The sequence below is a fragment of the Robinsoniella sp. KNHs210 genome (assembly GCF_000686105.1).
GTDB lineage: Bacteria > Bacillota > Clostridia > Lachnospirales > Lachnospiraceae > Robinsoniella > Robinsoniella peoriensis.
The window spans coordinates 519044-634386 of the sequence record NZ_JMLZ01000001.1; the positions used below are offsets into that span (position 1 = coordinate 519044).

Here is a 115343-nt window from a genome sequence, read left to right on the forward strand (position 1 = left end):
TAGTATGCTGCTTCTACTCCCTGGAAAGAAATATAAACCCTTCCATTGTCTGCAAGCATTGTATCATTCAGATCAAACGTTTTTCTGTACAAACCTACCGGATTGTAATTTGTCGGCGCTAATGGAACTTTGACATTTTTGTCATAATCCGTCTGAAAGGGCATGTCTGTATTTGTGTAAATAGAGAAGTCAAATCCATAATAGGTCCAGCTGTAGGGGAGGATCAGATTTTTTTTCCAGTCCTTTTCAGTATTTACCGTGTAATCCTCCTTATAAAAGTTCTCGTAATCGTTTCCCTGTGCCTGATCCTGGTTCTGCAGAACCACAAGATCCCAGTCATTTTCCTCTGTACCAGTCAAAAACTGTACATAGTCTGAAGCATCTCTATCATAGTCTCTGGCTCCTGCTATCGCAGCCTCAACAGAATGATATGGTACTGATGTCGTAGAACCTGCTGTTGCAGACTGCACATTTATGCCATAAACATCAGCTCCTTTTACCTGCTTACCAAACTTATCCGTATACTCTGTTCCCATCCACTCCTGATGAGTAAACTTTTCTTTTTTGTTTACACTTGCATCTTTTACCGGAGTGAGCGGTGGTAACGTGTCTATAGTCCACGGATCATTATCTCTTGTTACATTTCCCGCCGCTTTTACTATCATTGGCGAAAAGTCCCACTGGGCACCCGGAAGTCCGGTAATGATTACTCCAACCGCCAACACAAATGCCAGTGTTCTGGATATAATCTTTTTTAACTGCATATTTCTTCCCCCTAATATAGCTTAATTTACGGTTACTTTTTAATAACCACTGTTTCCTTCTGGCCTTTCTTCGCAAATCTGCTCTGGTATGATTTCAGTTTGGATTTCGGAACCTTGATGACTGCTTTTCCATTGATACCTTTCAATGCATTTTTACCGACACTCTTGATCACCTTGGAGTTTACCGTTATTTTTTTCAGCAGCTTAGCGTTATAGAATGCCGATGAACCAATCTTCTTTACATTCTTGCCAATGGTTACTGTTTTAAGCTTCTTATTACCCTTAAATGCATTCTTGCCAATTTCAGTTATTTTATATTTGTAGTTACCGATCTTAACCGTATCCGAAACCTTGACTGTCTTGAGTATATTTTTCACCGGTTTTGTAAGGCTCACCGTTCCGCTCCTGGTGGATGCACTCAATACTTTGTATTTATAATTTCCGACTGTATACGTTTTTCCTTTTTTCGCCGTAATCACAAAAGTCTTTGTTACGCTTCCCTTATAGCTGCCCCGACCAGTGATGATGATCTGGGCCGTCCCTGGATTTTTGTTATTCTTATAATAAACGGTGTAATCCACATCCTGCTTCAGTACTTTACTGCCATCTTTTATCGCCACTAACGGTTTTAATACAGATCCTGTATGGGTTTGTGCCTTCATATTGTCAATTGATAGTTTTGATATATCTTTCTGTACAACAGACGGCGATACCGGCTTTTTAACGAGACCTTTGATTGCTGCCTGCAATGCTGCTGCTGCCGCATCTGCTTCTTTCTGTCCGGCTTTTTCCGATAGGCTAACTGCAGCTGCCAGTACACGCTTAAAGGCTCTTACACTTTCGTCCGTATACTGCTTTAGTTCTTCCTCAGAGATAGTATTAGAACGCGCAATTGCATCTTTCAGCGCCTTCCTGTCAACAACAACTTCCGGCTCTGCTGCCACAAGTGCTTCTACCGCAGCTTTAATCGCTGCTATTGCATCATTCACTTCCTGTTGTGTTGCATCCTTATTTTCTGCCACAGCCTTTCCTTCATTGACGGCTGCTTCTAAAGCTGCCCAACTGTCTGGTGTGTAGTCCTCATCTGTATACCCTCCATCTTTGATTGCTTTGATCACTGCATTAAGAGCTTCTTTTGCCGACTCAACATCAGGATTTGTTGGCAAGATATTTCCTGTCTCTTCTGCTTCTGACTGCGTCAGTTCGACATTAAAGAAGTCAACATACGGTGCATACTCACTTCCTTCTACTCCGGCGAAAACAATTTCATTTATGCCGGCCTGCAATGGAATATCCAGTCTTATAGGATCCTCACCGATATCAAAATATGCTCCGGTAAGCGGTACATCCAGCACCTGTACAACTACACCATTCACACTAACTTTTAACTTGCTGCCAAACTGTGAACAATAATATATTCTCAGTTTACGTTTTCCTGCATTTTTACAGATCACCTCATAGGTCGCTGTCCCGTCAACTTTATCCCCATCATTCTTAATAATTGCATAAATAAATGTTTGCCCTTGCTGCTCTACTTTATATTCTTTTGCACCTCCTGCAAATGTTCCGGACTCTCCCTCAATCTTGTGCATGATCATGCCTTCACCCGGATTATCATCTGGTTCATCTTTATTATTCGGCGGCTTTATGTCCATATTATAGCTACCCACTATAATACGATCCAGATTCGGTGCGTAAGCAGATGTATTTCCAACAACGATGGTGTTGTCTCCCGCCTTCAAATCCACGGACAGAGATACTTTTTTAATAGTTGTTGTCCAGTCTGTATTATTGCCCGGGCAGGAAACCTGCTGTATGGGACCATCATTGACAGTAACTTCAAAATTACGATCGCTCTGGGTAATGTAGTAAATCTCCATCGTGGTGCTTCCTGCTAATGCTGCATTAACATTAAATGTAAGCTTATTGCCGCTTCCATTGCCGATATTTCCTACGTACTGGCCACCAGAACAGGACGAACCAGTGCTTATACTGCAGGATCCGCCAAGCGCTGCTTTCTCTGCTTCAAAACTCTTACTGGAGATCTGGTTGAGATCTGGATAGTCAGATCCAAATATATCAATCTCATGTATAGAAGCATTTCCGCCATTGTTTGATCCGGTCACTTCAATCTTTACATAGCGGCCAGAAACATTTACACTGTCCGGGACATAGCCTGTAACACTGTTATTACTGCGGTCAATAATCTCTGTATAGCCTGAATCTTTATTATCGCTGACATAAATTTTATACTTATATTGTCTGCTTCCACTGTTTGTAAACCAGGAAATACCAATCATACGCATATCTGTCTTAGCACCAAGGTCAATCGTATATGTCTGTGGATAGTTAGAAGAATTTGCCGCCCATCGGGTATCGTCTTTTCCATCCACTGCATGATTCATAAGATTGACTGCACCTGGCTTATTCTCTTCTGAACTTGCCGTCACCGTTTTATGAAGTGCCAGACTCTGGGGAATGAAAGTATAAAAGTCCGTGTTTGACTCATCTTCAGACATAGCAGCCAGTATCATACCCGCTTCTACATCACCTGATTCCTGATAAATAAGCATTCCATCCATATATTTATAAACGCCTATCGCTGCATTTACATCTGATGAAATCACTTCCCTGATCGTACTTGCATCCAATGTCTGCGGTAGCTGGATCGTCTTATTATTGGCATTGATACGCAGTACATCTGACTGTATATCTGTCGCATCACTCTTGGCACGTAACCACGTCACGGTATCTGTATAGATCTCATCGCCCTTATTCGCTACAAGGTAAGCAACATTTTCGCTCTTGTTCAGGATAACATTCTCCCAGACGAATACATTTGTCTGAGTCAGCTGCTCCTGTGTCAGCGTTCCAATTTCTTCACCATTCATATACAAGGTTGCGCTGTCACAGTTGGAGTATACTTTCACCTGAATAGATGCCTTTTCTCTCTTAGTAAATCTTCGGCTGGTAATATAAGCAACGGGGTCATTACTCCAATCAGCCTTGTACAGATAAAAAACGTCCTTCTTTGTCTCACGGTCAAAGGTTACCATACCCTTAGTATTAATACCCTGCAGACCACCCTCGTTACGGCCGTCTGACCCAAAGTCAAACATATTCCAATAGTAGGTTCCCCATAGATATTCACGTGCATTGATATCCCTAAGGAATTTCTCATTAGATTCCATCTGGTATTCCTCAGACTGGAAACTCCCGGCATTCTTGGTAGGATTTTCCGTGTGATGATTAATGTTGGAACCAATACCATATTCAGAAACACCCATCGGACGTGTTGGTTCAGATTTGTGCAGATCGTCATAGGTGCTGCCCAACTGTTCATTTGTCCCAAAATACCAGCCGGGATAACGGTTCCATGCCTGAAGATCACTCGGCCATTTTTCCGCCTGATTTTTATCTGTTGCCTGTACCGTGAGACGCCCTGATGTATCTTCCTTCTTGGCAAGTTCATTCAGTTCATTCATGAAGGATTGCATAACCTTATCTTCCTCCGAGTCTTTAGATCCTACTCTTACTTCATTTTGCAGACCCCAAAAGCAGATAGATGGACGGTTGATGTTCTGACGAATCATTTCCACCATCTGCTGCTTTGTCACATCAAAGAAACTTTCTCTATCACTATCAGGATTACTGTAACTACCACTTCCCCCAATTTCATTAACGAAAGGAATTTCCGCCCAGACTACAATGCCATACTTGTCACATAATTCATAAAAATATGGATCATGCGGATAGTGAGCGAGACGGATAGTGTTAGCGCCTATCTCATAAATCATAGCGAAGTCCGTATCATGATCTTCTTTTAAAAGTGCATTGCCCTTACCATCTTTATCCTGATGGCGGCAAACACCACGCAGAGGATAGGATTCACCATTCAGGAAGAACCCTTTATCATAATCCACTTTAAAGAAGCGGAATCCTACATAGTCTGTAAGGCTGTCTACCTCTTTTCCATCTACTATAACGGTCAGATCTACCTGATAGCGGTATGGGTCCTCTTTACCATTCCACAGCCTCGGATCTTTAACTATAATGTCTTTGGAAAACTCCTGTTCCTTTCCAGCATCAATACGAAACTCCTGTTCTACAGTCGCAATAGTCTCCGTACCTGTCATAGACGCTACATCAAACAGGGGTTCAATCCCATCGACTTCCTCAAACATCTCCGGCTCTCTCAAAACAGCTTTTACCTTAACTGTTTTTATCTGACTGGAATTGTTGACAATCGTGGATTTTACACTTAGATTTGCGCTGGATTTCGAGACATTGCCAGTTGTCAGTTTTAATCCCGAAGAAGCATAGTCCATCGTGTTTACATGAACATCTTCTGTTAATACCAGAGATACATCTCTGTAAATTCCGCCATAAAATGTAAAGTCAGCCGAAAGCGGTGCAATATCTTTCACTTTTTCATTATTTACTTTTACCGCAAGGACATTGTCCTTATCCGGTTTCATATGCTCAGTAATATCATATCGGAATGCAGTATAACCGCCCTTATGTGTGCCTACTTTATCACCATTTACATACACATCTGACTGCATGTTAACGCCAAGGAACTCTATGTAGATCCTTTTGTTGTTGTATGCAGAATCCCAGCCAAGTTTCTTGCGATACCATCCATCACCTCTGTAATAGCTGCCGCCATCCGCTCCATCCTCTGCATTCCATGTATGCGGAATGTTCACGTCCTCCCAGCGGGAATCATCGAAATTTGTGTTCTGTGCATTACTAACGCTGGATTTTTGGAACTTCCAGCCACTTCCAATGTCAATTTTCTGACGACCTGTCTCTGCCGCATTTGCAACAGTTGTGTATGACAACAAAGACAACACTATACCTAACAGCATGGCAAGAACAATTGCAATCACTTTTTGAGAAAATCTTTTTCTAACTGTCATTTTCAACCCTCCTATAAAATATGCTACCCACTGATTCATTTTAGCCTTTCAACTAATCTACAACTGAAGTTAAACTGACGGATAGGAAAAAACGGGAGAAAGCTTATCGTTCTCTCCCGCCTCAGATTTATCGCATCAACAACTAATCTCTCTATTTTTTAATAACTACCGTATTCTTCTGGCCTTTTTTCGCAAATCTGCTCTGGTATGATTTCAGTTTGGATTTCGGAACCTTGATGGCTGCTCTGGCGTGGATACCTTTCAATGCATTTTTACCGACACTCTTAATCACCTTGGAGTATATGGTTATTTTTTTCAGTGCCTTATCGTTATAAAATGCCGCTGTTCCAATTTTTTTCACATTCTTACCGATGGTCACTGTTTTAAGCTTATTATTTCGCTTAAATGCACTCTTGCCAATTTCGGTCACTTTATATCTGTAGTTACCGATCTTTACCGTATCCGGAACCTTGACCGTTTTTAATGTATTCTTCACCGGTTTAGTCAGACTCACCGTTCCGCTCTTGGTGGATGCGCTTAATACTTTGTATTTGTAATTTCCTACTGTATAAGTTCTTCCTTTTTTCGCCAGTATCACAAATGTCTTCGTCAAGCTTCCCTTATAAGTACCCTTTCCTGTGATAATGATCTGAGCAGTTCCTGGATTTTTGTTATTCTTATAATAAACCGTGTAATCTACATCCTGTTTCAGTACTTTACTGCCATCTTTTATGGATATTATCGGTTTTAAAGAAGATCCGGTATGGGTTTGTGCCTTAATGCTGCCAATTGACAGTTTTGATATTTCTTTCTGTACAACCGGCGGTGTTACTGGTTTCTTAACAAGACCTTTCATTGCTGCCTGCAATGCCGCTGCTGCTGCATCTACTTCTTTCTGGCTGGCTTTTTCCGACAGGCCAGCTGCCGCTGCCAGTGCATTTTTAAAGGTTCTTACACTTTCGTCTGTATACTGCTTCAGTGCCTCAGCAGAGATAGCATTGGCTTGTGCTATTGCATCTTTCAGTGCCTTCCTGTCAACAACAACTTCCGGCTTCACTGCCACAAGTGCTTCTGCCGCTGCCTCGATTGCTGCGATTGCATCATTCAATTCCTGCTTAGTAGCATTCACATCTGCTGCTACAGCTCTTCCTGCATTCACGGCTGCTTTTAATACTGCCCAGCTTTCTGTTGTGTAGTCAGCTTCTTCTAATAATTCTGTGGATGTAATTACTGCTGCAAGTGCTTCTTTTGCTGCTGTAATTTCAGGATCTACTCCACCTGCTTTTCTGACCTCAATGTAGTCCACGTTCGGTCCATATTCAATGCCAACTCCAGTAAGAACAATCGTATTTATTCCCTTATCCAGGTTAACTTTGACTTCTATCGGTTTTGCAGCTGGTACATCCCAACCACCTGTTACCGGGCAATTTACTGAATTTTCAGTTCCATTCACCTGTACAGCCAACAGACGTGATGCTGACGTACAATGGACAATTGCTACTATGTATTCACCAGCTTCATCAGCTGCTACTTTGAATGCTGCGGCTCCCTTGCTCGTTCCACCAATATTTCCCACACGTTGTCCGCCTGAGCAAGCCGCTGCCGATGATATAGAAGCACCACCGGAAAGTTCTCCTGTCTCTACTTCAATCTTGACTCCTGTCGGTCTCGCAAGCCCTTCCATTGCGCTTTTTAGTTTTGCCACAGCGTCTTTCTTTTCTTCTAAACTTGCGTTTGCTGCATTTTTCGCTGCCGCATAAGCATCAGAAAATGATTTCCAGCTATTTGCTGTATAATAGTCTTCCTTGTCTTCGTATGTTTTTGCTTTCTTCAATACTGATTCAAGATCTTTCTGAATTACTGCAGCCTCGTCTATTTCACCTGCAATATGGAATACTAAACGCTCCCCATCTTCGTTGGCGAATTTCTCTGCAACCGGTATTGCCAGTTCCTGGGTTCCTGTAGCATCATACAGCTTCAGATTGCCGCTTGCATCACACTTAACTATCGCACCTTCATAAATGTCTTTGTCAATTGAGAGACTATTCTCACTCTTTAAAGACTGTATAAGGCTGTAATTCAGCGCTGTTGCACTCTCACCGTAACCAATCACACCTGAAAGCACCGGATTCTCCAGTACATTTTCGCCGTTCTCAAATACAATTCCGTAAAGAATTTTATTTGCATTGCCATCTTCCATCTTTGCACCTGAGTAATCAGAATATGAATATTCTTTACGAACATCCTTGGTCATCAGCACGTTCTGACAATTCTCTAAGGTTACATTGTCTGCCCAACGCATCGTATATGCCCACCCTACTGGGTCTCCCATTCCATCATGTTCCGGATATCCGCTTCCGATACCTCCCGGTAATCCCGGAACTGAAGTGTATCCACCAGGCATTTCCATGTACACATTCTTGAAAAGTACATTGGTAATACGATGTTTGTTAACATCCGTATTTCCTCTTGACGGGTTAAGTCCTACCAGCATGGAAGCATGCTCTATCTCATTCTTGTGGCTAAATGGTGGTTCCATGGCATTACTAAAATTCATATCCTCTACAACCACGTTATTAATAAAGCCCAGATGCTTTTCCAGTCCGCTGTTTGCCCTTTGACGATCACCTACCATGAAAGCAATCGAGTTATCCACATCAATCATGTCGATACGTTTGAACGTAATATTCTCTATTTCAGAACCGTCTACTGCCTGCAGGGTGATACCGGACATTCCTACGTTCTTAATTACTATATCCTCACAAGTATAATTCTTAAAATCATCATAAGAGTCTGTACCAAATTTGATACCGTTACAATAAGACTGTAAAGACGTATTTCTCATATCGCAATTGATACTTGGAAACGCATTTCCACTCTTTGGACAGAACGCATCATCACCTGCTATGATATGGCAGTTCTCAATTGTAATGTTACTGCAGTTAACCGGGTCAATACCATCGCGGTTGGGTGCAATATGGTTTGTGATTGCAATGTTGCGAAATGTCATATTGGTACTCTCATATGGCACCAGGGTCCAGTGCGGACTGTTTATAATGTTGATATTCTCAACATGAAAATCATTTGAAGATGTCAGATATAATGCACACGGACGCTGATTCCCCGGATCATTTTCATTGAAACCATAAAATCCATTGCCGTCAAGAGTTCCACCACCGTTAATACGGAAGTTTTCCGTCCCCTCAATAGAACGGATAATACCACAGCCGAGCTGATGGTTTCCGTTATATCCAACTATTCCATTATATTTCGGCTGGAAATGGATATATTCGTTACGGTCCATCTTTGCAAAGATTTTTGCGGATGCATCAATAAACAAAGTCATGTCGCTTTGCATGGTAATCTGTCCGCAGTAGAAAGTGCCATTCTCAAGCAGCACGGTCCCTCCGGTGTAGGCGGCTGCCCTGATTGCTTCATCAATCGCTTCTGTATCATCAGTGATTCCGTCGCCTACTGCACCATAATCCTTTACGTCAAATATTTCTCCCGCTTTAAGCCCTCTTGCCAGAGAAGCACTATCATATACCCTTACGTTATCAACGTAAAGTACATTCTGCTCTTCTACAACATAAGATACGGAAGCAACATCATCTGCATCGCTTACAAATGCTGCCCGGCTGCATCTCTTTGCACCGTCAATATAAAAATCATAACGGTTGGTATATGTATTCAGCACCAGCTTTATCTGATACCAGTTTCCTGCAGGATAATAGTTGTTAGCAATTTCCTGGCTGCAGATGTATTCCCAGTTTTCTCCGTTACTGATAAAGAAGCTGTTGCGGTATGCAGCAACCTTAATCACATCATTCCCCTTACTGTCACGGACTACCGGAACAGTTACCCAGGTATTTTCCATTGGTTTTACCTTTGCTTCGATAGTTACGTCACCGGTAAGTGCTCCAAAACTACGGGTTGCCTCTACCTTGGAATCTCTGTTTTCAATCTGCAGGCTCTTATCGGAGGCAAAGGGAACTTCTGAAACCGCAGCATAGGTTACGTTAGAAACTGTCCAGTTTTCAGGATTTGCAGTACCGGTTGCTTCACTGTTAAAGTTGTCTTCTACAGCAAAGATTTCTGTATCATCATGCATAAGCAGGTTATCAACTTGCAATATACCTGAGCCTGAGGACCATGTGATGGTTTTAATGTTTTTCGCATCGCTGTCACTAAATGGGGCATTCTGCACCTTGCGCATATGATCAACCCAGACCTCGTAGGTTCCCTTATCAATATCCACGAGCATTTTGATAATATACCAGGTGTCCCTGGTATAAGCCATAACTTCCTCATCACCTGCCCTGATGTAACCGTCGGTGCCGAAGGTCAGCTCCACAGCCGTCTTGCCGTCTGCCGATTTCATAACAGGGATAGACATCGCCGTATCATCTGTGGAAGATCTTACCTTTCCTTCGTATACGACTTTTCCGGTAATCGCTTCGTCAAAGGTCTTGACCAGTTCGCCATCTGCCTCGATGATCGGGTAACGGTTCAGATTCTCGGCATCATCAATGATGGTAACCGTCTGTTCCGGACCGTAAATCTCCATCTCGCTAAGCTGTATCGCATTCTTTTCCAGGGTGTTGGAATATCCAACCAATCGGACATAACGCGCTTTAGTCTCATCAAAAGTAATGGTATTGGTACTTTCATTCCCAGTTGGGGCATCCGCCGGGTCAAACAGATATTCTGTTTTCTCTTTTACGGTAGTAAAATTCTTACCGTCAGTGCTGACCTGCACTTCGAACTCCTGCGTTCTCGGAGCCCAAGTAGAAATTCCTTTCTTCCTAAGTTTTAACGTTACTTTATTTACTTTACAAAGTGCCTGCAAGTCAATCGTCAGTTCCGCTGCCGGAAACTCGTCCCCAATTGGCTGACTCTGCCAATAGGTATCGATATTTCCATCCACAACACTGGCGTTGGTATTGCCGGCGTGGTTTACTTTATAGGAAGCTCCAAATGCCATATTGTCACTTTCAGAATAAAATTTCGTCTCACCGCCGCTTCCCAGCTGGCTTAACAAGACATTACTTCCGGTGTAACCGGCAGGGACATCCTCGGATTCATCAAAATTGAATACATCATTTAGATAGTAACGGTAGTTTTGATCCGCTAAATTCTGAGCAGGCTTTTCGCCTTCCTCTACAACAGCATTATGTGTCAGAGCATTAGACACCGCTTCCCCATTTTGCGGCAATACCATATAAAATACATTGTTGCCTGAACCATTATACTTATTCATTGTAACCAGACCTGCGGGGTAGGACCTCTTTGCCAGCCAGAATTCATTACCATTATTAAGCTTCAGAGTTCCGTCTGTCTTTGTAAAACCAGCCAGAGAACTTGGTACGCTGCTTTGTGCGGTATCAATTGCCGCATAAATCTCAATATCCTGTTCCGCATAAAAATGATGATCCCTACTCGGCTGGTTTTTGATACGGTTTAAAATGTAATCACAGCCGATAAACTTATCAGGCATGTCCTGGATCTCATAATCGGACTCTGCATAGTTCGTCACATCACTCTTTGTCGGGTCCGGATCAATCGTATAAATGCAAGTTCCTTTCTGCAGATTAGTTTCCGTACGGAACCAGCTGGCATCCCAACTACTTGTGGAATACCGGGTAATACTTGGTACCGGAGGTGCCTCGTCAATTACACTTGTCGCAGCGCGGGCGGCGGTTAAATCCCCCAATTCAGTAGTGGAATCAGTTGCTGCCACCGTAATCCCCGGTGTCGAAGATACGATTACGGCTAAGGACAACACGGTTGCACAGACTCTTCTTTTGAACATTTTTCTTATTCCTCCTCTTCCCAAAGTTTCTAATTTATTAATAAAAAAACAATTGACATACGACCCAAAATGTGCGGCCGCTCTCGCAATATATTAGATGCTGTGAATCTCATTTATTGTGATTCCGAGAGATGATCTTAATTTAATTATAGTTGTTGATTTACATAAGTAAAAGCGGATTATTTGGGGATTCTTAGCATATTTTTAACATCTTCTATGAATCCAATCCCAGGTAGTATTTCAGAAAGTAATAAACTCCAGTAGGTGTCAAGTCCGTTATAAAACCGACTTATGATGAGAGCGTGCTGTAAAATACAACACGCTCCATTTTTCTTTACTTTTTAATAACTACTGTACTCTTCTGGCCTTTTTTGGCAAATCTGCTCTGATATGATTTCAGTTTGGATTTCGGTACCTTGATGACTGCTCTGGCATGGATACCTTTCAATGCATTTTTACCGACACTCTTAATCACTTTGGAGTATACGGTTATTGTTTTCAGTGCCTTATCGTTATAAAATGCTGCTGTTCCAATCTTTTTCACATTCTTTCCGATCTTCACTGTTTTAAGCTTATTATTTCGCTTAAATGCACTCTTGCCAATTTCGGTTACTTTATATCTGTAGTTACCGATCTTTACCGTATCCGGAACCTTAACCGTTTTTAATGTATTCTTCACTGGTTTGGTCAGACACACCGTTCCGCTCTTGGTGGATGCGCTTAATACTTTGTATTTGTAATTTCCTACTGTATAAGTTCTTCCTTTTTTCGCCAGTATCACAAATGTTTTCGTCAAGCTTCCCTTATAACTACCCTTTCCGGTGATAATGATCTGAGCAGTTCCTGGATTTTTGTTATTCTTATAATAAACCGTGTAATCCACATCCTGTTTCAGTACTTTACTGCCATCTTTTATCGATATTATCGGTTTTAAAGAAGATCCGGTATGGGTTTGTGCCTTAATGCTGCCAATTGTCAGTTTTGATATTTCTTTCTGTACAACCGGCAGTGTTACTGGTTTCTTAACAAGACCTTTCATTGCTGCCTGCAATGCCGCTGCTGCTGCATCTACTTCTTTCTGGCTGGCTTTTTCCGACAGGCCAGCTGCCGCTGCCAGAGCATTTTTAAAAGTCCTTACACTTTCGTCTGTATACTGCTTCAGTGCCTCAGCAGAGATAGCATTGGCTTGTGCTATTGCATCTTTCAGTGCCTTCCTGTCAACTACAACTTCCGGCTCCGCTGCCACAAGCGTATCTAATGCTTCTGCTATTGCTGCTGCTGCATCCTCTACTTCCTGCAGTGTAACTTTCTTATCTCCTGCTACCTCTTTTGCATCTTTCAGTGCCGCTGCTAATGCTGACCAGCTTTCTACCGTGTAATCTGCTTCTTCTAATGCTTCTGCAGTTGCGATTGTTTCATTCAGCGACGCCTTTTCAATTTTCAGATCTTCAAGTCTTACTTCTGCATCAGTAAGCTTCTTCAGGATTTCTGGCTTAACAAGCTGCTTCTGCGCATCGGTCAGTTGCTGATATGAATCACGTGCCGCAGTTATCTCCGCCTCTTTCTCCTCTGTAATCTCTTCATCAATTGCTTCTATTGCTTTCATTACTGCATCTGCGGCTTCCTCATCCACCGACCCTTTAAACCTTTCGTCATACAGGCTTTTTACCTGCTCCGCTGTAAATGCTTTGTCATAAACTGTAATGTTGTCCATGGCACCTACAAAATGTGTATCTCCATCTATCTCATAAGGCAAGAATCCGAAATAATACTGATCAGGTGTATTTCCATCTTTGGCAAACCCTAGCAAAGTCTTATCACTGGATCCACAAGTTCCGCGTTCCACTCCATCTATATAAAGTGTTCCGGTACCATTTTCATTCTCAACAAACGTAACCAACTGCCAGGTATCCTTTTCATATGGACTACCAACACCTGCTACCTTGTGTCCACCGGTGCTTCCGGCTGCATTTCGGTAGAATACAGTATCTCCACTCTTATTATTTCTTCCAATAATCTGAAGACTTGCACCAAGATCACCTGCACCTGCGTTCTGACGTGAACCATAAGCGAACAAAGTGCTGTTGAAGGTATCCTGACTGGTTTTTATCCACATGGAAATCGTAGCTCCGTTTCCTGCTTTAAGACTCTTCATCGGATCATTATCACCAGGAGTATAATTAATTCCTGTCAGAGTATCGTCTCCCTCTACTGGGAAAACAGCAATATGGTTCGAATCTTCATCTGTTTCAAAAGTTAGATTTTCTGCTATGGCAGTAACCTCCTCACCATTAGCAATCCCAACCACACTTGTAACATCGTCAACTGTTGACGTATTGGAAAAATCAAATTCAAGAATAGCTCTTGTACCCGAAGTTTCCACAAGCGCTTCTACTGCTGCTTCGATTGCTGCAGCTGCATCATTCACTTCTTGCTGTGTGGCATTCTCATCCGATGCTACTGCTTTTCCTTCTGTCAGAGCTTCTGCTAATGCTGCCCAGCTATCTGCTGTGTAATCAGCCTCTTCTAATGCTTCTGCGGATGCGATTGCATCATTCAGCACAGACTTATTAACAACTGACGAATCATTGATAAAACGTGCAATTCCCCATTCAGAATGCATACCAGAGTTGCTATGCAGGGAAGAGTTACCCTGTTTTGCAACAAGCTGCAATTCTTTGGCACCTTCCGGTAACGCAATATCAAATACATAAAATCTCCCGGATGTCATTCTTACGGTGCGATCCATCTGTTCTCCATCTACGTAGATGCTGTAGAGAATCGTAAAAGCATTTGTCTTATCACCTACTTCATCGTCGCATCCGGCTGCTGCTACAAAACGGTTCATTCCTGTCGGTATGGAATAAGTTACTGTGGATGGAGCGTGTGCAGAGATTCCTTTGTTAAAAGTACGTCCGCCAATCTTCATAGTCTTATTATCCGCAGACTTATCGTTATGTACATTACTCCATGCAACATCATAAGACTTCGGTGTCAAATCAGAGCAATATTTACCATCCATACTCTCTACATCCGGAATCTCATTGACATATACCAGATAATCATTGTATGTCTGATATACTTCTTTACCTTCAAATTCCACATAAGCTTTCACTCTTTCACTCCTGCTTAGTGTAAACGGTCCGTCATAAATCTTCGCATCTGTGATTGTACTATCCTCGCCAATGGAATATTTCATTTCTACATTATCAAGTTCTGCACCACTCATGGTGATGTACTGTTTTGTGGTATTCAAAATCACTTCCTGATAGTTTGTAAAAGTAATAATCGGATCTGTGGTCCAGGTCTCGTATCCACCCATGTCGAATACATTTGCATATCCCATGTACTGTAATAATTCACGTGCCTGTGAACTTCTCTTACCGGTTCTGCAGTATACGATGATATTAGTACTCTTTGTCGCATCTGCAGCTGTCAGAATACTTTCTGCCTGCTCCAGGATCTTTGACAGCGGAATATTTAAGGAGCCTTCAATTCTTGTCTCCGGATCTTCATCTGCCGGACGTACATCAACCAGGATTGCGCCTTCACTTACCAGCTTCTCTGCTGTATAACGTCCGATAAATCCACTATCTGCACGACCAGCAAGCGGAAGGTAATACTGAAAGGTATCGCTCAGCGTATTGTTGGATGCATCCAATATACGTATCTCTGCTCTACCTATGAATCCTGTTGTTAATTCTACATCTGTGTTCGCAGTAGTATCTGCTGTATCTGACACATCTACATTCTTTGTATCTTTCAATATGTTCTTGTCATCATATATCTTTACTTCCATCGTCTTTGCCGCTGCACTGTTGCCCTGACGAATGATACGCGTACTAATGCTCACTGTATTATCGCGTTGTGTTACTGTGGGGGTTAATACAATTGTATTTGCACATTTCGCTAATGTCACGGCATCCAGGCGCATCTGAGGATTTGAACCCAGGGTAGCTGCCAATTTCACATTCACGTTAATCGGTACAGCACTCTTATAATAAACTGAGTAAACTTTATTATTCCTACCACTCATTCCCATTGCCTTATCAGAATGACCAAGAGCGCTAAAAGCCACTTCCGCATCCATGACTCCAACATAAATCTTTGCCTGTGTCATCTCACTGACTGCCGGCAGCGCCACTGTAAATCTGCTGTTCAACGCTGTCTGTACAGCGCCCCTGTTCGATGTAGCACCACCCGCCTTATATGTTATGTCGGAATCCGCCGTATTCACAACTGCGTCGTTTCCTGTTGTATACATTGGCAGCTGATTTACACCTTCTTTTTCCATGAGGATTGCACCATCAGTTCCACCAAACTGAACGTAGTCCATGACTCCCTCTGCTGCAAGATCAACTTCATCCGCTAATACATCATTGACTGCAGTATACACTTTTGTCGATACTTCCTGATCCGGATTGATATACAGTGCAGCGCCTTCTACTGCTGTGTTACCATTGCTCTGACTCTGTCCCACAATGGTCCATCTGACAGAGACAGTTGCCGGAATATCTGTGGAATAGTTTACTTTTACCAGTTTATTCACACGTGGCTGATTACCTGCGCCCGGTGATTCATTCACTGTCTGGGTATAGCTATCTTGTACCTCGCCATTAACCAGCACCTCAATCTTGATGTTGGAGCGCCAACCGGTAACAGGTACGTACAATACATGATCCCGGGAATCTGACGGTGCATCAAACTGTCCAAATGCACCTATTGCCTTTCCGATAGTAAGACCGCCTTTTACACCAGAACCACTTATCTGAGGAGCACCGTCACTCCAGGAATATGCCGTATATGCATCATTATAATAATCCGTACTGTTTACAGTGGATGGCATGTCACCACTGTACTTCAGCTCTTCTTTTGCATCTGCTTTGCTACGGAATGTCACATCATTCGATTTCCCATAATAAATCCAGTCTGCGTTGCCCAGATTTGACAAATCCATGCTTGTTTCTTTATTGTTAACCTCTACCTCAAAGGATGTAACGTTTGGCTTCTGTTCTAAATCATCATTATCTCCGATTGCAGGTTCCTCACCCTGTACTTTCCATACAACTGTTCCATGTGCAGGAACTGTGATGGTATATGTATCATCTACATTCAGATATTTGTGCTGCCACAAGTCACGGACTACTACATCACCGAAGAATCCCAGTTCTTTCCAGGATACAGTAACTTCTCTCGCCACATTAGCACGGTTAAATACAGCAATCGCTTTAGTCGCAGAGTCAACCTCTCCCAGATCTTTTTTCCAGATCTCAATTGTATTGCTGTCGCCATCGTTAAAATTGTTAAGTGTTTTCACTACCGTTCCACCAACACAAGCGGGATCCTGGTCAACAGCGATCATTTCTTCATTTTTCAGAATCGACAGTGTCTCTTCTGTTACCATTCTGAGATCCGCACCAATCATCAGCGGTGCTCCGGCCATACACCACATACTGAAGTGTGATTTATCTTCTTCATAGGTAAGACCTCGACCAACCTGCATCATATCAAGGTCATTGGATTTGCCCGGTTTGCTGTATTGTGCTTTACTTTTAACGTTGTCAATTGCTTTTAGGACAGAGTTCCAGTTTGCCCACAGGTCACCGCCGGTTCGCCAGGAATCCGCCTGACTGTTTGCCACAGGTTCCCCAGGAAATTCCCAACAACAAACATTATATATGATATCCTTCTTTTTTTCTTGCCGAAGTTCTTCTATGAGATCACCAACCATGATGTAGTGGTCTGAGCCCGTTGTGAATTTGTTCCAGCCAAGATTACGACCGCCGCACCAGTCTACTTTAATAAAATCATAGTCCCAGTCAATAAAGTACTGCCTTAAATCTTCTTCTTCATGATCCAGCAGACCAACACCCAGACCGAATCCGGTACCTGGTTTATTGTGGTGATCCTTGTCTCCTTCGCCATTAGCTCCAGAAGCACAGGTATCCCCACCAATATCTGTGTAGATACCTGCCTTCATTCCAAGCTTATGGGCATAATCTGCGATAACCTTCATTCCATTTGGAAACTTTTCTTTGTTGTGCGTGACAAGTCCTGTCTCCTTGTCACGACCTCCCTGATAGCCATCATCGATGTTAAAGTACTCGTATCCAGCATCAATCAGCCCATACTCTTCCATCAAATCCATCTGACTGATGAAAAGATCTTCACTGATATTGTTTGCAAACTCGTTCCATGATGACCAACCCATTAAGGGAGTCAAACGTTCCTCGTAACCCCCTTCTGCCTGCACTTCCACTGACGGAGGCGCAGCAAGCGAGACCTGAGGAGCTACCGCACTGACCGCCATTGTCACTGCAAGTGCCATTGTCGAAATTCTTTTAAATCGCTTCATTCTCATAATCCTTCCTCTCTGGTATAATGTAGTCATAGACAAATACCATTCTACAACACATCATTAATCTATATCAAAATTGGCAGGAATGGATCACATCCAGTTCTAAACCAATCGTGATACGTGTATAAATTACTGTATATTTTGTATAATTAATCTTTCCATTTTATTTTGAATCGTAGGCAAATTGACAAAATGACGTTTTTCTTACGTGATAATATATAATTATATCAGCGTTTTTACTTATTCAACATGCATTTTTCTCCTGTCTACCATCAATTTTTTTGGATATTGTCGTTCTTTAATATGTACTACATGATTTTTGTTGTAACATTGCATATTTCATCGATTTCACCAATGGGCAATTCTGATATAAGGGCACTCCATGGGACGGAAAAGATCTTTTTTCTATTCCTTTCCTTCTTCAATAATCGCTTCTATTACATCCATATAATCTGCGCAGTATTTCTTATATACACTTTTTACTGCCTCCTGAAATCTTTCTTTTTCTGAAGCTGAAAGCTCGCTAACCTCCACATTATTATCTATGGCTGTATGTTTGGATTTTATTTCCTGCGCCCGCCACAACTCCCGTTCATATAAAGCCGACTCTTCTGCGCAGGAACGGATGATTACCTGATCCTCCGGCGTAAGTTTATTCCAAGTCACTTCAGAACACAGTTGAACTTCCGGCACTCTGGTATGTTCATCGATCGTGTAATACCCCGCTACTTCATAATGTCCCATCGTTTCATATGAGGGCCAGTTATTTTCTGCTCCATCAACCTCCCCCCGTTGAATTCCTGAATACACATCCGCATAATCCAGCGGTATTGCTTCAGCACCAAGTGCCTCTACAATATCTGACATCAGGCTTGACTCCTGCACACGGATCCTTAACCCGGCAATATCCTCTAAAGACTTGACAGGACGAACGGAATTATAGAAATTTCTTGCCCCCGCATCATACCACGAGAGACCGATCACCTCATTCGGGTCAATCGATTTCAGGAAATCATCTCCGATACGGCCATCCAGAACCCTCCACATATGGTTTGAATTGGTATAAAGATATGGCATTTGCAGTACCGTTAGTTTAGGAATATACTCCGCTAAATGCGCCAGCGAAACCCTTGTAAAATCAATTCCTCCTATCTGTAACTGGCGAATAACATCCTTTTCATATCCCAATTCTCCTTCTGCCTGTACCAGTATTTTGATTCTGCCGTCAGTCTGCTCTTCCACCATTTCTGCAAATTTGTATCCGCCCATAGTTGTCGGATAGTCTTTAGTCTGATTTTCTGCATAAGAAAATATAAACTCGGGCTTCTTCTCCTGCCTTCCAGGACATAAAATAACCACTGCCATGATAAGCGCCGCTGCTACTACGAATATAGAGCCGATAACCTCTTTTTTATTTCTTCTGATTATAGATCGGATAACCGCATTTTTATTTCTCATCTGAATTCTCCTGATTCCTGATCTTCTGATTGTCCGATCAAAGCCAGGGTACGATATTCACTCGGTGTATTTCCAGTTATCCGCTTAAACACCCGGGCAAAATAGTTGGAGTCCTGATACCCCACCTGACCGCTAATCTCTTTAACATTATTCCGAACATCCCGAAGCAGTCTTTTGGCTTTTTCAATTCGAAATTCAGAAAGATATGCAGTGAAATTTTTTTCAAAACACTGTTTAAACAATTTACAGAAATAGGCATCCGAATATTTCATTGACATTGCGATATCCTGCAAAGAGATGTCTTCTGTATAATGAGACCTTATATAGTTTAAAATTGCTTCTCTGACAGCATGGATCCGTATATCTCCTAACTTCTCTTCGCCAGATTCCCAAAACGCACCTGTATCATCATCCAACTTTTCAAATTGCCCAGAGTCTGCTGTTTTTTCCTCAAACAGACGAAGAGCCTCTTCAATGACAGCCACGAGTTCCTCATCTTCGGTTGGTTTTAACAGATAATCCATTGCCTGTACGGTAAGTGCCTGCCTGGCATAAGCAAATTCATCAAAAGCCGTAAGAAAAATAATCGCACAATTTTTATCAATTGCCCGAATATCCTTAGCTGCCTCGAGGCCATTAATACCTGGCATTTCTATATCCAGAATAATAACCTGGCACTTTTCTTTTTTGAATAATTCAATAGCTTCTCTGCCATTTTCCGCCAATACTACCTCAAGCCCTTCCCGAAAGTACTTCTGAATAGTCTTACAGGCAACTGCTCTTTCAATCGGTTCATCATCTGCAACCAGTATACGATACATAGCTTTTCCCTCCCTATAATTGCGGAATCCTGATTGTAATAACCGTTCCTACATCGGGTTTACTTGCTATTTCAAACTCACTATTTTCATACATTCCTCTGATTCTTTTATAAGCATTTCCCAAACCAATTCCGATCAGATTGCCACCCTCCTGCTCCATTTGCTGCCTCAACCCTGCCAAGATATCCGGCTTTATTCCACTACCGGTATCTGCAACCGTAATGCACAGTATCTGGTCACACTCCTCAATATTGATTGTAATCTTCCCACCCTCTTCCTTTTTAGAAACTCCGTGAATAATTGCATTTTCCACCAGTGGCTGAAGTGTAAAAGAAGGAATCATGACCTCATCTCTGTCTACCTGGCATACAATTTCATATTTGATTCGGTTACCAAATCGTATTTTCTGCAGATAAATATATTCTCTGATCACACACAGTTCTTTGGTAAGTGAAACCTCTGCTTCCATCGTCTTTAAATTGTAACGGAACAATGTACTAAGCGCTTTAATCATCTTCTCTGTAGTTTCCGCATCCTCCAGTTTGGCCATCCCGCTGATCACATTCAGCGTATTAAAGAGAAAATGCGGATTGATCTGATTCTTCAGCATATCTAATCGGATCGCCTCTAAGCGTCTTTCCAGATCCACACGTTCCATTTCCCTCGTATGAAGTAAATCCATTGTCTTTCTCTTCTCTTCCAGTGCTTGAATATATTCACCTGTTGCATATTTCATTTTATTAAACGCATGTACTAACTCGCCCAGCTCATCCTGACTCTCAACCTCCACATCCGCCACTGTGTAATCATTCTCAGCAATTTTTTTCGACACCTCAACAAGCTTTATAATTGGTGATATAATTGTCTTATTCAAAACATTTGTCAATTTACATATACTCAAAAATAAGACTATTGCAAATACCACTGCCGTTATCAGAATTTTTTGAAGAACAGGAATTTTGTTCTGATAAGACGCATTGCCCGTCTCCATTGTATATCGCATCAACGTCCGCGCATAATCCTGCTGGTATCCCTGCATCTCATAAACCTTATACAAATCACTTATATAATCGGCGCTATTCCCGTGTTTACTTAGTATCTCCTCTCGCTTACCGGCATAGACCGGATAACTATTTCGAATCGACCACGTCTTAGAATAGCGGTATTCTTCTCCAGGGAAATACTCAAAGGGCAGGTTAGCGATCATGATCCTGGTTCTTTCACATGCCGTATCTAACTCTGCCCGCTTTTCTTCATTCGGATTCTTAATATAGTCTTCAAATAACAGAGTTTCTTCTTCCAGCGCGTCTACAAGTGCACTGCTCATCGCATTTTCTTTCAAAATCCGACTGAAGTCTACCAAGGAGAATTTAACTGTCCAAATATTAAAAATTACAGCCAATGAAATAATGATAAATACCATGGTGCTAAAAGATCCAATCTTCTTTTTTATTGTCATGGACCTCCAGATATCTCCAATTCTCTTTACTAATGCTAATCTTCTCATACTTTTCTTAATCTTCTATTTACATATTCTAAAAAAATATCTTTAACTTCCCCCGTCACCCGATCCGGCAGCAGAAAGCCTTCTCTACCGTGGATTCGAATTACAATCATCCGAGGTCCTTTGATCATTCCCTGTACTTGCTTCCATTTTACTTCTGAATCCTGCCCGTCTGCCGTCACATAGAGCCCGAAGTCATCGAATCCTAATTCCATAACACGGGGCATCCCAGCCACCTGTTTCCATGCCTTCCAATAGATAATCCCGGGCTGTAACAATGGAAACAGGCAGCATCCAAAAAACATCAATATCTTAACAGATAGATTAGCACTATTCCAATAACTGTACATCAGCAAAATCGATGCTACTGTGAAGATAATATTACACATTCCTGCCATTGACCGGTACAGGTTGTACATTGTCAATTTCCACAAATCCAAAGCTGACACTCCATACAGGAACTTAAATTTCATACTTTATACCTCCTGCATATCACAGATCCCACCTGCAATACTGCATTAATAAGTAGTTTGCAAGAAACTTTCAAACTACAACTCTTATGCAAACAACGTCGGAAGCCATAGGCTGATTTCCGGAATAAAAGTGATTAGTAATAAAGTAATGATCATGCATATATAAAACGGCAAGGTTGCTTTCACAACACGCTCCATCGGCACCTTGCTGACCGCCGAACCAATAAATAGTACTGCGCCAACTGGCGGTGTAAGAAGACCAATGCCGCAGTTTAGCACTACCATGATACCAAACTGCACCGGATCGATTCCGATTGAAGTCGCAATTGGTAAAAGAATCGGAGTTGCGATTAAAATGATCGGCGCCATATCCATAATGCATCCCAGAACCAGAAGAATCAGATTCAGCAGTATAGCTAACATGATGGGATTATCCGTTAATCCAATAATTGCATTTGCAGCTAATTCCGGCACATGAAGACGTGTCAGGCAATATCCAAAGATACTGGATGTTGCAATCAAGATCAACACAATCGACAAGGTATCAATACATTGCCCCAGGGTACGCCATACACCTTTCCAATTCAGTCCTTTATAGATAAACACACTGACGATCAAACTATAAATAACAGCAATCGCCGCCGATTCAGTCGCCGTAAACATTCCGCCAACCACGCCAAATACAACAATCAGTACAGCAGCCAATGCCCAGAAAGATACACTAAGCTGTTTGATCAGGTTCCTGATACTAAAATTATCGCCTTTCGGATATTGTCTCTTAACAGAAATAATATAAGAGCCAACCATCAGTGAAACTGCCAGTAACGCACCCGGTAAATAACCAGCGAGGAACAGACTTCCGACTGAAATTCCTCCTGCTGTCGTTGCATAAATAACCATGTTGTGACTTGGAGGAACCAAAAGCCCTTCGCAGGATGACGTAACGGTTACTGCAGTAGAAAAGTCATCATCATATCCCTGTTCTACCATCATCGGAATCATGATGGTACCAATAGAAGCTGTATCTGCTGCCGCTGACCCTGAAATTCCACCAAAGAAATACGAAGCCACAATATTAACCATTGCCATACCACCGCGCATCCATCCAACACAGGCATTTGCCAATGCAATCAATTTCTCAGAGATGCCCCCCACTCCCATCAGGCATCCCATGGTAATAAAGAACGGCACCGCCATCAGACTGTAGGAGCTGATTCCTTTTACCATCTGCTGACAGATGGTCGTAAGCGGAAGTCCCTGATTCAACAGGCACAAAAGAGAAGATAGCGCAACCGCATAAGCAATCGGAAAACGCAGTATTATCATAATTAGAAAACTACCGAGTAATACTAAGACAGCCATATTATCTGGATTCATCTGCTATTTCCTCCCTTGTGAATAATTTTTTTGCATGCTGGTAGAATACTTCGATTTCAAATATAACCATTGCTACTCCGGCTAAAGGAACGGGAAAATACTTCCAGAATCTTGACAGCCAGGTTATGCTTACATAGGATCCTTTTGATCCTATTTCTACAGCGTATCTCCATCCGACTATAATCATAACGATAGCCAGAATAAAAATTGCGATATCAGCTATTATATCAAGACTGATCACAACTTTCTTGGGCATATATTTATCAAGTGCGGTCATACGAATATGTGAACCGTTTCTGATCGCCAGTGCAGCTGATAAAACTGCCAGATAAGCCATACAAGTCAATACAATCTCTTCGCTCCATGCCGGATCCGGTATAAACGAAACATATCTTCCTAATACCGTAACACTTGTGATAAGAATATCAATGACCAAAATCAGCTTGCATAAAAGCAGTGTAAATTTGTATACTGCATCATATATAGGCTTCATTTTATCGATTGTTGAAAATATATTTGTCATCGCTGATTAACCTCCTAAACAATTGGGGCACAGAAGATTTAGCTTCTTTCTCCTGCGCCCGTAAACTTTTGACATATATGTCTTTCCAGATACCTTACTGCATATCAAGAATCTGCTGATAAAGATCCTTATTGTCTGCTGTAGAAGATTCAATGATATCTTTACAAGCTTCCTGCCACGGTGTAATATCATCAACATCGATTATATTAACGCCTTCCGCTTTCAATCCCTCTAACACTATGTTCTCTGCTTCTTCTGATCCTTCTTTGTTGAGAGCCGATGCGTATTTACCCGCTTCCGTCAGAATTCCCTGCTGCTCTTCTGTCAGTGCATCCCATGCTTTATCCGTAATGATTACCTGAACCGCGCCAAGCGTATGGCCATCTAAAATCATATTAGGTGCAACTTCCTGGAAAGCGTTTGACTTATAGTTAGCAATAGGTTGTTCCGCACCATCTACAACACCTGTCTGCAACGCTGAATAAAGTTCACCAAAGTCGACAACCGTCGGAGATGCTCCAAGTCCTTCTACCATGCCATTCATAACCGGGTCATTGGAAACACGAAGCTTCATGCCTTTAAGATCTTCCAGTCCTGTGATTTCCTTAGAAGTAAAGAAATGACGGAAACCTTCTTCACCATAGAATAATCCTCGAACACCGCTACCATTTTCAGAAGGTTCTGCTAAAAATTCCTTTGCCAGTTCTGATTCTGCAAAATTCCAGAAATGTTCACGACTTACAAATGTAAACGGAACGGAGAGCAGCTTTGATTTCTCACCGCCGTAGCTCGTCAGTGCGAAAGCTGAAATACGAGACATATCGATCGTCTCACCACCACCAAGCATTGTGTCGAGAACATCGTTCTCAGATCCCAATACACCACTGGCCTGAATATCTACCTTGATAGTACCACCTGAGAGTTCTTCTACTTTTTCCTTAAACGCTGAATCCATCTGTCCTGCAATTGTATCTAACGGATTGACTTCGGCAAACACAAGGGTAACCTCCGCTTCAGCCGCTTTAGCCGTTTCTTTTGGTGCCTCAGTCTCTTTATTATCAGTTACTGCCTCCGTTGACTTTCCTTCAGTGCTGGTTTCCGCTGTCGGAGATGTTAATGAACACGCCGAGAGAGATAACACCATTGCTGTGCATATTACCGCCGCTAAAACTTTTTTCTTCATAAATAAATTTCCTCCTTTAGTTTATGCTTTCTTTGTTATTATAATAATTATAGTTGCTGTTTTGCATAAACTAAAGCGGATATTCTTCTCATTATTAGGATATTTTTAACATCTCGCCATGAAACCAAAATCTATTTCTTTGGATGATGTTATTTGGAATTTCGGCTGCCCTGTGTCTCCAGTATTTCATCTACATTATCCACAGTAACGATTCGATAAGGTAAACGTATATATACTTGATCCGTAAGTTCCACATCATCTGGCAGCTCCGTTTTCATTTCCAGTGAATATGCCAATTCAAGTATGGTATACGCCTGTCCTATAGCATCGTTTAGTACTGTTCCATTCAAATATCCTTCTTGTACAGCTTTCAATGCCGGATATGTACCATCTATTCCTACAATGAGCGGCCAGTCCTGTCTGCCGTCATCCTTCCATGCATCAATTGCTCCAAGTGCCATATCATCATTATTTGCCAATATCAGCTCAATTTCATCGCCAATTCCCTCCAGCCACTGATTCACTTTAGTCTTTGCCTGCGCCCGGTTCCAATTCGCAATTTCATCTCCCAGTTTTTCCAGGCTGATACCAGCCTCTGTAATGGTCTTTATAGCATATTCAGTTCGCACCAATGCATCCTGATGCCCCGCTTCACCTTCCAGTATTACATACTGCAGCTTTCCATCTTTATTCTTATCCCATTTGGAAATTCCATTTCCTCCAGAGCACAGATCTGCCACAATTTTACCCTCTATCTCTCCGGATTCAGATGCTATGGCACCTACATAATAAAGTTTATCCCACCTCTCCAGATCTTCACGGACAAGTTCTCTATTAAAAAATATAATCGGAATATTTGCATTCTTTGCTTTTTCAATGACCATCGTAGCATCCGTACGATCTACCAGATTTATGCATAAAATATCACACCCCGCATCAATAAAACTCGTCACCTGATCATTTTGTACACTTTGCTTCCCTCCCGCGCTTACCACTTCAATATTAATTGTAATCCGTTCCTTTTTTTCTTTTTGTTTTGCTACAGTTTTCATACACTCGGTCAAACTAGCTACAAAAGTATCATACTGATCATAGACACTTACTCCTATTTTCAAACTATTTGGTGTTTCTGCATTGTCACGACTAAGCTCTCCCCCACATCCCATTAGAAGCGTAAAGGTGCAAAACAATATAAGGCTCCATGTACATTTCTTTTTCATGATCTCCTCCTGTAACTAATGTATAATTGGATATAATAACTGTTCATTTTCCTGCAAATGAAGTGTTTCCGTAGATACCTGATGGTGGGCAATTGTCTTGATATCTTTTGAATCTTCTTTACGCATACTCCCTATCAGCGCATCTACTGCTTCGTATCCCATAATAAATTCGTTTTGAAATACAATTTCGCTGATTACCCCCCGATCTAGCGCATATACGATTCGTTCACTGCTTCCCATACCATACAACTTTATATTTGATTGACGATTACCGAGTATATCCGCAATTTGTTCTAATATTTTGTCATTTAAAGCCACGAAGGTCACCGATTCTTCTTTTTCTATAATTTTGCGTATATCTTTTTCCTCATGTCTGTCCACCCTTTCTACCTTTCGGCATGCCTCAGACATTTCGTCCATAAAACCCTCCAGACGTTCTTTTTGGTTCATACGGTTATCCTCCACAGGTAAAATTTTTATAAGTTCTTCGTCATCTGTCTGAGCTAATACGTGCTTCGCCAGTACCTCCCCCATCTCATAGGCATCTGCCTTCACACAGGGAATTACATTCTCTGAATCAATTTCACTTTCCACTAATACAACGGAAACCGAGTTCGAGATCCTTACTAGGTAATCTGACATTTTTTCACTGTCAGCTACTGCCACTACGAGACCCTTAGCCCCATTATCAACCTCGCGTGTTAGCAGTTCCTTCTGCTCTTGACAATCATCCGTTCCCTCCATTATTACAAAGTTTACCATTGCACCCAGATCTTTTGCTGCCTGATTAACACCTTCTTTAAATGCCGTCCATCTTCCTGTACTGCTTCCATATACGACCACTGATATATCTACCTTGGGCTCCGTACTCTTCGTCGGAACAATATAGAAATAAACCATAACCATAAGTAAAATTAACATTCCCACAAGACAGCCAAATACTATCCAGTTTTTTTTAGTCATATGCATTCTCCTTTTACAATGGTTTTTTCGGAAGGTGAATACGGACCGTAGTTCCTATATCCAGTTCACTCTGTATTTCAAGTCCATAAGGTTTTCCGAAGTATAGACGTATCCGTTGATGAACATTCACCAGCCCCACACCCGAACCTTTTTTATGAATTCGTCCGTTATCTGTGAGAAGATAGTCTACCATTTCCTTGGGTATCCCAAGTCCATTGTCCACAACATCTATAAAAATATCACCATCCTTTTCATATCCTTTTACTTCAATTAATCCATCTCCATCCATATACTCCATTCCATAGTATATGGCATTTTCCAAAATTGGCTGAATGATCAGCTTAATTGTGCTGTATTCCATGATGGCTGCATCAACATTTATTTTAAATACAAACCGATTCTTATAACGTGTTTTCTGAATATTCATATAGTTTCTGGCATGTTCCAGTTCATCATAAATAGTTATGATTGTCTTCCCTTTACTTAAACTAATACGAAAAAGTCTGGCTAGTGCTGTAACCATGGAGATAGCTTCCTTATATTGTTCTACCTCAATCATCCACACAATGGAATCTAAAGTATTATATAAAAAATGAGGATTAATCTGAGACTGTAAAGCATCTAATTCACTTTTCCTTTTAGACTCCTGCTCCTGAACAATATCTGCCATTAGTTTTTGCATCTGTACCACCATAGATCGAATGGTCCTTCCCAAATGGCGTATTTCGTGTGATCCTCCTTCATAAATATTCAGGCTCAGATTTCCTTTTTCCAGCTCCTTTACTGAATCTTCTAATTTTTTAATTGGTGTAGCAATTCTGGTTGAAATCAGCATATTTAAAATAGACATCAACAGAATAGCAAATATTACAATTGTAATAACAAAAAATTGAATTTGGGTCAGACTCAGATACAGTTCTGCTGTAGGAACCACACTGACAATTTTCCAACCTGTATATCCTACCGTTTTCACCGTTACCGAACGCTCTATGCCATCAAAAGTTTCTCTGTGCGTACCATCATCATAAGTTGCTGCCCTCAAGTTATTTTCTGTATTTAATTTTGAATATATAGCCTTTTGACGAGGGTGATATATAATCTCCCCCTCACCTCCAATCAAATAGATATATCCATCACTATCCGTATTTACCTTGTAAAAAAGCTGCTCAATTCCACTGAAGCTCATATCTACCAGCAGAATTCCCCTTCTGATATCACCATCATCTGTCAGTTCTATAATACGACTCAAAGATACCACCCAGTTGTAGCGGTATGCACTGTCTTCAAACAAATTTTGTACATGTGGTGTGGAAAAATGTAGATTTTCTATCATGGCATTTGCTCTTTTATACCAATCCTGTACGGTGATATCTAAATTTTCTTTCATACTGGCCACCGGTGCAGCCCCGACCAACTGCTGTTTATCATCAAAACAGGCAATACTAATCAAGTCATCCTTATTGGCCTCGTATAAAAGATTCATTTCCTTATCTAAGTTGTCCGTAGAGAGATCTACCTTTTTTATGACACTATAATACATGGAATCAGAAATCCGCATCATCCCTCTAACATAGTTCTCCAGATTCAAGCTCACCTGATTAACCAATTGTTCGCTGTTTTTAATAATCAGTTCTTCCGTGCTGGAGCTAAACTTTCCATACAACAGGATACCTGCAAATCCCATAGAAATTACTGCTGTTATAGAAAATGATGCAGAGATTAACGTACTGATACCCGCTGTACGGAAACGATATGCAATATAATTCCAACATTTTTTTATTCTGATTTTAATTTTAGCTTTCATTTTGCTCCATTATACTCATTCTGTATTTTGATGGGGATACTCCATATTTTTTCTTAAAAACGTAACTAAAATAGTTAGGTTCCGTATATCCCACCTTTCCCGCTATAACGTATGTCTGATCCTGAGTGTTATTTAACATTTCTATGGCGACTTCCATTCGAATATTTGTCAGATACTTGACAAAATTCTGACCTGTCTCCCTTTTAAAAATTGTAGAAAAATAAGCAGCACTAACACCTAAATTTGCGCAAATTACATCCACAGATAGCGTACTCTTCGCATAATTCTCTTCAATGTACTGCTTTGCCTTCTCCGTCAGCATCTTGGTAGAATCTATCCGTTCCTGATGTATGAAGGAGTGGAATTTGAAACAGGTTTGATACAACCTCTCTCCCAGAACATCCAGAGATTCAAATTTTCCGACATCCTGATAAAAATTTATTTCGCCATCAAATACCTCCTCTAAATTCAAATCATAACTCCTGCCAAGTTTGGCAAGACCCGTAACCAGTTCCATAATTGCAACCTGAAATCTGGGAAGCGATATATTAGAGTTTTTAAGCTTATAGATCAACGCATCCACGGCAACTTTTAGTTCTTGTTTATTCCCTAGTTTTACCGCTTTCATAACCTCTTGAATATCCTGCTCTTCTAATCTAAAATCGTGGTTAATAAAGGGTTGAATATCTTTAATAAAGATTGCCTGATTTGGTTCCAGAAGTACCCGATAATCTACAGCATCCTGCGCTCCTCTATAAGAAACCATTAAATCTCCAAGAATTTTCACCATCTGTCCAATACCTGCAGTCACATTTACTTCCAACAGCTTATGAGCACTCTTGCAAATCTGATCAAGTTCCCTGATAGCCTTTGCAAAATGCTTTTCACCTTTAAGCATCAATATCACCACAACTGCGTCCAGATATACAAAACTACGTATATCGAACTCATCATCCATATTCTCATATACAATCTGCTTTAGAGAAAGATTTAGCAGTTCTTGATGATGTGCATCGGTTCGAAATACAGCAACTGCATAAAAGTCCGACTCTAGATTCACCTCATAGGTACGGTTCATCTCCTTAATTTGTTCATTCAGAATCCTTCCCTCCAGAAGTCCCGCCATAAATTGCTCTTTCATTATAGGAAGGCTCTGAAGATAATATCGAAATAATTTATCCTGATTTCTTTTGGCATCTACCTCATCGTCCAGACTTTTCCTAATTCTTGCAAATACATTACTTAGCTGTTCTGAATCAATTGGCTTTAAAACATACTCCTCTACCTCCAATTTAATAGCCTCTTTCGCATAGTCAAATTCATCAAATCCAGAAAAGATAACTAATCTTATATTTTTCTGACCTTCCTTCAACCGATGACAAAAGGTCAGACCATCCATAAAAGGCATCTTAATGTCGGTCATCACCACATCTGGCCGTAGCTTCTCTGCCAGTTCCAGAGCTTCCTCTCCATTTTCCGCGGTTGCAATCACCTGGAAACCAATCTGCTCCCAGTCTAGCTTTTTTGCAATTGCCTGTCGAACCGCTTCTTCGTCATCTACCAGCATCACACTATAAAGCCCCATTTCTTCTACCCCCAAACCTTACTTGTAATGATGAAATAAAACATCATGATCACAAATATACTCAATAATAATTTTGTCAAAATATCTACCTGTCTGTAACTTAAAGGCACTTTGTCATAAAAACGTTCTTTTGCATTTTTTCGCTCACTGGCTGCTTCACCCAATAGCTTCTCTTTTTCTTGTTCCGTCAATTCTTCAGTGCTCTCTTCGTCTATTCTGTCATCAACCATAGCATTTCCTCACTTTTAAAATTTTGCTCAATTTACATAATTCTTATACGTAATATAGGGCGTCACAAAGACGCCCCACACATACATTATTTATTTTTTTGCCAGATATTTTCTAAGATCAACAGCTACTGCAATAACAATTACAAGACCCTGTACAATATACTGGTAAGATGGATCCACTCCTAAGAACTGTAAAGATACTTTTAGAAGTTCAAATACAAGTACACCGACAAAGATACCTGAAATTTTACCAACTCCACCATTGGTAGATACACCGCCAATAGTACATGCTGCGATTGCTTCCAACTCATATCCTAATCCTGTATTTACTGTTGCCCCAGCTGCTTTTGCTCCTGTCAGGAATCCGCCCAGTGCATATAGACATGCCGCTAATACATAGATGAGAATCAGTGTTTTCTTTACATTTACGCCAGATACCTCTGCTGCATTTTCGTTACCTCCTATTGCGTACATATATTTACCATGGCGTGTCTTGTTATATAAGAACCACATTAAAAGTCCAATTAACAAAGCTATATAGAACAGATATGGTACTCCAATCTTTCCAGTCGCTACATTTGTATAAATCTTTGAGTAACCGCCTAATGGATCTGCCCCCGTGTATACCAAACAGATACCATAAACAATTGTCTGCATACCCAGTGTGGCAATAAACGGCGGCACCTTAAAGTATGCGATAATAAGTCCATTAAAAAGTCCGAATACAGCACAAACTGCTACTGCTGCTAAAAGTGCAATAAAAATATTTACTTCACCGATATTCGGGAAAAACTTTCCACTATAGTCGGCTTTTTGAAGCAAAGTACCAGCTACACATGCTCCCAAACCTACCATTCGACCTGCTGAAAGGTCTGTACCTTTCGTGATCAGGCAACCACTGACACCAAGCGCAATAATGAAACGTACCGCCACGTTAGTAGACACATTATTGAAGTTATTCATTGAGAAGAAATTATTCTTCGTAATTCCAACGAATAAAACCAGCAATAAAAGAATAAATACAATGGCATGATTGAAAATAAATTCTTTTATATTAAAACTTTTTGCTTTATTCATTTTATATCCTCCTATTCAAATCGAGTTGCAAATTGCATAATTTTTTCCTGTGTAGCTTCTTTATCGTCCACCTCTCCAGTAACCTTTCCATTACACATAACTACAATTCTATCAGACATTCCAATCAACTCTGCCATTTCTGATGAAATCATAACAATTGCTTTTCCCTGTTTTGCCAGTTGAATCATAATTTGATAAATCTCGTATTTTGCACCGACATCAATACCACGGGTTGGTTCATCCATGATCAGGATATCCGGATCATTTGCCAACCATCTGGAGATAATTACCTTTTGTTGGTTCCCACCGGAAAGTGACTGTATCTGAGTTTTACTGCTTGGTGTTTTAATACTAAGCTTCGCTACATTATCCCGTACCAGTTTCTCTACTTTTTTATTATTTAAAATAAATCCCGCATCTAAATACTGCTCAATGGAAGCAATTGCAACATTATCTGCAATAGAAAGCACTCCAAAGATACCTGTCCCTCGTCTATCTTCCGTAATCAGGCCGATTCCACTTCGAATCGCATCCTGAGGTCTTTTTATTTTTAATGGTTTTCCTTTATATGTAATCTCGCCCGAAGCAACATGACGAATTCCAAAGATAGCTTCCATCAGTTCTGTTCTCTGAGCACCTACCAGACCTCCTAATCCCAAAATCTCTCCTCTTCTTAAAGTAAGATTTACATCTTTAAAAGAATTTGGTAAAATACTTGTCAGCCCATTTACCTTCAAGATTACTTCACCTGGTTTGTTATCCTTCGGTGGATAAATATTTGTCAGTTCCCGTCCTACCATTTTGGCAATAATCATATCTGTAGTCATATCTTTTGCTGCCCATGTACCTACATACTGCCCGTCACGCATAATTGATACTTCATCCGAAATTCGTAGAATTTCATCCATTTTATGTGAAATATAGATAATGGATACGCCCTTATTCTTTAATTCATTAATAATCCTAAAAAGTGCCTCAACTTCTGTTTCCGTCAGCGAAGAAGTAGGTTCATCCATTATTACAATCTTTGCATCTACTGATACAGCCTTTGCAATTTCTACCGACTGCATCTGCGAAATAGATAGGCCTCCCAGCTTTGCTTTAGGGTCGTACTCCATATGTACTTCTTTTAATAGTCTATCCGCCTCTTCATACATCATTTTATGGTCAATTACCTGAAGTACACCATATTTTTTTATAGGATAGCGTCCGCAGAAAATATTTTCTGCTATACTTCTCTCAGGTATTGGCTGTAACTCCTGATGTACCATAGCAATACCTTTGTGCAGAGCATCATTTGCATTGATTATATTTACCTTTTCACCATTAAAAATTACTTCGCCTTCATCCATTTTATAAATACCAAAGAGGCATTTCATCAGTGTGGATTTTCCGGCCCCGTTTTCTCCCATTAGTGCGTGCACCGTACCCGGTCTTACTTTGAGACTTACCTTATCTAGTGCCTTTACGCCTGGAAAGCTTTTTGAAATGCCGCGCATCTCTAACATATACTCGCTCATCCATACACCATCCTTCCCTAAAGACAGGGTATGCATAACGCACACCCCGACGGTTATTGCAATTATTTGACTTATAAATTATTTCAGAATGTCCAAAACGTCCTGTGCATTATCCTGTGTTACTTTCACATAATCCACACCGTAATACACATCTGTCTTTTCTCCACCTAACATCATGTTCACAACTTCTGCTGCTTTGTTAGCCTGAGACATATGATCATTAAATACGGTACCCGTCATTTCGCCTGCTACAATTTTTTCCAAAGCATCTGTAAGCGCATCTACGCCTACCAGGTAAATGTCTTTTCCCACAGTTCTTCCTGCAGCTGAGATAGCCTGTGCTGCTCCAAGAGCCATTGCATCATTATTACAGAAAACAACTTCCACTGCATCGCCATTTGCTGTTAAAGCGTTTGCTGTAATTTCCTGTCCTTTTGTCTGATCCCAGTCACCACGCTGAATGTCAAGTTCATCTACTTCAACACCCGCATCTGTCAGTGCCTTTATAGAAAATTCTGTTCTCTGCTGTGCATCGATGTTTTCCGGGTCACCCTGCACCATTATGTAACCAATCTTTCCGTCTCCGTTGATATCGCCACCGTTAGCTGTTTCCAAAATCATTTCGCCCTGGAATGTCCCGGACTGGCTTGCATCTGCTCCAACGTAAGCAGCTTGAATTCCTTCGTCAGCCCATCTCTGCTGCTCCGTTTTTTCTGGTTCGCGGTTAATAAATACCGTTGGGATGTTAGCCGCTGCACATTTGTCTGCAATCTGCTCTGCTGCTGAGGACTGTACCAGATTCAGGATAAGAGCATCAACTCCCTGTGTAATAAAGTTGTCAATCTGATTTACCTGCTCTGACTGGTCATTCTTTCCATCCATCATTGTTACTTCTGCACCAGCATCTTTAAGTGACTGCTCTAAGTACTGTCTGTAAAGAGTCATGAAGTTATCATCAAATTTATAAATACAGATTCCAATTTTTTTACCTTCGAGATTCCCCAGATCTGCAACTGTACTTGCTGCTGCACTAGCGGCCTCTGATTCTGTCGCTACTGTTTCTCCTGCTTCTGTTGCTTCTTCTGTTGCTGCCTCCGTTGTTGCTGCCTCTGTTGCTGCCGCTTCCGTTGTCGCTGCTTCTGTTGCTTTTGTTGCTGCTGTTGTTTCAGCAGAGTTGTTACCGCATCCCACCATCATGCTAGCGATCATAGCTGTTGCTAACAAAGCACTAATTACTTTCTTTTTCATGTTTAATATCCTCCTATATTTTCATTTTTCGTAAGGGTCTTGCCCTTCTCATTTACAAGTCACATTATAGCAAAAGGTTATATATGATCACAGAGAATTTTCTTTTATGTTATATCAAATTTCTTGATTATTACTATTTTTCATTAATTTAAGGCTACTTCTTACAACATTTTTTGATTTCTACTATTATTTTATATTTTTTCTTAGTTATTTTGCCATCTATACTATTCGTTTTATCCTTTCCAGCTTATTCACCAGACTGCAATCGGCTTTCTGCGCTGCAGAACCATATAATCTTTAAACACTCTTAGCAAGCTGCAAATTCAATTCCTACTGTAATGCTCCCTGATACCGGAAGCGATATGTGTCTGTTCCTACTTCTATGGTCTCCTTTATCCCAGGTAAAAAAATAGGGCACGGAAACCCGTGCCCTAAAATTATTACTGTTAATTATAATAGATTGTATTATTGTTTCATTAAATATAGGTATCAGTACTTTATATCACCTGAATTTTTTTCCACTTCCCACTTTTATATCGGATTAAAAATGCAACAGAACGTGCCAGCCAGTCCATGCCCATGGCAATCCATACACCAATAATCCCCATATTGCAAACGATCCCAAGGAAAACAGCCGTTCCCAACCGAAACACCAGCATAGATCCGATCCCAATGTACATGGTTATCTTTACATCTCCTGATGCCCGAAGGCTGTTAGATAAGTTAAACGAAGTGGGGTGAAGTAAAAATGCCAACACATTATGCATCACAACCAGAATGCAGCCCAGCTTCCACGTCTCCTCCGATATTATATAAAATCCATGAATTACCGGCAGCAGCAGACAAACTCCAAGACCAAGGATTCCCGTGGCGATATAAGATATTTTCATAAGTTTTTTTGTATACTTTTCGGCCTGGTCATATTCTCCTGCCCCGCTGCACTGCCCTACCACAGTCACCACGGCAAGGTTAATGGCATTTACTACCAGGATTGCAATCTGGTCAATGCCGTTTGCCACACCATTGGCGGCAATCTGGTATGTGCCAAACAATGCCACAATGCTGGTGACAAGCACTTTTCCCAAGGCAAACAAGCCATTTTCTATACCATTTGGAACCGCAATCCGAAGGATTTTTTTAACGGTCTCTTTATTCCAGGCAAAGATTTCTCTCATCTTCACGGACACCTGATTTTTTTCGTTAAAGGACATAGCAAGCATAATCACCGCACCTGCCATTCTGGAGACCAGCGTAGGTACTGCCACACCTGCCACTCCGGCATGCAAAACAAAAATCCCAATGGCATCCCCTGCTATATTGATCACATTGATTAGAACAGATACATACATGGTGATTTTCGTTTTCTGCATGGAGCGGAAGATGGCAGCTGACGAATTATAGATTCCCAGAAACGGAAAGGAAAGGGCTGTGATCAGAAAATAAGTGACTGCCGCCTTTTTTACATCTGCATCAATCGCCCCAAACAAAAGCTCTAATATCATTGTATGGAACACAAGGCAGATTCCCATAATGGCTATTGATAGCAGCACAGTGACCAAAAGGAGCTGGCTGGCACAGCGGCCGGTATTTTTCTTATCCTTCCTTCCCAGATATTGGGATACGATTACCGCACCTCCCGTATCAATGGCTGAAAGTACCACAATAATCAGATAATTTATCATATCAACCAGAGCTACACCCGAAATTGCCGCCTCGCCAACATAGGACACCATCACGGTATCCACAATCCCTACCATCATAACAAGCGCCTGCTCAATCACAAGCGGGAAAATCAACTTTCTTAAATCTTTATTTGAAAACATTTTCACTGCTCCTGTCTTTTCTGCATTACCTCCTCCGTCATTTTCATCGAAAAAAATAATGTAAATGTTCTGAGAAGAATATTTTTCTACTCTACATTTACATTATAATTTTTGCGGTTTCATATGTCTAATACCTATGTTTTATGTCTTACTCATGCTTAAAAAGCATTTAATGTGTTCGATGAATTTTGCTGCAGCGGGTCCAAACGGCTGTCCTCTTTTCCACGCCAATACACTTGTGGCTGTCAATTCCGGAAACAACGGACGGTAACAGATTTTTTCTTTATCCAGGAATGGCAGGGACCCTTCAACCACCAGTGAATATCCCAATCCCCGGTATACCATGACCGCACCATTGGTACTTAAATTGCTGGTAAAGAGTATATGCAGATCCTTGAAGTAATCACCAAACCAGCTTGCCAGCTCACTCTGTACATTGGGACGTCTTACCATAATAATAGGCAGGCCGGACAAATCAGCGGCTGTAACATACTCTTTCCTGGCAAGGGGATCGTCGGGTCTCATCAGTACCACCCAGCTCTCTTTCATATCCAGCCGTATAAAATCATACTTGTCCATATCAACCGGCTCCAGTAAAAGCCCGATGTCTGTCAGGCCATTATCCATCCGATCTCTGATCTGATCTGCATTTGCAGTAAATAAATCATAATTGACACCGGGATATTTTTTGCTGAACGTATCAAACAGCTCCGAGAGAATTCCTACGGATGCCAGCTCACCGCAGCCAATTGAGATTTTCCCTTCAATCAGCTCTTCCTGCTCCGCCAGTTCCCTTTCTGTAATGTCAACCAGCTCCAGTATTTCCTGCGCCCTCCTGCGAAGCAGAATTCCTTCACTGGTAAGGGTAATTTTTCGTGTCCCTCTGTGGAACAGCGTAACCCCCACGGCTTGCTCCAGCTGGGCCAGCTGCCTGCTCAGTGTGGGCTGTGTTATATGCAGTACTGCTGCTGCTTTCGATATGCTTTCCTCCCGTACTACAGTTAAAAAATAATTCAACACTCTGATTTCCAAACGTTCACCCCATTCCTGAAAAATATACTTATGGGTATATCATAACAAATCAAAGTAAAATTTGCAAAATCTTATTCCTAACAGCCCCGCCCCCATCACGACAGTGACGACGTTTTGAAACGGACAAATTGATATTCAAGGCAAGACTCAGGTGCCTGGGCGGGCATAATGGGTTGAATTTATACAAAAAAGGAATCAGCTAATTAAATTCAATCGCTGATTCCCTTTTTCGTGCGGCTGTCTTAGAAACAATTTTTCCGCAATTTCTTTCTGCCTGCCAGATCTGCTTTAATTTTTCACCAGGGCATTTTCCCAATCATTTTTTAATGATCATTTTACTTTTACTTTAACTTTTATCTCGTTGCTGTATTTACCATAGACATTCTTACCATTCGCTTTTTTATACACACGTACCTTGTAAGTATATGTTTTACCTTTTTTTACTTTCTTGTCTGTAAATCTGGTAGTTTTGCCATTAACAACTCCGATGCGGCTCCATTTTTTACCTGTCTTCCTGTAAATACGGTATCCGGTTACTGCAGAAGATTCTTTCTTCCAGGTTACTCTGATGTTTCCTTTCAATTCTCTTGCTTTTATTGTGGGACTCTGAGGAACCGCCTTTATAGTAACTATTTTATACTTACTATAAACTGTTTTTCCATCTGCTTTCTTGTATGCTTTTACTGCAAAAGTATATTTCTTGCCAAGTTCTGCTTTTTTGTAAACATAGGATGTGGAACTGTTTTTCTTAATTGTTTTAATTGTTTTCCATCCTTTGCCGGTTTTGTTCATTACAACATAGCCATCCGCTCCGGAAACTTTCTTCCAGCTTAATTTAATGTATCTGGAAGCCTGATTTGCAGCTTTTGCGGTAACTGTTGCAGCTTTTACTTGTACAGCCGCTTCTTTGTCTGCGTCAATTTTTAATCCCTGAATTGCTTTTGCCAGCGCTGCAGTCTGTGCATCGATGGCTGCCTGTGCTGCTTTCGGGTCTGCCGCAACTTTTTCTGCAGCTGCAATGGCTGCCGTCAGCGCGCTATAGGATGCATTTGTATAATTGCCGATCTTAATGGCTTTTGCCTGCGCAATTTTTGCATATAATGCTGTCTTCGATGGCTGTGGTATTTCTACTTTCAGATTGCTGATTGCATTCTTCAGTGCGTTTACCTGGGCATCAATCGCTGCCTGGGTTGCATTTGGATCTGCTGCAACTTTTTCTGCTTCTGCAATGGCAACGGTTAAAGCGTGGAAGGAAGCATCGGTATAGCTGCCTTTTTTAATAGCTTTCGCTTCTGAAATTTTCCTATTCAAATCTGCCTTTGACGGCTTTTTTGTTTCTTTCATATTGGTAACGGCATCCATCAGATTCCGGCTTGCCTGATTGACCGTCTGCGCATCCGCACTGATATCTGCAAATATTTTTTCCGCTTCTGCAAGTGCAGCCTTTACTGCTTCAATGCTTTCGGGGGTATAGCCCGACAGCTCCGCACCGTCTTCCAGAATAGCTTTGGCTCCATCGATCGCCGTCTTCAGCCCTACTTTTTGTACGCTGTCTTCCAGAAGATCACAAGCCGTAATCAGTTTCAGAAAAGCCTTATCAATCTCTTCCTGGGTTAATTCCGGCTTTTCCAGTATTGCTCTTGCTTCATCCAATGCTTCTTGTACTCTTTCCCAGCTTTCCGCTGTAAAACAGTTGTAATCTTTCTGCTGCTGCTCTAACTTCCCAGCCTCGGCTACTGCAAGCTTCAGGCTGTCCGCAGCAGACTTATTTTCATCAACATTTGCATTGCTGCTCCTGAATCCTTTATTGGACTCCGGCATTTCCTGAGTCAGAGGCTCGTCTTCCGTGATACTCTCTGCATGCACATTTATGGTCCCGGACAAAGCTGAAAATGGAGACGAAGCCGCTAATACACCGATTAATATCCCTGCTGTAAACTTTTTTCCACTTTTTTTCATATTTTCTTTTCCTTTTCATTTTCTGGCATCAGAGTCTGATTAATATGTACCTTTTATCCCTTGACGCTCATTAAAATTATTGAAGAAATAATTTACTTCTATTGACAATATATTACCATAAAGGACACGGATAGCTTTAGGATTATATTAAGGCAATCTAATATTTTATCAAGACATTATGGGTTACTACTTGTATTATTTTGTAGTTTTTGGATTATTTTAAGAAAATTTAACCTGTTCTAAAACTCCGTTATTCTTTCGGCTGCATACTTTAATATAAACGTTGCGTCAGTACCGTCAGAGATGCCATCACCATTCACATCCGCCACTTTATGCTGCTCTTGCGTAAGTTCTTCAAGCTCTGCCACAGATTTTAATACCTTTGAAGAGTCAGCGGTATTCACCTTTCCGTTCATATCCACGTCTCCCATCAAACGCGCCTTCAGAATCTCATTGACCAGTTTTTTAAGAGTTTCTCCTACTTTATTGCTGTCTGCATCTTCATTGTCATAAACTGCCTGAGCCTCATCTATCACTGCTTCCAGCCCGGCAATGCTTTCCGTTAAATATTTACCGGTATTAGTCAGGATCTCATTTGCCTTGTCCAGAGCATTCTTCAGTTCCTCTTTGTTCGCTTTTCTCACAAGTGATGTCATAGCCTCTGCCAGTTTGTTATAGGCATCATTGATTTGTAGATCTGCCGCCTGGCTGTTACCAGCCACAGCCTCTGCTGCCTCTAATGCCTGTTCCAGCGCCTGCACACTTGAAGGCGTATACTTATCTTTATTTTTCAAAAGTTCATTTGCTTTTAGAATCAGGATTTCCAGCCTTGTCCCCTCGTTTTTCACCATCAAACTGGTAACTGCATCCATCAATTTCCGGCTTGCTTCATTGACCGTCTGCTGATCCGCACTGGTCTCTGCCAATACTTTTTCAGCTTCTGCAAGTGCAGTTCTTACTTTCTCAATACTTTCCAGGGCATACCCCGACAGTCCCGCCTCGTCATCCAGGATCGCTTTCGTCCCCTCTATCGTCGCCTTTAGTCCTGCTTTATGCACCCCTTCCTCTAAAAGGCTGCATACCGTAATCAGATTCAGGAAAGCTTCATCAGCATCTGCCTGTGCTGCTTCCGGGTTTTCCAGCAATCCTCTTGCAATATCCAGGGCTTCCTGTACTTTGCTCCAGCTTTCATCTGTAAAACATATATTTTCTTTTTGCTCCGCTTCTAATTTCTCAGCCATGCCCACTGCAAGCTTCAGACTGTTTAAATCAGCTGAAACTGGTGGCTCAGGATCATCATTCTCTACGGTATTCAATATATCAGGGTAAATTTCTTTTCCCGCCTCTGTTCCAAGCATAATCTCTTCCAGTGCCAATTGCGCATCGCCTGTTGATATATAGGTAATTTCAGCAAGGCGCTCTGGCTGGCTTTCATAAGAAATAGTCAGTTTCAGCTTCCCGTCTGCCGTTTCCTGCCGAAGAATATTACCATTGTCTATACGAACATCATCAACTTCTGCACCATTTAATTCAATAACTGCATCTATCACCCTTGTATCTGATTTCTGATTTTCGAGAGATAGTACCGCTGTGCTTTTCCCTCTTTCTAATACAACTTTTTCAATATCACGATTTTTCTTACTCATCTCTTCCTGGGTAAGAAACATGTTCTCGTCAAATACCCGGCCTGTCATAGACTCCGGTACTTCCATGCGAAGCGCTGACAAAACCATAGGGGAAATATCCGCATTTGTACCTCCCTGCAAGCGAGTTCCCGAATTAACTGTCTGTCCCCCTACTCCTATAAATATATCCATATTCGATGGATCAAGAGAACCATGCCCATAACCGCTTCCACCATGATCAGCATTCGTTACAATCAGGGTTTCATCATATTCTCCGCTTTCTTTTAAGGCATCAATAACTGCTTTGTACTGATCATCATACTGCTGAAGTTCATCCCAGAACACATCCGAATAATACCCTCTTCCATGTCCTACATGATCCATCCAGTCATTCTGCATATATACCACTGCCGTATTTTGATATTCTTTACTCCTAATATAATCTGCTACATCATAAAAACTTCTCTGAGATTCAGAAACGCTGCATATCACCGGAGCATCCGGTTCAATAATACCATCCATAATCTCTGCCCACTCAGTAAATGCCGCATTCTGACGTTCTGGAAATGCAGCTTCAGCCGCCTTGAAAACAGAAGGATACAGCGGTGTTTTTCTTCCATAATCCGTATAATAACTGACACTTGCCATATCATTATCGATTTGATAATCTACTGGTACGTCCATCCATGGAATCCCATGAAGAATTGAGAAGTAGTTCTGCGCCGAAATAGACGGCACAGTCGATTGGGCAGTATAACTGGCTGCAAATTCTTCATTCATAAGTTTCATTGCATATGTATTTTTTCTTTTGCCCATTGTTTCCGGATCCGAATGCTTCGTAGGTATTACATCATTATTTGGGGCATAGTATACTGCGTCCGGATCCCACACATTACCTGAGCCGTCCATTGTGAGAATTACGGCATGTTTGTATGGATAAATGGATGCCTCCCCAGCGACGGCAGCTTTTAAATTGTCCTCAGCAAGTGCGATATCTCCTGCACCAATAATCCCGTCCTCATTAACATCAAGCATATTTTTCCCATAGAGACACATCTCTTTTTCGGCCTTTGGAAGCATTTCCAAAGTTTCTGTGACCTCTTTGTTTGAAGAATAAGCTTTGAAATTATCCGTATATACTGTCGTCGTAACAGAATCCGATATTCCTTTTATCTTAAAGTTTAATTTTCCCATTCTGGTAGCGTTATAATTATGGAAACTTTCTGTTGATAGATCCATTTCAGAAACAACATGCAGTCTTCCGCTTTCTTCTTCTGTAATCGTAACACCTTCTTTTAGATGCTGCACATTTTTATATTCCATAAGGGTGTTATCATAAACAATATCATACTCGATCTTGTCTATATCATTTGATTTATTTTTATTTCCATGGATATTCAGATTCCAGGAAGCCTCTTCTGCGATACCGGAAGATCCAATCAATCCAAGATTTATCTGGCTGCCTGCTTCTACTGTTGCTCCTTCAAACGCATTTTCATTCATAATACTGATTTGTTCATCTGATAAAGCCTCACTGTATATTCTGGCAAATCCAATATCTACATTCGACAAGAAATTTGCACTTCCATCTACCGTACTGTCTCCACCTAAGACCATATTCCAGGCATCTGTGGAGGAAGGGAATTGTATTCCTGTATTCCATGCATCTGTATTTACTGCCTTTAGCTCTCCATTCACATACAGCTTTACTTCCTTGCCATCTACCACCCCTGCTATATGATACCATTGATTTGCAGATACTTCTGCTTCAGGCTGCCGGTAATTTCCATCTACATGCGCAAAAAAAGTAAGCATACCATTATTTAACCCTAAACCAATGCCCCCATATTCCTGATTAGAGAAAAACTCATGTTCACCGGTTGGAATATCTTTAAACTTTACCAGACATTCCATTGTTAAATTCTGGCTGATTTTATCATAATTTTTCTTTCCAAAAGAATAAATATATGCTGACCTTCCATTAAAATTTGCAATATTTTTATTCAATTCCCTGTCATTAGCAATTTCCGGAGATCCCAATGTTTTTCCCAGTTGATTTTGCATTGGTGATCGGTCCTCCAATCCAATTGAAAAATCAACATTAAAAACATCTGCACTGGGAAGTTCTGCGTTCTTCAAATTTGTTTCATCCTTAATATCAAAATCCCCACCGGCTTCTGCATATGCAACAGACTGATTACCTATCATAGCTGCTGCTAATAATATAATGATTAATTTTTTAGATTTTCCAAGTTCAAAATATCTTTTACGTTTCATATATTCCTTCCTTATATTTTTCTTCCTCATCTCTTCCTTCTCCTCTCTGAATATTCATTAGAGTAACCCTGAAAATCCTTCCATTTTTGTATCTACATTTATTATAGCACAGGCTTTTTTAAGGTTTTTAGGATTAAATTTATGTTAATTATTATTATTTCAAGAAGATCCGAATTAATCTTGGATATTTTAAGCCAATTTGAACTTTTTCAGGCACTAAAAGAAAACAGATAGAGACGTCCGGTAAGACGTTTTAACTCCGAGATCACACTCATAAAATATTCTATACACAAAATATCAAATTGACATCAGTCGCTTTTAGTGTTATTGTTTTCATATCGAAATTTATGAATATGAGGTTGGAATAGAATGAAAATAAAAATTGCATTTATTTGTGTACATAACTCATGCCGGTCACAGATTGCAGAAGCACTTTGCAAAAACTTTGCAGCCGGGGATTTTGAATGTTATTCTGCCGGAACAATGATCGCACAAAATATTAATCCTGATGCAGTAAGGCTTGTTAAAAAAATCTATGGCATTGATATGACAAAATCACAGGCTCCTAAATTGATATCAGATATTCCAGAGGTTGATATCGTCGTTACTATGGGATGCAATGTTGCCTGTCCTGCCATGCCATGCAAATATCGTGAAGATTGGGGGCTTTCGGACCCAACCGGCAAAGCGGATGATGAATTTACAGCCACGATACGGTTGATTGAAAGCAAAGTAATAGATATGAAAGCCAGATACCAGACCTTATAAACTCTGCAAAATTAAAAGTACACTTAATTTAATAAACTCTTCGCCCGCTGTCTAATACAAAATCAGCCACCACATTTGATAATCTTATTATTTCGCTGTAATCCAGCAAAGACGTATCATTATCATTTTTCAATAGCAAATGGAAGATCAAATTCTGGCGACACTATTTGATAAATACCATAAAATTATTTTTTACGCATAAACACTTTACTCCGAAAGAATAATGTAAGTATGTTACCTTTGATTCTGCGATCCGGCAAAATGCTGTGAGACGTAAACGGAATACCCAAACTAAAACCAAAGGAGTCTAAGATGAAAAGTAAATACACATTGAAAACCCAGCCTACTGATAAAGACCCAATGCAAGTAATTGACTCAATCCCGGATGAGAAAAAGCAAGCAGACGCAAAAACTTTGCTGGATATATTTGAGAAAACCGTTGGGAAACCACCCGTGGTATGGGGAGAAAAGTTTATCGGCTATGGAACCTGCAAGTACCGCTGCGCCTCCGGATACAGTGGGGAGATCTATGCTACCGGCTTTTCTGTGACGAAAAGAAAAATCACGCTGCATCTTTATTTGGACGAGCCGGAACTACAAAGCTATCTTAAACGGTTGGGCAAGACCACATCAGGCAAAAGCTGTGTGTATATAAACAAACTTGCAGATATTGATACCTCTGTTTTGGCAGAAATGCTGGGCAAAGCGATGAGCTATGCCAGCAAGCTTTCAGACAAGGATGCCTGACAGAATGACCTGCCCCGTTCATTCCCCCGTCTCCTTCATGAATCAGATACATTCCCTGGAGGGCAGACTTTATGCATCTATCAACAAGATAAACAACTTCTAAATGGATTCTTTCGTGTTTCTTAACTGCTTTTATCATAATACCAGGTGTTATATAAAAACAGGGATATACCAAACCGATTATGTTTGGTATATCCCTGCACATATAAAACATTATAAAAAATTTTCAGCCCATGCCTTCAGTTCTATTTCTCCTGTACCTGCGTCAAAACGTCTGCCTCTCCGGAGATCAGCCCCTTTACAGGAATCCGCCAATTCTGTATTCGTATTTCCCATTTCACTGCCTCCGGACGTAGTGAATGGTATGATTGTTTTACCCTCCAGATGGTAGCTTACTCCTCCTTATTTTACTTTTCCATATTGTTCATCATCAACCTGCTCCAGCCATTCATTGCTGCTGTTCTCACCAGGCACCTCCACTGCCAGATGAGAAAACCAACTGTCCGGTGCGGCGCCATGCCAGTGTTTCACATCAGTGGGTATATTAACAACATCGCCTGGTGTCATCAGTACAGGCCCTTTACCCCATTCTTGATAATATCCGCGCCCTGCCACACAGACTAAAATCTGGCCGCCGCCCTGGTCTGCATGATGGATATGCCAGTTATTACGGCAGCCCGGTTCAAAAGTCACATTAAAAATACCCACCTGTTCTGCAGATACCGGTGCCAGATAACTCTGCCCCGTAAAATACATTGCATATCCATCATTGGAACTGCCAATAGGGAATATCATACGATTCTCATGCTCTGCCTTTGCATCATCTCCGCCCAATGCTTCTGCCCACACTTCCTTTGCCATATAAAAAGCGGCCCATGCCTTAGGCCATCCGGCATAAAAGGCAGCGTGCGTAAGAATTTCCGCAATCTCCGTTTTCGTAATACCATTCTTTTTTGCTGTCATGAGATGATATTGAAACGAGGAATCTACAAGCCCCTGCGCCATAAGTGCAACAACGGTTATTATGGAGCGGTCTCTTAATGAAAGTTTATCTTCCCGGCTCCACACCTGTCCAAACAATACATCATCATTCAGTGCCGCAAATTCAGGCGCAAATTCACCTAAAACATCTCTTCCTGCTGTCTGTTTTACTGCCATATTTAATCCTCCCTTTTGTTCTTCATTTTTATCAGAAACGTCATATTCTTTGCCAGCGTCCGCACTGTATAACTGACGGTCCCGGAACGCAATTAAAGTGGAGTTATCAACTATTGACCGAAATAAGTTCCTATACTTTTCATTCGCTTCATCTGGTTTACATGGAAAGGACAACGGGAATCGCAATGTCCGCATCCAATACACGCATCCGCCTTCTTCTCCAGTTTTAAATAATGACTGTGGGCAAGTTTATCTCCTGCCTTTGTCAGATCATAATATTTATTGATAAGCCCCACATCCAGCCCGGCAGGACAAGGCTGACAGTGATTGCAATACACACAGATTCCTTCCGCAGCCTGTGGTGCAAAAGTACCCAAAACAGAGTAATCCCGTTCTTCCGGTAATACTGTGAAAAAGCCTAAAATACGTTCCAGATCCGATTTCCCCCGAATACCGGGCAGTACCGTCACAACACCAGGCTTATCCAGCGCATACTGGATGCACTGGTACTCGCTCAATGCTTTCCCGAAAGGCGAAGTTTTGGCGTTCAGCAGCTGTCCGCCGCTGAATGCTTTCATAACTGAAATGCCCACACCCTCTGCTTCACAGCGGCGATAAAGAGCCATTCGTTCTTCAACATTTCCTATGGCATAATCCCCATGCCTATAGTCATATCCTGGATTGATACTGAACATTACCATATCAATCAGATCCATATCCAGCACCTGGTTCACCAGTGCAGGGGTATGGGAAGACAGACCGATATGCCTCACGATTCCCTGTTTTTTCAGTTCCTGAATATACGGAAGAATTCCCCCGGACAGAACTTTTTTCAAATCAGAAGGTTCATCAATACAGTGGATAAAACCAAAATCTATGTAATCTGTCTTTAGCATCCGTAGCTGCCAGTCTATGGATTGTTTCACCGTATCCAGATTCACCGTCCAGCCATAACTTCCGGTTTCATAATTTGCCCCAAAATGAATTTGATAATAAACCTTATCCCGGCTGCCTGCTGCAGCCCGTCCATAGGCACCAAATGGCTTTGCATCTGCCGATGCCATATCAAAATAATTTATCCCATTCTCCAAAGCAAACGTTACGGTTTCCTCAATCTCTCTTTCAGAAGCAGCACCAACAGAGCTTGTGCCCAATCCGATAATGCTGATGTCTTCCCCACCGCGGGGCAGTTTTCTATATTCCATAAAAATGACCTCCATTAGGACTCTAATATCTTGTTTAATATCTTAAATGTTTTAAGGCACATGACGGAGCCATATACATCTCTATTTACGAATTACGTTTATTGTCTTAAATGTTTTCAAGGCACCGCCATAATATCTATTATTACATACTCACAATTACCTTCTGTTCTTACCGGGTATCCCCATCCTGTAAATCCTGAGGACACAATTACCTTGCAGTTTCCTTTCTGATATTCTCCGTAGTTTAAGACTCCTGCCAATTCGGACAGCCATCCTACAGGCCATATCTGACCTGCATGGGTATGACCGGAAAGCTGCAGGTCTACCCCCTGCGCATTATTTTCCTCTGCCGCAATCGGTTGGTGATCTGCCATCACAATATATTTATTCCGGTCAGCCCCTTCCAGAATTTCTTCTGTGGAAGCCCTTCCGGATGTACCTCCCCATGCAGCATCGCCCCTGCCTGCAAGCACCAGATCATCCTGAATTACTACATTTTCATCCTCCAGAATGGAAATCCCGTTTTCTGTTATGGCCTCAGTCAGTTCTTCATCTGTATAGCTCCGGCTGTCTGTATAAGGCTGCCTGTCATGGTTTCCATATACATAATAAATACCATATTTACTGTTCAGCATCCCCAGCAGTCCGAATATTTCCTGCATTGATTCTTTTGAAGTCCCCTCCTCAACAATATCACCGCCCAGGATTACAATATCAGGTCTCTGGGTATTAATTTCTGAAATACGATTTTTTAAGATATCCGGACTTTGTATTGTGCCATAATGGGTATCTGTAATTAAAACGATCCTGTAATTGCTCACATTTTTAGTGGTTTCAACAAAATATTGTGTTTTTACCACATGCTTCATATTTTCATATCCATACCCCAACAGGATAATGGTAATCACAACCGGCAGAAGACCGCAGCCGTATAGTTTTCTGCATACTTTATAGGCTTTATATGTGCTCCAGCTTTTAAAAAGTTTTTTCAACACCAGCGCAATCATATCTGTCAGAATAAACAAGGCAACTATATGCAGAAGCACCATTGCTCTTGTGTTCCACATATTTACGCTGGAAACAATTACATATATAACCAGAGCGATATTTACCATTCTTAAAAATTTCCCGGAAGTATTGAATCCATAAAATTTCATAATCCTTTTAACTGTGTGATACACATATACACCCAGGGCTGCTGCCAATACAATCATTATCATCAAATATGCTGACATAGTTCCCTCTTTTGCTTACCGAAACCCCCACCTTACCGCTTCACAGCGAGGGGCGAGATCCATCCTTTCTTCTATGTTTCCTTTAATGCAGGAATCCATTCAATTTTATTATAAAATCCTTTATTTCTTATGTCTATTGCTTAAATTCTCTGCCTAACCCATGCCTTTCAAGCATATTTCACCTAATTACAGTCCCAGATCTCCCAGCCATGACTGAATATCATCTGAGGATGTCCCGGAGCGGAATCGATCACCCTCAAGCCAATTTCCTGATCCTGCCATTTCTTGAAGCAGCTCTCCACTCTCTCCAATACCTGAGGAAGTGGCAGTACAAAATGGAACAACTGTCTTCCCGGTAAAATCATTCGCTTTAACAAATCCATTTACTGGCCAGGCTGCAATTCCCCACCAGATAGGATAGCCGATAAACACCGTTTCATAAGATTCCCAATTATCAACCGTAGCTGCTGTAAGCTTAATCTCTCTGCTGTCTGGATTATCGTGTTCCCTGCTTACTCTACTGTCATCGTTTCTCCAGTCCAGGTCATCATCACTATATGGTTCTTCCGGTTCCAACTCAAATAAATCTGCGTTTGCAGCCTCTGCAATTGTAGTGGCAACATTTTCTGTATTTCCTGTTGCTGAATAATATACAACAAGGCTTTTTCCGCTATCCTTTGCCACTGCTGCATTTTCAATGTCTGTGATTGTACTATCTTTATCTGTACTTTGTTTTTCTGTGCTTTGATTATCTGAGCTTTGATTATCTGAGCTTTGATTATCTGTGCTTTGATTATTTGTGCTTTCTTTATCCTGTTTATCTGCACTTTCCGCAGTAGGGTCAGATGCTGTAGTTGTCTCATCAGTGGTGCTTCCACATGCTGTTAATCCAATAAGTAATGTTGCTGCCAAAATAGCAGCCATGATTCTTTTCTTCATATGATGATCCTGCCTTTCATATTATAGAGTTTGAGAGGTAAACAGCGCATGAAACATGAAAAATGCCATGTTTTTTCCAAAAATGCGCATGGTCTGTATAAAAGACCCGGTCCAGAAAAGAGGTCATCCCGCCGGGAGCCGCTCCACAGTGGACAGGGGTTCCAAATATGAACCCGTGGCTTCCGTTTGTCAATAATACTTTCATATCCTTAAATTCCCCTTTTCGTCAGCATTTCCACAATAGCCGGATCATAGTGGGAGAAGAACAGACTCTCCTCCGTATCTAAATCTGCAATTTTCTGCATATCCAATGCATCCAGTGTAAAATCAAATATTTCCATGTTCTGCTCCATACGCTCCCTGCGAACGGATTTCGGAATGACTGCCACACCACTCTGCAGCAGAAAGCGCAGTGCTGTCTGTGCAGATGATTTCCCATATTTTTGTCCAATCTCCGTGAGCACTGAATTGGTAAAGAAATTTTTTCTTCCCTCTGCAAAAGGCCCCCAGGACTCATGCTGCACACCATACTTTTTCATTACCTCATGGGCTTTCTTCTGTTGCTGGAACACATGGGTTTCCACCTGATTGACTGCGGGTATAACCTCTACGAACTGGCAAAGGTCAATTAATCTGTCCGGATAGAAATTGGAAACACCAATCGCACGCAGTGTTCCCGCCTTATAGGCTTCCTCCATGGCACGGTAGGTTCCGTAATAATCATTGAATGGCTGATGAATCAGAAGCAGATCCAGATAGTCTGTCTTCAGTTTTTTCAGAGATTCCTCAATGGAGGCCTTCGCCTTTTCATAGCCGCCGTTAGATATCCATACTTTTGTTGTAATGAACAATTCTTCTCTGGGCACACCACATTTTATAATTGCACTGCCCACTGCTTCTTCATTCCCATAAGCCTGTGCCGTATCAATAGAGCGGTATCCAACACTAATAGCATCCAGCACACACCCCTCACACTCCTCATTACTTACCTGATAAACACCGTATCCCAGCTGCGGCATTTTTACTCCGTTATTTAATGTTATATATTCCATATTATACCATCCTTTCCATTCGTGTTTTATTCTTCGAAAACCTCTTTTGCCATGCAAAATGATGCTGCTTTTGTTCATCCAAAGCCTGTACCTAAGCTTTAAGAAGCAGCTTTATTATAAACAAATCGAGGCCTCATAAGAAGTCTCGATTCATTTAAGCTGCAACCTTGAATGGGCATCATCCACCTCCGAGTATTTTCCTATGCTGCTATTATACCTTTCATTTACTTAACCCGGAATCTCCAATATGTTACCATTGTATAAATATTTAGTTTATACTATAACGTCTGTTTGTTGTATCTCCTGCTATTCTGTAGGTTTCAAAGGTCCATAAAAGTAATACGCAGTTGCACCTCCATCAATAATCTCCTCTCTTTAATTTCCCAACTTCTTCTCATATAATTTATTTGCTCTGGCATTTCTAAAGTATCCGCCGATCACCTTTGCCATCCCCCGGAAGAAATGTCCGTTGACTATGGCAACAATTCCCTCTGCCATTTCCATGCTGACTGCACCGCCCGTCATCTTTGCAATTCCGCGGAAAGGTATATTATAAATAAACAGAAGATTTAGATCCGGTTTTCCCTTCCTTTCATTTTTCGCTTTCATCTTAGTGAGTATTTTATATATACACCGGGCGAGACCACTTTTTGCATTATACATTTGGCAGACAGCGTCATTAATTCCCAACTCTCCGGACCATGTTTCTGATGGAATAGGGTGTCCCAGCAACTCTTCAAATTCTGCGTCCTTTACTTCCCGAACAAGACCCGAGAAATACTGCGGCATTATTTCGGAATTATAAGGCATTTCACTTGTAGTTCCTTCCCGTGCAATCACCTCTTCCAGCCGGATATCTGATACGTTTGCACCCACATATATGGTGTAATCCCCGCCTTCTTCTTCCCAGGCATTCGTCCTGGTATTCCAATAACGGAACGTTTTATCATCGAACAAAATGGCAGCACGCTTGCTTTCTCCCGCTTTTAGGAATACCTTTGCAAAACCTTTTAATTCCTTACACGGACGGAAAATCTTCTCTTTTGGCCCGCCAACATACATCTGGGCAACCTCAGCACCGTCTCGTTTCCCGGTATTAGTAAGTACAAATTCAATTCCTTCCTTCGTTACTTTTAATTTGGAATAGGCAAATGATGTATAAGATAGTCCATAGCCAAACGGATATCGTACCCGTATTCTGGCAGTATCGTAATAGCGGTATCCTATAAAAATACTTTCCCGGTATTCAGAATTTCTTTTTGTACCAGAGCATGTTTTAAAATGAAGAAATGCAGGAGTATCTTCATAGCGTACCGGATAGGTTTCGCTTAATTTTCCGGAGGGATTCACCTTACCGGTCAGCACATCCATCACGGCACTTGCACCTGCCTGTCCGCCAAGATAACCGTGTAAAATTGCCTTACAGCAGTAATGCCACGGCATTTCAATGGAGGACCCTGCGCTCAATACCCCTACAATATTCGGATTCACCTTCGCAAGTGCTTCCAGAAGCTCAATTTGGTTTTGTGGTATCCGCATATGGCTGCGGTCCATCCCTTCCACTTCACTAATTTCGTCCAGTCCAAAGCAGTAAATCACGGTATCTGCACGCTGTGCAAGCTGCAAAGCCTCCCTTTTCATCTTTTCATCGTTCTTACCTGTTCGGTGATATCCCGAAGCACATCCAACACAATTTATCGGGTAACTACCGATTACTTTTTCCATAGTCTCAATCTTTGTAGGATTTACCATAGAAGAACCCGATCCCTGATACCGTGGATCAATGGCAAAATCCCCGATGAGCGCCACGCTGCAGCCTTTTTTTAATGGAAGAACTGCTTCGGGTTGGGCTGTATTTTTCAAAAGTACAATGCTTTGTGCCGCTGCCTTTCTTGCTAACCCATGATGTGCATCCCGGTCAAAATTCTCTCCTTTTTTCCCGCCTTCCTTTTTTAAAGTTAAGATTGCATCTAACAGATCATCTACACAGTTATCCAATTCTTCTGCCGACAGTTCCCCCCTTTTCAGAGCCAGAATAATCTGTCTGGCTGAATCCAGTCCCGGTTTAGGCATCTCCAGATTCGAACGCGCAGCCACCCCACTTACGTGGTCATTGGATCCACCCCAGTCTGTTATGACAATCCCATCAAATCCCCACTCATCACGAAGTATATCTTTTAGCAGATGTTTATTCTCATTGGCATAAGTTCCGTTTACCTGATTATAGCTTGTCATCAGGGCTTTCGCATTTCCTTCCTTCACTGCGATTTCAAATCCAGTCAGGTAAATCTCCCTCATCGTACGTTCGTCCAGTACGGCATTCATTGCCATCCGGCGTAGTTCCTGGCTATTAACGGCAAAATGTTTCGGGCAGGCATATACCCCTTTGCTTTGAATTCCTCTTACATAAGATGCTGCCATTTTCCCCGACAGATAAGGATCTTCAGAGAAATATTCGAAGTTTCTTCCGCAAAGAGGACTCCTTTTCACATTAAGCCCCGGTCCTAACAGTACATTTACATCCTGAACCGCAGCTTCTTCTCCCAGTGCTTCTCCCAGCTCCTGTCCCAGCTGTTCGTCCCAGCTGTTGGCAATCGTCGCTGCAGTCGGAAAGCAGGTAGCCAGGAGGGACGGATTAAGTCCTAAATGGTCTCCCGCTCCTGCCTGTTTCCGGATACCATGAGGTCCGTCAGCACAAAAAATTGCCGGTATTCCAAGTCTTTTAATTTCCCTCGACGTCCATTCCGAATCTCCGCTTAAAATCGCTGCCTTTTCTTCCACAGTCATTTTACTGATTAAATCCGCATGCTTCATGCCTGGTGTCTCCTCCTTTTTTCATTCAGGCAAAATACCCTGAACTCTTTCATTTCATGGATCAATCCAAATTTAATACACCATGTTTCCATATCATCATCTCACTGTTTTTTTATTATCCACATTTGGCATTATCCAGAACTTCATAGCCGGATAACTGATCACTACCTGCACTACTATATTCGCTACATTTGCCAGTGTCGGCGCAATTTTCAGTGGAAGCCCTATATTTACAAAAAATGCCTGACTGTAAGCCGGAAGGGCAGCAGATACAAGCACCAGTATCACTGCCAGTAAAATGTATTTCGGTACTGCTTTTCCATAATCTGCATTTGATTTAAACACAAGGTTCTTCTGTACAATGAAATTTACGGTCTGCGCACATGCCGTTGCAGTGAGGAAACTCAGGAACCCGCATAGTCCCAGGTCACTTTCCACATTGGTATAGTGAAAGATCAGGAACTGGAAAGGTTTGTCAGCAAAAGACCGGAATACTAATCCGGTACACACCCACATCACAATAAAATTTGCTGCTGTCGCACAGTTTGAAAGAAGATTGAATAAGATAAATTCCCACAATGAAGGATGTTCATCTATCCATTTCTTTACTGCATTCATCTGTTACCCTCCTTAAAAATCTGCTCCGGGCACAGGAATTTTAAAGTTCCATATACCCGGAGATATTTTTTGTCTGTACAAATCTGGTAAAATGATTACTCTTTACTTTCACCTTCTGCATTTACTGCTTCAATTCTGATTGAATCTTTTCTCTTTTTTATAAAGCTTCTTATCATTAAAATCTCCGTCAGCAGAACCAGCACGGCAATGACTGCATCTGTAATATAGAGAATCAGCATCCAGGACGGGATTGTTCCCGGAGTGTACTCCTCATAGGCTGCACTATTGACCGTTACATAGAAAATATTTTTTACAGCCTGCCGCATTGCGGTCACACTTGTGGCACTCAGATCAGTCATAATTGCTTCGTTTCCTGCGGTTCCCAGCATCAGATCTGTTCCTCCGCGTACCGCACGGTCAGCATCCATGTACCCGTAATTGCCGAAGTAATCGGAAATCACCATTCCACGGAATCCCCACTCTTCTCTTAATATGTCATTTAAAAGTGCCGTACATCCGCCTGCCCATTCTGTTCCAAGAAAATTGTAGGAAGACATCACTGCCAGCTTTCCCTTTTCAATATTTTTCACACAATATTCAAAGGGCTTCAAATAAAGTTCCCTTACACTCTGTTCATTGAACCAGGTACACAAAAGCGCATTTCTGTTAATTTCCTGTTCATTCAATACAAAATGTTTTATGTAAGGGTATATCCCTTCCTCTACGGCTGCAGAAACTTCAGCCAGAGCCATTTTACTGCTTAACAGACTGTCTTCCGAATAATATTCAAAATTACGTCCGCCGAAAGCGCTCCGGTGTAAGTTCATGGACGGTGCATACCATCCAACGATATTGTAGTCTGTAAATTCTCTGCTGATTCCCTGTGCTGCTTTTGCTGCCAGCTCTTCATTCCAGGTCTGGGCTATAACGATTTCCGAACAATATCCGGTTCCAAAGGCCCCCAGTGTACTGGAATTCACACCTGCCGGTCCGTCTGTATCCAGTGTTCTAAGTTTTTTCACAGAATCTACAGCGGCAGTCTGATGTCCTCCATATGCAATCAATTCCACCATCTCATCTACGGTCACCTGGTCAAGAAGCGTCTCCCACCGGGGATCATCATACCCGGCTCCTCTTAATTCAAATAATTCCATATCGTTATCTGCCCCGGTGATCGGCATTACATCCTCCGGATTGTTATAATCCTTAGGATTATAAGTTCCATTTCCCTGAACCTCTCCCTGGAGCTCAAAATTTTCCGGGGCTTTCACTGCTTCTTCGTAATTGGCAAATCCATCTGCACGGGATAAATAAACCACATCCCCTTCTGCAAAATCAAGCCTGTTTTCCGCCGCCACTACATCATCGGAGTGTGGATTGTCTTTATCATATAGGATTGTCCGGTCCGCCTTATACACTTTTCGTTCAATCACATTGTGACTGTCTGAACGAAGGCTGATTTCATAATCACCGGATTCCAGAACATATGCCCCTGCACCATAAGTGTCATAAGAAGCCATGTCCTCGATTGGAAAGCTGATTGTCAGTGTCTGGGACTTCCCCGGCTCCAACAGATCCGTTTTACCAAAAGCCGCCAGATTGACACTGGATTTTTCAATGCCGCCATTCACATAAGGAGGAGAATAATATAATTCTACAACTTCTTTTCCCGCTGTGTCTCCTGTGTTGGTTACCGTTACATCCACACGGATACTGTCCTCGGTGATCTGCAATTCTCCCATTTTCTGGTCAAAAGTCGTATAGCTTAACCCATATCCAAAAGGATACATCACATGGTCATTGTAATTAATCAGCTTTTCTTCCGCTGCTGTTTCATAAAAACGATAACCGGTATAAATGCCTTCCGTATAATTAACAAAGGAAACAATGCCATCTGCTTTTTCCCACGCTGCCTTAGCTGCCTCTTCTACATCTTTGGTATTGGTATATGCGAAATGCCCAATATTATTTATGTAGGGTGCCTGTTTTAAATCTTTCACCCAGGTATCCACTGTTTTACCTGATGGATTCACATTACCTGCGATCACATTTCCCAGAGCATTGAATCCCGTTGCCCCTGCACCGGCGCACAGCAGAACACTTTTAATCTGTTCATAATCATTTGTCCAGTCAAGTTCCAAGGTATTTGCACCATTATATACGACAATTACATTTTCAAACTCACTGCAGACAATTTCAACCAAATCTGCTTCTGTACGGCTTGGTTCCAGATAAGACTGACCCGCTTCGAAATCAGCATACTCCACTGAGTTATTTACATAGCTTCCTTTCAGATATTTCGTTCCCACATCCATGGTGGAACCGTCCATAATGCTTCCCATATCCTGCGGCAGATCTGTCCCCTCACCGCCAGTACGGGAAAGTACGATAACCGCCGTATCTGAAAATTCTTTTGCATACTCTATCATATTATCCGGATATTTAGAAGCAGGTACCTCAGGAAGCGTCCACTCCTGCCCTTCATTAATACTGATCACCGGACGGTCTGCACGATAATTTACATAAAGATCAGACAGTTCACTGTTTGTCTCAAATCCGGCATTCTCAAGCCCTTCCAGAATACCCACTGCCGTAGTCGTATCTACCGTACCTGATCCGGTGCCTCCGTAAATTGGATTTGTAGAAGACCAGCCAAAAACATTGATTTTTTGTGGTGCCAGCGGCAAAAAAGAATCCTTATTTTTGGTCAGGACGATGCCCTCTCCGGTAATTTCTTCAATAACCTGCCTGGAATGGTCAATATTCTCCTGACTCAATTCCCCTTTATCAGACAACACTACATTTAATGTGTTATACAAAGCGCCTGATAACATGGTATTCACCACAAGTGCTACAACCACGATGAATGCCATAAACGACTGAAACCGTATAAAACCTTTCACAGGCTTTTTCCATCTGCCTGCAATAATCATAACCGCTGCCATACATATCAGTGCAGCCGCTATTACGATCAGATGTGTCCTGACCAACTGGATGACGCTGATCACGTCCTCCCATGCAACTTCAACATTTCCCATACCTTTTCCCTCCATTATTGTTTTTTTGTACTTCTTATGTTGTAAACTCAAAATACCACAAAATAATACAAAAAATAATTTCTGGTTAATTTGGTATTCCACACGGTAAAACTGGTCATTTTTTGCAGCAAAAAACAGCGGATATGTTATACCCGCTGTCAGTTGACCCTTTCTTCATCTTACAAATAAAATAGTATATCTACCTGAAACCGCTGCTCAACAGCCTGCATCAAGATATCACCTTTATACTTGTCAACAATATATTTGATACTTTTCACACCAAAGCCGTGATAAGCTTTGTCCTTCTTGGAAGTCACTGGCAATCCGTCTTCAAAAGTGAGCTGCTCGCTGCAATAGTTGTCCACATGAATATGGCAGCCCTGTGGTTTCTTCGCCACCAGTATACTGATAATTCTCTTCCCTTCATCATCTTCCTTCATGACACTTTCAATCGCATTGTCCAGCAAATTACCAAAAAGCGCATATAAATCAGTTGTATTGATAAAATTCATAATGGAACCTTCTATCATACAGCTCATTTTTATTCTGTATTCATCACATAAAAGGCTCTTTTCTGTAAGTACAAGATCCAGGATATCATTGCCTGTCTGGTATATATTATCATAGATTGCCACTGCGTCTTTTATCGTCTCAATATATTCTTTCTGTTCTCCTGCGTCCTCAATTTTGGAAATTTTGGAAATCCGGTATTTTAAATCATGGCATTTAATATTAATAATATTGATGTTCTCCCTGGACAGCTTTTGCTGTTCCTTCAGATTGTGCAGCATGTTTTCCATCATTTCGTTCTCGTGTAGAATCCAATTCTGCCTGGTCAGATTAAACGCAGCAAATATCGCCATTGCACAGCAGAGCACTGCATATATTTTACAGAGAATATTTCGCAAAATGCCCGATTCTCCCTGAAACATCCTGTTGTCTACCAGCGCACTGATAAATATTGCCGTAAGCAGAATTACAAATGCTAACACCAACATACGGCTATCCCGATCTTTCAGCTCGCTTTCTCCCTCATACCTTCTAACCAGACCGAAGTAAACGCACAGGGAAACCAGTACATATGGCAAAAATCGATAGAACAGGAAGTCAGGTACCGGACTCAGCACAATTCCGGTTATCTCCCGAAAAATCATAAAAAACGCAAAAGCGATATGCTGGGTGGCATAGGCACAGACGCCTGCAAATAGAATTTCCTTCGCCTTTACCTGAAAACAGCATTTCATCCCTGCCAAAGTCAAAAAAAACATGCTAATATAATATAACGTATAGATGACCGGATTACTGCCCGGAATGCTAACGAATAAATGAAACAGCAGACTTACAGACAAAAAATATACTGCAAAGGATATTAGCAGCCGCAGTATAAAGTGATGCTTCCGGTTCCACCCTAAAATAAAAAAGGCTTCTGCAATCATCAATTGTAATGAAAAGCGCACACATGAAATAAACTGCATATCTTCCATTCTTACATCCCTCCTATATATTTCATCAAGTCTTCTTTAAATTCCTTTTTCCTCTGCCTGCTTAAGGGAAGCTGTATCTTATCGACCCATACCATATCTTTTTGAACCTTTGTTACATATTTCAGGTTAACCAGACAGCCGCTGATGCACTTTGAGAATCCTTCCGTTTTCAGTATTTCTTCAGCCGATATCATCGTTCCCCTAACACGGTAAGCATCTCCTTTAGTATGATAAATCAGGTAATTTTTATCTTTTTCAATATAAGTAATCTGAGAAACCCTCAGCTTTACCACAATCTCCTCTGTATCAACCACAACTTCCTTTTCCATATTCAGTTTGGAAAATCGGAGTGCCTTTTTTAATTTGTCAGTAAAGACGTAATACTCCACGGGCTTCACTATAAAATCAATGGCATTCACTTCATAACCCCTTATGGCATACTGAGCCATGTTAGTCACGAAGACAATTCCCAGTGTCTGGTCTTTTTCCCGTATTCTCCTGGCCGCCTCCAGACCGTCAAGATGCGGCATTTCAATATCTAAGAAAACGACATCCAGCTTTCCATCATATTCTTCTACAAAATTCAGTCCGTTGCGATATTCTGTGATGGAGAAATTCATGTTTTCCTGCATTCCATATTTTTTTAAGTATGATTTCATCAACTCCAGATGCTGAACATCATCGTCCACTAATGCAATCCTGATCATGATACTCCCCTTCCCAAATTCATAAATCTTAAATCTTTATGATAGCTCAATCACCTGCATCGCATCCCCAACTTCCTCAGCCAGCACGCCACTCTGCCATTCCGTATGGTAATTCAGACACACACATCGGTAATCCACACCATTTTTCTGAAGTCTCTTCCGGTAATGCACATGACCCATAATACTATAAGCAACCTTATATTTTTCAAACAGTTCCCCATATTCTCTGCTTCCCAGAAAGGCATTAAAATAATCCCAGTCCGGTCTATCTTCGGGCACTTTAAATTCCGGTACCCCAACCATATGGGTAACCACAATTATCTTCTTTCCTGCACATGCCAAAATCTTTTCTTCCAGATCCCCTAAGATCTTCGTATGGAATTCTTTGTCACTCTGGTGCCATTTCACCATAATGCTGTCCTGCCATACCCTTTCATTATGTTCTTTCTTTACAAATTCATCTTCCGAATAATCCGATGCCCCAAATGAATAATCATACCAGCCGATATTTCCAATTACAACCCACTCTTCATTCAGCTTGGTAATCTTTCCACACAGACAGTCCTTTCTGGATGCATATTTTTCGTAGATTTTCCGGGCATCCTTAAATTCTCCTTCTTTATCCCACATATCATGGTTTCCCGGCACAAAGAAGACGGGTATGCCGGCAGCTTCCTTCATCTGATCCAAATAGGGAAGGCTCATTTTATAACTATTCGATATATCTCCTGCCACTAATAATACATCCAGCTTCTTTTCCCTGATTCTGTCACAAATTGCTTCGATCACCGGATGTGCTTGATTCACATCCAGGTGTATATCAGATATTGCTCCGATTCTCATATTGATTCCTCCTGCATATCCAGGTTCCGCCTGCGATACCTCATTCATAATTTATTTAAAAAGAATTTGTTTTACCATTGTTTGATCCTGCATGATTACACATAATGGCAGCTTACAAAATGACCTTTTTCAATTTCAACTAATCCTGGACATTCCATCTTGCAGGATTCCTTCATTTCCCTGCATCTGGTATGAAAGGGACATCCCCCGGGAGGAGCCGAAAGATCCGGTACATCCCCTGTCAGTAAAATACGTTCCCGCTCCTTTTCTCCGCTCACGGATGGAATGGATGAAAGTAATGCCTTCGTATAAGGATGCTTCGGTGAGTGATAGATATCATCAACACTTCCAACCTCCACCAGCTTTCCAAAATACATCACTCCAATTCGGTCACTCATATACTGCACCACATTTAAATCATGAGAAATAAACAAATAGGTCAGATTCTTTTCTTCCTGAAGCTTCTTCATCAAATTCAGAATCTGAGATTGTATGGACACATCCAAAGCAGATACTGATTCATCGGCGATTATAATCTCCGGATTCAGCATCAGTGCCGTAGCGATACTTACTCTCTGTCTTTGCCCGCCGCTGAGCTCATTGGGATACTTGCCTTTGAAACTTGCATCTAATCCCACAACTTCCAGTATTTCTTCCACTTTCTGCTTTCTCTCCTGAGATGCAAGTTCCGTATGCAGCTTTAATGGTTCTTCCAAAATCCACCCTATTTTTTTCTTAGGATTTAACGATGAATACGGATCCTGAAAGATAATTTGGACCTGCTTATGATACTCTTTTTTTTCTTGATGGCTCATAGCTGAATAATTTTTCCCTTTATAGCTAATCTGTCCATTTGTGGGCGTTATGACATCTACCAGCATTTTAGCAAAAGTACTTTTTCCGCATCCGCTTTCTCCTACCAGTCCAAACACTTCTCCCGGATAAATGCAAAGGTCTATATGCTCCACTACTTTTATGTATTTTCTTTTATTGAGAATCTTGTTACTTTCTGCTGCATAATACTTGCAAAGCCCTTTTACTTCCAGTAAAGGCTTCTCTAAATTTTCGTATTTCATTCGTATCCCCCTAAATTCTTAAATTAATCAGGTCAAATAAAATCAAAATCCAACTTCCGGATGGAATACCAGAACGTGTTTGAAAATTCATTCCTGCACAATTGGATAACCAAGAAGGATAAACTTCATTTCCATTTATCTGAATTTTTTCCTTCACTCAAAATATAAACCACTTTTATTATGTTCTCATTATATTATTGTAAAATTTCTGCAAATAAATGATGTGAGGTAATAGTACTACAGCGAACAATTTCAATTTGGGGTTTGCTGATTAAGACGCTTTGTAAATGATAGGTAGTGTACAGAAAGATGGGTGTGGGAAACTGGCATGGGCTCCGTCAGCTGGCCGCAGAACTGGTATTTTCTAACCTTTCCGAAGCGCTTTTTGGCGGCACGCGGGCATTCGCTCCGAAATCCTGATGCATTTCGCAGCTCACTGCCCGCTTAGTATCCGATGGGAGCCAGTCGAATACTATCCGCCAAAAAACACTTCGGAAAGCTAAGTAAATACTCAGCTCTGCTCTACGCTTCCTCCGCCCATACCAGTTTCCCACACCCATCTTTCCGAGATAGCATTCGTTGATACAAAGCTGGTTTTCTCAGCAGGTTGGAGCCCCCGGGCTGTGGCCGGCCGTTCGTTTTTGGATGTTGCAATATGTGTTTCAGCAGTTCTGTGTGAAATGGATGTGACCGGAGTACTTCTCCCATCGGATTGTAAGCGGGCAGTGAGCGTGCCGCCAAAAAGTGCTCCGGGAAAGTTAGAAAATGCCAGTTTACTGTTCGCTGTAGTACCAGTTACTCTATATTCAATCACAATACGTACTCTAATGTCAATTACCTTTATAACAAAAATATCTTCCTGATTCAGCCTCATTCCTTCTGAATCAAGAAGATATTTTGGAAAGCAAAAACACGTTTCCAGAAATTTTCCGATTATCCTCTGCTGCATTTAGCAGCATCAATCGCCAAAACGATCATCAGACATATCAAAGCATCTTCATCCTGCTCGATATCCATAACATAGGTATCCGACCAGTTAAACAATTGCTTTTCCACGTGCATAATATGACGCGCACTGCTATATACGTCATAATCCCATTCCATAACACTTCCCTGAATTTCCCAGTCATTACATGTCAGATAAAATTTAGGTACAAAAAAGCTTAATTCTTTTTGTATAATTCCAATCTCATTACCATGAATATACATCCGAAACTTTGGAAGAAAGGTTAATACTTCTTCCCTAATTTCACCAACTTCTTCACCCCGCTGATTATAAATTACCAGACGATGTCCCCATGATAGTCTTCCCTCTACCGTAAAAACGGTGTCCTCATATTCATTATAAATATCATAGCTATCCAGCCAGCTGAAAACACGTTGTTTAAATAAAAGCTGCATAAGAGAACCTCCTTTGACTTTTGTTTAATTATAACATGATTTTCATGGAGCGTCGATTGTATTAATTTACTCGTTTCATTTTGTAAATCCTTTACCCTTCAGGCAGAGACTCTTTTACATTCCTCAGGTAGTTTTTCCTTCCCGTCCAATTCCAGGCAACTTACTCTTCTTCCCTCTGTTTTTTGCATTTCCGGTTTTTGTGTCTGGCATTCTGCCTTGGCATTTGGACAACGTTTTGCAAAGACACATCCCGTCTGGCTTCTCTTCGTCAACGGCTCTACGATACCTGGTATATTATAGAGGATTTCTCCTTTTTTTTGGGGTGTGGGTATGGATTCCAGCAGGCCTTTCGTATAGGGATGCATTGGGTTGTGCAAGATTTCTTCTGTACTTCCTTCTTCCACAATATTTCCTGCATACATAACAATAATTCTGGAACACAGCTCTTTGACTACGCCCAGATCATGGGAAATAAATAATATAGTGGACTTGAATTCCTTATTCAGTTCCCGCAGAAGCTCCAGTATCTGATACTGGATTGTCACATCTAAAGCCGTAGTCGGCTCATCTGCAACGATAAGCTTAGGATGATTGATCAGCGCCATGGCGATTACAATTCTCTGTTTCATGCCCCCGGATAATTGATGGGGGTATTCCCGGTAGAGCTTTTCTACCCTGGAGAGTCCAACTTTTTTCATCATTTCTTTCGCTCTTACACCGGCATTTCTTTTTTCTCCGGGATGGTGAAGGAGATAGGCTTCTTCTATCTGTTTTCCTACCGTGATCAATGGATTCAGAGCGGTCATCGGCTCCTGGAAAATCATTGAGATATCAGCGCCTCTGACACCGCACATCTCCTCCTCCGACAGCTTTAACAAATCGGTATCTCCCAGACAGATGCAGCCTGCCGATACCCTTGCCGCCTGAGGTAAGAGCCTCATAATCGCCAGGGAGGATAAACTCTTCCCACATCCTGATTCACCCACCAGACCGACAATTTCCCCCTCTTCTGCCTGAAAACTGATGCCATCCAGTGCCTTGTAATAATTATTCTGATTTTTAATTTCTACCGTTAAATCTTCTATCCTTAATTTTTTATCCATTTTATTCCTCCTGCTTGTTGCTGAATTTGCACCGCTGCCGGCCACTGAGCAAATGTTTCGGATTCTCCGGTACAGACAGCCGGGTGTATTGGCTAAAATCTGCGTCAGGTGTTCATACACGAAGCATGGCAGATTGCAGTTATTAGCTGCGGCAATCCGTTATATCCCGGATTCCGTCTCCCAACAGGTTAAATCCTAATACCATAATGGTAATCATGACACCGGGTACTACGGCATACCAGGGGTTGGTCAGCAGATATCCCTGGGCTTCAAACAGCATCTTTCCCCAGCTGGCATCGGGCGGCTGTATTCCAAGCCCCAGATAGCTTAATCCAGCTTCAGATAAGACTGCACTGGAAAATCCAAGAGATGCCGTAACAATCAGTGAGGATACGACATTGGGTAATATATGTATAAACATAATCCGAAGATTCGATGCCCCCCTCGTCCGCGCTGCTTTGATATAATCCATTTCCTTTATCTGCATAAATCCGCTTCGGGTCATCCGGCAGAACCTGGGAATCGCCATGATTCCAAGTGCCGCTGCAGTATTCAGTATCCCGCTTCCGAAGATTGTGATAAATACCAGCGCCAGGATTACCCCTGGAAATGCCATTTTTGCATCCATGATTAACATGATAATCTTGTCTATCCATCCCTGGAAATATCCTGCAGCCGCACCCAGTATTACACCGATTGCCATTCCGATTGCTACTGCCGTGAATCCCACCAGAAATGCTGTCTGAGACCCCTTTACAATACGGCTGAAAATATCTCTGCCAAAATTATCTGTTCCCAGAAGATGGGCAGCCGATGGTCCCTGAAAGCTGTTTAAAGTATCCATCTCATTCGGATCGTAGGGCAGGTAGATGAAACTTAGCAGCAGAAGCAGTCCCAAAAATGCGACCATACCTAATCCTATCATAAAATTCTTATTATTTCTGCATTTTTTCCACATATCAGCCACCTACTCCAAACGAATTCTGGGATCCACTGCCATATACAGCAGATCTACCACCAGATTAATCACAATCACCATAAACGCAAGATAAAATACCAGCCCCTGGACCAGAGGAAAATCCCGGTTTCCTACTCCTGAGGTAATAAGATGTCCGATTCCCGGCAAATTGAAAACATTTTCAACAATAATGCTGCCGCCCAGTACATCCACAACGGTCATTCCGAGAATTGTAATGGTAGGAAGCAGGGCATTTTTCAATACATGCCGGTAGAGTACTCTCTTTTGTGTGGCACCTTTGCTTCTTGCCGTCCTGACATAATCCAGGTTCATTTGATCCAACAGGGTATTTTTCAGATAGCGGATAACCACTGCCGATGTACCAATGGCGATAGCCACCGATGGCAGTATGAGAGACCGGATGCATCCCAGCGGGTCTTCTGAAAATGGAATAAAATCTCCCGAAGGCAGCACCTGAAGTGTAACGGCAAATAGCATAATCAGCAAAATCCCCAGCCAGAAGGACGGGACTGCCACACCGATCTGTGTTAAAAAAGACAGAAACAAAGCTGATTTTTTGTTATTGTTTTTAGCCAGAAATATAGCGATTGGAATCACGGTAACCACCGTAATCAGCAGCGAAAAAACCGTTAAGGAAATGGTAACCGGAAGACTGCTCTTTAACAGATCCCCCACAGGAACCTGATAACGGATAGAATCTCCAAGATCTCCCCGGAATAAATCCCCGATCCAGTTCACATACCGCTCACCAAGAGGCAGATCCAGTCCCAGCTGCTTTTCAAGGGCCTGTGCCTGGAGCGGATCTGCATCCACTCCAAGTATCACATCCACCGGATTTCCAGGAAGTATCTGAAAGACGCCAAAGGTCAGTAAAGATATAACAAATAACGTACATACCATGGTAACTATTTTTTTCAAAACGTATTTCATCAAAATTACCTCCCGGTATCCCCTATTTTGTCAGGCTGATACTGCTCATATCCAAAAACGTAACCGGATAATTTTTCATTCCCTGTACACTTTTTGAGGTAGCATAGATGACATCCGGGTCCTGGATATAGACTGCCGCTGCCTGGTCTACCAATAACTGCTGACATTCTTTAAATAATTCTACTCTTTTTGCCTCGTCCGTGGATACTGCCGCCTGGTGAATCAGCTCATCGTACTGAGGATCGGAAAATTTAAAATAATTCTTATCATATGCGGAATCAAAACGGTTGAGAAAATCGTTCGGATCCAGTTTTCCGCTGTGTCCGATAATTGTTGCTTCATAATTTGCCTTACCATAAACGGTATCCAGCCACTGCGCCCACTCGATCAGCTGAATGTCAGCTTCAATACCTATTTTGCTCAATTGGTTTTTAATCACCTGTGCGGTATCTACATGGGTCTGGTAATTAGATGGTACGGTAATGGTCATTTTAAATCCATTCTCATATCCCGCTTCTTTTAAGAGTGTCTTCGCCTTTTCGATATCCGTGTTATAACAATTTTTCAAATCCGTATTAAAATAAGTGCTCATACTGGGGCTTAAGAAGGAATCTACTTTCGTTCCGTTGCCATTTACCACCGTATTGATGATCTCTTCTTTATTTACAGCATAATTGATAGCCTGTCTTACTTTTACGTCATTAAATGGTTCCACGCTGTTATTCAGCGCCATGAGCTGCACCATATTCTGTGGCCCCTGTACAATATTGTAATCATTTTTCAGTGCTTCCACATTCTTTGCATCCACAGAGGTAATATCCAGATCCCCGGATTTCAGCCCCATAAGGCGCGCATTTGCATCCGTCATAATCTTAAATTCTACTTTGTCAATAACCGGCATCCGCTCTTTGATGGTACTGTATTCCGGATATTTTTCTAAAATAACTTTCTGGCCCTGTATGTATTCCACAAATTTAAATGGTCCGGTACCAACTGGTTTTGTGCTGTTCTGGGTATAGTCTTTTTCTACGATAGATATAGTAGCTTTCGATAAAAATCCTGCATTTTTTTCTTTTAGAATAAGATTTACACTGTAATCATCCGGAGTTTCAACCGATGCCAGCAGCTGGTTCAAAGTTTCATTCAATGGTGCCTCCCCATTTAAACCGGCGAGCTTTTCATAAGTATATTTCACATCTTTGGATGTAAAATCCGCTCCGTCGTGGAATTTTATTCCCTGTTTCAGTTTGAAGCTGTAGGTAAGCCCATCTTCAGAGATATCATAGGTCTCCGACAAAGCAGGGATAAATTCTCCTTTTTCATTAAATCCCAGTAAACCTTCAAACACATTCATCATGATTGCAGATGTATCCGTTGCAGAAGAAAGCATCGGATCTAAATTATCCGGCTCGGATCCAACCGATACCTTCACGGTTCCTCCAGCTGCAGATGTCTTTTCAGCTTCTGCACCGGCATTCTGGCTGTCAGCCTCTACTGCAGCAGATTCTCCTGTTTGTCCTGCTTCCGTAACTGTAGTGTTATCCGCCTCTGCCTTGCCTTGAGAACTGCCGCAGCCAGCTGCTGATGCAGCGATAACTGCTGCTAATGTAAACACCATTAATTTCTTTAATCCTCTCATAATTGCTCCTTTCGTACCTTAACGTACTGTCTGTACTGTCTGTACTATCTGTTCAATCGGCTTCATTCCGGTTATCTCCAGTCAAATATCCCAGCCCACCGCGGGGTATCTGATCCTCGCGGCAGTCTCCAAATGATCCCCAGGCGTTTTTGCATGGCTCTTTGCTCACGGGAATATTCAGACGCATGCCCGGCTCTGCCAGAATAATATTTCCCTGATATACTTTTTCTGCTTCTTCCTGCAGGTTTCGGATTTCCCCATAATGAGGAAAATGAGTCAGGCATAAACCAGATACTTCTGCCTTCACCGCCACTTCCCCGGCCTCGCTGGAGCACATATGTCCCCAGACATCTCCTTTTTGACAGGCATACAGTGAAGCTTCGCATAATAATAAATCAGCTTTTCCTGCAAACTCCGCCAACCCATCGTAATAATTCGTATCACCCGAATATACCAGCACGCCTTCTGACCTGCCTTTAGCCTTTACGGCATAGGAAGGGATCTCATGCTGATTCAGGTTCACTTCAAATTCCAGGTCCCCGATTTGAAAATGGGGCTGGTTCTCATAACTGTATCCTTTGCAGTAATTCTCATATGACAGCTTATTCTCATTTCCGGGCCCCCACGCTGCAAAATCTTTCCTGCGCCTGCCGGTTAGGATATCCAGCATCACCGCATATTGCAGGCATCCCAGGTCTGCACAGTGGTCAGGATGATAGTGGGTGAGAACCACCCCGTCTAACTCCTTTAAATCTATCACATTTTGTAACCGGGATAATACACCGCTCCCGCAATCCAGAAGAACTCTGGTATTCCCTTCTTCCAGGAGATAACCGGAAGTTGCTCCATTTTTCACGGGATATGCTCCGTGGCAGCCTATGATTGTCAGTTTCATATGTTCCTTTCCATACAGTTTTCATAGATCATCTCTGTACTTTTTACATTACTCTTAATTCTTTCTTTGTCCAGGCTGACCAGTTTTACCACCAGTGCCTGCGCAAGTGTAAATACCGACGAATAAGAATCCAGAAAAAATACGGATTCCGTAGCGGCATAATACGATATATCCGCCGCTTTCGCAAATGGTGACAGGCTGCAGTCTGTAAATGCAAGAATGGTGACTCCCTTTTCTCTGGCGAGGTTTGCTGCAGACAGGGTTCTCTTACAATACCGCTGGAAGCCCACCAGAATCATCACATCGCCCTCTTTCATAAATGCAATGTGCTCATAATAATTGGACAGATTCAGATGCGTGGCATTTCCCAGAAGGTAATTCAATACAAAATGCAGATAGGAGGATACTCCCAGTCCCATTTTGTCACCCATAATCCAGATTCTCCTGGCATTTGCAATTTCCTTTGCCCCCGTTTCAACTCATCTTTTTCGTTCAAACGAAGGGTATTGGACAGGTTTGCTGCTTCCATATGCCAGTATTCTTCCAGCCAGCTTTCCTGGTCCGTGTTATTTTTCAGCTCCAGATTCACCAGTGCCCGGTTTTTCATCAGATTTTCTTTGACACTGTTTTTCATCTCCAGAAAGCTTTCATATCCCAGTCTTCCAGCCAATCTATGTATCGTAGCCTCACTGACTTTTGACTGTTCTCCCACCTCTTTAGCCGTCATCACGCAGATATTTTCCCAGTTTTTCTTCATATAAATAGCTGCCTGCTGCTGTGTATCCGTCAGCTGCTCAAACTGGTCATCAATCCTTTCGTACAGATTCCTGCCCTTCTTTTCCATTTGCTTTTCTTTCATAATCCACTCCCTTTACCGGAAGGTCCTAAAACAGAGTTTCCGGCCTTCCGGTATTTATTTAAATTTTCGATCCTATACTAATCATAAATTCTAATCTACAAACTTTATAATTTCTGATATATCGGAAATGATTTTATCATGGGTGATCTCTTCAATTCCTTCGTTTCCGTAAGGATTGATTAACACACAATTCATTTCCACTTTTGCGGCCCCTATCACATCGTCATAATAATTGTCTCCGACGTACAGAGATTCTTTGGCACTGGTATTCCCTTGCTCAAAAGCCGCTTCAAAAATTTCTTTTTCCGGTTTTTCAACTCCCATTTCCGAAGAAATTACCACCGTGTCTAATAAATCCAGTAATTGATTTTCCTCCAGAACTTTCCTGCAGGTACGATCCCAGTTAGAAATCAATCCCGTTTTTATCCCTTTTCGTTTCAACTCTTTCAAAACCCCCAGTGCACTGGGAATTTGTTTCCAACCTGCCGATTCTTTTGACCGAATCTCTTTAAACCTCTGGTAAACCTCCATAATATTAAGCCGGACATCTAAAAAATAATTCAGATTTCCAATATACCAGGGCATATAGCAAGTCTCATCCGTCCCCAATACATGGGGATACTCTTTCATAAACAGCTTATCTGTCAGATGATAAGCCTTGTGAATCCGGTTCTCAGACCGGTCAATCTGAAACTCCTTTAATACTTTTTGATACAGCGAACTTCTGGATGGTTCAACCAGAGTCATTCCCAGATCAAACCAAACATAATGATATCTCATTCATTCTGCCGCTCCTTTCTGTAGCCTAAACTTCAATTTCGTAATTATGAATTATTTCCTACAGTTTAATAATATAAATGATATTTATCATGCCTTTATCAGAATAATGTAAAGTTTTTGTGAAATAGTTTTGTGAATAGTTGGACGGTAACCCTGCAGATTACCATCGATGTCATATATTACATTATTTCAGAATATGTATTTTGATACTGGCATGGTAGAAATGAAGTTTAGGTTCATTTTTTTCAGTCTCATTATAATACAGGAACTTGTTCAATGCAAATCCATATACATCAAAAAAAGCCCTCCACGGGCTTTTTTAATTACAGTACAGAATCAATTAAAATCTTTGTAAAAGTCAGCAAACACTTGCGCACCATAATCATTTGCCATATACTATATGCAAACAGATAAAAAAAGAAAGAGGACAGTTATGAGCGAACGTTTACCTGCCTATTTAAAAGTATACCAACAATTAAAAAATGACATCCTGGATGAAAAATATAAAGTTGGGGAAATGATTCCCGTTGAACGCCAGTTAGAAGAAATCTATTCTGTCAGCAGAATTACCATCCGCAAAGCAGTGGAACTTCTTGCGGAAGAAAACTACGTGGAAGTCCGCCAGGGAAGAGGAACCAGGGTATTGGATTATAAAGCCAGGCAAAGCCTCAACTGTGTTACCTCTGTTACGGAAACATTACGGAAAAAGGGGTTTACAGTAACCACAAAGAGCATGTATATCGATACCCTGGTACCTCCGGCTCATGTTTCCCAGATTCTTCAATTAGGGGACAGAGAAAAAGCAGCCAGAGTACAGCGCATACAGCTGGCGGACGGACAGCCTATCGTAATTATGAAAAATTATATTCCGGAATCCCTGGTTCCCGGTATTGCCGGCTATTGCAGCCAGTTCTCCGCACTGTACCAGTTTCTGGAGGATACGTATCATATTGAAATTGATGAAGCCGCTGATAAAATCTTTGCTAAGAACGCAGAGTTTGAAGAGGCACAAATGCTGGAAGTAGAGGTCGGGGAAGCACTGCTCTGCATCCAGAGGCGCTGTTCCCAAAGAGGAAAACCGGTCTGTTTTGATGATGTAACCATTATTGGTAAGAAATATGAGCTCTATACTAATATGACCGGCCGGAATAAAAACTCAATCTGAAAGGAGTAATCCAATGAACCTGCAATTCTTAAAGGAACTGCACCGGCACATCGATGTTAGCTGTGTCCGTGCCGAAAATACCATGGATGATATTAAGCAGATGATTTTATATGCAAAGCAATACCGATTTATCTGTGCATTCTCAATGCCCTGCTTTACCCCTTATCTGGCAGATGCCCTGAAAACAGAACCGGATATACATACCGGCGGAGTTGTGGGCTTCCCTTCGGGCGCAGACACCACCCTTTCCAAAGTACAGCAGAGCACACAGCTTCTGGAAGCAGGATGTCAGGAACTGGATATGGTAATGGCAGTGGGAGCCTTAAAATCAAAAGACTTTCAATATGTAAAACAGGACATTGCACAAGTGGTACAGACAGCCAGAAAAGTACCTGTTAAAGTAATCATAGAGGCGTCTTATTTAAATGATACTGAATTGGAAACTGCTTGTAAAATTGCTTCAGAAGCCGGAGCCGCTTATGTTAAAAGCGGTACCGGCTGGGCAAATATTCCGGTCAGTGCTGATACGATCCGGAAAATGCGTGCTGCTGCTTCGGCTCATGTCAAAATAAAAGCCGCCGGGGGAATCCGCACCCTTGACCATATATTAGATATGCACGAAGCCGGGTGTGACCGGTTTGGCATTGGTGTACAGACAGCTGTGCGGATTATGGCTGAAGCAGAAAAACGCCTTGAAAGTGGGTCAGACAGAGGATAATCGTCATATGAATGTCGTTTTACCGAGACCGTAAACATTATATAAAGATTATATCTTATATAATGTTTACGGTTTTACTTTTACTTTTCTGGTTATTTTATATACAAATTGCACAATTTTTATCCCAAAAGATTATGATATATTTTTGTTATTATTGAATTGATTATACATTCATTATATGTTATATTTATGGCATGTCAAATAATTAACAATGTGTTTTCGAAAGGAGATCGTAACTATGAGAGGTTTTGCAATGTTAGGAATCGGAAAAACTGGATGGATTGAGAAGCAGGCACCTGAATGCGGACCATTAGACGCAATCTGTAAACCACTTGCCATCGCTCCCTGTACTTCTGATGTACATACAGTCTGGGCAGGCGCTTTAGGTGACAGACATGATATGATTTTAGGACATGAAGCAATTGGTGAAGTTGTGGAGACCGGTTCCCTGGTAAAAGACTTTAAACCGGGAGATAAGGTAATTATCCCTGCTATCACCCCGGACTGGAATTCCCTGGAGGCTCAGGGCGGATATTCCATGCATTCCGGCGGAATGCTTTCCGGATGGAAATTCTCCAACTTTAAAGATGGTGTATTCGGTGAATTATTTCATGTAAATGATGCAGACGGGAACCTTGCCCTGCTTCCATCCGGTATGGATCTGGCTTCCGCAAGTATGCTCTGTGATATGGTTCCCACTGGATTTCACGGTGTTGAATTAGCGGATGTACAGTTTGGTGATACGGTAGTTGTCATCGGCATCGGTCCTGTAGGGCTTATGGCGGTAGCCGGAGCTGCACTTCGCGGTGCCTCCCGCATCTATGCCGTTGGTTCCAGACCAAACTGCATTCAGATTGCGAAAGAATACGGTGCAACAGAAATTGTAAATTACCGTGAAGGCGATATCGTGGAACAGATTATGGAAAAGACCCATGGAAAAGGCGTTGACCGTATCGTCATTGCCGGCGGTGATGTAGACACCTTTGACCAGGCAATCCGTATGTTAAAACCAGGCGGAAGAATTGGAAATGTAAATTACCTTGGAGAAGGTGATTATATTAAAATCCCAAGAGTTGAATGGGGCTGCGGCATGGGCCACAAGACAATCGCAGGCGGTCTGATGCCCGGCGGAAGACTCCGTATGGAAAAGCTGGCTTCTTTAATCGAAACCGGCAAACTGGATACCAGTAAGCTGATTACCCATACATTCCACGGATTTGATAAAGTGGAGGAAGCGTTGATGCTGATGAAAGACAAGCCAAAGGATTTGATTAAACCGGTTGTACTGATTTAATATAATGACAAGGGGCTGTAAAAAAACACCCTTTACAAAACAGGTTAGCGGGCATCATCTGTGCCAGCTAACCTATTTTAGTTAGGGGAGTTTTTTACAGCCCCTTTATGTTGCGCCTCTTCTAAAAAACACAACATAAACCGTCTGAAAAAGTATTTTTATATCCAGACCCAGCGACCAGGTATCAATATATTTTAAATCCAATGCCAAAACATCTTCGAAATCCTGTATATTACTTCGGCCGCTCACCTGCCAGAGTCCTGTAATTCCAGGGCGAAGAGTTAATCTCCTTTTATACTGACCTTTATATTTTTCGAATTCATCAACAGTCGGTGGTCTGGTTCCAATAAGGCTCATATCACCTTTTAATACATTCCAGAATTGTGGAAGTTCATCAATACTGGTTTTTCGTATGAATTTTCCCACACGCGTAATTCTAGGATCATCTTTGATCTTAAACATGAGACCATTCATTTCATTTTGCGCTAAAAGCTCCTGTTTCCTATCTTCCGCATCTGCGTACATGGAACGGAATTTATATATCTGAAACCGCCGTCCGTTTTTACCGATCCTGATCTGGGAAAAGAATAAAGGTCCGGGTGACTCCAAAAGAATAAATGGAGCAACCAAAACAACTGAAATGCCAGTTATAACCAGCCCAACTATTGCACCTGCTATATCTATTAATCTTTTAACTACCTCCATTCGCAGGCCAATGGTTTTTTTATAAAAGGAAGTGACATAATAATTCCCCATAATCTGCAATTGCTTATTATGGTCCGCAAGCCGTTTATCTAATACCTGTATATTAACATCCACCATAGCTCCCATATCCTCCAGGCTTTCGATAATGGGATAAAGGTCAATGCCTCCATTGTACGGCATGTTAATAAATACTTCATCCATAACTGCCTGCTTTGCATATTGAAACAGATTATTCTTATTGGCAGTGATCTCAATACCTCTGATTTTGTCACCCAGTTCCTCATCACCTGCATCCCACAGAACCAGAGACTGAATTATGTAATCCCACATACTCTCATCTTCCAGATTATCCAGAACCTCCTGCACACACTCCTTTACAGTTAAAACTACCAGGCGCTTGCTATGATTACTGTATTTATAAATACTGTTTAAATAAATTTTATAAAACATCCGGAATAAAAACATGAAGAGTATATTACCAATAAAATTATAGAGCAATATTAACCTTGAAAAATCAGATGATTTTTTCACCAGGAACAGCAGCACTATAATAACTGCTATCAGGTAAATATTTCCCCGCAGAACAGAAATCAGTTCCTTCCATGCACCTCTCCTAAAAAAGCGCAGGCCGGATGAGCGTAAAAAATATATTCCTATATAAACCAGCACAATTACCAATAAGGATGATCCCGTACCAAATTCTATTCCTATCTCAAAGAAATCTCCAAAACGTATGTAATTCGCAATAAAAAAACTAAGTGAAATGGCCATTATATCCATTAAAATCACGATTACGGTATTCAACTTTTGTTTTTCTGAATTCATACAACCATCCCTCCATCTCTGATACATTTTTTCTATCAACGTAAATATGATCCTGGTACCCTTGGATTTATAATCAATACCTGTTGATCCCTTAATATTCTTTCGGGATTAATATTGAAAAGAATCTGCGCATAGCCCTCTGAATAATTTCTGCTGATATAACGGTATACACTTTTCAATCCCGGCATCCGGCTGTGGATGTGATGGCAGTCACTGGCTATCACCTGTACCAGATTACAATCTAACAGAAGGTGCGCAGTTTCCTTTTCAGCCCGCCCGAATACTCCTGCAATACTTCCTTTATTTATCTGAATAATATAACCTCTCCGATTCCAATCATAGGCAATCTGAGGATTTTTTTGAATTGTTTTATATCGTTCCGGATGCGCAATCACCGGAATTAATCCTTTACTTTCAATGATCTGAAGAAGTTCAAACAGAATTTCCCGATCAGTATCAAATGAAAATTCAGTCAGCAGGTACTTTGACTGGTTCAGTGTCCAGATAGTTCCGTCGGATAATTTATCATATAGATTATAGGATGCAAATACTTCCATACCTTTATAAATATTTATTTGCATGTTCAATTCAGAAAGTCTTTTTTCTAACCGTTTGAATTGATTATTTATTGACTCCTGCCGGCTATCAGGGAATATCTCCGTCAGATTTCCGTGAGGTGTCAGAACCACATCTGTAACACCAGACTGTGTACATATTTTTAACATCTCTACTGCTTCTGTCAAAGAATCTGCCCCATCATCTGTTTCCGGTAAAATATGGGTATGTATATCTATCATGTCATCCTCCTTCAAGTGCAGTAAAATCAACATTAATTACGGTATTCCGGTTTTCTGATTATTTTTCGCAAGAAACAGACATTCTTTTTTAATCTGATTTTTATTTTTTCTTTCAGACAAATAAAGAAATATATCAGAAAACTGCAATTTACAGCTGCAAGCAGGCTTATGATCCTGTACACAGGAAATTTTCCTGGATTCCGGTAACTTTTCCAGAATTCCATTACTTCCTTGTTTAGACATATTTGTTTTACTTTATTATATCCTTGTTTTGCACAGTACATATTGATCAATTGGGCATGTTTCAAATACGCATAATGGTCTTCATAAGCCTGCTGAATCCTGCTGTTCTGCTCTGCAAATCTACCAAGCCGTTTCAGACAACGGTTTTCTACTTTAATTCGGCTGTCTAATATAACCTTTGTAACCAGACTGTTCTCTCTGGTATAATAGATGTACACAGATCTGGATACATATCCGACCTTTCTTTTCAAATGGGAGAAATATTCCAGATTAAAAAGATAATCTTCACACCAGGATATATCCTCCGGAAACCAGAGATTGTTATTTTGAATAATTTCTTTTTTGTATAGTTTGTTCCATAATGCACCGTAATAAAAACCATGTACACATTTTGAAAAATCATCAATAAAGCTGCTCTGATCCAGAACTCCCGTTAGCGTTGACTGCCAGAAGTTTCTTTCATTTTCAAATTTCCCAATAACCAGATCTACATTTTCTTGAGAAAGAAAAGGAAATACAAGTGCAGACAAACTTTCCCGATCCATCCTGTCATCTGCATCTACAAACCAGAGATATCTGCCCTTTGCCCTTTTTATACCTTCATTTCTGGCATGTGAGACCCCCAGCTTTTCCGTATGGATAACAAAAATTCTTTTATCCATTTTCTTAAACCTGTCACACAGAAGACCGCTTCCATCATCAGAACCATCATCAATAATAATGATCTCAAAATCCTGATACGTCTGATGCAGTATATCCTGTACGACAGCCTCTAACCATGATATACAATTATAAACTGGAATTATGATACTAACCGTGTAAACTGACTGCATATAGCCATGCCCTTCTTCCGTTCTGGTTACCATTATTTCACTGTTAAATACAGCTTTTTCCCAATTGAGACATTTCCGTCCTCATCCGCAACGGTATATACAAGTGTATATGTCCCGGGAGCTTCCGTATTATATTCACCATCAACCATAATCTGACGGTATAAGTACTGTTGGGATGATTTATCGTCAACAATTTCTGATATATAATCCAGTGGATTAAATTTGTCACCGATTTTTATTTCAACTTTTTCTTTCAGCAGCTTCAGCACCGGTACTGCCGGATTTGCATTCTGTTGTGATGTATCCGTTTCTGTTGTACCTGATTCTGTTATTTCCTGCTCTTCTGTATTCTTTTCTGTAATATTTGTTTCAGCTTCTGTTCCATTATCTGCTGCTGTTACATTCCGCTTATTTACTGATTTATTATTCTCGGAGTTTACTGCATCTTTTTCATCTGTATTTTTATCTGTAAACTCCACCGTATCTTCTCTGCCCTGACGGATCCGGTTCTGTGTTACTTCAATTGCACTGAGACTTAATAAAAACAGACCTGCGCATATAATTCCGAGAATCACTGTTATGATTTTTCTCATATACACCCCTCCATTGCCGTATTTTAATATCGTTCATTTTCATAATCTACGTATTCATCATATTTTGAATACCCATACTTACTGTATTTTCCATATTTTCCGTTTCCGGTAATTCCTGACTCTGCAAAATTAAGTATATATCCGAGAATATTGATGCCACTGCTTTGTAAAGTGTCAATCCCTTCCTCGACTGATCTCATTTTGCTCTGTCCCTGCTTCATTACATATATTGTCTCATCCACATATCCTCCGATTATAACCCCATCATTCATCAGTGTAACCGGCGGCGAATCAATAATAATGTAATCAAAAGATTCCTCTTCCTTAAGGTATTGCAGTAATTTAGGGATATCTCCTTTCGTGAGCAGTTTGTCAATTGCTTCTCTAGCTGTACCTGACGGAATCATGAAGAAATTTTTATCCACTTCTTTCAGAATATCCTTTACCTCTATATCCCCAGCCAGATAATTAGCAATACCTGCCTCATTTACCTGCATTACCAGATAGTTGTCCGGGTTTGACTTCTGATGCAGATTCATATCCATTAATACTACTTTTCTGCCTATTGAAGCAAGTGCTCTTGCAAGCCCCGTGGCTATCGTCGTAGTTCCTTCATTTCTTCCTGAACTGGTGACCAGAAAAACTTTACTTTCCTCATCTCTTTTTTTGTGTTCCAGTTTAAAGCCTACCACATTTAATAAATCCTGAAATTCATTACCCACACGGCTTTTTCCAAAAATCATTTCATTTCTGCGCCGGCTTCTGGCTTTCATTAATATTGTGGGCAGCTGAGTGAGGCAGGGTATATTGGTTATACGTCGTATATCCTCAGTAGAACGCACGGTTTTCTGTGATGCTGTATAAAAAACCACAAACAATACACAAGCGAAAACCCCCAGAACACCTCCTATTAAGCCATAATAAACTGCATGATATGGTGTCATCGGCTCCTTTTCGTTCATAGGGTTTTTAACTTCTTTCAAATCAACATTTCCCACTACGTCAGATGCATACGACGGGTATACTTCTTTTATTGTTTCCGCTACACTCTGAGAGACGGAATAATGATCCGACACGGCCTCTATGGTGATCATATTGATACCTTCTACATAATAACCGGTAATTTCAGCAGGAATACTGTCCAGGGAATCCACCCCCAGAGCATTCGCGATATCTTGTCCGCAGCCGCTGGCTGTTAATGTTTCTTCAAATGCTGTTCCCAGGTATTTTGCCATCAGTATATTCTGGGAAGAATCCTGGGTCTTATTGACCATGTATGTAACAGCTGCCTTGTATTCCGGATAGTATATAAACCCTGCCACAGATAAGACCAATGCTGCTGATGATAAAATAACCAATAACATTGACAGCCAATAACGTGACAGGCACCTCCAGATGTCATCTATGATACTGCTGATATTTATTACGGCTGCATCATCATAAATATCTTTTACCTCATTTTCATAATCTCGCATCTATTTATCCTCTTATTTTCTATAATTACTAATAAGTACTAATTCGTTTTTCTTTGCTTTTTTGTCTTTTCACCATGCTGCACACTTTATTCTTTACTCCATTAAGTACAAATCCAATAACCGGAACCCCATTGCTCTCCATTAGGTCAATACTGTCATTAATCATTGTAACCCTGGATGACTCCTGACGTACTACCATAAGCATGGAATCCATATATCCCGCCATTACTTCGATATCCTGAATGATACCTACAGGTGCAGAATCAATAATAATATAATCCATCTCTTTTTTAGCTTCTTCCAGCAATGCTTCCAGATTCCCTATCTTTTGTATGAAATTGTTTCCTGCTATAAATTTATCACCGAGAATATAGTACAGATTGCAGCGTCGGTCATAAGATATCAGGTCTTTATATCCGGTACCATATTCAAAACAATTACCGATCTGTTTATCCGGCAGTACAGGAAGTCCCAATACTTTATGTAATGCTGGTCTTCGAAGATCCAGATCCAGAACCAATACTTTCTTTTCCCTTTGTGCCAGAATTAATGCTATATTAGCTGCAAGCGTAGACTTTCCTTCATTCTCCAGGACACTTCCCAAAAGCAAAGTTTTGGATTTGGTTTTATCCATTTGATATTCCATTTTAGTTACAATCTTCTTCATATTTTCAGAAAATGCAAATGACACTGAGGGTTTTGTTACCAGAATACTTTCTTTTCCTTTATGATCTTTTGCTTCGTAACGAACACTACCGATAAAATCAGCGTCGATCTTTACCTTGGCCTGCTGTTCATTATCCAGTTTCCCATTGAACACATGAAATAGTATAACAGCCGCCATTCCCGTAATAACAGCCAGCAGACTAATACCGACAGATAACAGTATTGCATTATTAGGTATCGGTTCAATCTGGTCAGCAGATGGAGCAGATAACGTTTCCAATGTATAACTTTCCATGGCATATGCTGACACATCTTTATAACTGTTAATTGCTTCTTTCATTATTTTAAAAGCATTTTCCGGAGTATCTCCGGATGCCTTTAAAACTATAAGATTTGAATTCTCAGTTCCTTCTGCAATCAGACAGTTTTTCGTATAGACATTCTTTCCCAGTTTTTCTTTTACTATGTTTAAATAAATATCACTGTTTAATATTCCGCAGTACTGTGCCACAGCCTGATTATATTGAAACTCTCTTAAAGTCTGTGCTGAATTATCTTTTGCCACCACTACTACACTTGAGGCAGCAGAGTACTTAACCGGTAACAATTGATTAATACCTACATAACTTAGGAATCCCAAAATGATACTCAACATCAATATAATTTCTAAATTCCTCAGCACTGCCCTGGCAATAGCCGGCATATCAAGACCCATGGTCTTATTTAGTAAAACTTTACTTTCTGATGCCATAATATCCTCCTCATTCAACAACAACTATCAATTCTGCATTGCCGCTATAACCGGTTTCTTTTGATGTATAGTTATAAATAACGGAATAATTACCCTTTTTGGCAGAATCAACATTTGACTTGTAAGATATATCAGCAATCGAGATCCATTCCCCTGCCTTTTCTAAAAGCTGAGATTCTGTGTTTTCTCCCTCTGAGACACTTCCCCGCTCAATCTGTTTTACACTTCCGTCTTTTACATAAGCCACAAAATCTGCCGGATTCAATTGCTCACCTTTTTTCATGTATAATATATATTGTTTTAGATATATCTGCGGTTCAAATGCTGTTTTCTCATAACTATCCTCATATATTTCCACAGAGACCGGCAAAACGGCAGTATCTCCAAGGCTATTTTCCACTTCCAGAGAGCACTTATAAATTCCGCTTTCTATATCCTCTTTAAAAATATCATCGCCTGTGACTTTTACAAATGCACTGATATCGCCATCAATACAATCATTGGCATGAACAATAGACATCAAATCTATCGCAGTAGATTTGGAAAATCTCAAAGGACTGTCTATGTTGAAATGAGGGGAATTATAATCTGTATACTCCAGCTTTCTGGAGGTCTTCCCAATATTCCCTGCTTTGTCTATCGATACATAAGTTGCTGTAAATTCCTGTTGGTCCCCCTCCGGATTTTTTTTAATTCCTTCCAGGAAAACTGAATCTGTCAGATCACCTTCTTCAGGATCCATCGCAGTCACACCTTTTAACAGATCTTTCTGGCTATCGTGTATACTTGCTTTTATTTCTGTGGGATTACAGCTTAAAACCGGCTCTCTCAGATCTTCATTTTTAATCTGTATGAATATATATACAACCATACAGATCACAGAGCATGCAAACAAAATTCTCATTACATATTTCAACCATTTCATATTACTAAGTACTCCTTTCATTGAAACTCTTTTTTCTATTCCGGTAATTCTTTGTATTTTACCAGCATATATTTCTCATCCATCGCATATAGAAGCGCAAATAATACAAAAATGTAATCCAGGGTTCCAAGCACATCTACCCACCACAGAGATATAAAATATAAGACAAAGCATATGCTTAGTGCAGCCGCCAGACGGGAGCCCCTGCATAACGCGCTCCGAAAGCCTTTGATAAGAAAAAATCCATATAGCAGCAGCTGTATTATTAACCCGGGATAGGCGACTTTTATATACTGGTTCACATAATAATTATCAATGGAACTTATCCAGAATCCCTGATACGCCCAGTTAAAGGTATATCCATATCCTCTTCCTATCAATGGATTGATCCAATCTAGTTTAAAAATAAGCGGCAATAACTTTCTGTAATCTTCACTCAATACATATGTCGTTGTATCCACCCCCAGAGATTCTGCAAACTTTGTATTTAAGGCTGCATCAATCAGATGGGCAATGGAGATAAGTACCGACTGGACAGCAGCGGTATTGTAAAACAACATTATGACAATGATACCGGTTATCGCAGTATAAAAAGCAATTAATAACACCGGTAATTTTTCTTTACGGGAACTTGCCAGAAAGATAATGAAGATTTCAAGCAGAAACAGTCCCAACGTAGATCTGGAACCTGTCAGATATACATTTACGGCTATCAGCAAAAAAAGCCAGAAGTGTGAAAATAAACTAATTGCTCTTTTCTTGTAATGAAAACAAACCAAAGGTGTCATTATTAATAAATACAATCCGTACCCCAGTGGATGATGAGCCGGCCCCATGATCCGGTACTGACCATTTCGAAAAGAATCACCCACCACCATGCCTGGTATCATTTCAAACTGTAAGAAAACAGAACCTTTTAACAGGAATTCCAAAATACCAAGAATGCACAGCACATAAGCGATACGGATCAAAACGGATAAAAATTTCTCAACCGAAAGTTCGGCTTTAAATAAATAGATCATTGTGTATAGAACCGCCAGCTGATCAAAAAACGGGTTAAAGAATGTATTTATATTTCTTCGGTATACTGCTGTGTAAAGCAAAACAATCATATATATCAGTACAAAAGCATTCCCACGAAACGAAAAAATGACATTTTTAAATTCCTTTGTCCGCCCAGGATTACGCAAAATCATATACCAGATGATTAAGAGTGTTACCCTCTGGCAATTGAAAACAGAAAAACCTATGTAATCCGGAATAAAAAAAATCGAGATTACAAGAAAAATTGATAATGAATATAAGGAAACTTTTTTATTCTTACTTCTATTCTGGTGCCTTAATTTTTTTTGGAAACCAACTTCGCTGTTCAATGGAAATATTCACATCCTCTCCTGATTCTAAATCCCCTACACCTTCATTCTGATTCTATAGAATTGTCCAAAAACCACTCCGAATCCCCTTATCGTATATTTGTTAACTAACTTTAAAATACATCCTCTTATTCCTCTTTTAAGATATTTATTACTTCTGTAATTACTGAAATAAGTATCAATTATGTTTATAATCTGATTTTGATAATCCATTTTTAATTTCTTATCCCTTAATAAAGCAATTCTTCCAAGGGAACTGCATAGCAGGATTTTTACACAGAAATATTCCAGTTCTGCAAAATAGGTATCCCAGAAATGGTGTACATGGTAAAACTGAATGATTTCGTGTATTACCGTAATCATTTCTCCAGCCCGTGGATTATGCTTTTGTGTCTGGGTAGAATTTTTTCTATAATAATGTGTTACATATTCAGCTTCCAGATAAACGGCTCGGTTAATATACGGAATTAAATTTATGTAAAAGGCAGTATCTTCGTATATCAGCCCTTCCGGAAAAAACACTCCGGCCCGCTTTAATACCGATGCCTTATACAGCTTATTCCAGGGAGAAACCAGGGGATCCAGAAAAAGTTCTCTCTTATTCTTTTTCTCTGATACGGAGGCATAATTTTTCAGACGGTATTTTCTTCCATTTTTAATCTCATAATATCCGTAGCCGCATTCCACCATATCTGCACTTGTTAATACTGCTCTTTTATACATTTGCTCATACATAGCAGAATCAACTGAATCATCAGAATCCACAAATCCTACATATTCTCCGGAACATAAAGATAAGCCCTGGTTTCTGGCTGCAGCCTGGCCTCCATTAACCCTGGTGAACATCCGGATTTTATCCGGATATTTTTTTAAGTATCCTTTCATAATCTCCTCTGAAGAATCTGTAGATCCGTCGTTAATCAGGATAATTTCTATTTCCGGTAATGTCTGGTGCACCAAACTGTCCAGACACTCTTTTAAATATGCTTCGGTATTATATACCGGTACTATAACGCTGACTTTTATTTTTGATCTCTGCATGCCATAACCTCTTCTATAGACCTGACTAAAAAATCCGGAAAATATAAACTGATATCAGAATGATTTTCATAATATAAGATTTCTTTTTTCGTTGAAAAATTACCTGTCTCTAAATCCATCAGCATAAATTTAATATGCTCAGAATAGGTATGTTCTGCTTTAGAGTAATGCAGGTAAATATGGTTTTCTTTATTATTTCGGACAGCATCCAGGATCTTCACTCTCAGATGATTATTTAATTTCTCTAATTTATCCTGATCTGCATCCAAATACCCACAGCCGGTAACCGATACCAGAGTCTGCTCCAGCCGATTATTTTCATCCATCAGATAATCTCCAAGCCGGTATTGGGGGGCACCTGCAATGATTGTACTGCCAGGAATCCGAACCCCAAAATTGATTGCTGCATAACCGCCTTTACTCGATCCGGCAAAAATGATTTTTTTATACCGGCCTTCACTGATTGTTTTCTTAATCAGGCTTTCAACTGCGCGTTCAACAAAAAAATCCATATTCTCACCCAGATAAAATAATCCTCTTGCATCATTCCCTCCATCGTCCAGCACAAATATTTTATCTGCATTTATCCTCTTTAGTGTTCTGACGTAATTATATCTCGCCTTAATTCCGGCTCTTGTACAGGAACTAAACACAAAAATGACTGCATCAGAGTGCATTTTTTCAAATAGATATTTCACAGTAGTATTTTCATACCAGTAGTATTTCTGATGAAACATGATTTTGATTTTTGTAGTGAGATATTCTATATATTTCCCAAATCTTTTCTTAGCAGACTGATCCTGTTTTCCTGCTTGTATCCGATCCAGACAGCCTCCAATATTTTTGATATAAGATTCCGTATTCGAATTGTAAATGAGGGGGGTAAACTGTTCAATTGCCTCTAATTTATTTGCAAGATCAGCTGTTTCCCTGCAAAAGCAAATAAATCCTGCTGCTTCGAACTGGCTGAGCAGTTCCATCTGATGATTGTCTATATGTTCATGGTATTCTTTTTTCCTTGGCACTGCGACTACCTTTTTCCCAGCTTTGATTGCCCTGACTATAATCCCGGTTCCACCGTGTGTTATAATAATCGAACTTTCAGATATTTTTTCTTCCATCTCAGTCTGGTTCAGAAATGCACGGTATGTATAATTAACAGGGATATATTGGGAATAACCGGTTTGGGCATAAACAGCTTCTTTTATGACACCTGTCCCGATCAGGCGGTCTACCTCTATTAATAGCCTGTCAAAAGGAAACTTTTGACTGCCCACTGTAACAAAAATCATTTTTAATCATCTCCTGCCTTAATAAATACCTCCCAGATAAGAAGCCCGGGGAAATATATCCAACATTTTCTTCCATTGTACATAAAAGTTATCCGCAAATTTATATAGAAGTTTTCCAGTTTCCGTTGGGCTTTCAGACTTTGCAAAAGACTCTATATAAATTACTTTTTTTCGAAACAGTTTACATAGCAGACACATCGGTACCATAGCCAAAACACCGGTGCAGACTACCGCTTCCGGTCCTTCCATCATAAAAATCCAAAAAGATTTTAATGTTATCTGAAACATATTTAAGACCCACAGCTTCTCTTTTCTGTTGATCTGTTTCAGAAAATAGGTTTTGTGATTTTTTGTACTGACTTCATAGCCGGTTTTTTCCGTCAATATAAAGCTGTCATACTTGTCCATTAAAGGATCAAGCATCATTAACTGATCAAAATGCCCACCGGAAGATGCCGCAAAACACACTTTTAACTTTTTATCTGCTTTCTTCATTTTTTTCCCTCATCTGCATGCTTTCATCAGTTCACAAATACGATCCACATCATCCATAGCAAGTTGCGGATAGAGCGGCAATGTTATGATATTCTCGGATATATATTCTGCTACAGGTGTAAATCCAGGATCAAACCTCTCCCTGTAACATCTGCAATTATTGATTAACGGGTAGAAATATTTGCGCGGATAGATCTGTTCTTTATTCAGTGCCTCACAGACTTTATCCCGGTCTGCTCCAAAGCTTTCCTCCACTAAGACCGGAAAATAAGCATAATTATATTTGATATTGTCTTTTCGTCTGTTTAACCGGATTCCGGTAACCTCTTTTAAATTTTCTTCATACCGATGTACAATATTTCTTCTTCCGTTAATCAGTTCATCAACATGCTTCAGATTACATAAGCCCATTGCAGCCTGAAATTCATTCATTTTGGCATTTGCTCCGATACTGCTGATTGTCGTTTCACCGGTAATCCCAAAATTTTTAAGCTGATACAGCTTATAACCGGTCTCCATGTCCTTTACAACAGCTGCCCCTCCTTCAATTGTCTGAAACACCTTTGTAGCATGAAAACTAAATATGGAGCCGTCACCATAATTACCAATTCCAATTCCATTTACTTCTTCGCCAAAAGCATGCGCCGCATCATAAATAACTTTTAACCCATGCTTTCTGGCTATTTTTCGTATAGATTCCACATCACAGGGATTTCCGTATACATGAACCGGAATAATAGCTGAAGTCTTATCTGTAATCAGTGCTTCTATCTTACCGGTATCAATTGTATAGTCGTCTTCCAAAATATCGCAGAACACAGGTGTCAGTCCATTTCTGACAATGGCATGTACCGTTGATGCAAATGTAAATGGTGTTGTAATAACTTCTCCTGTCAAACCGGCGGCCTGAATTAAAAATTCAAGTGACAGATGTCCATTAGTAAAAAGCATAGCATAAGGAACATTAAGATATTTTCTTAACTGTTCCTCCAGGTGATTATGCAACGGTCCTGAGTTTGTAATTACACCGGATTGCCAAATTTGATCCAGGTAACGGTCATATTCTTCTCTTGGCGGTAAAAATGGTCTCGTCACATAAATAGGATTCTTCATCTTATCCATTCCTTCCTCTAAAAAAGCTTTTTACCATTTTCACGTACAATGCATTTGGCGGGATTACCAATTGCTGTGGTATGTGCAGGAACATCTTTATATACAGCAGCATTCATACCGATCACAGACGCCGTACCAATGCGCAGCCGGTCACGGATAGCCGCTGCCGGTCCAATATAAACTTTTTCTTCTACACTGCAGTGACCTGCAATAAAAACACCTGCTGAAATCATTGTATTGCTTTTGACACATGTGTCGTGTCCGATCAATGCCATATACCCCACCGCCACATTATCTCCCAGTGTCACATCGCTCCCGATAAATCCATTAGCTACGATCAGTCCCTCTCCGGCTATCAGTGACGGGGATATATTCGAATGAGGATGGATAATTGTTGCAAGATAATATCCGTTATCTTTTATTCTTCTGTATAGAAGTTCCCTGTCAGCCGGATCTCCCACCGATACTGCAAATTCAATCTCATCTGAATCATATGCAGTGATTGCCTCCTCAAAAGTATAAACTCTTTTCCGATATGACTCACTCACACCAATAACATCATCAATAAATACAATTTCCTGCCATCTCTGTTTGAACATATTTACTGTTTCTGCAAGATCTACAAGAATTTTGCCATTACCGCCTGCTCCATATACCCCTAGTACCATAACAGTCTCCTTTTAAAAATCATTTATCATTTTTTTTATTTCACCATCATCCAGTTCCGTTACCTTATGATCAACAATCCGGTATACGCGGCTGCACATAGCCAGTACACTTGGTCTGTGAGTAGTAAGCATACAGGTTCTTCGGCTTGCCTGACCCATAAGATTTTTGAGTATTTTCCGTTCCGTCACTACATCCAGCGCAGAAGTCGCCTCATCTAAAAACAGGATGGGTGTTCTGCATAACAGGGCTCTGGCTATTGCCAGCCGCTGCGCCTGGCCTTCTGAAAAACCGATACCGCCTTCTCCAACAGGCTGATGAATACCTGCCGGAAGTTTATTGACAAAATCCAGGGCACAGGCATTATCCAGAGCTTCCATTAATTCTTCATCAGAAGCTTCCTCCCGTACTAAGCGAAGGTTTTCTGCAATTGTACCGCTCATTATTGTATTTCCCTGTGGGACATAAGCAATCAGTTTACGGAGAGACGGATTCAGTGGCAGAGTATCTTCTTGATTATTACCAACCCGCATCACCGCTTTGTCCCCCGGCACACGAACAAGACCAAGTAATATCCGGAGCATGGTGGTCTTTCCTTCACCCGAAGGGCCTACCAATGCTACAATTTTACCGGGCTCTGCCTTCAGAGTGACATTTTCAAAGACCTCTTTTCCATTTTGGTAAGAAAAATTCATATGCTGAATATCAATTGTCACACCTGTACGCATCCCTTTTTCCAGAAAGTCCACGCTCTCTTCTTCATGTTCTGTCTTTTCATCTTCCATAGCCAGCAGGCTGCGTATCCTGGAAGAAGATGCTATGGTTGTTACTGCATTGGGAATTGTCTGAACCAAAGTCTTAAAAGCTGTGGCTATATAGTTTGCCAATACGATTAACAGAGTCATCGTTCCAATGGAAATCACACCGGTATAGATATGATAGATTGTCCATGCCAGACATACCATTGCACCAAGCTGGCCGCTTACATACATCACTCCCCAGGAAGCTATGGAGTATTTATTTACCAACAGTTCAATTTTCCTTCGTTTTTCCTGTAAATCTACAGATTTTTCCGTGAATACTTTATGAAGATCAAATGCTTTGATTGACTGGATATTATGGAAACTTTCTTTTAAAAACGTCATCACATCGCTGACAGCTTTTCTCTGCGTTTGATTACATATGTACATTTTCTTTAAAAAAATTCTGGAACCAAACAGTACTACAGGCCCTAGAAACATAATTAAAAATATCATGCTGAAATCGTAATAGACTATCAGCAGTGCAGAAATACCTATCTGGATTCCCAGGGATAAAAGACTGGGTATCCACCCGACAACGCTCCCGGATACCATATTAATGTCTTCACTTAGCCTGGTCATCAAATCTCCTGAATGAAGCCTTGTAAGATTTTCCCATTCTGCCGTCAGTATCTTTTTATAAGCCCGCACCGATAAATCCTTTCTCATCCGGTTGCTGATTATGGCAGATAATCTCTGGCTCAGCATGGCTATTATTAAATTCACTAATCCTATGCTGATATAAATTGCAGCAACGGCTATTACACCCTTAAAATCTTTATTCAGCAGCAAATCCACAAAATCTTTTAGCTGTACGGAAATAACAAGTGTAATGCATGCCGTAAACAATGCCAGTGCAGTATACAGAATAATTCCTTTTTTATATGCATTTGAAAGCTGATAGATAAATTTCAGCTCCTGACAAACCTCTTTAAAAAATCCTTCCCTGATTTTATGAACCACTTTTTTTATTTTTATCATCACGTACTCCATCATATCTATTCTGAATTTTCTTTTTCAAACGAAGGTATAATATCCGATTACCATGAATTATCATATACATTCTGTGCGTTCCAAAAAGGATCATAAACAAAGCAAGAAAAAAATATCCCGGACGTTTCCAAACAAACCCTTTCGCCATATAGTCAGAATAGAGTTTCGCCTCCAGATTACGATAAGAAATTAAAACATTCAGTTTTTTTCCTATTTTTTCAATTTCTCTATGTATTGCAAAGGCATACGCTCTCCACAGATAATTTCCCCTTTGAAACTTATATGACCAGCTGCCTTTCTCTTCAATGAGATAACGATATACGGACATTTGTTCCTGCATACAGCCAATCTTCCCCTCACTCAGCAAAAACAGCGGGACAATTCTGTCAAGCGGCGCATAATGTACCTTGTAAAGCAGCTCCAGGAGGGATAAATCCTCTTTCCAAAAGTTTCTGGCTATTACTGTTGAAGTCTGACCTGGGATTAAATAATTCTCCATATCTTTTACCGAATATTCCGGCGAAGCTGAAAATGTACCGGGTAATTCTATTTCTGTCTCATGATGGTCTATAACTTTACATGCGTGATAAATAGCTGAATAATCTCTGTGCTGATCCAGAAAGTCCACCTGCTTTTGCAGTTTACCACTATCTGTCCAGTAATCGTCCCCCTCTAAAAAGGCAACATATTCACCCTTACAGGCTTTCAACGTTTCAATACTGTTGATTTTCATCCCCACATTTTTTTTCCGGAGTACCGGCACTATGCAATCAGAATTTTGTTTTTGCAGTTTTTGAATCACTGCTTGTGTCCGGTCCCCAGAGCAGTCATCACTGACAATAATTTCAATTGAAAAGGATGTCTTTTGCGCTAATACGCTTCGTATGGCTTTCTCTATATATTTTTCATGGTTATACGTTATAATTGCTACACTGACTTTTTTCACTTTTTCCTTCTAACTCATCCATTTATGGATTATGTTTTTCTTCTTTATTAAAAAAAACTGACTCCATAGGAAGACTCTGCTGGCTGTTACCGGATATTTCGAAATTACGCGGTAAATCAGCTGCTTTCGCTTATGTATTGTCTTTTGATACTTTTCTGTCTCGGCTTCCAACAGCCTGATTAAGCTTTCCCATACATCTTTTTTATCTGCCTCTACCATACGAAATAACTGTATGCAGATAGTATCCAGATAACTTTCTGTCATTTTACTGCGAATCTCTGCATATACCTCTTTCTGGCATATAATAACCCTTTCCCGGAAAGCTTCGATCATGGAAAGATGACGTATATCCAGAAAAAACTTTTTATCCATAATACTTCCTGGCCGTTTTCTGTAAAAATATAACTGGCTGGCGGTTACAACTGCATATGGGATTTTATCAACCAGCTGGTGGATAATTAATTCATCTTCATGCAGCTTTCCAGGAGAAAAACGACACGTGCAGAACAAGTCCCTAGAAAACAATTTATTCCAGGCTATAATAATTGTCGTGTTCTTTTCATCGCATCCTGTATATGCCAGTGACCGCATTAGCTCTGCTTTGTCCTTTATGACTGGTTTGTCAGAAAGTTCTTTATCAAAATTCAGGTCTGCATCCTGTTCAAAAACCAGGAAGCTGCATATTGAAACTAAAGCATGGCATTCAATAATGTTCCGGTATAAAATTTCCAGATATCGTGGATGGACAATATCATCAGAATCAACAAAACACAAATATTCTCCGGAAGATTTCTCAATCCCTCTGTTTCGAGCCGCAGATAATCCTTGGTTATCCTGTGTAAAATACTGTATTTTTTCAGATGTCTTAGACAAGTCTCTGCATATTTCACCGGAATGATCGGTAGATCCGTCATTAATAAGGAGAATTTCCATGTCCTGGTAAGTCTGGGAAAGCAGAGAATCCACACATGCTTTTAGATAAGGTTCTACATTATATACCGGTACAATTACACTGATCATTCCATTACTTCCTTTCCTCCATTCCCCTGGATTTTCTTTATTGCTTATAATAATGTTCAAAGAAAAATATCCTTTTTTTCATCAGCCATATTTTAACCTTCATCTTATTTCTTCTGCTTACTGCATTCGCCAGGTAATATTTAAATTTCGGATTCGTTAACATCTGATATTCTTTTTCCAGTTTTAACTTCCAGGAAAACTTTTTATTTCTGCGTACCTCCTTTGAAAACATCAGCATTTTATGAACCAGATCCGCATAGTAATGTGACATATCTATATTATGCGGCAGAAGACAGATCTCAAGTTTCTCTCCTAAGAGCATAATTGCTTTATCTGTATCTTCATGGTATTTCGTTGTCAATGCACCGGGGCGGAAATAGTTATAACGGTAAAGTGCTTTATCGATTACTTTCAAATACTTTGAACAGTTTATTAAATCCATTGAAAAAATTAAATCTTCCAGAAACCAAAAATTCTCGTGAAAACGTATGTTATATTTTTTTAAAAACTCTGTTCTGACCATCTTATTCCAGGGTGCATTAATTAAAAAATCATCATACATTTTCCGAAACCTCGTCGTAACAAATCTGTCTTTTCTTCCTGAAAAACGCTTGCCAATCTGATAAGAAACCAATTTTCCTTTACGGTACAGATGAAAACCACAGATTACAAAATCAACATAATCTTCTTTCATTTCCTTACACATGTTAGAACACGAATCTGTTTCCAGGGTATCGTCACTGTCTACAAATAGAATATATTTCCCTTTTGAATGATCAATTCCATAGTTTCTGGCAGATCCGGGACCATTGTTTCTCTTTTTATAATAATGTATTCTGGAATCCCTGCCTGCATATTCTGTACATATGTTCCTTGTATTGTCAGTACTCCCATCATCAATGCAGAGTATCTCGATATTTTTATAATCCTGCTGTATCAGACTCTCCAAACAACATCCAATGGTTTCATCCGAATTATGGATAGGAATAACAATACTTACCAGTTCTTCTGTCTCCCTCTTCATTCCAATTCCTCTCGCATACACTAAGATATCCACTATTTGTCCCGAATATCTTTTATAATATTTATCAGATATTTTCTTTTTATTACTACCGTTAAAACCAACCCCAAAATAAGCAGATACCGAATAATCCAGTTTCCATAAAACACACTAATAACTGACGCGAACATCAAAAAAGCAAATGAGACTGCCAGTAAGTCTGATGTACTGAACAATGGAGATCCGGTGTTAGCTTTGACAACCTTATTGACATAAACGTAATGCATTCCTGCAAAAAGCAGATAACAAAACAGCGTTGTGTAACCTGCTGCTGAATATCCAAACCGGGGAATACAATAATAATTCAGTATAATGTTGGCGGCTGCCCCTATTGTTGAAATGATCATTGCTGCCTTATTTGCATCATAAAAAAACTCAATATTGCAAAATACGCTGTATAGAAAAACAAAAAACATACTGGCTGCAACGGGCGGAATGACTTTTACCGCGTCATAATATTTTTCAGATGCCATTAATCTGATCAGCTCCGGACCGAGTGCTATAAATACTAAAAAAGCAAATGCCATCATAATACCTGCAGACTTCATCTGTCCTGCTACAGCCTTGTATTGGCCCTTTTCAAGTTTCCGGTACTGCCAGGGAATCAGTGCATTATTAATACTGTTAACAATTATTTTCGTTACAAGCCCGGCATTGTAGGCTACACTATATAAAGCTGCAGATTCCAGACCACACATTTTCTGAATCATAATACGGTCAGACTGATCCAGAATATAAGACGAAAAGTAATGGGGAATTAAAGGGATATTAAATATAATTGCAAATTTAATATATTCCCATTTCCAAATCTTTTTACTTTTGCTTAAATTAACCAGGTAAAAGATCATGCCAAAACATGCCTGTACGATAACACACGAAAGTATTCTGGCAATTCCTTTATCCTCCATACAGATAACAGCAGCTAAACCAATCAGAAAATTTGCAGCAGACATAGCTGCTGTTACAAAAACTACACCTCTATAGTGAAAGTCATATCTTTGCCGGATCATCCAGAAATTCAGAGCAGGCGTAAATAACAATTCCAAAAACAGAAACAAGGTAATTGTTGTACTTAATTCCGTTAATTGATTAATCTGTTTTCGAAACAACAGATATGCCAGAAAAGCAGTAATTGTCAGTAACGTTGTAATTCCCTGCATGGATGAAGTATACTCTTCTTTATTGTCGTGATATTTGGTCATCCCTTTATTAAATACCCCAAAATCTAACCGGAAAGTGCACACAATGGTAAATACCTGCAGCCATGACAGATAAACACTATATATTCCAAATTGTTCTTTTGTTAAAAGGCGAGTAAACACCGGGGTTGTAATAAGTGAAAAACTTTTTTGTATCACGCTGCAAATAACAAACCAGATTCCGGCTTTAGCGGCTATTGACAGCGTACTGTATTTTTCCTTGATTTTAATTATTCTGCTCACAGACTCCGCCCCTTATCTGCTCTCTCCAAACATAGCTGCCATTTGCTCAGCCATGGAATAAACGTTTTTTTTCCAATCCTTAACCTTTTGCTCAAATTCTTTATTCTCATTGCTGCAAATCAGGGGGATTTTATTTACTAAATTCTCTATAGCAAGCCTGTCATTGCGATAACAATTATCCTGGCACCCGATTGCCTCCATAAAATTATCAATTTTAAAATTATAGGATATAGCAATACTCTCAATGTTATAAGAGGCAGATATAATTACTGGATGCATCTTTGAGCTTATCATTACCTGTCCTTCTGAGAGATATCTGCACAGTTCATTTACCTTAGGATTTATGATGATTTCATAATCTTTATCCGGTAAATTTTTTGCGATTTTTTTCGTAAAATTCAAATCAAAATACCAATTTGTGCTCATAACAAAACGTATTTTGAATTTCTGCCCGTAACTCAGAAGCTTTATTATTTTTTTCATCTTAAAACTATATACATAATATTTTAATGTGATTCTGCTTATGAGTTTATTAAAAAAACGGTTTTGTATGAAGTCACCCTGAATCGCAGTGTACTTGGAATACCCGGCTGCCATTACATTTATAACTGGCTTTTTTTGCTCTTTACCTGAAATATAGGTATCTGATATTATGATTGCAGTGTCTATTCCGAGTGTCACATCTTTATCAGGTAAAAATTTTCTGATCAGATTAAAAGTATCCTTATCACGGACATTTATATAGTCGCAGGCATTCATTGCAGTTTTAAAATATCTCCTGTTCACTGCACTTGTTATAGGACCAATGGATTGCCCGATAATAGCAATCTTTGCCTCCTTACGCTTTGCTATCTCTATTTCCAGAATACGGGCTATAAACTGTCGCTTCCAGCGATCATTAAAATACCCTCCGCCTGCCATAACAAATAATGTACTTTCATCAAGACTATCTGAAAATTCATCCAGAAGAAACGCTTTTGGTTCTCTTAGTACCTCCTCAATCCCGGATAACGTATTTAACCCGCATCGATCTACTTTTTTATGTACGGATTCCAGCGATTTCATTTCATGGTGATAATAAAAATTTTGCGGATCATAGGAATAAATCGTCAGATTGTTCCGGGGAAAAAAATTTTTTAATAAGTATATGGTACAGCGGGCGATTGCTTCATCTCCGATATTGCCATAGCTCCATCCGCCAGATAATACTATTTTCATTATGTTCTATCCCCCCTTATAAATCTTCCTTGCAGCCGGACTGCCGCTAACTTTAAGATTACAGGTACGCATACTCCAACTAATGTATAACAGATCCACCACAAACCCCCGGTCTCTATAACCGGATAATCTGACAGGCGCGAAACCGGCAGTCGGTATATTATGATGATGATTAAACTTACTATTTTAAATGCCAGAAAATGTAATGCCATTATTTCCAGCGAGCATTTGCCTATCTGTATCAAATACTTATTATTCTGAAACCAACCGAAACTGGCAATCACCAATACTAAGCTTATTCCCAGCAAACCGCCTGCTGCAGAAGCACCTATATTATTATATACATCACTAAAATATCCCATCTCATTGAGCCAGGCTATAACACCCAGGGTAGTCACTGCTGATAAAAGAATTGTTTTTCTATACTTGCCAAGAATTCGATCCCAGCCATAATAATGGTAAAGATATCCCATCACAAAGAAAAACATTCCCCCGGAAGCCCTTCTCACAATCATAGGTTTTGGGATTACAGAAATTTTACTGAACAGAAAGCAGCAGAGTGCCACGGCTGTAATAATATAAATTCTGTACCTTTCCAGCCCTAATTTCAGCAAAAGGAAATTACCCGCTGAAAACCCGACTGTTATTATAAATATCGCTATTAAGAACCAAAGTGCACCTGAAAAATATTCTCTATGGCATCCAGTTATAATATCAAAAAAATGTACTTTAAATTCCTTTAACGAATATGCACCGCCTCCATTTTTCGCATCTACCAGATGCAGCAAGGCAAAAATATTATGTAAAACCAGATATCCAATATCATAAGCAAGAAAAGGAAGATAGTATGCCTTTATACTTTTCTTAATACGTATAAAAGGATGTTCTGAATAGAAATCTTTATACAGATATCCGCTGATGAAATAGAACAAGGGCATCTGGAACATCATGACTGCTGTAACAATAAATGTTGAAGTTCCGGAATGTCCAATGCAGACACAAATGATTCCAATTGCTTTTGCTATATCAATAAATTTCAGTCTGTCATTCATTTTTTCTCCTCATACAGCATCTTATTTATTTCTCACTGACATCAACATTTCAACCAATATAGATCTTTTACAGCTGTAATACTTTAGGTACCGCAAAGACAATGGAATTATATTCATCCATTTTTTATTTTTCAATAATTCTATGCGCAGTCTGACAGATTCCTGGTTGTTTCGGATCATTGTCAGGATATCGGGAGCAAGCTTCTTCATTTTTGCATATTCTAGGGTTTGTCTGTGACTGACCAGCAGCATATCCAGGAACTGGATTCTTTTTTCTATCTGATGCATTTTCCTTTTTGATAAGTTGTCAGAATGCAGCCTTCTTTTAAATAATATCCTGTGATAGAGATAGCAGGCATCTTCACATAAAGAGAGTTTCCATATAAATTCATCATGTGCCCAGCCCGAAGTCCAATAGCCTTTGATTTGCTCAAAGAATTGCCGCCGGATACTCATGGCACAGCCTTCGCTTCCGATAAAAATTGTTTTACAGTCCAGATGTATATGCCGGACAGATCCATCATTTTTCATTCTATTCATGATTTCACGGGAGAGTTTTGGTGCATCTTTTGTACATGCATATGGTTCATAATCACATGCCAGCAGTTTTATACCAGGATTATCATCCATAACCTTTACCATGCGCATCACTTTATCATGAAACCAAATATCATCCTGGTCACATAAAAAAATATACTTTCCATGGCACAAATTCATGGTTCGGATAAAATTTCCTGCATATCCGAGATTTTCTTTATTTTTATAAATATGCCATGAGCCGTGAAGATTCTTCTCCCTGATAAAAGATTCGGCTACTAATACCGTATTATCTGATGAACAGTCATCACATATAATAACCTCGTCTACCGTTAGCGACTGTTCATAGACAGACTGTAATTGTTCCTTTATATATCGTTCGCCATTAAAGGCTGCCAACGCTACCGATACTTTCATTCCACTTCCCCTTGTTTTGCAATATAATATGATCCTAAATAATTTCCGCCGGAATAAAATGTGACGGATACTGCATCGCAATCTGGTTCTTCCATATCAATACGCTCTGTAAGATTCACTGGTTGCCGGGGATAATCAACTACCTTTCCTCCATAATCAAGTTTTTCCCCATAATCGCTGAACGGTATATATCCCCCTATATCTGCGGAAAATTCCTGCTCTCCCGATTCTTCACCATTTTTCAGATATCTGATTGTTCCGTTGACAGAATATGCCTGCGTGTTATAATTGCTTAAATTAAACACAAACTGATTATCTTCAACAGATATGCTGCCAATCAGCGGCTCCATACTCCTTGCTGTATTAATTTCCGACATGTTCTGCTGTGAATTTTTGTAATATACTCCAAACCGGTAACCGTCTCCGATAATCGTATTTTGCATCACAACATTTGCAATTGTATTCTTCTTAGGAAAAGAATAGATGGTAAAACCTCCCCCGTTTAAGATACACCGGTTTAACTCTGTGCCATTCACAGCACCATAATCCGGCTGAATCATTACACAGGCATTTGCCACATGATATCCGGGAATATGCGGCATATCAATTCGGACATTTTCCAAATAGATATCATATGCATCAATAGAGTCATATCCTGCTATCTGAATTCCATCAGCATGGGCTTCCGGATTAGTCCCTCCATCGGTAAAATAACTGTCATAGATCTTCACGTTATATAATGCATTTATAAAATCACTCTCTGAATCATGCATATAAATCTTATCTATTACCATATTACATGCTCTTATCATTCCATTCTCAACTTCTCCGTTTCGAAGGGTTATGACAGTATTCCCGCCATTATTTCGATAGTCATTTATAATATTCCCATCGCTCAGATAAAAATCATCTAATAAGACCGGGGTATTCAGATTTGTAAAACGTATATTTTCCGAAGTTCTAAACTGTTCAAAACAATAATTATATTTTTCCGCACTCTTTTCGGTTATCAGAATCCTTCCGTCGCTGCCAATACACTCGGGATACTTTTCTGTAAATTCCTGAAGTTGTTCAGCCGGACTGTAGTATCCTGTATTATTCATATCTGGTATCACATAATTCCAGACCCCACTTGTATCTGTCTGTTTCGTAAGGCTAAGAATGATACTGCTGTCTTGTAAACAGCTTTTCATCTCGAATGTTTCTCCACCAGCTATTCTTATAAGCCATCGGTATGTACTGCCATCTTCCGTATCTGCTGCTGCATATCCATACTTTTGCGCAAGATATCGGATTAAGCACTCCCATGCACCATCCGTGTATGCCGCCGTATAAAAAGCAGAATCCATTGAACCCTGCTGATCAAAATGTAACTCTGCCTCAAAAAGCATATCTGCTATATTGACATTACCGGTGAGAACTTCTCCCGTCGTATCATTTGTAGCAGAAACAGAACTGTTTTTTTCCTTAAACTCAGATACTGTACATCCTATTGCAATGTCATCATTATCTGGAAGGCTGTAATCATTCTTTCTGTCATTTAAACCGGAAGGAAACGTATCCTTTTCAAAGTTCTCCGGTCTGTTTTCTGCTTCCCTGTTCGGCTTATCCGGGAATATCCTTGTAATTTTTACTGCACCTATAATGACAAGGATAACAATCACTAATATACCTGCCGCAACTGCTGCTTTCTCTTTCATATTATCTCCAACATATGTTCTTTCTCACGATCTGCTGCTGCGAAATCCCCACAGCATACCGATTTGATTTAACTTAAGCAATTTACTGCTATCGATATTATTCGTTCTGGTACCTCTGTATTTTTCCCTCTGTATATTTATCCATAATCCAAGCTTTAATCCGGATTCGGTCACGTAATTAAGAGGCACTTTAAGATCACCGTATCGTTCATAATATTCTTTTGCTTCCTGATACCAGTCATCCCATTCCCGCCTTATACGTATCTGCCATCTCATACCCAGCTGCTCCAGTTTTTCAATCTCACTGTCGCTAATCTTTTTTTGCTTATAGCGTTTCCTTTGATAACACAGCCATTCACCTAAAGGAAGATGTTTGTATATGTAGTTTTTCGGAATATCCAGATGCCCATAACTCGAATAGTACCGAACGCAATACTGATACCAGATGTCCCATTGTGTTCGAATTCCCATCGTCCACTCCATTCCAATCTGATTAAGTAACGATATCTGCGTATCACTTATTATATATGAACCTTTTTCATGGTATGCTGCCCTCTGCCGTTCGATCCAGCGGCCTAACAGAAGTCCGTTTTTTGTTTTATACTTGATGGGAATTCTAAGATTCTGATATGTAAGATAATATTCTTTTGCATATTGGTACCACTCTTCCCACTCAAGTCGTGTATACCTGCGTTTACTCGTCCTGACCATAGAATCCACCTTTACGTTTATCCTTTCCTTTGTACCTCGGCCGTTTTCTGCCATGATTTTTTCAAATATAGCAGACTGTTTTGTACCAGTCAACGGATAATAACCCAGTGGATGTCCATGCCGCACAGAGGTCATAATTATTACAGTCCGGTCAGTATATGATCAAAACTAATTCCAGGACCGGCTTAATTCAATGGTACCTTTTTACACAGAGAGGTGTGTTTTATGACGGAGTGGTGGTTGAACTCTAAAATCTTCTATATTATAATAAAATTCGACTTTATAATATTTATCTATATATAAGCATAAGTAGTCTTAAATCAGCAGTGAGGTGAAAAAATTGAAGATAGCTATCGTTGACGATGTTGTAGAGGATCGGCAGGAAGCCATGAGTTACATAACAAGTTATTGTAGTACTTATCATCCGAATCTCCCTATTGAATATGTTGAATTCAACAGCGGCGAAAAATTGCTGATAACATTTCGTCCTGGATTGTATGATATTATATTACTTGATGTCTATATGGATGGAAAAAATGGTATCGAAATTGCAAAAGAGATATATCAAAAAGATCAAACCGCCTGTCTCATGTTTTTTTCAGACAGCGACTTTTATGTACTGGAAAGTTTCTCTGTACAACCTGTCTACTATATCCTAAAACCCCTCTCTATGCACAGAATACAATTTGAAGAAGGGCTTCATCTGTGCTTTGACAAGCTGGAGAAATTAAACGAAAAACCAAAATCCCTAGAAGTTACTATTAATAAATTCAAAGCCCAGCTGCCGCTTAAAAATATTATTTATGTAGACTGCCAGCTGCGCAGATGCCGAATACATATGGTTAACAATGATATTATTATCGTTGCAAACCCCGTCAGTTACTGTATCAATCAGCTTTTAAAAGAGGAAATATTTATGGAATGTTATCGTGAAGTAGCAGTAAACATGGATTATATAAAAAATATATATAACAATTACATTTTACTTACGAATGGTGAACAGCTTCCAATTGCCCGACGTAAAAAGAAGGAATTCCTTAATTTATATGTGAAACATCTTGTTAATAAAGCTGGTGGTCAGGTTCTTTCTCTATAATTCCGGCTTTACAGATCATATAATTTGAAAGAAATCTTTTCTTCCATATTAATATATGATAAAATACATTATCAAAAGCAAAGATTTAAAATACTATGGATTAAGATAGTCTTTTCTGCACGAAAAGGCTATCTTTTATCGCGCCCAAAAGGAGTTTTTATGAAATATTATATAACTATTTTTATTTTCCTTATGTTTCTTCTATCTATGGAAACCGCTGCAAAATCCCCTGATACCATTAGCGAGAATACCGAATCTGCAGCCGGTCAAACAGATAATCAGGCGACGGACCCTGAATCTGACCAGCCGGATATTCAGGACATGGTGTCTACTGCTGATGAACTGGATAGCTGGCTTCGTTCTCATCAGGAGACTGGGGGCTGCGTAACTCTGGCTGATAATATTTCCCTGCCCTCAACGGATACCTACTATACCCGCCAGCCCATTACCATTGAGACAGGTTCTTACGGTCTGGCAGGAGTCTCTTTTAATGGCCCTTTTACCTTTTGCGGTATCGGTACAGATCAACCCGTTCTAAAATCTGCCAACCGGGATTATGGATTATCACTGTTACGAAACAATGGCGCATGTACGGTAATCGCAAGAGGCACTTCAGAGAAGGGAGGAACTGCCATCTATTCCGACAGTACCGTATTACTTGATTCTTCCCTTATTACCGCTTCCGGACCTGGAGCAATTGCAGTTCACATCCAAGAAGGGCAAATTAACTGTGAAGCGGGCAGTATAATAGCAGAAGGAGAAAATTCCAGGGCAATCTTCTGGGAAAATAATACAAATAGTAATGATAATATGCTGCAGACAGCGCAAAACCGGATTGATTTCAGCCGAATTCACGCCTCAGGATTGGGTGCTTTATCCATAGATTCTCCCGCCTCTTTATCTTGGATCTTAACAGAAAATGATATTATTCCTGAATTTTTCCATCAAAATAGTAACCTTTCTATGATTAAGGCTGATCAGTGGAATAAAAAAACAATCCTTAAATCAGCTGTTAGCCATTATCTGTATACAGGTTTGTATAATGTTTGGTTTGTATCCAACGACCCGAGAATTCCTACCAATCCGATATATTTTTCGGTACCCGTTGTATGGGATCCCCCCACTACAGCAGATGCCAATGGAAACTATACAATAAGCGGTCATCTCGGAAGTTACTCTAATGGAATGGTGTTAGTCGAAAACGAAGAAGTGCTTCTTACTGTCCGTTCGGATAATCAGCCCGATCTGACCGCTGCCATCCCCAGTGTAAATCAAAAGGATGCCAGTATTATGTTCCGGTGTTCCGGTTATTCTTCAGATTTTGATTTATGGGGCTCCGATAATCAGGGTCAATCCTGGAAAAAGTACTCCTTTGAACCGGTAACTATTGCATCTGAGTATATACAAATCGGCGGTGATTCTGATAAAGAAACAAATATTCAGCTTGGAAAAGAATATATTTTTTTTCTGGAAAACAAACCGGACAGCAGCTCGCCCGGTCTGCGCTCCGATCTATTCTATTTAACGGTTTACGCTGACGGAAACTATAACTGGAGTACCGGCGCAAATGCTTCTGTCATAGAAAATCCGGAAGAACCCTATTATACAGCATCTACGATAAGCGAACTGACTAACTGGATTAATTCACATAATGAGGTTAATGCAGCGGTACATGTGCAAAACAACTTAATTATTTCCGACATACAACGTCTTGATTCTAATTCACGTTTTTTTGAAATTGGCACTACTTCCATAGATATGGGTCCTTATTCGATTATAGTTGAAGAAGGCGGAGTGCTGTTTTTAAATGTAAATGAATTATATGGTGAAGGTGTCAATCAGCCTTTGATCAAGGTAAAGAATAAAGGAAAGCTGATTCTTATGCAGTCTTTCAGCGGACAGGATCCATATCTGCGTGACTATTACACCATACGATCTGAAGGCGATGGAATGAATGGAGGTACCACCATTTCTTTGGATCCAGGCAGTACACTTTCTGCAGAATATGTGAAAATAATAGCGGAAGGCAATCAGGCAAAAGCAATTGAGAGTCTTGATCCAGATGGTTTTTCCCTGCCTGCAGCTATGTATCTGTCCGTTTCCGGCACAGATAGTACTGCACTTTCCTGTGTTGGAACAGCTGATGTTTTTTACAGTACAATTATTGCACAGGGGCTGAATGCCAAAGCCGTTGAAGCATTACAGGTAAACGCAGATTCTTCTTATTTGGATCCGTTTGAATCTGACTTTATAACAACATATAGTAAATTTGTTGATTTTAATATAGATATTGATCAAATCAATGTCTTACCTTTATATACAAATAGAATTGATGCCTGGATTACCGCACCTGACTATATTTATATTACCGTTGCAAAGGCAGGAGATATGAACAACCTGAAAGCTATCCCCATTATGTGCAAATATGATTTCAGTGAAATCAATACGCTCAAAGCAGGAAAATATCCCCTGTCTGTGCACCTGGAAACTATAGGTGGTATGCATGTACAGAACCTTCCTGAAAATAAGATACTGACTGTAGGTGTACAGGATAAATCCGTCCCCGATATCAGTTTAATCAAAATATTTGCTCCCATATCATCAACGCTTGATGAGGAACCTAAACATACTGTTCGTATCGATACGCTTCATCACTACACATCAAAAAACAGTAAGATCTGGTATTCCACTGACAATGGATTATCCTGGAAGAATGCTGCTGAAGATTTCAACGTATTTTATGATAATTCCAGCATTTATATTGGCGGTCTGATATCCGAGGTTAATTACCTGCTCAAGATGGAGGCTGACAATTCTTCCAATAGCATATCTGAGGAACAAACACCAGATGGATGGTCTGCAGTTCAAAAGCTTTTTATAGAAAAAGACAATAATATTACAGTTATGAATTGGAACGGAAGCCGTGGGGATGGTGACCGGACCGATCAGGAATTACCACCTGGCAACATTGAAACTGAAAATCAGAATATGCAGGATGAAACAGCAGAAGCAAAGCCAGTGCAGGCGGTGACCGATACGGAGACTATTATTTCAGGTACTATACTAAACCAGCTTATGAAAATAAGCCATAATACGGTGCTATTTGAAAAAAACGGAACCTCTCTATATATTCCAAACGATTTTCTGGAAGGTCTTAATTTATCAGAAAATGATATGCTGGCTGTTACCATAAAATCCATAAGCAAAAATTCGTTTTATTTTGCAATTTCTATAAATGGAAAACCTGTGAATAAACTTACAGAAATTTCGGTACAGTTTCCTACAAGCCTTTCTATATCGGCAAACAACAAATACTGCTACGATCAGAACGGTTCTTTCATATCTGAGGCAAAATCCGATTCAGATCTGGGTATTGTAAGCTTTACAATTTCCGATACCGGAACCTTTTATATACAGGAATCTCCCGGGAGTTCATCCTACAGGCATGTTGCCAATGAATCTAAGCTGCAATCTTATATTACAGATCAAGGTGTAAATTCGTTTGTGTTTCTCATTTTCTTTTTCTTGTCTTACATTATAAAAATAAAGAAACATCATTAAAACATTACGGTTAACCAGCATTTTCTTTTACAAAGATCTCCGGAGGATTCAAAATGCAGACTAGACTAATTACATCTTTAATAAATAAGTCCTATAGAAAACAACTAAAATTGATCGTTATAATACTTGTTACTGTATTATCGGCTGTATTACTTTTTCATATTTTATATTACAAAGATAATAAGTATACTAATACTGCACTCCAGCCAGTTAATGGAGTTTTGAATCTTACTGAAGATTTTTTTCCTGAGAAAGATCTTCGATTCCTTACTCATGAATGGGAATTCTATCCGGGTGTATTATTATCTCCGTCTGATTTTACAGAGGGTCCTCCGGACCGTTACCGCCAATACATATCTATCGGGCAATATGGAGGTTTTGAAACAGGCAATCCAGTCCGTTCTCCTCATGGAAGTGCCACATATCGGCTTACTATTAATCTGCCGTCGCCTCAACACGTTTACGCCCTGGAAATTCCGGAAGTTTATTCTGCATATCGTTTATATATAAATAATACCCTGATTGCCCAGATAGGAAATCCGGATGCCGGCCTATATGCACCAGGTCTGCAAAACAAAATTTATTCTTTCAATGGTGAAGGCAGTGTACAGATTATTCTGGCTGTTACCGATTATTCATATTACTTTAGCGGACTGGTCTATCCCCCCGCATTTGGTGATCCGTTTTCAGTCAACTTCAGGCAGGACGTACAGCTTTGTATTCGCATTGCTGTATTTCTAATTTCCATTGGCTGCCTGTTCCTTTCATTTTTTCTTGGAGTTCGGGTTCATCACAGATATGCCCTGGTATTTTCTGCACTTTGCCTGGCATTGAGCGGTTATACCGTTTACCCACTTATCCATACCTTTTTGCTTACCGCTATCCAGCCTTGGTATACAATAGAGCGTTTCTGTTATTTTTCTATGTTTTTGTTTATTGTGTTCCTTCAGAATAAGCTCTGTAAAACAAACAGAATAGCTGCCGTAATCTCTGTAGCTGCATGCATCATGCTTTGTATTCTTTCTCTGGTATGCGGTGTCTTCATGCCTTATTGGAATCTTACTGCATTAAAAGCATGGTCTTATCTGTTTTCCATCAATAAATGGCTAACAGCATGTTATTTAGTTGTAATCGTAATGGCCGCAATGTACCGACAACTTCTGCAGGAATGGTTTATTTTATCCGGAACTTTATTCTATGCCGTTTCTCTTCTGGCAGACCGTATCCTGCCAGCGTATGAACCTGTATATGGGGGATATTTCTCTGAATGGGGCGGTGCCGCATTGATTTTAAGCCTGGGATTTTTATTATGGTCTGAAATATTCGACTCCTATAAGTATCGGATACTTCTTGAAGAGAAACAGCACCATATGGAGCAGCAGCTCTCTATGCAGCATGAACATTTCAATCAACTGCAGGAAAAAATCGAGGAAGTCCGGGCTGTAAAGCATGATCTGCGCCATAATCTGCGAACTTTCCGTACATTGCTGGATTCGGGTAATATACAGAGTATCAAAAATTATCTAAACCAATATGAAAAACAGCCGGCTTTGCAAACGGTACCTTTCACATACTGTAATAATTTAACAGCTGATGCCGTTATCCGGTATTATGTACAAAAAGCCAGCAGTGCACAGATATCTTTTAAAGTTGCCCTTTCCCTACCGGAAGATTTTCCTTTTCCGGATTTTGAATTGTGTATCATTCTTTCAAATCTTTTAGAAAATGCTGTTGAAGCCTGCTGCCGTCAGATAGAACAAGAACAACGCTCAATCTGCCTCCAGGGAAAGTTTACGAATGAACAATTCCATTTGATTGTTTATAACTCTTATGCTGGAAAATTATATAAGAAACATGACCATTTTCTTTCTTCCAAACGGAATGAATATGGCATTGGTATCTCATCCGTCAAAAAAATTATTAAAAATCACAATGGATTATGCTCAATCCAACTGAAAGACAGAGAATTTCAGGTATCGATTTTGATTCCAATCATCACGGAAAATTTATCTGCTTGAACATTCGTACATTTACAAACAGCTATTTAAAATAAAAGTCATAAACCTCATTAGTCCCGCAAAAGTGTAAAAAGCAGAGCGCAAATCTTACTTTTGCGCTCTGCTTCCTATATCATTTTCCCATATTCAGAATTCTTTTTAGTAATCTATTCCTCCCCCGCCGATGGTATCAGATAGGAATTTTCTGCCTCCGCATACTCTGCCTCCGGCATTGATTCCAAAGTTTCCAATGCCTTTTCCGAAGCCTTCAGCGCAGATGCTTTTTCAGCCGGCTCAGAAATCTTAAGGCTGGCATCATAGATGACACCTTTAAATTTCTGATCATATCTGGAAAAAGATAATAGTGCTCTTTCTCCGTTTATCCCGGTCACTTCAATAGTGATATCAGGATCATTATTGGAATAACCCTGACAGCCATATTCCGAAGATGCTGCTTTCCCATTCACAATATCCAGCTTTTCTGCCAGTTCTTTTGCCAGTTGCGTATACTCGCCGGGATTATCCATTAGTTTCTGGTCAAAATCCAGTGACACTTTCTTATCCAGAGTGCGTGAAAAACCTGCATTAAAGCGTTCCCCCGTTACGGCATCGATCATAAAAGAGTAGCAGGTATCTTCCGGTGAGCGGGTATCCCCCAGACGCACATCCCCGCTCCAGAATGCCCTTGGAAATGTTTCCGTACCGGCATTATATGACATATAGATGGTCGCCCCGTTCATCTTTAATCCATAAAGCTCCCACAGCATTTTAGCCCCTGTCTCTGCTGCTGCATCCTGTTTCAGATCCTTCTCAGTTGGAATGCTGTCCTTCGTCAGAGGATCAGAAACCACTTTATAAGTTCCCTTCACATATTTATTTTCCTGCACTTCTCCATTTATCACAGCATCAGCTTCCTGGATTTCTTCTTCTGCTTCGATGGCTGCGTCTACTTTCTTTGCTCCCTTGCTTTCAGTTCCTTCTTTTGCCTCTGCCGTTCCTTCTTTTGCCTCTGCCGTTTCTTCTTTTTTCTCTGCCGTTTCTTCTTTCAACAGATAGCTGGTGGAAACAGTCGCTGTTTTCCCCAATTCTGCTGCCATAACAGCATCGCTCACACCCCCAAATAAAAATGCACATACGCCAATTGCTGCAAATGCACCAGCGATAATCCTGGGAAATTCATTTTTATCACTCTTTTTATTTCTTCTGTTATTTGCTGCAGTATCTCTTCTGCTATATATCTTTTTATCTGTTCTTTTATCTGTTCTGCTGCCTGTTCTTTTACCTTTTCTATTATTCATATTTACCCCTTTGCTTCTGGCATGCCTGCCTTTTTATTCGTATTTGTGATCACATTTCCTATCTTAGACTCCGGAGATTATAAACTTGTAATGAACTTGTTACAGAGTTGTAAACATTACTTTTACCTCGGTTCCTTCCATAAGACCGGATGCGAATTGAAGATGTGCATTATGAAGCTGGGAAATTTGTTCACAGATCGATAGTCCCAATCCGGCTCCGCCTTCCTTGCGGCTTCTGGACTTATCTGCCCGATAAAAAGCTTCTTTTACGTGCTGCAGCTGTCTCTCTGTCATACCTTTTCCATAATCCCGGACGGATAAAACTTTTACATTATCTTCCTGATAAGCTTTTACCTCTATGCAAGACTTCGGATTGCTTGCTTTGATGGCATTGTCAATCAGGTTCACCAGCAGACTTTCCAGAAGTTCTGCATTTCCGGTAATACAATCCATTTGACAGCTGTAGTTAACCGTAATCTCTTTTTCGACAGCCTTACGCAAAGTGGTATTGCTTACAGCATCCAGCAATGATTTCACTTCTATCTTTTCTTTTTTGATTTCATTGTTCCGCATCATCGCCAGGTCCAACAGCTGGTACGCCATGTTTTCCATTCTTTTGCTTTCAGACATGATATAACCGCAGGACATGATTCTGTCTTCTTCTGAAATTACCGCTTTTTGTATATACTCCGCATACCCATAAATTGCTGTTAAGGGAGTGCGCAGTTCATGGGCAAAATTATCTATAAACTGTTGTTTCTGCCTTGCCGCTTCATTCAGGTCAGCTATTTGTTTTTGTATTTCCATTGCCATGTGGTTAAAGCTCTGTGCCATATATGCCAATTCATCATTGCCGGAGACCGGAAGCCGTTTTTCATACTCTCCTGCCGCAATCCCCATGGATGCCTCCGAAATCTGCTTCAGCGGGCGGAAAATCTGATTTAGCAAAATCAGCAGGCAGAATGCCAGACATACGGATAAAACCGTTCCCGCCATATACAGCGTATTCTTTAACCGGTTCCAGGAAGTTATGGTCTCTTCTATATTATAGCGGTATACCAGGGCATAGTCCTCAAAAGGTGCCGGAAGCAGACCCGCCACATAAACAGACGGCTCCTCATTTCCTTTGATGGATACATAGCGCTGTCCTTCCTTATAAGAATCAGTATTTATATCCTCCAGAACTTCCTGCGCCATATTGGTATAAACCAGGTTTACCTTTTTATACACTGCAAGACCCATGCCGTTACCTTTTGCCAGATAGGAATACGGATGCATTAAGCTCTCCATTGAGCCCCCAATCTCTACCCCTCTGCTGTCCAGAGCCTGAAAATCTTTTAATATAGAAGAAACAATCACGTAATGCTCCGCCAGGCATCGTTCTTTTATAACACCAACCTTATCTTTAAATATGATTGCTGACATTACGGTTATTCCGGCGTATAAAAAGAATAAGAACAAAATAAGCGTGGTAAAAAAGGCCCGTTTTTTCATTTCGTGACCTCCAGACGATATCCCATCTTATATACTGTTTTTATATAATCCTCCAGTTCCAGTTTCTTCCGCAGTTTCTGTATATGTACATCCACCGTCCTGGTATCCCCTTCAAAATCATACCCCCAGACAAGCTCCAGAAGTTTTTCCCTGGAGAGAGCAATATTTCGGTTCGTAACCAACGTTTCCAGCAGGTCATACTCCTTTGGCGTACAATCCATAAGCAGGTCATTTAAAAATACCTGATGGCTTTCAAAATCTATTCTGACTTTACCAACCGAATACCCGGTATTCTGTTTTAATGTCCTTCGCAGAACCGCCTCCACCCGCGCCAGAAGCTCCAGCATTTGAAACGGTTTGGTAATATAGTCATCCGCCCCCATTTTTAAACCTTTCACCCGATCCGATAAACCGGTTCTGGCAGTGAGAAATATAGTAGGTGTTCCCTTTGATTCCCGGTATACTTCATATCCGTCCAGCCCGGGCAGCATAATATCCAGGATTAACAGATCAAAATGATTCTGCCCAAGCTCCCGGACTGCTTCCTCTCCATCAAATGCCGTCACACACGTGTGCCCCACAAGCTGCAGATTTCTGCGTACTAATTCATTTATCGCTAACTCATCTTCGACAATTAGTATTGCTGCCATTTTTATCCCCCTTTCATATCGCAGATGTTCCTGCTTTTAATGGAAATATAACATGGGGATGTTACCAAGTTGTAAACTTTCTTTCGGCGGCTTAACAGAACCTGACCGTAACCACCCCGCCAGATTCACAGTTTCCCAGTTCCAGATGTCCAGCGTGAGCTTTTACTACTTCCGCTGCAAACCAAAGTCCAAGTCCATTGTGTCCATCGGTGCCACGCGCTGCATCTCCACGCCACAGGCGCTCTGTTGCATGGTGTAATGCCGATTTACTAAAGCCGGGACCTTCGTCACGCACAGTGACCTGCCAGCCCCCCTCTGCCATGCTGCTTTCCAGATACACATTTCCTCCTGCGGGGGTATACTCAATTGCATTCTGCACCACATTGCCGAGGGCACGAAGTAAATGGTCTCTCTGAATGCTCACAGTACCCTCCAGGCCGTTATGGGTTTGCAGGCAAACCCTCTTTGTTTCTGCAAAAGCCATTGTTCTGTTGCCCAGCTCGTCAAACATGGCAGACAGGCTGGTGTTTTCAAATGCCTCATCACCACCGGCGGCAGTTTCCAGCAGGCTGGCAACATACTGCCTGGCCCTGTCGTTGCCTGCCATAATTGTTTCCACCATTTTGCGGCTGCTGCCAGGCAGTTCTTCGCCCAGCAGAAGTTCGGCATTGCCTCCCACCAGGGTGAGCGGGGTTTTTAAATCATGCGCAAGTGCTGCAATTTCTGCCTCACGTTCCTGCTGTGCCGCCCACTGGGAAGACAGGGCGCTGTACAATGCCTCCCGCATATGCTCCATGGCGCCAAGAGCCTGGTCATACTCGCGGATGCCTGCGTGAGGAATTGTGAAATCCAGTTCCTGGGCGCCGATCTTCTCGCTTACCTCACTGAACAGCTTCAGCTTGGCTGCGAGGCGCCGGCGGAGCCACAGAGTATTAAATAACAGGCAGAGCACCAATGCCGCACCAAAGGTTGCCAGCCACAGGTATTCAAAGGGTGGCAGCATGTCACGCAGCACAGGATTGGTAAACTCTGCCCTGTAATGCCAGCGAAAGATTATGGTGCTACCATCTGCGTAAGTGTACCGCGAAACATCCGCGTTGGTGTGCCGGGAAACATAAAGGCTGTAGGCATCCTCCTGTAAAATTCCGGCAAGGGTTTCCAGCTTCTTTCCCTCTACGTTGCTTTCCAGCACTTTGCCGTTTGGATCAAACAAAGCATACTCAGGCAGGAAATCGTCACTGGGAGAAACAAATGTTTCTGGCTCTCCGTCCAGCATCTGCTCCACCTGCTGGTTCGGGACAACTCCCCGGTAAACAATGCCGGTGTTTTGAAACCTCACCAGGCAAAAAGACCATACCATACAGCATAACAGCATACAGCCGGACATAACTACTGCAAAGCGCAAAAGCACAAAAGAAAGGCCTACAGAACGCTGTCTTTTCGCCATTTGTAGCCCACCCCCCAAACAGTTTCTATAGGACTTAAGCCGTCGGCTTTCAGCTTGGCACGGATATTTTTGATGTGCTCCGCAATGGCCGACGAATCGCCTTCCGCGTCAAAACCGAAAACGGCTTCGTATAATTGTTCTTTGGTAAACACCTGACCGGCATGCAGTGCAAGGTGCTCACAGATGGCGTATTCGCCCTTGGTAAAAGGCAGTGTATGTTCACCCGCGATGGCCCCCTTTGCCTGCATATCAAAGCGAACACCACCCCGGTTCAGGGTGCGGCTGGGCTGGCGTACCTCCCGCCGCAGATGGGCATTTACCCGTGCGCACAGCTCCGCGATCCTGAATGGTTTTTTAATATAATCATCAGCGCCCAGGCCAAAGCCCTGCACAAGGGCCGCATCTTCCGCCCTGGCAGTCAGGAACAATATGGGACAATCCACCTCGGCACGGATGCGGCTGCAAAGGGAAAAGCCATCCTCTCCGGGCATCATCACATCCAACAGCAAAAGGTTATACAGCTGACACCTGGCAGGCTGCACGGTAGCGGGATCCGTTTCGGTGTCTACCTGGTGCCCGTCCCTTTCCAGAGCGGTGCGTACCAGTGCCAGCATATCAAGGTCATCATCGACCACTAACAGTTTCGCCATAGTCTATCCTCCTAGTTTTACTCTTGTATAACTTTACCTTCCCATTTACTATACCATAGTAATGTCAAAATCAGAATCATCGAAGTAATAATAATCTGAGAAATAATTCCAGGAAAAATAAGTTCACTTGAAAATCCAAAATAATTTTTCAAATACCGAACACCCCATTCCCAGGGAATGAACGGCCAGATTTTATCACCAATGGGATTTTCAAAGAAACCCGCTAAAATCGTACCAGAAATCCCCAGCAAAACAGAAATACTTGAACCAAACCGAAATGCAATAGGTACGTGTAATAAATATAATAATAAACTGTTATTTAAAATAATACAAAATATGGCAAGATATGAATCAAAGTTCATTACACTTATATCCAGAAAAAAATTGACTCCAATATAGAAACAAAGTTCATATATGATTACACTTATGGCTGAAAAAAACAGTAAAAAGAACAATTTTCCCAAATATACGCTTCTTCGGGACTTCACTAAACCCAGAGCATTTTGAATACCGTTTATATTCCTGTCGAGATTAATTAAAATTGGTGCAGCAATACTAACAAAAATCGGATAACATATTTGTAATACCACGAAAAACAATCTCGCATCCGAAATAATATGGTAACCGGCAGAAGCGTAATAAACCAAAAATAATGTTGTAACCGCAACAGGCAGTAACAAATGCAATAGAACAACCGGAGTTCGTCTGATTTTGGTAAAGTTAGATAAAAACTCCCTTATAATAGTCATTTGCGGTACACCTGCTTTCCATACCAGCGGGCAAACAAGATTGAAAAAACTAACATAGCAAACAAGCTTATCAATACCAGCAGCAAATTTTGTCCTGAATTTAATAATAATCGTGAATCTGCACCAACCAATAATCCGCTTGGCAAAACTCCAAATAAAGTAACCATAAACCTGGCAGTCCAGCTATATGGGAAAACCCAAAACAACGGCGTCAAGGAAAAAAACAGACCGCCTAATGCACTGGCAAACAAATTTATTATCACAGATCCAACAAATCCGACTTTCTGATCTAAAAATAAACAGAACGGAATCTGCCATAATAAAGAGAGACACAATAAGAAGTATCCTAAAACATAAAAACCGGCAAAACCTATCGCAGCTGAAACACCTGACCATATGACTTCAGAGATTATGGCGATAAACGATAGCAATAATGATATCATCAAAAGATTCAGCGCTATTAGAATTGTTTTAGCAATAAATGTCTTCTTCAAGTTAATGGGCAAACTATAAAGCGTACGGTATTTGTGTTTTTGATCCTTATGATTGACTAAATGGCATAAAATCACAATGGACAAAGATGCAACAGGCATGCACCAATTGCAAACGATAGAGCTTGAAAAGCCACCTAAACCAATATTTAAATATATAAATATCATGGATATTAAAATTAAAGCTATTGGTATAAATATAATAAGTTTTCTAAATAAAGAGCGTTTAAATTTCAAGTTTTCTGCTTCTAAATATGTTCGCAGCATCATTATGCACGCTCCCTTCTTACAATATCCATAAACAATTGTTCCAGATCTTCATCTGCTTCAACTTTGTCCTGGTAAAGAAGCGATCCATTGTATATGATCCCTATATCATCGGCAACCTGTTGTATTTCGCTTAAAATATGACTGGATATAATTACAGAAATCCCAGACTCCGCAAATGTTCGGATCATGATCCTTAATTCTTCTATGCCAAAAGGGTCTAGCCCGTTAGTAGGTTCATCCAAGACTAATAATTGGGGGTTATTAAGCAGCGCTAATGCTATACCCAGCCTCTGTTTCATTCCCAGCGAAAAATCGGATATCTTTTTATTTTTCGTATCCGCTAAGTCCATTTTTTGCAATACTTCAGTACATTTTTCTGCCCCAATCCCCAAAAGAGTCGCCCTCACTTTTAAGTTTTCAAATGCCGTTAAATTCTCATACAGCGGTGGTGATTCGATTAATGAACCAATATTCAATAAATCTTTTCGGGACCAGGGATGATTGTTGAATAATATTTCTCCTGAAGTCGATCTGGTAATTCCTGTGATCATCTTCAGCAATGTTGATTTACCGGCACCATTAGGTCCTAATAAACCGTAGACAGAATTTTTTCTTACACACATCGATAAGTCTTTTATTGCATACGTCTTTTTAAACTTTTTAGAAACATGATTGGTTTTTATGATATACTCATACATTTATAACTTCCTCCATTTTACATAATTGACAACATAAAACGGTCTGCCGGCTGCAGCCGGTTTGAACAGTGTCCGTTCCATAGCGTTGTAACTCTTTTGATTTGTTACTGCTATGGTAACAGCTATTTTTAAGGAAATTATAAAGAAGCTGCTGCTTACTTGAAATTCACCCCTGCCAGAAGCCTATAAAGTTTAAATATTGCGTTTGTCAGGCTGGGCACTAAATTTGTTTCTTCTTATATTCCTTTCCCCAAACAACCATTGCCTCCAAAACTGTATTCAAACTCAACCCCATCTCTGTCAATTCATATTCCACACGGGGCGGTACTTCCGCATATACCGTTCTGGTAATCAAGCCCGCCTCCTTCATATCCTTTAGATTAGAAGTCAGCACTTTTTGTGAAATGTTCCCAATCGAATTTTTCAGTTCTCCAAACCTTTTCTTGCCTGTTAACAGATCACGGATAATCAAAACTTTCCATCTGTTACTGATTAAGCTTAGTGTTGTTTCAACCGGACATTCCGGTAATTTCTGTGTTTCCATATGATTTCCTCCATTAGTTTCTTTTTGGCACCTTAAGCACTTTATTGTGCCTACTTGCGCTAATCGCTGTATGCCTTTAATATATTACTTATAAAACAAGAAGTCAAGACAAGAGCGTGTTTGAAAATTGCTTTCTGACAGATGTGCGTCACAGTTTGTGGTAGATTTGTCCCGGATGAAGGGCGCGTAGCGGGCTACGCAACCTGAATCCGGGGCAAATATGCCGCAAAGTGGGGCGTGCAGATGGCAGGAATGAATTTTAAAACACGCGCTAGGGAGGAATACCTATGGAAAACAAATATCTCAACATACTTAGGGAAATTAAAAGTGTATCGATGTCAACTGTCAGCAGCGACGGAATGCCCCAGGCAAGAATTATTGATGTTATGCTTGTTGAAAATCAATCCTTATATTTTTGTACCGCCAGGGGGAAAGGTTTTTACGCAGAATTACTGGAGAACAATATGGTTGCGGTAGTGGGAATGACGAAGAATTATCAAATGATCCGCTTAAGCGGCAAAGCAAAACATCTGTCAGAGCAGAAGTTCTGGATTGATAAAATATTTAAAAATAACCCCATTATGAATGACGTTTATCCCGGGGAAGCCAGATATATCTTAGAACCATTTTGCATAAACAGCGGTTCCCTAGAATACTTTGATATAAGCTCAACTCCTGTATACAGAGAATATGATTCTTTTGGAAACATGGACTCCATTATGAAAGGATTTGAAATTACCGGGGATTGTATTTCCTGCGGCATTTGTGCCGAGAACTGCCCGCAGCATTGTATTGATTCGAAAAGCAAATATATGATACAGCAGCAGCATTGCCTGCACTGCGGATTATGCTATGAAACCTGTCCCGTAAAAGCCATTAAAAGGAGAACGAAAATATGTTAATGGATATTTGGATTTTACTAACGCAACGAAGTGCATTTTTCATTAATCTATGCCTGGAACACTTGAAAATTTCTATTATCTCTATCGTAATTGCAATTCTATTCGGAGGGATCCTTGGTATTCTGGTTAGTGAATTCCGACGATCGTCTAAGCCCGTACTTGGCATTATTAACTTTCTGTACACCATTCCATCCATTTCTATGCTGGGATTCCTGATACCCTTTTCGGGCATCGGAAACATAACTGCCGTGATTGCACTTACCTTTTACGCATTAATGCCGATGGTGAGAAACACTTATACAGGAATCACCAATGTAGATGAAAATATTATTGAAGCTGCAAGAGGGATGGGCAGCACAGACAGGCAGATTTTATTTAAGATTAAACTGCCATTAGCGCTTCCGGTAATTATGTCCGGCATCCGAAATATGGTAATTATGACAATTGCTTTAGCAGGTATCGCTTCCTTCATTGGTGCCGGAGGTCTGGGTGTTGCCATTTACAGAGGAATCACGACGAACAATGCTGCAATGACAATGACAGGAAGCCTTCTAATCGCTCTGATCGCCCTGTTATCTGATTTTATCCTCGGGCTGATTGAAAAACTGCTGCAAAGGAAACGAAAAAATAAAAACAGGAAAAAAATATCGGTGATCATAGGCGGCGCCATTCTCATCCTCGTTGTTTTTGCTGCCGCTGCTTTCTTCCACAAATCAAAAAAAGAAACGCTACATATTGCTACAAAACCAATGACAGAACAATATATCCTTGGCGAAATGCTGGGCATTCTGATTGAAGATTA

General features: G+C 40.6%; 91 protein-coding genes (2 of these 91 running past the window's edge). 12 read left to right on the plus strand and 79 right to left on the minus strand.

Translation table 11 applies throughout. From position 1 onward, the window contains the following. The 23 genes from CD03_RS32060 to CD03_RS0102075 form a co-directional block, all read right to left on the minus strand. A protein-coding gene (locus tag CD03_RS32060; protein ID WP_052377622.1) for a glycoside hydrolase family 2 TIM barrel-domain containing protein crosses the window boundary here: on the minus strand, positions 1–764 show its beginning. Its footprint begins 5227 nt before the window's first position; only the first 764 of its 5991 coding nucleotides appear in the window; it begins with the start codon at positions 762–764; its stop codon lies beyond the left edge, outside the window. 32 nt (positions 765–796) lie between these two features. After that, a complete protein-coding gene (locus tag CD03_RS35660) occupies positions 797–5686 on the minus strand; it encodes a glycoside hydrolase family 2 (RefSeq protein WP_052377623.1) in 4890 nt (1629 codons plus the stop codon). A gap of 151 nt (positions 5687–5837) precedes the next feature. Continuing rightward, positions 5838–11498, minus strand: a complete 5661-nt coding sequence (locus CD03_RS39125; RefSeq protein WP_027292191.1) for a glycosyl hydrolase family 28 protein — start codon at positions 11496–11498, stop codon at positions 5838–5840. A 334-nt stretch (positions 11499–11832) separates the two neighbouring features. Continuing rightward, on the minus strand, positions 11833–17853 hold the full coding sequence (locus tag CD03_RS32070; protein WP_197041613.1) for an NPCBM/NEW2 domain-containing protein: 6021 nt from the start codon (positions 17851–17853) through the stop codon (positions 11833–11835). 408 nt (positions 17854–18261) lie between these two features. Further along, a complete protein-coding gene (locus CD03_RS0101985) occupies positions 18262–19221 on the minus strand; it encodes a TRAP transporter substrate-binding protein (RefSeq protein ID WP_044289033.1) in 960 nt (319 codons plus the stop codon). 89 nt (positions 19222–19310) lie between these two features. Beyond that, complete coding sequence (locus CD03_RS0101990; RefSeq protein WP_027292193.1) at positions 19311–20135, minus strand: response regulator transcription factor; 825 nt, start codon at positions 20133–20135, stop codon at positions 19311–19313. 13 nt (positions 20136–20148) lie between these two features. After that, on the minus strand, positions 20149–21642 hold the full coding sequence (locus CD03_RS0101995; RefSeq protein WP_027292194.1) for a sensor histidine kinase: 1494 nt from the start codon (positions 21640–21642) through the stop codon (positions 20149–20151). Continuing rightward, positions 21639–22112: a YcxB family protein gene (locus CD03_RS0102000; protein WP_027292195.1), complete on the minus strand. Its 474-nt coding sequence runs from the start codon at positions 22110–22112 to the stop codon at positions 21639–21641. Before CD03_RS0102000 ends, CD03_RS0101995 begins: the two co-directional genes overlap by 4 nt. A gap of 84 nt (positions 22113–22196) precedes the next feature. Further along, positions 22197–23489, minus strand: a complete 1293-nt coding sequence (locus tag CD03_RS0102005) for a TRAP transporter large permease (protein ID WP_027292196.1) — start codon at positions 23487–23489, stop codon at positions 22197–22199. Beyond that, positions 23476–24012 (minus strand): TRAP transporter small permease, encoded by a 537-nt coding sequence (locus tag CD03_RS0102010; protein WP_027292197.1) that lies wholly within the window; start codon positions 24010–24012, stop codon positions 23476–23478. The genes CD03_RS0102005 and CD03_RS0102010 overlap by 14 nt, the downstream gene beginning before the upstream one ends. Positions 24013–24106: 94 nt before the next feature. Beyond that, positions 24107–25195 (minus strand): TRAP transporter substrate-binding protein, encoded by a 1089-nt coding sequence (locus CD03_RS0102015; protein ID WP_027292198.1) that lies wholly within the window; start codon positions 25193–25195, stop codon positions 24107–24109. 149 nt (positions 25196–25344) lie between these two features. Then, positions 25345–26415, minus strand: coding sequence for a galactose ABC transporter substrate-binding protein (locus tag CD03_RS0102020; protein WP_027292199.1), 1071 nt, complete (start codon positions 26413–26415; stop codon positions 25345–25347). Positions 26416–26430: 15 nt separating this feature from the next. Beyond that, on the minus strand, positions 26431–27378 hold the full coding sequence (locus CD03_RS0102025) for a substrate-binding domain-containing protein (RefSeq protein WP_027292200.1): 948 nt from the start codon (positions 27376–27378) through the stop codon (positions 26431–26433). Positions 27379–27391: 13 nt separating this feature from the next. Continuing rightward, complete coding sequence (locus CD03_RS0102030) at positions 27392–29182, minus strand: sensor histidine kinase (protein ID WP_027292201.1); 1791 nt, start codon at positions 29180–29182, stop codon at positions 27392–27394. Beyond that, a complete protein-coding gene (locus CD03_RS0102035; RefSeq protein ID WP_027292202.1) occupies positions 29172–30767 on the minus strand; it encodes a response regulator transcription factor in 1596 nt (531 codons plus the stop codon). The genes CD03_RS0102030 and CD03_RS0102035 overlap by 11 nt, the downstream gene beginning before the upstream one ends. Positions 30768–30772: 5 nt before the next feature. Next, positions 30773–30997: a hypothetical protein gene (locus CD03_RS0102040; protein ID WP_027292203.1), complete on the minus strand. Its 225-nt coding sequence runs from the start codon at positions 30995–30997 to the stop codon at positions 30773–30775. Positions 30998–31087: 90 nt separating this feature from the next. After that, positions 31088–32074 carry a galactose/methyl galactoside ABC transporter permease MglC gene (locus CD03_RS0102045; RefSeq protein WP_027292204.1) on the minus strand — a complete coding sequence of 329 codons (987 nt, stop codon included), beginning with the start codon at positions 32072–32074 and terminating at the stop codon, positions 31088–31090. 11 nt (positions 32075–32085) lie between these two features. Continuing rightward, a complete protein-coding gene (locus CD03_RS0102050; RefSeq protein WP_027292205.1) occupies positions 32086–33594 on the minus strand; it encodes a sugar ABC transporter ATP-binding protein in 1509 nt (502 codons plus the stop codon). A 78-nt stretch (positions 33595–33672) separates the two neighbouring features. Next, positions 33673–34842 (minus strand): galactose ABC transporter substrate-binding protein, encoded by a 1170-nt coding sequence (locus CD03_RS0102055; protein ID WP_027292206.1) that lies wholly within the window; start codon positions 34840–34842, stop codon positions 33673–33675. Between the two features lie 497 nt (positions 34843–35339). After that, positions 35340–36665, minus strand: a complete 1326-nt coding sequence (locus CD03_RS0102060) for an MATE family efflux transporter (RefSeq protein WP_027292207.1) — start codon at positions 36663–36665, stop codon at positions 35340–35342. Positions 36666–36806: 141 nt separating this feature from the next. Then, positions 36807–37697, minus strand: a complete 891-nt coding sequence (locus tag CD03_RS0102065; RefSeq protein ID WP_027292208.1) for a LysR family transcriptional regulator — start codon at positions 37695–37697, stop codon at positions 36807–36809. A 330-nt stretch (positions 37698–38027) separates the two neighbouring features. Then, the gene (locus CD03_RS0102070) at positions 38028–39656 is read right to left on the minus strand and encodes a fibronectin type III domain-containing protein (RefSeq protein WP_027292209.1); all 1629 of its coding nucleotides are present in this window, start codon (positions 39654–39656) and stop codon (positions 38028–38030) included. A gap of 239 nt (positions 39657–39895) precedes the next feature. Further along, positions 39896–43558, minus strand: coding sequence for a LamG-like jellyroll fold domain-containing protein (locus tag CD03_RS0102075; protein WP_197041614.1), 3663 nt, complete (start codon positions 43556–43558; stop codon positions 39896–39898). A 369-nt stretch (positions 43559–43927) separates the two neighbouring features. Here CD03_RS0102075 and CD03_RS0102080 point away from each other — a divergent pair, with 369 nt between their 5' ends. Further along, positions 43928–44326, plus strand: a complete 399-nt coding sequence (locus CD03_RS0102080) for an arsenate reductase/protein-tyrosine-phosphatase family protein (protein ID WP_027292211.1) — start codon at positions 43928–43930, stop codon at positions 44324–44326. Between the two features lie 312 nt (positions 44327–44638). Beyond that, on the plus strand, positions 44639–45073 hold the full coding sequence (locus tag CD03_RS0102085; RefSeq protein WP_027292212.1) for a DUF1801 domain-containing protein: 435 nt from the start codon (positions 44639–44641) through the stop codon (positions 45071–45073). Positions 45074–45286: 213 nt separating this feature from the next. Here the strand turns inward: CD03_RS0102085 and CD03_RS36930 are convergent, their stop codons facing one another. From CD03_RS36930 to CD03_RS0102150, 14 genes are all read right to left on the minus strand, one after another. Next, positions 45287–45457: a flavodoxin gene (locus tag CD03_RS36930; protein WP_081820084.1), complete on the minus strand. Its 171-nt coding sequence runs from the start codon at positions 45455–45457 to the stop codon at positions 45287–45289. 18 nt (positions 45458–45475) lie between these two features. Further along, a complete protein-coding gene (locus tag CD03_RS0102095) occupies positions 45476–46231 on the minus strand; it encodes a carboxymuconolactone decarboxylase family protein (protein ID WP_027292213.1) in 756 nt (251 codons plus the stop codon). A 110-nt stretch (positions 46232–46341) separates the two neighbouring features. Further along, entirely contained in the window at positions 46342–47436 is a 1095-nt protein-coding gene (locus CD03_RS0102100; RefSeq protein WP_027292214.1) for an aldo/keto reductase, read from the minus strand. A 116-nt stretch (positions 47437–47552) separates the two neighbouring features. After that, positions 47553–48671, minus strand: a complete 1119-nt coding sequence (locus tag CD03_RS0102105) for a metallophosphoesterase (RefSeq protein WP_027292215.1) — start codon at positions 48669–48671, stop codon at positions 47553–47555. A gap of 186 nt (positions 48672–48857) precedes the next feature. Further along, on the minus strand, positions 48858–49610 hold the full coding sequence (locus CD03_RS0102110) for a flavodoxin (RefSeq protein ID WP_027292216.1): 753 nt from the start codon (positions 49608–49610) through the stop codon (positions 48858–48860). A gap of 16 nt (positions 49611–49626) precedes the next feature. Then, positions 49627–49815, minus strand: coding sequence for an NAD(P)H-dependent oxidoreductase (locus CD03_RS39300; protein ID WP_156042727.1), 189 nt, complete (start codon positions 49813–49815; stop codon positions 49627–49629). 4 nt (positions 49816–49819) lie between these two features. Then, a complete protein-coding gene (locus CD03_RS0102115) occupies positions 49820–50662 on the minus strand; it encodes an aldo/keto reductase (RefSeq protein WP_027292217.1) in 843 nt (280 codons plus the stop codon). Between the two features lie 375 nt (positions 50663–51037). Beyond that, a complete protein-coding gene (locus tag CD03_RS0102120; protein WP_027292218.1) occupies positions 51038–53476 on the minus strand; it encodes a glycoside hydrolase family 3 C-terminal domain-containing protein in 2439 nt (812 codons plus the stop codon). Between the two features lie 96 nt (positions 53477–53572). Then, the gene (locus CD03_RS0102125) at positions 53573–54094 is read right to left on the minus strand and encodes a GtrA family protein (protein WP_027292219.1); all 522 of its coding nucleotides are present in this window, start codon (positions 54092–54094) and stop codon (positions 53573–53575) included. A gap of 95 nt (positions 54095–54189) precedes the next feature. Then, the gene (locus CD03_RS0102130; RefSeq protein ID WP_044288852.1) at positions 54190–57132 is read right to left on the minus strand and encodes a beta-glucosidase; all 2943 of its coding nucleotides are present in this window, start codon (positions 57130–57132) and stop codon (positions 54190–54192) included. Positions 57133–57311: 179 nt separating this feature from the next. After that, entirely contained in the window at positions 57312–58616 is a 1305-nt protein-coding gene (locus tag CD03_RS0102135; RefSeq protein WP_027292221.1) for an ATP-binding protein, read from the minus strand. Between the two features lie 2 nt (positions 58617–58618). Continuing rightward, entirely contained in the window at positions 58619–59323 is a 705-nt protein-coding gene (locus tag CD03_RS0102140; RefSeq protein WP_027292222.1) for a LytR/AlgR family response regulator transcription factor, read from the minus strand. A gap of 36 nt (positions 59324–59359) precedes the next feature. Further along, positions 59360–60166 carry a metallophosphoesterase gene (locus tag CD03_RS0102145; protein WP_027292223.1) on the minus strand — a complete coding sequence of 269 codons (807 nt, stop codon included), beginning with the start codon at positions 60164–60166 and terminating at the stop codon, positions 59360–59362. Positions 60167–60261: 95 nt separating this feature from the next. Then, positions 60262–61242: an ABC transporter ATP-binding protein gene (locus tag CD03_RS0102150; protein WP_027292224.1), complete on the minus strand. Its 981-nt coding sequence runs from the start codon at positions 61240–61242 to the stop codon at positions 60262–60264. A gap of 297 nt (positions 61243–61539) precedes the next feature. Here CD03_RS0102150 and CD03_RS38735 point away from each other — a divergent pair, with 297 nt between their 5' ends. After that, positions 61540–61662 (plus strand): hypothetical protein, encoded by a 123-nt coding sequence (locus tag CD03_RS38735; RefSeq protein WP_255348053.1) that lies wholly within the window; start codon positions 61540–61542, stop codon positions 61660–61662. 91 nt (positions 61663–61753) lie between these two features. Here the strand turns inward: CD03_RS38735 and CD03_RS0102165 are convergent, their stop codons facing one another. From CD03_RS0102165 to CD03_RS0102205, 10 genes are all read right to left on the minus strand, one after another. Beyond that, positions 61754–62191 (minus strand): hypothetical protein, encoded by a 438-nt coding sequence (locus CD03_RS0102165; RefSeq protein ID WP_027292225.1) that lies wholly within the window; start codon positions 62189–62191, stop codon positions 61754–61756. Continuing rightward, a complete protein-coding gene (locus CD03_RS0102170) occupies positions 62176–62643 on the minus strand; it encodes an LURP-one-related/scramblase family protein (protein WP_027292226.1) in 468 nt (155 codons plus the stop codon). The genes CD03_RS0102165 and CD03_RS0102170 overlap by 16 nt, the downstream gene beginning before the upstream one ends. 98 nt (positions 62644–62741) lie before the next feature. Continuing rightward, entirely contained in the window at positions 62742–63746 is a 1005-nt protein-coding gene (locus CD03_RS0102175; RefSeq protein WP_027292227.1) for an ABC transporter ATP-binding protein, read from the minus strand. 142 nt (positions 63747–63888) lie between these two features. Then, a complete protein-coding gene (locus CD03_RS0102180) occupies positions 63889–64704 on the minus strand; it encodes an ABC transporter permease (RefSeq protein WP_027292228.1) in 816 nt (271 codons plus the stop codon). 9 nt (positions 64705–64713) lie between these two features. Continuing rightward, complete coding sequence (locus tag CD03_RS0102185; RefSeq protein WP_027292229.1) at positions 64714–65655, minus strand: ABC transporter permease; 942 nt, start codon at positions 65653–65655, stop codon at positions 64714–64716. Positions 65656–65677: 22 nt separating this feature from the next. Next, complete coding sequence (locus tag CD03_RS0102190) at positions 65678–67294, minus strand: ABC transporter substrate-binding protein (protein ID WP_027292230.1); 1617 nt, start codon at positions 67292–67294, stop codon at positions 65678–65680. A gap of 52 nt (positions 67295–67346) precedes the next feature. Then, on the minus strand, positions 67347–68189 hold the full coding sequence (locus CD03_RS32080) for an MBL fold metallo-hydrolase (RefSeq protein WP_063837226.1): 843 nt from the start codon (positions 68187–68189) through the stop codon (positions 67347–67349). Continuing rightward, positions 68186–68620, minus strand: coding sequence for a MurR/RpiR family transcriptional regulator (locus CD03_RS38450; protein WP_242849015.1), 435 nt, complete (start codon positions 68618–68620; stop codon positions 68186–68188). Before CD03_RS38450 ends, CD03_RS32080 begins: the two co-directional genes overlap by 4 nt. Continuing rightward, complete coding sequence (locus tag CD03_RS38455; RefSeq protein WP_242849016.1) at positions 68569–69048, minus strand: MurR/RpiR family transcriptional regulator; 480 nt, start codon at positions 69046–69048, stop codon at positions 68569–68571. Before CD03_RS38455 ends, CD03_RS38450 begins: the two co-directional genes overlap by 52 nt. Before the next feature lie 90 nt (positions 69049–69138). Then, on the minus strand, positions 69139–69828 hold the full coding sequence (locus CD03_RS0102205) for an HAD family hydrolase (protein WP_027292231.1): 690 nt from the start codon (positions 69826–69828) through the stop codon (positions 69139–69141). Between the two features lie 433 nt (positions 69829–70261). On the opposite strand from CD03_RS0102205, the gene CD03_RS0102210 reads away from it, so the two are divergent. The 3 genes from CD03_RS0102210 to CD03_RS0102220 all read left to right on the plus strand — a co-directional run bounded on the left by CD03_RS0102210 (position 70262) and on the right by CD03_RS0102220 (position 73005). Next, positions 70262–70993, plus strand: a complete 732-nt coding sequence (locus tag CD03_RS0102210; protein WP_027292232.1) for a GntR family transcriptional regulator — start codon at positions 70262–70264, stop codon at positions 70991–70993. A 13-nt stretch (positions 70994–71006) separates the two neighbouring features. Next, entirely contained in the window at positions 71007–71711 is a 705-nt protein-coding gene (gene deoC, locus CD03_RS0102215; protein ID WP_027292233.1) for a deoxyribose-phosphate aldolase, read from the plus strand. Positions 71712–71949: 238 nt separating this feature from the next. After that, positions 71950–73005: an NAD(P)-dependent alcohol dehydrogenase gene (locus CD03_RS0102220; RefSeq protein WP_027292234.1), complete on the plus strand. Its 1056-nt coding sequence runs from the start codon at positions 71950–71952 to the stop codon at positions 73003–73005. 105 nt (positions 73006–73110) lie between these two features. Here CD03_RS0102220 and CD03_RS0102225 read toward each other — a convergent pair whose 3' ends face one another. The 23 genes from CD03_RS0102225 to CD03_RS0102340 form a co-directional block, all read right to left on the minus strand. Further along, positions 73111–74535: a sugar transferase gene (locus CD03_RS0102225; protein WP_027292235.1), complete on the minus strand. Its 1425-nt coding sequence runs from the start codon at positions 74533–74535 to the stop codon at positions 73111–73113. Between the two features lie 35 nt (positions 74536–74570). Continuing rightward, positions 74571–75332 carry a tyrosine-protein phosphatase gene (locus tag CD03_RS0102230; RefSeq protein WP_027292236.1) on the minus strand — a complete coding sequence of 254 codons (762 nt, stop codon included), beginning with the start codon at positions 75330–75332 and terminating at the stop codon, positions 74571–74573. Positions 75333–75364: 32 nt separating this feature from the next. Further along, positions 75365–76441 carry a glycosyltransferase family 2 protein gene (locus CD03_RS35665; RefSeq protein WP_052377624.1) on the minus strand — a complete coding sequence of 359 codons (1077 nt, stop codon included), beginning with the start codon at positions 76439–76441 and terminating at the stop codon, positions 75365–75367. Further along, positions 76441–77001 (minus strand): immunoglobulin-like domain-containing protein, encoded by a 561-nt coding sequence (locus tag CD03_RS0102240; RefSeq protein ID WP_027292237.1) that lies wholly within the window; start codon positions 76999–77001, stop codon positions 76441–76443. Before CD03_RS0102240 ends, CD03_RS35665 begins: the two co-directional genes overlap by 1 nt. Before the next feature lie 23 nt (positions 77002–77024). Next, positions 77025–78476 carry a polysaccharide biosynthesis tyrosine autokinase gene (locus tag CD03_RS0102245; protein ID WP_027292238.1) on the minus strand — a complete coding sequence of 484 codons (1452 nt, stop codon included), beginning with the start codon at positions 78474–78476 and terminating at the stop codon, positions 77025–77027. Positions 78477–78504: 28 nt separating this feature from the next. Continuing rightward, positions 78505–79893, minus strand: coding sequence for a CpsD/CapB family tyrosine-protein kinase (locus CD03_RS0102250; protein ID WP_027292239.1), 1389 nt, complete (start codon positions 79891–79893; stop codon positions 78505–78507). 10 nt (positions 79894–79903) lie between these two features. After that, complete coding sequence (locus CD03_RS0102255; protein WP_027292240.1) at positions 79904–80818, minus strand: hypothetical protein; 915 nt, start codon at positions 80816–80818, stop codon at positions 79904–79906. 35 nt (positions 80819–80853) lie between these two features. Beyond that, positions 80854–81840, minus strand: a complete 987-nt coding sequence (locus CD03_RS0102260; RefSeq protein WP_138003322.1) for a hypothetical protein — start codon at positions 81838–81840, stop codon at positions 80854–80856. Between the two features lie 387 nt (positions 81841–82227). Then, entirely contained in the window at positions 82228–83232 is a 1005-nt protein-coding gene (locus tag CD03_RS32095) for a glycosyltransferase family 2 protein (RefSeq protein ID WP_044288853.1), read from the minus strand. Continuing rightward, the gene (pssE, locus tag CD03_RS36935; protein ID WP_052377625.1) at positions 83214–84524 is read right to left on the minus strand and encodes a PssE/Cps14G family polysaccharide biosynthesis glycosyltransferase; all 1311 of its coding nucleotides are present in this window, start codon (positions 84522–84524) and stop codon (positions 83214–83216) included. The genes CD03_RS32095 and pssE overlap by 19 nt, the downstream gene beginning before the upstream one ends. 18 nt (positions 84525–84542) lie before the next feature. Then, positions 84543–85019: a PssD/Cps14F family polysaccharide biosynthesis glycosyltransferase gene (gene pssD, locus CD03_RS0102280; RefSeq protein ID WP_027292242.1), complete on the minus strand. Its 477-nt coding sequence runs from the start codon at positions 85017–85019 to the stop codon at positions 84543–84545. Positions 85020–85028: 9 nt separating this feature from the next. Further along, on the minus strand, positions 85029–86132 hold the full coding sequence (locus CD03_RS0102285; protein ID WP_027292243.1) for a DegT/DnrJ/EryC1/StrS family aminotransferase: 1104 nt from the start codon (positions 86130–86132) through the stop codon (positions 85029–85031). 17 nt (positions 86133–86149) lie between these two features. Then, the gene (locus tag CD03_RS0102290; protein ID WP_027292244.1) at positions 86150–86800 is read right to left on the minus strand and encodes a NeuD/PglB/VioB family sugar acetyltransferase; all 651 of its coding nucleotides are present in this window, start codon (positions 86798–86800) and stop codon (positions 86150–86152) included. Positions 86801–86812: 12 nt separating this feature from the next. After that, the gene (locus CD03_RS0102295) at positions 86813–88579 is read right to left on the minus strand and encodes an ABC transporter ATP-binding protein (RefSeq protein WP_027292245.1); all 1767 of its coding nucleotides are present in this window, start codon (positions 88577–88579) and stop codon (positions 86813–86815) included. Continuing rightward, complete coding sequence (locus CD03_RS35675) at positions 88551–89537, minus strand: glycosyltransferase family 2 protein (RefSeq protein ID WP_027292246.1); 987 nt, start codon at positions 89535–89537, stop codon at positions 88551–88553. The genes CD03_RS0102295 and CD03_RS35675 overlap by 29 nt, the downstream gene beginning before the upstream one ends. Positions 89538–89546: 9 nt before the next feature. Then, on the minus strand, positions 89547–90617 hold the full coding sequence (locus CD03_RS35680) for a glycosyltransferase family 2 protein (RefSeq protein WP_052377626.1): 1071 nt from the start codon (positions 90615–90617) through the stop codon (positions 89547–89549). Further along, positions 90595–91581: a glycosyltransferase family 2 protein gene (locus CD03_RS0102310; RefSeq protein WP_027292247.1), complete on the minus strand. Its 987-nt coding sequence runs from the start codon at positions 91579–91581 to the stop codon at positions 90595–90597. Before CD03_RS0102310 ends, CD03_RS35680 begins: the two co-directional genes overlap by 23 nt. A gap of 32 nt (positions 91582–91613) precedes the next feature. Next, positions 91614–93059 carry a lipopolysaccharide biosynthesis protein gene (locus CD03_RS32120; protein WP_052377627.1) on the minus strand — a complete coding sequence of 482 codons (1446 nt, stop codon included), beginning with the start codon at positions 93057–93059 and terminating at the stop codon, positions 91614–91616. A gap of 12 nt (positions 93060–93071) precedes the next feature. Continuing rightward, positions 93072–94277 carry a polysaccharide pyruvyl transferase family protein gene (locus tag CD03_RS0102320; RefSeq protein ID WP_027292248.1) on the minus strand — a complete coding sequence of 402 codons (1206 nt, stop codon included), beginning with the start codon at positions 94275–94277 and terminating at the stop codon, positions 93072–93074. Beyond that, positions 94277–95329 carry an acyltransferase family protein gene (locus CD03_RS0102325; protein WP_027292249.1) on the minus strand — a complete coding sequence of 351 codons (1053 nt, stop codon included), beginning with the start codon at positions 95327–95329 and terminating at the stop codon, positions 94277–94279. Before CD03_RS0102325 ends, CD03_RS0102320 begins: the two co-directional genes overlap by 1 nt. Before the next feature lie 21 nt (positions 95330–95350). After that, positions 95351–96283: a glycosyltransferase gene (locus tag CD03_RS0102330; RefSeq protein ID WP_027292250.1), complete on the minus strand. Its 933-nt coding sequence runs from the start codon at positions 96281–96283 to the stop codon at positions 95351–95353. After that, positions 96280–97983, minus strand: coding sequence for a hypothetical protein (locus CD03_RS0102335; protein WP_027292251.1), 1704 nt, complete (start codon positions 97981–97983; stop codon positions 96280–96282). The genes CD03_RS0102330 and CD03_RS0102335 overlap by 4 nt, the downstream gene beginning before the upstream one ends. Before the next feature lie 24 nt (positions 97984–98007). Continuing rightward, entirely contained in the window at positions 98008–98748 is a 741-nt protein-coding gene (locus CD03_RS0102340; protein ID WP_160295861.1) for a helicase associated domain-containing protein, read from the minus strand. A 286-nt stretch (positions 98749–99034) separates the two neighbouring features. On the opposite strand from CD03_RS0102340, the gene CD03_RS0102345 reads away from it, so the two are divergent. From CD03_RS0102345 to CD03_RS0102355, 3 genes are all read left to right on the plus strand, one after another. Then, positions 99035–99790, plus strand: coding sequence for a LytR/AlgR family response regulator transcription factor (locus CD03_RS0102345; RefSeq protein ID WP_027292253.1), 756 nt, complete (start codon positions 99035–99037; stop codon positions 99788–99790). A 159-nt stretch (positions 99791–99949) separates the two neighbouring features. Further along, positions 99950–103351, plus strand: coding sequence for a hypothetical protein (locus tag CD03_RS0102350; RefSeq protein ID WP_027292254.1), 3402 nt, complete (start codon positions 99950–99952; stop codon positions 103349–103351). A 53-nt stretch (positions 103352–103404) separates the two neighbouring features. After that, positions 103405–105369: a sensor histidine kinase gene (locus CD03_RS0102355; protein ID WP_027292255.1), complete on the plus strand. Its 1965-nt coding sequence runs from the start codon at positions 103405–103407 to the stop codon at positions 105367–105369. Positions 105370–105515: 146 nt separating this feature from the next. Here CD03_RS0102355 and CD03_RS35685 read toward each other — a convergent pair whose 3' ends face one another. The 9 genes from CD03_RS35685 to CD03_RS0102405 form a co-directional block, all read right to left on the minus strand. Next, the gene (locus tag CD03_RS35685) at positions 105516–106646 is read right to left on the minus strand and encodes a hypothetical protein (protein WP_052377628.1); all 1131 of its coding nucleotides are present in this window, start codon (positions 106644–106646) and stop codon (positions 105516–105518) included. A gap of 99 nt (positions 106647–106745) precedes the next feature. Continuing rightward, positions 106746–108140 (minus strand): sensor histidine kinase, encoded by a 1395-nt coding sequence (locus tag CD03_RS0102365; RefSeq protein ID WP_027292256.1) that lies wholly within the window; start codon positions 108138–108140, stop codon positions 106746–106748. After that, the gene (locus tag CD03_RS0102370; RefSeq protein ID WP_027292257.1) at positions 108137–108790 is read right to left on the minus strand and encodes a response regulator transcription factor; all 654 of its coding nucleotides are present in this window, start codon (positions 108788–108790) and stop codon (positions 108137–108139) included. Before CD03_RS0102370 ends, CD03_RS0102365 begins: the two co-directional genes overlap by 4 nt. 91 nt (positions 108791–108881) lie before the next feature. Beyond that, positions 108882–110237: a sensor histidine kinase gene (locus tag CD03_RS0102375; RefSeq protein WP_027292258.1), complete on the minus strand. Its 1356-nt coding sequence runs from the start codon at positions 110235–110237 to the stop codon at positions 108882–108884. Continuing rightward, positions 110213–110887, minus strand: a complete 675-nt coding sequence (locus CD03_RS0102380; protein WP_027292259.1) for a response regulator transcription factor — start codon at positions 110885–110887, stop codon at positions 110213–110215. Before CD03_RS0102380 ends, CD03_RS0102375 begins: the two co-directional genes overlap by 25 nt. Positions 110888–110904: 17 nt before the next feature. Further along, on the minus strand, positions 110905–111636 hold the full coding sequence (locus CD03_RS0102385; RefSeq protein WP_027292260.1) for a lantibiotic immunity ABC transporter MutG family permease subunit: 732 nt from the start codon (positions 111634–111636) through the stop codon (positions 110905–110907). Next, the gene (locus tag CD03_RS0102390; RefSeq protein ID WP_242849017.1) at positions 111633–112397 is read right to left on the minus strand and encodes a lantibiotic immunity ABC transporter MutE/EpiE family permease subunit; all 765 of its coding nucleotides are present in this window, start codon (positions 112395–112397) and stop codon (positions 111633–111635) included. The genes CD03_RS0102385 and CD03_RS0102390 overlap by 4 nt, the downstream gene beginning before the upstream one ends. Next, the gene (locus CD03_RS0102395) at positions 112397–113095 is read right to left on the minus strand and encodes a lantibiotic protection ABC transporter ATP-binding protein (protein WP_027292262.1); all 699 of its coding nucleotides are present in this window, start codon (positions 113093–113095) and stop codon (positions 112397–112399) included. The genes CD03_RS0102390 and CD03_RS0102395 overlap by 1 nt, the downstream gene beginning before the upstream one ends. A 220-nt stretch (positions 113096–113315) precedes the next feature. After that, positions 113316–113639, minus strand: coding sequence for a winged helix-turn-helix transcriptional regulator (locus CD03_RS0102405; RefSeq protein WP_027292263.1), 324 nt, complete (start codon positions 113637–113639; stop codon positions 113316–113318). Between the two features lie 141 nt (positions 113640–113780). Here CD03_RS0102405 and CD03_RS39760 point away from each other — a divergent pair, with 141 nt between their 5' ends. From CD03_RS39760 to CD03_RS0102415, 3 genes are all read left to right on the plus strand, one after another. Further along, a complete protein-coding gene (locus CD03_RS39760; protein ID WP_394910230.1) occupies positions 113781–113846 on the plus strand; it encodes a DUF6783 domain-containing protein in 66 nt (21 codons plus the stop codon). An 80-nt stretch (positions 113847–113926) separates the two neighbouring features. Beyond that, on the plus strand, positions 113927–114541 hold the full coding sequence (locus tag CD03_RS0102410; RefSeq protein ID WP_044288855.1) for a pyridoxamine 5'-phosphate oxidase family protein: 615 nt from the start codon (positions 113927–113929) through the stop codon (positions 114539–114541). Then, positions 114535–115343, plus strand: the 5' portion of a protein-coding gene (locus CD03_RS0102415) for an ABC transporter permease/substrate-binding protein (protein WP_027292265.1). The gene runs 730 nt beyond the window's last position; the window shows 809 of its 1539 coding nt (coding positions 1–809); the start codon lies at positions 114535–114537; its stop codon lies off the right edge, out of view. Before CD03_RS0102410 ends, CD03_RS0102415 begins: the two co-directional genes overlap by 7 nt.

Bases quoted from the DNA above. Each gene is read 5' to 3' on its own strand.
- CD03_RS0102295 (WP_027292245.1), bottom strand. From the start codon at position 88,579: ATGATAAAAATAAAAAAAGTGGTTCATAAAATCAGGGAAGGATTTTTT.
- CD03_RS32070 (WP_197041613.1), bottom strand. From the start codon at position 17,853: ATGAAGCGATTTAAAAGAATTTCGACAATGGCACTTGCAGTGACAATG.
- CD03_RS35660 (WP_052377623.1), bottom strand. From the start codon at position 5,686: ATGACAGTTAGAAAAAGATTTTCTCAAAAAGTGATTGCAATTGTTCTT.
- CD03_RS39125 (WP_027292191.1), bottom strand. From the start codon at position 11,498: ATGTTCAAAAGAAGAGTCTGTGCAACCGTGTTGTCCTTAGCCGTAATC.
- CD03_RS0102140 (WP_027292222.1), bottom strand. From the start codon at position 59,323: ATGATCAGGATTGCATTAGTGGACGATGATGTTCAGCATCTGGAGTTG.
- deoC (WP_027292233.1), top strand. From the start codon at position 71,007: ATGAACCTGCAATTCTTAAAGGAACTGCACCGGCACATCGATGTTAGC.
- CD03_RS0102000 (WP_027292195.1), bottom strand. From the start codon at position 22,112: ATGAAATTTAAGTTCCTGTATGGAGTGTCAGCTTTGGATTTGTGGAAA.
- CD03_RS0101995 (WP_027292194.1), bottom strand. From the start codon at position 21,642: ATGAGAAGATTAGCATTAGTAAAGAGAATTGGAGATATCTGGAGGTCC.
- CD03_RS0102185 (WP_027292229.1), bottom strand. From the start codon at position 65,655: ATGAAATACGTTTTGAAAAAAATAGTTACCATGGTATGTACGTTATTT.
- CD03_RS0102320 (WP_027292248.1), bottom strand. From the start codon at position 94,277: ATGAAAATAGTATTATCTGGCGGATGGAGCTATGGCAATATCGGAGAT.
- CD03_RS0102045 (WP_027292204.1), bottom strand. From the start codon at position 32,074: ATGAATAAAGCAAAAAGTTTTAATATAAAAGAATTTATTTTCAATCAT.
- CD03_RS0102250 (WP_027292239.1), bottom strand. From the start codon at position 79,893: ATGGCATCAGAAAGTAAAGTTTTACTAAATAAGACCATGGGTCTTGAT.
- CD03_RS0102240 (WP_027292237.1), bottom strand. From the start codon at position 77,001: ATGAGAAAAATCATAACAGTGATTCTCGGAATTATATGCGCAGGTCTG.
- CD03_RS0102135 (WP_027292221.1), bottom strand. From the start codon at position 58,616: ATGGAAGATATGCAGTTTATTTCATGTGTGCGCTTTTCATTACAATTG.
- CD03_RS0102100 (WP_027292214.1), bottom strand. From the start codon at position 47,436: ATGGAATATAGAAAACTGCCCCGCGGTGGGGAAGACATCAGCATTATC.
- CD03_RS0102225 (WP_027292235.1), bottom strand. From the start codon at position 74,535: ATGAATTCAGAAAAACAAAAGTTGAATACCGTAATCGTGATTTTAATG.
- CD03_RS0102350 (WP_027292254.1), top strand. From the start codon at position 99,950: ATGAAATATTATATAACTATTTTTATTTTCCTTATGTTTCTTCTATCT.
- CD03_RS0102165 (WP_027292225.1), bottom strand. From the start codon at position 62,191: ATGCAGCAGAGGATAATCGGAAAATTTCTGGAAACGTGTTTTTGCTTT.
- CD03_RS0102150 (WP_027292224.1), bottom strand. From the start codon at position 61,242: ATGAAATACGAAAATTTAGAGAAGCCTTTACTGGAAGTAAAAGGGCTT.
- CD03_RS0102175 (WP_027292227.1), bottom strand. From the start codon at position 63,746: ATGGATAAAAAATTAAGGATAGAAGATTTAACGGTAGAAATTAAAAAT.
- CD03_RS0102190 (WP_027292230.1), bottom strand. From the start codon at position 67,294: ATGAGAGGATTAAAGAAATTAATGGTGTTTACATTAGCAGCAGTTATC.
- CD03_RS0102220 (WP_027292234.1), top strand. From the start codon at position 71,950: ATGAGAGGTTTTGCAATGTTAGGAATCGGAAAAACTGGATGGATTGAG.
- CD03_RS32080 (WP_063837226.1), bottom strand. From the start codon at position 68,189: ATGAAACTGACAATCATAGGCTGCCACGGAGCATATCCCGTGAAAAAT.
- CD03_RS0102120 (WP_027292218.1), bottom strand. From the start codon at position 53,476: ATGAAGCATGCGGATTTAATCAGTAAAATGACTGTGGAAGAAAAGGCA.
- CD03_RS0102310 (WP_027292247.1), bottom strand. From the start codon at position 91,581: ATGAAGAGGGAGACAGAAGAACTGGTAAGTATTGTTATTCCTATCCAT.
- CD03_RS0102015 (WP_027292198.1), bottom strand. From the start codon at position 25,195: ATGAAGAAAAAAGTTTTAGCGGCGGTAATATGCACAGCAATGGTGTTA.
- CD03_RS0102375 (WP_027292258.1), bottom strand. From the start codon at position 110,237: ATGGCGAAAAGACAGCGTTCTGTAGGCCTTTCTTTTGTGCTTTTGCGC.
- CD03_RS0102370 (WP_027292257.1), bottom strand. From the start codon at position 108,790: ATGGCAGCAATACTAATTGTCGAAGATGAGTTAGCGATAAATGAATTA.
- CD03_RS0102255 (WP_027292240.1), bottom strand. From the start codon at position 80,818: ATGAAATGGTTGAAATATGTAATGAGAATTTTGTTTGCATGCTCTGTG.
- CD03_RS0101985 (WP_044289033.1), bottom strand. From the start codon at position 19,221: ATGGCAGTGGTTATTTTATGTCCTGGAAGGCAGGAGAAGAAGCCCGAG.
- CD03_RS0102080 (WP_027292211.1), top strand. From the start codon at position 43,928: ATGAAAATAAAAATTGCATTTATTTGTGTACATAACTCATGCCGGTCA.
- CD03_RS0102325 (WP_027292249.1), bottom strand. From the start codon at position 95,329: ATGAATGACAGACTGAAATTTATTGATATAGCAAAAGCAATTGGAATC.
- CD03_RS0102050 (WP_027292205.1), bottom strand. From the start codon at position 33,594: ATGAGCGAGTATATGTTAGAGATGCGCGGCATTTCAAAAAGCTTTCCA.
- CD03_RS38455 (WP_242849016.1), bottom strand. From the start codon at position 69,048: ATGAAAGAAAAGCAAATGGAAAAGAAGGGCAGGAATCTGTACGAAAGG.
- CD03_RS0102020 (WP_027292199.1), bottom strand. From the start codon at position 26,415: ATGAAAAAGAAATGTACATGGAGCCTTATATTGTTTTGCACCTTTACG.
- CD03_RS0102365 (WP_027292256.1), bottom strand. From the start codon at position 108,140: ATGAAAAAACGGGCCTTTTTTACCACGCTTATTTTGTTCTTATTCTTT.
- CD03_RS0102230 (WP_027292236.1), bottom strand. From the start codon at position 75,332: ATGATAGATATACATACCCATATTTTACCGGAAACAGATGATGGGGCA.
- CD03_RS0102245 (WP_027292238.1), bottom strand. From the start codon at position 78,476: ATGCGAGATTATGAAAATGAGGTAAAAGATATTTATGATGATGCAGCC.
- CD03_RS0102040 (WP_027292203.1), bottom strand. From the start codon at position 30,997: ATGGTTGATGACAGAATAGACGAAGAGAGCACTGAAGAATTGACGGAA.
- CD03_RS39300 (WP_156042727.1), bottom strand. From the start codon at position 49,815: ATGAAAGTATTATTGACAAACGGAAGCCACGGGTTCATATTTGGAACC.
- CD03_RS0102035 (WP_027292202.1), bottom strand. From the start codon at position 30,767: ATGGGGCTTTATAGTGTGATGCTGGTAGATGACGAAGAAGCGGTTCGA.
- CD03_RS0102380 (WP_027292259.1), bottom strand. From the start codon at position 110,887: ATGGCGAAACTGTTAGTGGTCGATGATGACCTTGATATGCTGGCACTG.
- CD03_RS0102390 (WP_242849017.1), bottom strand. From the start codon at position 112,397: ATGATGCTGCGAACATATTTAGAAGCAGAAAACTTGAAATTTAAACGC.
- CD03_RS0102335 (WP_027292251.1), bottom strand. From the start codon at position 97,983: ATGAAAGAGAAAGCAGCAGTTGCGGCAGGTATATTAGTGATTGTTATC.
- CD03_RS0102010 (WP_027292197.1), bottom strand. From the start codon at position 24,012: ATGACAAATATATTTTCAACAATCGATAAAATGAAGCCTATATATGAT.
- CD03_RS0102210 (WP_027292232.1), top strand. From the start codon at position 70,262: ATGAGCGAACGTTTACCTGCCTATTTAAAAGTATACCAACAATTAAAA.
- CD03_RS0102085 (WP_027292212.1), top strand. From the start codon at position 44,639: ATGAAAAGTAAATACACATTGAAAACCCAGCCTACTGATAAAGACCCA.
- CD03_RS0102110 (WP_027292216.1), bottom strand. From the start codon at position 49,610: ATGAAGAAAAGAATCATGGCTGCTATTTTGGCAGCAACATTACTTATT.
- CD03_RS0102285 (WP_027292243.1), bottom strand. From the start codon at position 86,132: ATGAAGAATCCTATTTATGTGACGAGACCATTTTTACCGCCAAGAGAA.
- CD03_RS0102340 (WP_160295861.1), bottom strand. From the start codon at position 98,748: ATGGCAGAAAACGGCCGAGGTACAAAGGAAAGGATAAACGTAAAGGTG.
- CD03_RS38450 (WP_242849015.1), bottom strand. From the start codon at position 68,620: ATGGGTGACAAAATGGGACTGGGAGTATCCTCCTATCTGCATTTTGTA.
- CD03_RS0102385 (WP_027292260.1), bottom strand. From the start codon at position 111,636: ATGACTATTATAAGGGAGTTTTTATCTAACTTTACCAAAATCAGACGA.
- CD03_RS0102105 (WP_027292215.1), bottom strand. From the start codon at position 48,671: ATGTCAGCATATTTGATGATAATGATTGTATTGGCAGCAGCCCTGGGT.
- pssD (WP_027292242.1), bottom strand. From the start codon at position 85,019: ATGAAGAAAGCAGATAAAAAGTTAAAAGTGTGTTTTGCGGCATCTTCC.
- CD03_RS0102060 (WP_027292207.1), bottom strand. From the start codon at position 36,665: ATGTTTTCAAATAAAGATTTAAGAAAGTTGATTTTCCCGCTTGTGATT.
- CD03_RS0102055 (WP_027292206.1), bottom strand. From the start codon at position 34,842: ATGAAAAAGAAAGTAATTAGTGCTTTGTTAGCAACAGCTATGATCGCT.
- CD03_RS0102070 (WP_027292209.1), bottom strand. From the start codon at position 39,656: ATGAAAAAAAGTGGAAAAAAGTTTACAGCAGGGATATTAATCGGTGTA.
- CD03_RS32095 (WP_044288853.1), bottom strand. From the start codon at position 83,232: ATGCAGAGATCAAAAATAAAAGTCAGCGTTATAGTACCGGTATATAAT.
- CD03_RS0102330 (WP_027292250.1), bottom strand. From the start codon at position 96,283: ATGAAAGTATCGGTAGCGTTGGCAGCCTTTAATGGCGAACGATATATA.
- CD03_RS0102355 (WP_027292255.1), top strand. From the start codon at position 103,405: ATGCAGACTAGACTAATTACATCTTTAATAAATAAGTCCTATAGAAAA.
- CD03_RS0102075 (WP_197041614.1), bottom strand. From the start codon at position 43,558: ATGAAACGTAAAAGATATTTTGAACTTGGAAAATCTAAAAAATTAATC.
- pssE (WP_052377625.1), bottom strand. From the start codon at position 84,524: ATGATTTTTGTTACAGTGGGCAGTCAAAAGTTTCCTTTTGACAGGCTA.
- CD03_RS35685 (WP_052377628.1), bottom strand. From the start codon at position 106,646: ATGAATAATAGAAAAGGTAAAAGAACAGGCAGCAGAACAGATAAAAGA.
- CD03_RS0102180 (WP_027292228.1), bottom strand. From the start codon at position 64,704: ATGTGGAAAAAATGCAGAAATAATAAGAATTTTATGATAGGATTAGGT.
- CD03_RS0102005 (WP_027292196.1), bottom strand. From the start codon at position 23,489: ATGAATCCAGATAATATGGCTGTCTTAGTATTACTCGGTAGTTTTCTA.
- CD03_RS0102030 (WP_027292201.1), bottom strand. From the start codon at position 29,182: ATGAAAGCTAAAATTAAAATCAGAATAAAAAAATGTTGGAATTATATT.
- CD03_RS0102405 (WP_027292263.1), bottom strand. From the start codon at position 113,639: ATGGAAACACAGAAATTACCGGAATGTCCGGTTGAAACAACACTAAGC.
- CD03_RS0102095 (WP_027292213.1), bottom strand. From the start codon at position 46,231: ATGGCAGTAAAACAGACAGCAGGAAGAGATGTTTTAGGTGAATTTGCG.
- CD03_RS0102115 (WP_027292217.1), bottom strand. From the start codon at position 50,662: ATGGAATATATAACATTAAATAACGGAGTAAAAATGCCGCAGCTGGGA.
- CD03_RS0102260 (WP_138003322.1), bottom strand. From the start codon at position 81,840: ATGATCTATTTATTTAAAGCCGAACTTTCGGTTGAGAAATTTTTATCC.
- CD03_RS0102125 (WP_027292219.1), bottom strand. From the start codon at position 54,094: ATGAATGCAGTAAAGAAATGGATAGATGAACATCCTTCATTGTGGGAA.
- CD03_RS0101990 (WP_027292193.1), bottom strand. From the start codon at position 20,135: ATGTATCGTATACTGGTTGCAGATGATGAACCGATTGAAAGAGCAGTT.
- CD03_RS0102145 (WP_027292223.1), bottom strand. From the start codon at position 60,166: ATGAGAATCGGAGCAATATCTGATATACACCTGGATGTGAATCAAGCA.
- CD03_RS0102025 (WP_027292200.1), bottom strand. From the start codon at position 27,378: ATGACTAAAAAAAACTGGATAGTATTTGGCTGTCTTGTGGGAATGTTA.
- CD03_RS35665 (WP_052377624.1), bottom strand. From the start codon at position 76,441: ATGGTAACCAGAACGGAAGAAGGGCATGGCTATATGCAGTCAGTTTAC.
- CD03_RS0102170 (WP_027292226.1), bottom strand. From the start codon at position 62,643: ATGCAGCTTTTATTTAAACAACGTGTTTTCAGCTGGCTGGATAGCTAT.
- CD03_RS0102395 (WP_027292262.1), bottom strand. From the start codon at position 113,095: ATGTATGAGTATATCATAAAAACCAATCATGTTTCTAAAAAGTTTAAA.
- CD03_RS0102130 (WP_044288852.1), bottom strand. From the start codon at position 57,132: ATGGGAAATGTTGAAGTTGCATGGGAGGACGTGATCAGCGTCATCCAG.
- CD03_RS0102205 (WP_027292231.1), bottom strand. From the start codon at position 69,828: ATGAGATATCATTATGTTTGGTTTGATCTGGGAATGACTCTGGTTGAA.
- CD03_RS0102290 (WP_027292244.1), bottom strand. From the start codon at position 86,800: ATGGTACTAGGGGTATATGGAGCAGGCGGTAATGGCAAAATTCTTGTA.
- CD03_RS0102410 (WP_044288855.1), top strand. From the start codon at position 113,927: ATGGAAAACAAATATCTCAACATACTTAGGGAAATTAAAAGTGTATCG.